Source organism: Noviherbaspirillum soli (assembly GCF_015352955.1).
Taxonomy (GTDB): Bacteria; Pseudomonadota; Gammaproteobacteria; order Burkholderiales; family Burkholderiaceae_D; genus Noviherbaspirillum_A; species Noviherbaspirillum_A soli.
This window is the reverse complement of sequence record NZ_JACYOX010000004.1, coordinates 1-115343: the sequence shown is the minus strand read 5'-3', so window position 1 is coordinate 115343 and position 115343 is coordinate 1. Positions and strand designations below refer to the sequence as shown.

Genomic DNA, 115343 nt, shown 5'->3' with positions numbered 1-115343 from the left:
TCATCTGACAGCAAGGGTCAAATTTGATCGAAATTTCGACCTGTCTAATGGTCTGAGTTCGGCCAGAGGCCGACGTTGGCAAAGCAAGAATGAAAGGCTGCTCAATGGCTGAATGCAGCCTTTCGTGCTTGCCCGTACGGTAGTTATAACCAGGAATAGCGGGTTCCGATCCAAATGCCGCGCGGAGCGCCATAGCCACGGAACTGTTCACCTACAACATTTGCACCATCAAAGGTCCGGCCAGGTCCAGTAAAGGCGTTCAACCCCAGCACGCCTAGGTTGGCGTATTCCCGGTCGAACAGGTTGTTGATGCGGGCAAATACCTCCCATCCCTTTTTGACCGTATAACGGGTATCGAGATTGACTACGGCGTAGCTTGGCACCTTGCCGTTCGCATCACTGTTGTTTTCGTCGCCACGCGCATACACGCTATTCGCATACACGACATTTGCGCCAACTGCCCACTGTGACGTGACCGCATAATCCAGCCTAACTTTAAGGCTATGACGCGGAATGCCTGGCACCCGGTCGCCGCGCCGGACTTGGATCGTGCCGCTCTCGTCCGCACTAGTGTTCACCGGGCTGTTTTCGGCAAAACCGGTCCGGTATGTGGCGTCGATAAAGCCATAATGCGCCCCTACGGACAGCGGCCCCCATTTTCCTGTCACGCCCAACTCCAGGCCCTGACGCCGGGTACGCCCGACATTCTGGAAATAGCCGGCATTGGTGGCGACGCCAGTGCTGGCAATAAACTGGATGTCGTCCTCAAGCTCAGTGCGGTAGACCGCCGCAGTCCATGACAATCCTTCGCCACGCTTGCCGCGTGCGCCCAACTCAAGTGTTCTGGCGACCACCTTCTTCAGCGGCGGATCGGCCAGGAAGCTGTTAGGCAGTTTGCATGGTGCCTCCGGGTCGGCGCAGGTCAATTCAATCGGCGTCGGTGCCCTCATGCCTTCATTGTAGGTAGCATAGGTCGTGAGGTGCGGATTCGGGTTGAAATTCAGGCCGACCGCCGGATTGAAGCGGGAAAAGCGATGGTTACCATCCAGTTCCGGTGCGTCGCCGGTCTGGTCACGAATTGACACGCGGGCTAGGTTATAGCGGCCTGACACGGTTAGCGCCCAGCGGTCGTTCAGGGACAATATATCCGACAGGAACAGGCTGTAGTAGCGGTTGCGGGTTCTGGCATCGGTGTCGAGTTCGAAGTCGCCGATGCCGACCGCACCTCGGTTTGCGGTAAATGCGGCGGGCTGGTCTTCCTGGGTGTATCGGGCGCGACCGCTGTCGACGGTGCCGCCGGCGACGAACTGGTTCTTCATGCCTGCCAATTGGCCCGACACCGTCAGTTGCAGACCACCGCCGTAGCTGTGCTGGCGGATACTCGCGCGGTCGTTGAAGGCCTGAGTGCTGTTGACGACGCCATCTTCGACCTCGCCGAACTCGTCGTTGACGTTGCTCGACACATTGCGGTTACGGTAGTTGCGGTAATACAGGTTCCCACCCAGCAGCACATCGTCATTCAGAAAGCGGCTACCCTTAGCAGTCAGGAACATCAGCTTATTCTCGTTCCTGTCGGGGTAGGTATAGGCCTGCCGGATATTGTCGGCAAACGATCTGGGTAGGGTCTGGGTGCCTTCCAGCCGGTTGTCGGCGGCGGTCAGACTGACGTCGAGGTCGGTGTCGCGAGTCTGGTAGCCGACCTTACCGAAGAACTGCTGGACACGGCTGCCATTGTGTTCGGCCCAGCCATGGTCGCGGGCGACATTGCCGGTCACGAAATAATCGAAGTTGCCGCTTTTGCCGCCCTGCTCGAACTCGACTGCGCGGCGGCCAAAGGAGCCGGTGGAAAGCTGCACCGCGCCGCCCGGATAGGCGCTGCCGCTCTTGGTGTAGACCGCCAGTGCGCCGCCGAGCGTGTTCAGGCCAAACGCCGGGTTGGAGCCGGGAATCAACTGCATGTTGGCAATCGCCGACTGCGGCAGCAGATCCCAGTTGACAGTGTCGCCAAACGGCTCGTTGATGCGCACGCCATCCTGGAACACCGACAGCCCCTGCGGCACACCCAGCAGCGGCGAGGCGGTGAAGCCACGGAAGCTGACATCGGGCTGGTAGGGATTGCCCTGCGCCGCATTGACGGTCACGCTGCCGGCATTCTGTTCAAGATGGTCGACTAGGGTGAGCTGGCGCTGCTGCTCAATATTGCGACTGTTCATTATTTGAACATTCGCGGGCACATTCTGTATCGGCGTGCCCAAGCCGGGCAGCATAGAGGTACCAACGACTTCGACGGTGGGAAGTTCCAGCGCCTCGGCTGGATTCTCCTGGGCGTAGGCCGCGCCATAGTGCGTAAAGGTGCCTGCCAACGCAGCTACCAGTGCGGCTCGGCGTAATGGGAGCGGTTTTTCCATCGTCAGTCTCTCCTATTTCTATATTTTTGTGTATTTTAGATCTGAAAATTGGCAATAGTGGGTATAACTCGCCTTGCCATGTTGCCACGTTTTGCAAAGACTATACCAGCACCAAAACTAGTCTTGAGCGCTTCAGAATAACGGTAGTGCGTTGATACATGTATGGCCTTTTAACGACAATGAGTACCGACGGTGATGCTTAAAAAAGTCCGCTTCTGCATGCATTGCGGACGTTTGAGCGCTCAGGTAGAGGGCCGGTTTGGGTCGAACTGCGACATACTAAATCTGACACGTTCTATCAGATTAAGTTGGAACCACTACATTTAAAGCTACATGCCAGCACTGGCACAACTTGAGATTCCGCTTTGTGCAAGGGCAGCCCTACAGGATCATGATTCATCCTAACCCTATTGCCGCACTCCACTAGCTTATCGTACGGATGTTCCGACGACTTTCCGCTAGCTGGCATACTGGAGCTTTACGCCTTTACGCCTTTACGCCTTTACGCCTCTGTGCCCCTATGTCCATCGCCCTGACTCAAATGGCGGAAAGGCCATCTCTTCAGTTTTTATTAAAAATGCAAGACTATTTGATCCGAATTTGATAGTATCCCAGTAAACTTCTTGCAATTACAACATGAAGAAAAATGCCTAAGATTTCAGCCATAGCGTTTACTGCGGTAATACTTGCTACACCATCGTATGCGTCAGAATGGATAAACCTAAATCCAAATTCAACTCAGTCCTTTTTTGTTGATCGTGAAAGTATAGTTAAATCAGGGAAAAACAAAAAGGTGTGGACAATATTCAATCTAGATTCCAAGGAAACGGTTCCAGGACATCCATACTTCGGGTATCTTTCCACCAAGAGCCTCTGGTATATTACTTGCGATGAGCGTATGTTTGCGACGACTTCTCTATCATTTTATCCCCAGCATAATGCGCAAGGTGACGTTCTTACTACTATCACCAGAGCGCTCCCTGAAACAACTTTTAAAGAGGTCGAACCGGATACTGCGGCGGAAGCAGTAATGAGATTCGTGTGTTCCTAATTTTTTGACGCGGAGTGATCGATTTAAAATATTGCCTGCAAATGCTGATATGAGTCAAATAAGAACTATACTTTTCATTTTGTGTTTTTGGCCTTGCATAGTTCACGCTGGATACACTGGGCCGATGAGGTTTGTACAATTCTGGCCATGCAGCGGAAACGCGTCTTTTTGTGCAGTGCGAGTTTTAGCAGAAGGTGTTATAGGTCGTGATAGCGCCAGGGACTTGGTAAATTTTTTAGTTAAAGAAAGACTGAAGGACCAGTTCTTTCCCTTAAAACCTACCATCTGTTTTGACAGTCCTGGAGGTGATCTACGAGGCGCATTAGAACTCGGGAAAATTATCCGAAAGCTAGGATTTGATACCTGCTTATCGCCCAACTTTAGTAGAGTTGGGGACCGTCTGCTTTCCGAGGAAGTTTTCGTGAAAAATGCAGTATGTGCTTCAGCATGCACATTTTCGATGTTGGGTGGAGTAAACAGATTAATTGAACCAGGATCGCGTCTTGGCGTACATCAGTTTTATGGCGCAAACGGGAATGTAGGTGACGCTCTTGCACAGAAAACTATGGTTTTCTTAGCGGCTTATATAGAAGAAATGGGGGTGAAGAGATCTTTGCTCGATACCGCTGCCCTCGTTCCGTCATCTCAAATGTATTGGTTATCGCCTCAAGAATTAGTAGATCTTGGCATAGATAACATGGTGACATCTAAATCTAGCTGGAAGCTAGAAGCCCTGAACGATGGCTCAGTTGTAGCGCTAATCACCCAAATTAAGCCTGGAACAAGAGCTAAAGTTTCCCTGATGTTGGCCAAAATAAATAACTCTCCATCACTTGCAATATTTATCGCGCATTTATATGAGAATGTGTCTGATATAGATGATGCTCTCGCTGCCCTCAACGACAGCGATTTAGTATTGCGCGTAGACGAAAAGGTTATTTCCAAAACCGGTGGCAAATGGGTCAAAACTAAAAGCGGCGGGTTGTTTATCTCATTACCACTTTCAAATTACGCATTGCAAAAGATAAACACTGGCCAATTGCTCTATTTATATACTAATGTAGGACATGCAATGGAACAATACGATGCTTCTCTTGACTTTCCCTTAACTGGCATAAAACGCCTGATTCCTGCCGTCATTAAGTAATGGCTTTGAATAGAATTCGAACGCCGGCAATTCCGCCTGTGAAGAGCCAAACATCGATCCTTGACTTTAAGTTAGAGAAATCTATGCAACACGGCTGATTTGACCTACCCGGTCATGTCTTTGTGGTTACGCTCATTACACCTGTACAGCTTGGCGTACATGAGGAATTGGAAATATTAAAGTAAAACATGTCTCACCATGCTCATTACTTTCAACTTCAACACTACCACGATGAAGTTTCATTATTGCTTTTACAATTGACAGTCCTAACCCGCTCCCTCCGGCTTCCCTCGCACGAGAAAATTCGGTTCGATAAAAACGATCGAAAAGTCGAGCACGATGCTCGGCCGGAATCTGTTCTCCATGATTTCTCACGGAAAAACGTACCGTTGACTGGTCAGATGTGATCTTCAGGCCGATCACGCTACCTGGAGTGCCATACCGGATCGCGTTCGATACAAGGTTCGTAATGGCTCGTTGTACCAAGGATGCATCGACGGTGACGGTGGCGTTCCCAGAAATTTGAAAGGACATGCCGCGTTCTTCCGCAGGTAGCTCCATGAAGTCCGCAATTTCGTTCGCCAATGTCGCGAAGTCCACTGGCTTTGCTGCCAAGACAAAACTGGTACTGTCCGCATGAGCGAGGAAGAGCATATCGGTCACGAGGCGGTTTAAACGCTCGATCTCCTCTACGTTTTCTTCTAACACTTGGAGTAAGTCTTCCTGGGTACGTTGTTGTGACAGCGCGACCTGCGTGCGTCCAAGGAGAATCCCAAGCGGTGTTCTCATCTCATGGGCAAGATCCCCGGAGAACTGCGATAGCCGCCTTATACCATCATCAAGGCGATCAAGCATCCCGTTGAACGCTTTGCCCAACGGCAGCAGTTCAGAAGGAAGATGTTCAGGATTGATTCGTGCAGAAATATTCTTGGTTGACACTGCAACTGCTGCGTCTCGAAAGCGGTTAAGGGGCTGCAAACCGATATGGACGATTGCTAACGCGCCTAAGGAAACCAGGGCAAGCACAAACGGCGCAGCAGTGAGCGCCGTAAAAAGAAATTTTTTGAGAATTTCATCGTCGGGCCGACGATCAGCAGTCAAGACCATCACATAGCTGTCCCCGTTTTTGGTGTTTCCAGTTGCAGAGACGGAAAGCATCTTGGTGCCCGTCTCGCGAGAACGCCACTCCAAAAAGGCGTCGGGAGCCCAGATTGCGGTTTTAAGCTGGTGAAGGGACTCCTTTCCGACGTTGCTGAAGGCGACCAGCGTTTCACCTTTGTTCCCTCTTTCCACAACCACGTGCATGCCTTCGTGCCGTCCGAGCACCTCAGCCAACTGGTAGGCAGCGCCGCTAATCGCCGCACTGCTTTCCTGCCGATCAACGACTTGAGATACCTCTTTGAGCGTGTCCTCAAGCGAATGTCTTCTTTGCTCATCAAGCGAACGGGACATCGTGTTGTAGGAGAAAGCCAACACTGCGACTGCCTGGAATAGTCCAAGCATACCCACTAGCAGCGCCAACTTGAGGGCGAGGCTGCGTACCCTCATGTCCGTTCTTCGAGGACGTACCCGACTCCACGTACGGTATTGATGAGCTTTACTTCAAACGGATCGTCTACTTTCGCACGCAGGCGTCTGATGGCAACGTCAACCACATTTGTGTCTGAGTCAAAATTGATATTCCAGACCAGAGAAGCAATTTTGGTTCGTGATAAGACCTCGCCGCTATGGCGCATCAGCAGCGCAAGGAGCGCAAATTCTTTAGCAGACAAGTCAATGGGTTTCCCCGATCGGACCGCACGGTGCCTCACCGGGTCAACTTGCAAATCAGCCACTTGGAGAGTTGTATCCGGTGCGATTTGCTTTGTCCGTTTCAATAACGTTCGTACCCTAGCCAGCAGTTCAGGAAACTCAAATGGTTTTACCAGGTAATCGTCGGCACCAAGGTCAAACCCCTTCACTTTATCATTCGTATTTCCTTTGGCGGTAAGCATCAGTACGGGCGTGCTTTTTGTCGTTCTGAGGGCTGAAAGTACCGCAAAGCCGTCGAACCCCGGCAGCATGACATCGAGGAGAATCAAGTCATGATCGCCATTCATGGCGCTGTGCAAACCGTCCGCGCCTGTGGCAGCAACCTCGACTTGGTAACCGTGTTCAGTCAATCCCTGCCGAAGATAGGCGGCAGCGCGGGATTCGTCTTCTACAACCAAGATCTTCATATTCTGTTCTTTACGTTAAAGGCAGCCTGATGCCTGCGCTGCCCTGTCCGCCTCAAGTGTTTTCCTTGGCGTGGTTAATGGAATATTTGGGAATCTCAACGACAAGGTCGTCTGCGCTAACAATAGCCTGACAAGACAGCCGAGACTGCGCTTGTAGCCCCCAAGCCATGTCGAGCATATCTTCTTCGTTTTCGCTCGGGACATTCAGTGAATCCAATCCCTTCCTAATGATGACATGGCAAGTAGTGCAAGCGCCAACCTTGCCGCAAGCATGTTCAATGTCCACACCGTGATCCAGCAACGCGTCGCAGACAGACGCTACGCTGTCGACCTGAAACGAAGCGCCGTCAGGTGCATACTCCGGGTGTGGCAATACGGTTACAGTAGGCATCCAGAATCCTCTTGTGAAACGGAGCAGTCAAAGCGACTGCCCCTATCTTTCAGGCAACGTTGCTTGCGGTGACTGGGTAACCAGCTTCTGAAATCGCGGAAGTAACTGCTTCCAACGGGGCGGTCGTATCGATACGCACCTTCTTGGCTTTCAGGTCTACCTCGACTTTTGCTGTGCTATCCACTGTTTGCACCGAGCGAGTCACTCCCCGAACGCATCCGCCGCAGGTCATTCCCTCAACTTGCAATTCGTACATGGTAAAGCCTCCTTATATGATCGAAGCATCACTTTAGACCTTCCAGCGGTTGGAAGGTCAAGGCCTTTGCGCAAACAAAAGGAAAAAAGCTTTTCCCAAAGGTCCTTTTTCCTTTTTGATGTACAAGATGAAAACAGTGAAGTTAACTACGGGGTAAATTTTTTGCCGAAACCACGATCTGAGCAATCTTCAATGAAGGCTTCGGATTCGAACCTTGTATTCTTTTACTCTAAAATTGTAAGAATACCGCATCAAATTGCGGCTAATCCAAACAACCACTTTCAAGAAACAAGGGCAACTATGTTTAGTCTCAAAGCGGTTTTCTCTGTCCTACTAATCGCATCGGCTGCAGCCGTAAGCGGCTCCGCTCTCGCACATGCAGCCATCAAAGAGTCATCCCCTCCAGCTAGTGCCACCCTTGATACCCCTCCCAAAGAGGTGGTATTGGTATTCAATGAAAAACTGGAAGGCGCATTCAGTTCGATTAAGGTACTTGATAAAGCGGGCAAGGAAGTCCCTACTTCGAAGGCACGAGTTGACGCGTCCAATCCGACCAAACTGCACCTTGATGTGCCAACGCTTGGCTCTGGCGCTTATACCGTGCGTTGGACTGCAGTAGGACCAGATGGGCATCCGCGTAAGGGCGACTACACTTTTACGGTCAAATAAATGCCGCTTACGTCAGTGCTTCACTGGGCAGCGATCTCGTTACTGAACGGGAGCCTTGCGTGGCTCGTGGGAGTGCTTTTTGTTCGTATATGGATCTCTGGGTCTGAAGGCACCTGGACAGACAGCGTCCTGCGCCTGCTCGATTTAAGCTTTTTTATTTCGTGCATCATCTGTGGAGTCGGCAGCATTGCTAATCTTTGGATCGCTGCCGCTGCGATGGGTGACGTGCCGCTTTCCGATGCTTCGGAGGCTTTTCAGACAATGCTTACCTCGACCAGCTATGGTCGACTTGGGCTTTATGGGCTGGTCTTACTGACTGCCCTTGCATTGTTTTACGCTTTCTACAGAAACCACAGCAATCGCCAAGTAAAAACTTGGTTGATTGGGTTATTGCTCGGAGCATTCATGTTCACCCGAGCAGCCAGTAGCCATGCAGCCGAAGGCGGCCTTTTCCGCTTGGCGGTTGCCATTGACTGGCTTCACATCGCATTCATGGCATGCTGGGTCGGAATCGTGCTGGTTTCAGGATTCATTGCCCTGCCGCGTGCACAGTTCCGTCTCCCGCCTGATCGGCACGTTACGCAGCGTTTTTTGGTATCGCTGTCGACAACTGCCACAGTCGCACTGATCGGCATTCTGGCTACCGGGGTTTATAACGCCTACCATGGACTTCGCAGTTTGGAAGATTTTGTCTCGACTACATGGGGACAAGCTCTCACTGTGAAGTTATGCCTGATTGCGCTTGCAGTTGCCCTTGGTGGTTACAATCGGTTTGCGGGTTTCCCCTTAGTCCTTGACGAAAGAAATGAAGAGCAATCACTAAAGGCCGGAATGCAACGGTTAAAAACGGTGCTATACGTCGAGGCCGCCCTTCTCGTTGGAGCAGTGGTTGCCGCCGCTGTTCTCGCGAGTGAAGTAGCCCCTACAGTGTCATGAGTTACGCCCCGCTGTCGCGTAACTTTAGATCTATTCCTCTTATGCAGCGGCAGCAAAGCACTCCACACAAATAAGGAGGCGCTTCTACGGCCTCCTTATTTTTTTAACCTGCCCATCGTTACAAACTTCCAATAGAATTTTCCGTTATTATTAGCTGATGCTACCAATGCGACAAGCGAAGCAAGGCCTATATCGAGTAGCGACAAACAGCATATTCAGTACCAAATTGGTTACCATGGTTGGGCACCGCTCGGCTCTTCGACGTAGATCAACCCAAGAATAAAAACGGCAAAGATGCAGCACAACGCAATCAAGCTTTTGACGAGTCACTTGCATCGCATCAAAGAGGACCACACAGGTAGGCTACTACTGGCCGGGAATAATGCACTCGCGTTATTTGACCCTCTAAGAAAAAATACTTTCAAAACTTCCTTACTGGCTTGCATGGAGGCAATAACAAGAGAGCTTTCTGAATATTGTACACAGATCCACGGCGAGATTGTTGCCATAGTGGAACATCTTATGTTGCCACTGTCAGATGAAGCGAAAGCGCGAGTTTTGGCGTTGGCGAGTCAATTTTTAGACGACTCTCTTTATTTAAAGCGCCTGGATATTCAAATTGAAGGGATGGTGCGTAAAGGTAATCGGTGCGGCATCAAAGTTGAAGAATGGGACACTCGCATCGACGTTGAACGTTCCTTATATCAAATCAATACAATTAATTTGATTCGCAGGCGGCTAGTTCAGCTTTCGGATGAATTAGAACTTATTAGACTCCGATTTTGGCGTACATCTTCGGTGCCGCTTTCAACTATAGGAGAAGTAAAAGTGCCCTTTTCTGAATTAATGAATGACACGATCGACATATTGAAATCTGACGGAACTGAAGTGGCAGGGCGTAAGGCAAGCGTACAGAAAAACAAGATCTTTATGGAAGCCGATGGATTATTGATTGAGTCCGGCGACTTGATCTTACGTCGAATGTCTAACGGAGCCAAAGAAACTTACCGAGTGATTGATCCTGGCTTCCATGAAGATTTTCACCAAATCAAGGCCCATTATCAGATGGACGTGCATAAGCTTGGCATGCCAGAAGCGAAAAGTGCAGTCCAAAATATTACATATAACGTTAGCGGCAATAACACTCGCATTAATCAAAACTCAGTTGATAATTCCACCAATGTTGTCCATATCGACCATCGTGCCTTGCAACATATTGAAGCTCTAAGGCATGAGTTAAAGCAAGTAGATTTACCGGAATCGGATAGAGCAGCAGCTTTTGAAATAGTTGATGAAGTTGAGGAAGCCTTTCGCAGTGGCAAACCCAAGAAAACGATCGTGTCAGCCCTACTTAGTTCATTACCAAACGTTGCCAATATTGCAACCATAGTATCGGCTATTGCAAGTTGTCTGTAGAACACAATAGCGATAAAGGGGGCGGTCACATAAATCGTTTATTAGCCACCAGAAATCTTTACCATGAAATTTCAACACCCAATTACGCCAGCCGACATAAGTGGGCCAATCCTGTCGCTCTGCCATGAGATTGTTCCGAACCCGGCTCCAGAGTACGTTGATGTTCTGCCATTATTAGGCGCTCCCGTTAATGAGTGTTTTGTCCTTGTGGAAGACCAGGCGCGCAACGCAGGTGGCGAGTCAGTCATTGGCTGGGCTCTGTGGGAGTTACCTGGCGTTTTCATAGAAGCTGAGTTTCATGCCGTGTGGAGAAATCCCGGTGGTGAAATGGTCGATATATCGCCAAAAACAAGACAAACGCAACGCATCCTATTTCTTGCAGATCCGTCAGCCAGATATGACGGTCGTCAAGTCAACAACCTTCGACGTGCGATTAGCCGGGACCCAGACGTTTTAGCTTATCTTCAGGCGTTCGATGATGAGTACGAATTTTTGAACCGGGGGGAACGGGCTCTACAGCACGGTGAACTGCGGCTGAACGACCGCGACGCCATAGAGTATGGAAATATAGAACGAAATCTTGAGACGCTCCACATACGACTGCTACCGCGATTTCCGTCTTTTGGCCCCTACACTGCCTGCTGGTGCGGTAGCGGTAAAAAATTAAAATGGTGTCACAAATCGGTTTGAGAAACAACGCGACTATATATGTTGACTAATAACAGTGTTCAAACGGTTGGTAAGGAGCTTGAGTTAATTATTGCAAAAGAAGATGTTATTACATTTATTATCCCTGACACTATTCTCACGGGCTTCCAGCACAACGATTGTTTTAGGAGGAAAAGAAAATAGACCGTTCTTCCGTAGTATGAAGATTGTGAGTGGCGATGTGGGAGGGTTTAGACGGCACAAGTTCTGACCTCAAATCCCATGGCAAATCATCAAAATTGATCTCAGCGATAACTGCGGAGAAATCTTTGGAGTAGCAGTCCTTCAACACTTTCATATTTGTTGAAGGAAAGCTGTCTTTGAATTCCTTATTATACCGTGGCTGGAAGTATCGGATTAGAGACGCTTCATACAACGCTACCCGTTCTTTTTCCGTTGTGCCAAATAACTTATCTATGCCTGCTCTGATCCGCTCATTGCCAACTTTCTGGTTTTGTGCGAATGGATTCATTACAGTCACTAATCCTGTCGCAGGAACTATCTCAAGCAGCAGAAGTGTCAAAGAACTTCCCTGTGCAATACCATTTAAAGCAATTTTCTGCAAGGTTTCGTGTTTCTTCAAACGATCAAGTGCGGATCTTTCTCCTGCGGAACCGAAAGCCTGACCGATATACAGTACATTGAAATGTACCGGGATCTTTCTCCTGACTGCCATAGCAATGTCCAAATCTTCAATGGCGAATTCTCGGCCTTCTGGACTCACAAAGCGGAATCTATCGTTCTCCTCGATTACGTTCGCGCCTTCAGGCAACTCGAAATTTAGCTCAACCATATCGCTTCCGACGGTCACGTAAAACTTTGCAGAGCATCCATCTTGTCGCACATCCTTAAGTGCTATTGTTGGAGTTTCACCAATGACGTATATATGGCACTTCTTGGTGACTTCAGCGAATTCCTTTAGGCGTTCTGTGTCATAAATACCAACTGCCGGGAGGATAACAAAGCTATGTGCGTACATTAGCAACGCGTGCTCGACATCGAACAGCTTTTTCTTTGCATCAAGCATATTATTGGCGTTTAGTGAATGACGAAGAGAGTGTATATCAATATGTTCAGTGAGTCGATCCACCGGGCAGTATTTAGAAAGTCCATGCAAACATTAGTGAAACCTTGCTATTGACGTCGCTATTCTATTTTCTTAAGACGTTGCATTGTAAAGGTTGCGTTTGTCGACTGCTCTGCTGCGATTTTAAACAACTTGGTCACTGATTTTCCTGGCCACGGGCTGCTAATTGGAATAACTGGCGCAGATTGGCTGAAGTGTTTAGATGTCTTGGCTATGCTTGCCGACAGCGTCGTGGATTACGGCTCAATTACACATTTAAATATGCCTGAAGCGAGATTGAAAATAATCCTTGACTTTGGATTCTACTCTAAGGTTTAGACTATGGTTTTAGCAGAGCAAGCGTATATGTTGACCATCGGAAAACTTGCTGCCATCGCAGAAATTTCTACAGACTCTCTTCGGTATTACGAAAGGGAGGGATTGGTACGCCCTGCATCAGTCACGCGAGCCGGCTATAGGCTATACGGAGAAGATTCAGCGCAACGTATTCATTTCATCAAACATGCGCAAGCCTGCGGTTTTACGCTGGCCGAAATTCGTGAGCTATTAGAACTGCGTGAGCACACAACAGCCTGCTGTAGCGATGTGCGCCGTCTAGCCGTTGAAAAGAAGCTCCAAATTGAAGCGCGCATCAAAGCGCTGAAAACCATGTCAAAAGCACTCGACATCATGATTAGCAACTGCGCTGGTGACGCTATCCCGGTGGGCGAGTGTGCCATTTTGGCCGCCCTCGAAGAAGCCAAAAGTGGAAAAAAGCCATGATCGTTGAACTGTTTTTTACTGAGGGATGCCGCAAGTGCGCAGCGGCACGCGATGAGTTGAAAGCTGCCGCCGAACGCAGCGCACCGGGCGTCTCCTGGCGAGAAGTCAACGCCCTAAAGGAACTCGACTATGCTGTCGAGCTTGGGATTTTAACGTTGCCCGCATTGGCAATTGATAAAGAGGTCGTATTCGCTTCGTTGCCTACCCCGGCCCAACTGGCAAAAGCACTACAACAGCGGCTTGAGCACCAACCGTTTCATGGACATTGACTCGCTGCGTCAGAGTATTGAGCAAGCAGGATACGCTTCTGCCGGCATAGGCTTGCTGGCCGGATTAGCCTTCAGTATCAACCCGGTCGCCATCGCTGCAATTCCAGTGTCGCTTGCATATGTCACAAGAGCAAGGGAAAAACGGACTGCACTTCTTTTTGGCGGCATGTTCATTACTGGTTTGATCGTTACTCATATTGCCCTTGGCGTGATTGCCGGATATGGGGGACGCTGGGTAATAAATCTTCTTGGCCGCTACTGGGGCGTAGTCTTGGGGCCGCTACTGATTTTCCTCGGACTGATCTGGGCTGGATGGGTACGCGTCCCCCTTCCCGCTGCGTCTTTCCGGGGAAAATCTGCAACAGGTCCTTGGGGAGCTTTCATCTTGGGGATTCCCTTTGCAGTGGCAGTCTGCCCAGTGTGCACGCCTGTCCTGATTGTTATGCTTGGTATCGTCGCTGGTATCGGCTCGCCGCTGCTAGGTGCCATTCTTCTGCTTGGGTTTGCAATTGGTCGCTCCATTCCAATCGCATTAGGTGCCTGGGCCGTGCAACTACTCGATAAATTTTTAATATTTTCAAAATATCAACATGCGCTGGACGTTGCAGGCGGGCTGCTGCTAGTAGGGTCCGGGCTATACCTTTTAAATACTGTGTTTTTTCTCGTGCCAGCTTTGGCTGCTTAGCTTTATACCGTGAACCAACACTATGAAACGTACCGGTTATCCTGGTAGGACAAGCAGACGGACCTTGGATCAGGAGGTGTTAGAAGTATTCGAGCACGCTTGCGATCAGGGTGATTTGGAGGTTGCGGAGCATCTACTACGAGCGCTTGAGATTTTTGCACGCCGAAATGGCGACGACAGCAATCTGAATGGCGTCTACATAGCACTGGCCCAGACCCTGCTTGGAAAACATTGACGCAAACAGATAATTTAAGGAACAGCACATGTTAGCGATGCAATACATATTTACCTTTCCCGAGGATTATGACATGACCACAATTCGAGCACGCGTTATGGAGCGAGGTGCTCAGTTTGACAAACTTGACGGACTGTTTGAAAAAGCGTTTCTAATTTCGGAAAAGGGAAAAGACGGAGCACATCAAAACACTTACGCCCCTTTTTACATTTGGAACTATCCGCAGGCGATGACCGCGTTTATCGCGAGTGATAAATTCTCAGCACTAACCCAGGCATTTGGGCGTCCGACGATCAAATCTTGGATACCCGTGTATTTTTCCACGGGTTTGGCTAAAACGGCCACTCCACTGCTTGCTACCAAGGAAACGGTAAACGTGCCTGCAGATGCAGAATTTGCGGAAGTTCGTCGTATCGAGTATGCCCAGCACCGCCGGTGGGCTGAACTTCCAAACCATCACTCTGGCTACATTGGACTTGATCCTGCAACATGGGAAATCATTCGGTTTGCACTATGGACGGCGCTACCAGAGGCACTACCGGTGGATGCACAGATTTACCAAGTATTGCATTTGTCTGCTCCTGCTCTCGATTTCTCGGCCTACAAGTCAATATGCTAGCTAATTGTGAAGTAGCGTCTGGCTCTACTCCCTCTGCCGTCGACCAACTCAATAAAAGTTGTTTTTGTGGGGGCGTCGATCGCGATGCCCTAATCCGAGAATTGAAAGATAACGCCTTCACGCCCGATGCATTGGAAAAGCTTCAGGAAGACCGGCCAGGCCTTTTTTCGGCCCACCCTGTTTTTGTAAATTCAAGCGATGTTAAAAAGATGACGGCCATCATCGGGGCTGTCGAGCATGTCGTCGGCGTGCCTGCATACCGCCAGCATGTACTCAGTGATGCGCCAGAAATTGCACACCATAAGGTGAAGGCCCAAGGTGTTTTCTTCGGCTACGACTTTCATCTGTCAGCGGATGGACCAAAACTTATCGAAATCAATACGAATGCGGGTGGAGCACTTTTAAATAGCGCTCTCATAAGAGCCCAGCGTGCATTGTGTACGCCAGTGCAAACGATGGTACCGCCGCTGCCTCAGCGCCGCTTTTCCGACCAAGCGTTCGTTGACATGTTCTTATGCGAGTGGGAACTTGCTTCTCGAAATTTTCCACTTCGAACGGTTGCCATCGTCGACAATAATCCAGTACAGCAGTATTTGTATCCTGAATTTCTGTTGTTTCAGGGTTTGCTGGAGAAGTATGGCATCAGCGTCGTAATTGCAGATTTAAAAGAACTAGAGTTCAAAAACGGAATAATTGTCTGCCGAGGTAAACGGCTTGATCTCGTTTATAACCGCCTGACGGACTTCTACTTTGATGAGCCGGAGAGCACTGCCCTGCGCGACGCTTATTTTGCAGACGCCGTGGTTGTAACGCCGCACCCTCGTGCACATGCCCTGTACGCCAACAAACGCAATCTCGCAATTCTTTCCGACCCAGATTCTTTACGTTCGCTTGGTATCGAGGCTCCCTGGATTGATATTCTTGCAACGGGTATTCCGAAAACCGAAACTGTAACGCCCTGTAATGCGAACCGTCTCTGGAAGGCGCGTCGCAAACTATTTTTCAAACCGGTCTCAGGGTTCGCAGGCAAGGCCGTTTATCGCGGCGACAAACTTACCAAACGTGCTTGGAACGATATTTTGGCTGGCGATTACGTTGCTCAACATTTTGTTTCGCCGAGCGAGAGGCACACACATTATGGCGACGCAAACGGTCCATTTAAAGTAGATATCCGCAATTATGTATATCAAGGACACGTTCAGTTGCTCGCTGCTCGCATGTATCAAGGCCAAACAACTAACTTCCGTACGTCGGGCGGTGGCTTTGCATCAGTGGTTTCGATACCGCAAAACCAAAGCAAGGTAACAATGCCGTGAATTTATGGGTAGAGTGCTAAATGAATTTGCCACCAACCTTTAGATGCCTATGAGCGCTGAAGACTCCTGAACTTCCTGGTGCGCCCCGACCGTTCACCCACTGAACTGGCACATGTATAAGCAGTCTCAGCCTGCGATACCAATCCCAACTCATAACGATCCAGAGGACAAGGAAAAGCTAGCCCAACTACGGTGTTCTTCGGTTCGTTCAACCTTGGGATGGGTATGAGGCCAAAGGCCGACTCATCCAGCTAGAATGGAAGCCTCTGATCGTCTTAGGACACTGGCTCGGCTGGATTGCCTGCCCGCTCCCTCTGATTACCGAAGCTGGCGGTAAGAGTGACTTTTGTCATTTAGGCTGAGATTGTTCAGCCTGATGATGAACCAGAGAGTGAGAAGAATAAAGCTCTACCGCTTTTTCCAAGGAAAAATGATTGCCTTCGCCGATTTTAAAAAGAAAGTCTTCTTCCTGCTTGCTGAGCATGGGCACAGCACGCTGCGAACGACTTTGGCCATTCAAAGAACTGGGCTGCTTATCAATTTTGGAGGAGTAAAAGTAATTCATAGTTTCAGCTTTTAAGAAATTATCACGAAAATCATCCAAGAACCATCTGTATTAAGCCCCAATACCTTGAAACCATTCCCAAGCGCAAACCTCGTTGAGCACTTCCTTTATAAGGCACATATGTACCTCCAAAAGTTACCAAGCTCACCTTGGGATTTGGCTGCTGCTTCGCAACCCGCCTTTATAGTTCAGCAAATGGCCATATCTAATTATGGCAGATAAGCAACCACTTTTCGGTAAAAACGATTTCCCCGGCGATTTATATAAAAATAACAGATGTTTTCCGTGCTCAGCCGAACTCTATTACGTTTAGTATCCGTTTGACTGGCACTAAATAGTTACTTTTATGCCAACAACGACTCTAATGATGGTGATGTTCGATAGCCAAGTCGTCAAGAATTGGACAATCAGGTCGGTGATCTCCCCTGCAATGGCTCGCCAAGTGCTCTAACTGGTCACGAATCGACTGGAGCTTTTGAATATCCTGGTCAAGCTCCTCGATATATAGCCGGGCCAGTTTTTTCACATCGGCGCTCTTACGACCTCGGTCATCCCAGAGAGCGAGCAAAGTCTTGATGCGCTCGATGGAAAAACCGAGTTCTCGGCTGCGCTTGATGAAACGAAGTGCCTGAATGTCCTTCTCGTTGTACTGTCGATATCCCGATTCTGTTCGGCTGGCCTCGGAAACAAGTCCGATACTCTCGTAGTACCGAATCATTTTTGCGTTCACGCCAGAAGCTTCAGCAGCCTGTCCAATGTTCATACTTTCCTCCCTATACTCTTTGCCGGTTTCCAACGACGCAAAAGCAGTGAATTCGATACAACGCTAACACTGCTGAGCGCCATGGCAGCACCCGCGATAATAGGATTCAAATATCCAAGCGCAGCTAAGGGTATGCCCACCACGTTGTAGATGAACGCCCAGCCAAGATTTTGTTGGATTTTTCGATAGGTGCGTTTTGAAATCTCGATTGCGTCTGCAACCAAAGTTGGGTCACCCCGCATCAAGGTTACCCCTGCGGTATGCATGGCTACGTCGGTACCGGTGGACATTGCAATACCAACGTCGGCCGAAGCCAGCGCAGGGGCATCATTTATACCGTCGCCAACCATTGCAACTGTTTTGCCTCCCTGTTTAAGCTCACCTACAACCCGTGCTTTGTCTGCTGGCAGCACTTCTGCTCTGAAGTCCGTAATCCCGACCTGAGACGCAATAGCCTTGGCACTACCTGCATTATCTCCAGTAAGCATGACCGACGAAACACCAATGTCTCGCAGACGTTGAACAGCGGACTTTGCTGATGGCTTCAAGGTGTCGCCAAACGCAATCAAGCCGGCCAATTCCAAGGACTCCGGCGTTTTGACCGCCAGCCAAGACACTGTGCGCCCTGCTTGTTCATGCTTTGCCGCGACGTCCTCCATTCCTCCCACCACCACACCAATTTCATCCAGCATTCTCTTATTACCGAGATACACCGTTGCGCCATCGATCTGCGCTTGAACGCCGCGCCCTGGAAGCGCTTTCGCCTGGGAGCCAGATTTTAATGCCACGCCATGACTTACAGCCTCGTTCTCGACCGCTTTTGCCAGAGGGTGATCACTGTACTGCTGTACTGCCCTCGCCAACTCCAGTACGCGCCCTGTTGACTGTGCAGCAGCCTCAATAGCCACCACGGCTGGCTTTCCTTCGGTGAGCGTACCCGTCTTGTCAAATGCAACGACGTTCACGGCATGTGCGGTTTCAAGCGCCTCAGCGTCCTTGATCAAAATGCCATATTTGGCGGCAACTCCTGTGCCTGCCATGATCGAAGTTGGCGTAGCCAATCCAAGCGCACATGGGCATGCAATGACCTGAACCGCGACAGCATTCAGCAGCGCTTGTTGCCAGTCTCCGGTTGCCAAACCCCACCCGACCAGCGTGGCAAGAGATATAAGCAAGACCACCGGCACGAAAACCGCGCTCACAGCGTCCACAAGGCGCTGTATTGGCGCTTTGACCGCTTGGGCATCCTCGACCATTCGGATGATCTGCGAAAGCATTGTGGCGCTTCCTACAGCCGTTGCAGTCAGTATCAAAAGCCCATCTGCATTGACAGCACCACCCGTCACTGTGTCCCCTATTGTTTTCGCCACTGGCAGGCTCTCACCCGTCAGTAACGACTCATCAAGATGGCTGCTTCCTTCAGTGATAACGCCGTCCACCGGCACGCGCTCTCCAGGGCGTACTATCACGGTATCTCCGACGCGAACTTGTGCAATTTGCACTTCCGCATCCTGACCAGCACGACGTACCGTCGCTCTAGTAGGACGCAGCGACTCCAAAGCTCGAAGAGCGGCTACTGTCTGATACTTTGCACGCGCCTCAAGCCACTTCCCAAGGAGGACAAGCGTAATGACAACAGCCGACGATTCAAAGTACAGGTGATGCAGTCCACCCGAACCATGTGTAAACAGCAAATAAACGGACAAACCGTACGCAGCGCTAGTACCAATAGCCACCAACAGGTCCATATTCCCGGACCGGGCCATCAGTGCTTTCCAGCCAGCTTTGTAGAATCTAGCACCTAGCCAGAACTGCACAGGGGTAGCCAATACCAACTGAAGCCAACCTGGCAATGCCCACTCATACCCGAATGGCATGCCAAGCATAGGCACGACAAGAGGAATACTGAACAAAGCAGCAAGTGCAACTGGCCACCAGGTTGATAGTGTCGCCTTCGCTTCACCTTCTTTCTGTGACGCTTCTTCGACCGGTATCGAGGCGTCATATCCAGCCTTCTCGATCGCAGCAATCAAGGTTTCAGGTGTGACGCCAGCCGTTTTGATTTGCGCCCTTTCTGTCGCTAGATTTACCGACGCGTCAATTACACCAGGCACCTTCTTGAGAGCCTTTTCCACCCGTGTCACACACGACGCGCAGGTCATTCCCGCTATAGACAAGGAGATGGCATCGGTCGCAACGTCGTAGCCGGCTTTTGCGACCGCCGAAGACAACGCCTGGAACTCAGTACCTGCTTCTGCACGTACGGTGGCCTTCTCCGTCGCGAGATTTACCGATACGGTCTCGACACCTGGTACAGCTTTTAACGCTTTCTCAACGCGAGCCACGCATGACGCGCACGTCATACCTTCAATTTTGAAGCTCTGCTCCCTCAACTGGCTACTTGATTTAACTGCAATATCCATAAAACCTCCAAAGTCTGTACCTTGAAGATAGACCTTCCAACGACCGGAAGGTCAAGCAGTGTGACGACCAGATCGAAAATTTGTTCAATTTATTACTCAGCACTGGCTTATGTCTTAATATGGCCTACTCGACAATAGCCCCCTCTGCCCTGTTTTCCGCTGACAGGATCTTTTCCGGTATCGATTGGCACGTTGACCTTCGCACAGCCAAAGCCCTTCGAACTATTCAACCCATACAACGTAGATTTCCTTGCCGGTAATCAGATGTATTTCAGTAGCCAGGATCCAAAAGCAGCTAATGCACGTGTTCGTACAAACTTTGATATCTCTTTGAAAAGGCCTTGATTTAGCCTTGACTTAGCCTTGATTTACTTTGATAAACCTTGATGTCAGAAAGTCGATTTTCAAGCCCTCATCTCAATTATTTTTTCCGTTATTTCAGATTGTATTTATCTTGGATTACTTAAAATATTCACAATGCTGCCAGCACTTAGGAGAGGCTTTTCATAGGCTAGATCGCTCCTTGTGCATAGCATGAAAATTCGATGTAGCCTTGTTGGCATCCTCCACGACGCAGCTTTGCCGATCAACTGTATCAGCTAAATTTCCTAGAACCGTTAAATTAAGAAGCCAAAACCTTGTTAATTTGCTCCACCCCGTTCGTTATTTTTTCATGAAGGTCGGCCCACCAGGCCTTCGTAAGTTGAGTATGTGGGCGATGGAATAACCGGTAAATGCCATAAAGCTGTGCTTTTTCTTGGTGCCTATACACGGGGACTAGATAATCAAAATCAGAATTTATTAATTTCCAATCTGGCAAAACCGCCTCAGCCGCTTGGTCTGCGAGACGCTTGATCTCTGCCTCGCTTTTTTCAGGACCATCCACCGGGAACAAAATTTCAGCATCCTTGCCGTTTGACTCGAACAGACAAGCTGACAGTTCCAGTAAACCAAGACTGCGGAGGATATCCATCCTCGGAAAAAAGGCGTCAGCCGGATTCCCGCCTTCCTCGGCTACACCACTCAATACGTCAGCATCGTGAAGAAAATCCAATTCGCTTTTCCAGGCAGTGTAGTGTGCCGTCCGACTAAACCCCAAAAAAACAAATTCGCCATAAGAAGCATGTTTGGTCTTGTTAAATTCTAAATAAAATACAGATCGCGAGAGCCCACCATCGGCAGCAAGATGCTGCGAATAATAAAGCTCTACGTACAGGCGTAGCAGTTGAACATCTTGCGCTTCACGGATCGCTTTAACTGCTGACTTCTTCCTTTCACCTACTCGCTGATCCACCAACCCTTTCACTATGCTGTTTGGCAGCCAGATAACATCTTCTGACATCGTGAGCGTATAGTGAGGCCGTGAATTGTTTCCATCACTTTTAACAAGACCCGCATCTACAAGCATTGCAATTGCTACTGTGGCACGTTGGCTTTTTATCCCTCCATACGTCTCGACAGAGTTAGCAGACCAGTTGGTTTCACGATTACTTCCATCAGTCCCGCAAGCCAATACCAAGAATGCCACGGCTGGGTTTAGCCCAAGTGCACAGGCTTCGCGCCACTCTTTAAGTCCAATTGAAAAGAACCCTTCAGTTTTTTTACTCATTTTTTACTGTAAATAAACGAATATTTTTGCATGCCGCGATACTTATCCCGACCGAGGCAAGAATACTTCGTGTGCTATTAGTTTTATCGTCGGCAGAGCTTCAGACGTATGATGCAACTGTGATGCAAAATTGGATTGTTTATTTAATAAAATCAAATAGTTATTCAGAATGGATTTACATTTTTATGTGCTTTTTTGTGCATTATGGGTTTGGGACTGCTGACCGATTCAGAGCGCAAGAGTTCGACCCATGATTTGATGCGACATAAAAAAGCACGGGGTAAGAAAATCTTGCGTCCCGAAGGATTTTTTCTAATTGCGTGTTTAGGGGTTTCCTTATGAAAGCAGAAAAGTGCCCTAACCTTCTGAAAAATTCCGGTTTTATAATATTAAAAACGCAATAAACATGATAACGAAAGCGCTGCACAGGACGTCTCTGGCGGTAGTGCACAACCTTTTCTCCTACACAGTTGCTCGGCCTAACTTGGGGTAGAGAAAAAACAGAGCAGCGACCGGTCGGATGAGGCAACCTCTATCATCTTACACTGCCCACAACAACTTATAGCCAAGGCCGGTTTGAGAGTCAGGGCTACAACGTTCCCAGATAGTCGCGTACCTCCGCGCAGGGTCGCCCAGCGGTTTTTACCAAGTCTAAAATCGCAGAACAGGGGTTAATCAGAATCCTAATTGTTGTGGCAGCTTGTTGGAAACTAGCCAGAAATGATTGCAAAAACACGCAAAATCCAAGGTGAGAAGTTATGTGAACTGCTTTTTCATATTTTTATTTGTAATAACTTTGACTTCATCTGACATCAAGTGTCAATTTGATCGAAATTTCACCCTGCTTGATCGTCTGCGATCTGCCAGGAGCGGACGGTGAGCGCGAAAGCCGAACTTTACTTTTGCTCTACCGCTGACCGACGGCTCCTACGACAAGGTAGAAACAATCGAGGCTGTCGACTCATGGACCGCAAATCCAACTCTGCTTGTGAGGTGCAACGGGAGCCGTTTCTACCGTTTCCGACTTCGAGTGGATGCCAATAACGCCGTTGAAACGATGTACTACTGCCCTTGTACTAGCGAATTGATTATTGGGCAGTCTCCCTCCCGGTTTCCAGCTTCGCACTGGTTCACTAATCCTGACAGCACTTCCCGCATCTTCAGCAGATCCGCAATCTTGCCTTCGATGATAGCCAATTTATGCACGGCCAAATCGTGTGTCTTGTTGCAGCAGACCGCTTGGTCCAGTCGTAACAGGTTCTCGATTTCCTCCAACGTAAAACCAAGCACTTGGGCGCGCTTGATGAACTGTAGCCGGCTCACATCTTCATCGGAATACCGCCGATGCCCACCGAGGGGCTTTACTGGTTCGGGCAAAAGCCCACGGCGTTGGTAATAGCGGATTGTCTCAATATTCACGTTGGCTTGTTTGGCTACCTGCCCAATTGTCAGCATTGCAATGTTCCCGTCTGTGTTTTATCCAAAAATCGCTTGATTCCGTACCTAAGTACGGAATATATACTATCCGCAACGTGGGCAATCGGAGTCCGGGATGGAAAATCTAAACTCAAAAGGACCGCTTCTTGCGGGGGTGTTTGCGGCAATTGGCGCGTCGGTCTGCTGCGTCGGGCCGCTGGTGTTGCTGGCGCTGGGCATTGGCGGGGCGTGGGTCGGCAATCTGACTGCCCTAGAGCCGTATCGCCCTATCTTCATCGGTGTCGCACTTCTGGCCTTTGGCTTGGCCTATCGCCGGCTGTACCAGGTCCGAGCAGCATGTGTGCCCGGTGCCGCGTGCGCTACGCCAGCCATAGCGCAGCGTCAGCGCATCCTCTTTTGGGTGATAGTTGTACTGGCGCTTTGCCTCCTGCTGGTGCCCACAGTCGCCCCATTGTTCTTGTAAAGGAAGTTCCATGCGCTCTATCACCAAACTTATCGCCGTAGGACTCTTACCCATCACGAGCGCCTTCGCGGCAACAGCCACCACCACAGCGCTTGAGTTGCAGAACATGACCTGCTCGCTGTGCAGCGTTACGGTAAAGAAGGCGCTGGGCAATGTGCCGGGCGTCAAAGATGCCAAGGTTGATTACGTCACTAAGATAGCAACTGTGACCTATGACACCGACAAGACCGCCATTGCCGATCTGATCAAGGCAACGACCAATGCCGGGTTCCCCTCTACTCCTCGGAAGTGACTGGTATGACGACCGCTACACTTGAATCGACACTGACCTGTCCGCGCTGCGGCTTTGCCAAGCCGGAGACCATGCCAACGGATTCCTGCCAGTTCTACTATGAATGCAGCAACTGCAAGGCCCTCTTGCGCCCGAAAGCCGGGGATTGCTGCGTGTATTGCTCCTATGGCTCGGTCAAGTGCCCGCCCATTCAGGAGCAGCGCAGTTGCTGCGGGTGACATAGCCCAAGGCTGCCGACGCGGGTACTCGATAAACCATCGAGCAGAAAGGAAATGGAGCGTGCCCAAGCAATATGACCTTGTCGCGATTGGAGCCGGGACAGCAACCTTGGTGGCGTGCATGCGGGTTCAGGCTGCCGTTGCGATCATATCCCTGTGTCTAATGGGTTTCGAAGTTTTTTTATCCTTCAGAGGTGAGTTATGCCGGTATGTCACTTCACCACGCTGGCGTAAAATATGGATCGGCGGATAGAGATAGGACAGCAAGAAAACTTCCTACGAGAAGAATGGATTTCACAGTTGAAAACAGCCGACCACAAAGTCGGTTTTTTAAGCGCTCAACAGTAAATGTTCAGATTATCGGAAAAATGTGTTCTAGGCATTCGGATCAAAGGTCATAAAACCCGACATCTACTTGCATAGCATGCTGAAAATTTTTTTCCAGGTTAATATCGTATAGATTTATATATTCCTTACCTTTCCAATATCGGTCGGCAACTGCCAATTCAATATATGAGCAACGCGTTTAATAATCCAAATAACTTGCTCATCCGTTCCCCATCCTGATTGAGCCAACTTGGCAAAGTGGAATCGAAGGATCTCACCTTCACTTAATAGCGGGGTACGGATCCACTTCTGATCAAAACATTCCTTTGACAAGTCAAAAGCCAAGTCCACACATATCTGCCATGTTTCAAAAAGCTCAATTGGTGAACACGGAAAGTAGTTTCCTTCCGCAAAAACCGGGGGATTATCTGGGGATTCAGGACGCGGGAAGTCATTCGGGACCGCCGAGTAAATAGTTTGACTATCCAGCTTCCACAGATTCATGATTCAACCCAATATAGAACAGTATGCATACTGTATAAACATACAGCCGAAGAATCAAGGGTTTCATTTTGTTAACTGCATGAGGCTCGAACAACACCAATTCTAATCTGCAACCGATGCATTGCCACTAGTAACAAAATCTTTATAGCAATGTGGCCGTGTCACTATGGCTAATGGCAACCACCGCTGTGTGTACCAAGATTTCTCGGACTTACTTCGTCCATGTCTGTTAACTTTTTAAGAATTTTGCAGTCCTTACTTGCCTGAGTCGTGTTGCAAAGGCTGCGTAATTCTTTCAATTGCTTCTGAAGCGCTTTTAAGTCACCAATCCGTTGGGCTACATGAGTGATGTGTTTATCTAACACTTGATTAACCTCGCCGCAATCGCTTTCAGGAGCATCTCGGAACGTCAGCAAAGAACGTATTTCGTCCAATGCCATATCGAGCGACCGACAATGGCGAATGAACAAAAGTCTTTCAACATGAACCTCGTTATAAACCCGGTAGTTAGCCGAAGTTCTTGCTGCAGTAGGAAGTAACCCTTCTCTCTCATAAAAACGGACTGTTTCCACCAAACAACCAGTGCGGGTGGCTAATTCACCAATTTTCATATTGATTTTCATAAATTTTCCTTTCAACTGAAAAACGCTCTTGACTCTGTACCCACTACAGGGTCTCTAATAGACAATATACGCTTCTCAAGGAAAATTATGACTTCCAGACCAACCGATTCATGCTGTTCTTGCTCGCCAATGGCGGCAGCAAACGAACCTGATGATGCCTTACCGTCATCACAGCAACTTGTCATGCGCATTGAGAAAATGGACTGCCCAACAGAGGAAGGTCTGATTCGTAAAAAGCTTGCAAGTATGCCTAGTGTCGATCGCCTTGACTTCAATCTGATGCAGCGTCGGCTTACCGTGCACCACCATTCTCCGGATCCGGAAGCGATCGTCGACGCTGTGGCGTCTCTGGGTATGGATGCGATCGTTGAGAGCAAGGCGTCAGGGGCGGGCGAGATGCAAGCGGTATTTTCAATCCAAAACATGGATTGTCCAACCGAGGAAGCGCTCATCCGGAATAAGCTGTCTCCGATGAAGGGTATCACTGGTCTCGATTTCAACCTGATGCAACGCAAACTGACGGTCAACCACACGTTGGACCACCCAGCATCCATCCAGTCGGCATTGGAATCTATTGGGATGAAGGCTGTGCTTGAAACTGATAACTCACCGGCAGATAAGGCTGCAACGCAGGAGCCTTTACCAGTTATCTCGCGTAAAAAATGGTGGATGGTTTCGGTCGGCGGCGTTGCGGCGCTAATAGCCGAGGTTATCGCATGGACTACAGGGAACGAAAATTCCTGGCCGGTGATTGCATTGGCGCTGTTTGCAATCGTAATCAGTGGCACCGAAACATATAAAAAGGGCTGGGTCGCGTTGAGCAATCGCAGTCTCAATATCAATGCACTAATGACAATTGCCGTCACAGGCGCGATTCTCATTCAACAGTGGCCAGAAGCCGCGATGGTTATGGTTTTGTTCACCATCGCTGAAATGATTGAAGCGCTGTCGCTCGACCGTGCACGCAACGCGATTCGCGGACTGATGGCTTTGACACCGGACGTCGCGAGCATCCTTCAGGCGGATGGATCCTGGCAGGAAATGCGAGCGTCGGCGGTAAAGGTAGGAATGACTGTGAGGATCGGTCCCGGAGAGCGTATCCCTCTTGACGGTCAGTTAGTAAGTGGACAATCATCGGTCAATCAAGCGCCAATTACAGGCGAAAGCATGCCTGTTTTAAAATCCGTAGGCGACAAAGTATTTGCCGGCACAATCAATGAAACTGGTTCCTTCGATTATCGTGTTTCGGCCGCACAAACCGATTCCACCCTGTCGCGCATTATTCGTGCGGTAGAGGAAGCCCAAGGAAGCAAGGCACCGACGCAACGATTTGTCGATCGGTTCGCCTCCCTCTATACGCCGATTGTCTTTTTCGCGGCGTTGGCTGTTGCTGTCGTCCCTCCCCTGGCATTTGGCTTGCCTTGGATGGACTGGATCTACAAGGCGCTTGTATTGTTGGTTATCGCGTGTCCTTGTGCCTTGGTGATCGCAACACCAGTCACTGTCGTCAGTGGTCTTGCCGCCGCAGCAAAGGCAGGGATCTTGATCAAGGGGGGTGTGTATCTGGAGCAGGGACATAAGCTCAAGGTCTTGGCATTGGATAAAACTGGCACTATCACCATGGGCCGGCCGACCGTAACAGACATTTTTCCTTTGTCCGCTGAATCAGATTCGGGATTATGCTTGGCAGCAACACTAGCGTCTCGATCAGATCATCCCGTTTCTACGGCTGTAGTAACGTATTGGAAAGCAAATAATGAAACGGCCGGTCTTGCTGAGGTAACCGACTTCGAAGCCATCACTGGGCGAGGTGTGAAAGGCCGTATCGCCGCTCAATGGTACTACCTGGGAAACCACCGCTTGGTCGAGGAACTCGGCATTTGCAATGCAGCGACAGAGGCTGCTTTGCATAACTTCGAGGCAGAGGGGAAAACGGCTGTCGTCATTTGTAATGAACATACGCCGCTGGCCGTCATCGCCGTCGCCGATACTGTTCGAGAGACCAGCCGACAAGCAATCGCTCAATTGCACGCCCTTGGTGTGCGCACCTTGATGCTTACAGGGGACAATGCGCTTACGGCACGAGCAATTGCCGATAATGTTGGCATTGATGACGCACGCGGGAACCTGCTTCCTGAAGACAAGCTTGCCGTCGTCAGTGACGCAATAGAACAGCATGGAACGGTCGGCATGGTGGGTGATGGAATCAACGATGCTCCGGCACTTGCGAAGGCGAGCATCGGTTTTGCAATGGGAGCGGCGGGTACCGACACTGCTCTGGAAACAGCAGACGTAGCGCTGATGGATGACGATTTAGGAAAAATCCCACACTTCATCCAGTTAAGCGCCAAGGCTGCCCGGATTCTTCGACAAAATATCGTCATTGCTCTGAGCATCAAAGCAGTGTTTCTTGCGCTCGCGCTTCTGGGCGCAGCCACCCTCTGGATGGCCGTATTTGCTGATATGGGTGCGAGCCTTATTGTCGTGTTTAACGGGCTGCGTCTTCTTCGAGGAAATGTATCTGTCCCGATTGTTAATAAATTACCACGTGGGGCATCCGGCATCCCAGTTAAAACATAGAAAGGCTAAGCCAATTCCTGCACTGCACCGTCATTTCTGAAAAGGCACTTAACGAAAATTCGCCTTTCTACTTCCCGTCCAGCACGAGCGGCTTGTTTTTCTCTTGACACGCAGACAGTGAGAAAAACAGTGATGAAATGGCTATAAGCGATGATCTCATTAGAGTCTCCTGACGACAACTATGCCGGATAGTCAGGCAAAAAGTGATGGCAAGATTTCTGCTGCCACCACTTTTTGCTAACTGAACTCTATGCTTTCGTTATATTAAGATTTGTTGAACGAAAGACCACGGGTGTCGCCTCATACATCCCGCTCGCTTGCGTGTTCATCACAAGCCGCTGCGCACGCTTCGCACGCTTCTTGGCACCTTTTGCAGTGAGCATGCTTATCAGCATGTGCTGCGCAAGCTTGGGCACAAATGCGACAAAGATGAGCACACACCGCACAGAAGTCGCCGTGATGCTGTGAGCCGCGTGCGAGCGCTTTTAGCGTGGCTTCACACATATCGGCGCAATCCAAGTTAATGAGTGCACACTGTGCATCACCGCCTTCCCGTATGTCCGCCGCCGCACATTCCTGGCACGCGTGCAAAGCTTCCTCGCATGCTTCAATACATGCTTGTAGATCTACTTGTTTTTCAGTCGTAGCCATCATTATTCCTTTAGGTTAGGATTAATAAAATTGCAACTTCATCGATTGCACTACTAATGCGGCAGCAGGTCGATGTAGCCTGTCACCCCATTTCTTTGCAAATAGTCAAAACCGAGCGGATACACAGCCAATGGAGGCGGAATGCGCCCCATCTGCCCTCCACCACTGTTAAACATTGGCTCATGATTTAGTGAGAATGGTGAGAGTGCTCACCATGTGTGTCTAATGCCGGGCCGAAAGCATGGGTACTGCTATCTTGTTCACAGGGAGTTTCTTCTAATTGAACTGTCGTGTGGTGCATCTTGAATTCGTCAGCGAGCATTTTGCGAATGGATGCCAAAAGCGTCGGCCAGTCCGGGGCAGGTCCACTGCGGACTACGTGAACAGTCAGGCTGGACTTTCCGCTTGTAATCGACCAGACATGAAGGTCGTGGATGCTGGCCACGCCAGGCAGTGCCAGGATAGCGGCCTTCACTTCAGCAACGTCAACGTCCTCTGGGACACCTTCCAAGAGCACGTGCATGCTGGCCTTTAACAGGGTCCAAGTGCGGGGTAAAACCCACAGTCCAATGCCGACTGCCACAGCAGAATCAACCCATGCCCACCCGGTATAGCGAATGATTAATGCACCAAGGATGACGCCGACAGATCCCAGCATATCGCTCCAGACTTCAAGGTAAGCGCCTTTAACATTGAGGCTGGAGTCTTTGCCTGCGCTAAGCAGGCGCATGCTGATCAAGTTAATGACAAGGCCGAGCGCCGCAATGATCAACATGACGCCAGACTGAATTTCCGGCGGATTTTTGAGCCGCTGATAGGCCTCAAACAAGATGTACAGCGCAACCAGGAAAAGAAGGACTGCGTTGAACGCTGCTGCCAGAATCTCGAAGCGGTAATAGCCGAAAGTACGCTGGCTATCTGCATCTCTACGGCCAATGCGGATCGCTGTCAACGAAATTGCCAGTGCAGCAGTATCGGTAAACATGTGAGCGGCATCCGAGATGAGCGCAAGGCTGTTAGTCAATATGCCGCCAACAAGTTCAGCGATCAGAAAAGCCGTCGTCATAAACAACGCTATCCAAAGTGGCCGCTCGTTCTGCCCTGCTGATACCCCATGTGAATGTGAATGTCCTGCGCCCATCAGTTTCTCCTTATCGATAACGTCTAGACCTCTTCGCACAGCAAGGACAGTAAGTCGCTTTGAGAGGAATAATCCAATATGGTCTGGCAGTCGTAGGCCGCGCCAGCACGGCCTACGACTGCTCATGCCGTTTATTTCAGGCTAACTTCTTCTTCCAAAAAGGTACGGCCTCCTTACTTTCATTTGGCACTGATGCTCCTTCAACCACATCCTCCGGATCACGACCGTGAGCCATCTGATAAAGCAAAGGCAGAACCAACAGCGTCAGAAACGTGGAAGAGAGAATGCCGCCAATAACTACCGTGGCAAGGGGCCGCTGTACTTCCGCGCCAGTACCGGTTGCAAGTGCCATCGGCACAAATCCGAGCGATGCAACAAGTGCCGTCATGAGCACGGGCCTCAAACGTGTCAGTGCCCCTTCATGAACGGCCTCATTTACCGACTGACCCTGTTCCCGTAGACCACGGATAAAGGAAATCATGACCAAGCCGTTGAGCACCGCAACACCCGACAATGCAATAAAGCCCACCGCCGCCGATATTGACAACGGTATGCCGCGCAACCAGAGCGCGACAATGCCGCCCGTCAGCGCAAAGGGAATGCCGGTAAAGACCAGTACGCCATCCTTAATGTTATTAAACATCGCAAACAGCAGCACGAAGACCAGAAGCAAGGAAACTGGGACGACGATTTTCAATCGATTGGTGGCGGACTGAAGATTCTCGTACTGCCCTCCCCACACCGTCCAGTATCCTGCCGGGACCTTGACCTGTTCGTTAATACGCTGTTCGGCTTCTGCCACAAAGGAGCCAAGATCTCTCCCTCGGACATTGGCGCTAACCACAATACGACGCTTGCCATTTTCGCGACTTATCTGGTTTGGTCCAGGAGCCAGTTCCAGACTCGCGACTTCACCCAGAGGAATGTAATTGGTCCGTGTAGTAACGTCTGACGTCGATGGCAGCGGTAACGGCAGCCGCTTCAAAGCTTCTAGATCAGTACGCAAGTTTTCCGGCAGACGCACGACAATGTCGAACCGACGATCGCCCTGAAAGAGCGTTCCCGCTTCCCGACCACCAGTTGCCGTTGCGATGACTTCCTGCACGTCGTTGACGTTGAACCCATAGCGAGCCGTCTTTTCCCGGTCGATATTGATGGTCAGCATAGGCAGACCAGTAGTTTGTTCAGTTTTAACTTCTGTCGCACCCGGCACCTTTTGCAGCACAGCCGAGATCTTTGCCGCAGTGTCGTTTAGAACATCAGTGTCATCACCAAACACCTTCACTGCAACGTCACTACGGACGCCCGAAATCAGTTCGTTGAAGCGCAACTGAATTGGCTGGCTGAACTCATAGTTGTTGCCAGGGATCTTCGCTACCTCTTCCTGTATCGCGCTTATAAGCTCATCACGCGTTTTCTTTGGCTCGGGCCACGTATCTTCCGCCTTGACCATGATGTAGCCATCCGAAATATTCGGGGGCATTGGATCGGAAGCCACTTCAGCAGTGCCGGTTCGTGCAAAAACACGGTCGATTTCAGGAAATTTCGCCTTCAGTCTGCGCTCAATCTGTTGTTGCATAGAGACCGATTGCGTTAGGCTCGTTCCTGGGATACGCAGTGCCTGGATCGCCATATCCCCTTCATTCAGGCTCGGAACGAACTCACTACCAAGCCGTGTTCCTATCAAAACAGAAAGCGCAATCATCACTACTGCAAAGGTCATGACGACCGGCTTATTGACCATCGCACGTGTCAGCAATAAGTCATAATGACGCTTCGCAAAGAGCATCATCCTGTTCTCTTTTTCGGCGACCTTTTTACCGATAAAGAGAGCCACGGCTGCGGGAATGAAGGTGACTGACAAAATCATTGCACCGAGAAGCGCGATGACTACAGTAAATGCCATCGGGTGAAACATCTTACCTTCCACTCCGGTCAACGCAAAAATCGGCAGGTAGACAATCATGATGATTAACTGGCCGAATAAAAGGGGGCGGCGTGCCTCCTGCGAGGCAGCAAACACTTCATGAAAGCGCTCAGTAAGCGTTAGTGGCCGCTGATGATGGGCTTGGGCATGCGCAAGTCGTCTGACACAGTTTTCTACGATGACGACTGCACCATCAATAATAATTCCAAAGTCCAATGCGCCAAGGCTGAGCAGGTTGGCACTGACGTGATTTGCCACCATTCCGGTGAACGTGAATAGCATTGCAAGAGGAATCACGGCTGCTGTAATCAGAGCGGCTCGAATGTTGCCGAGGAAGAGAAACAAAACGACAATGACCAGAACCGCACCTTCAGCCAAATTCTTTTTAACCGTATGAATCGCTTTGTCAACCAGGACAGTCCGGTCATACACGGTTATGGCTTCAATACCTTCAGGTAATGACCTATTAATCTCCGCCATTTTTTTGTCAACCGCTTGAGATACCTTGCGGCTGTTCTCTCCGAGCAGCATAAAAACCGTCCCGAGTACAACCTCCCGACCATTCTCGGTTGCCGCACCGGTTCGCAACTCCCGACCAATGTCCACGTCAGCGACATCCCGGATACGTACCGGCACACCTTTGAAATTGCTGAGAACAATATTTCGGATGTCTTCCAGGGAACGCACCTGCCCCGGAGCGCGGATCAAATATTGTTCACCTCTACGTTCGATGTAACCGGCTCCGACATTGCCATTATTTTTGTCCAAAGCAGAGACGATGCTTTGTAAAGACAGTCCAAAAGATGCCAGCTTCTGTGGCGATGGAGCGACCAGAAATTCTTTGGAGAAGCCACCAATAGAATTGATTTCAGTGACGCCCGGTACGTTGCGCAATTGAGGTTTGATGATCCAGTCCTGCACCTCACGTAGGTCGGTTGGGGTGTAAGGCAAACCGTCTGGTTTTTTTGCGCCGTCCTTCGCCTCGACGGTCCATAGATAAATTTCACCCAGGCCAGTTGAGATGGGTCCCATTGACGGCGAGATACCTGCCGGTAGCCTGCTCCGTGCCTCCTGAAGCCGTTCATTGACCAGTTGGCGGGCAAAGTAAGTGTCTGTGCCGTCTTTGAAAATAACCGTAATTTGCGACAAGCCATAACGGGACAGTGACCGGGTTTGCTCCAGATTTGGAAGGCCTGACATGACTGTCTCAAGCGGATAGGTGACCCGCTGCTCGGTTTCGAGTGGCGAATAACCTGGAGCCGATGTATTAATCTGTACCTGAACATTGGTTATGTCTGGCACAGCGTCAATGGGCAGCTTCTGGTAGCTATAGACACCGTAGCCGGCCATCCCGAGCACGGCCAGGAGTACCAGCCAGCGGTGTTCAATAGCAAAACGTATGATGCGTTCAAACATGATTTTATCTTCTCCGCATCAGTGTGCGTGCTCGGCGCTGCCCTTGCCGAGTTCTGCTTTAATGACAAAACTACCGGCTGCAGCATAAGGAACACCAGGTTTTAGTCCCTTGACAATTTCAACCTGCTTGCCATCACTACGGCCAATGGTCACCGGTTGGGCCACGAATCCACCCGGAACGCGCATAAACACGACAGGCTTGTCGTTGATCGATTGAACAGCCTCTGCTGAAACGGCGACCGGAACGTTGCTTTGCTCAGCTACCAGTTCCACGTTTACGTACAAACCAGGACGCCATGCCATTTGCGGGTTCTGAATCACAACTCGGGCATTTGCCGAACGTGTTTGCTCGCCGATCAAGGAACCGACATACGATACTTTTCCGGTCGCTTTGGACTCGGACGACGCCGCTGTAACTACAGCCGTTAGGCCGACGCGAACTTTCTCGATATCTTTGGCAGGCACTATGACGTTTGCCCACACCGTTGATAGGTCGGAGAGCACGAATATGTTGGTGTCCTCTTTTACAGTTTCACCAAGAGTGACGTGCTTTTCAACGATTGCGCCGTCGAATGGTGCGCGCACCTCGAATCGGCTCAAGGAACCCGCTCCAGTGGTAGTGGCCCCCAACGCGGCAAGCTTTTGCCGGGCATTTTGTGCAGCGATTTCGGCTTCACGCAGTTGCTGCTGAGCTTCAAGATAGTCCTGCTGCGCGGAAATTTTCTCTTCCCAGAGCTTTTTTTCACGGGCATAGGTGGTTCGGGCGAATTCAAGCCGTTTCTGTGCGGCGAGCAGTTCACTCCGCTGTTCGGACAAGGATGTACTTGAAATGACAGCTAACACTGTCCCTTTTTTGACGATCTGTCCAAGGCTCGCGGAAACAGATTCCACGACACCGCCAACACGTGACACCACATGCGCGGTACTGTCTTCGTTAAAACCGATTTCTCCTGGAAGTTGGAGCACGCTTTGAATGCGCGCAGAACCAGCCTCCTGCAAAGTCACGCCACTTGCGTTAATTTGCGCATCTGTCAGTTCAACTTTTCCTTCTTCTTTTGAAAATGAGAAAACGAATGACTCACCGCCTGCTTGCGCAGTGATCTTTGCATCGAAAACGTATGGTTCTGCAATGACGGTGGTGCTCTTGAGTGCCCCCTCTTCTGGCGCAAAAGCGATCTCCTGCGACTCTCCATCAGGACGACTGAGCGTGCCAGATATTTTGGCGGAGGTCGGCGGTAGAGGCTTGCCTTGCCTGCTTAGATAAACGACGAATCGTGCTTCGCCAGCATCTTCGACTAGGGTGATTTCGAGATCAAAATTGCCCTTGCTGTACAACTGGCCGCCATGCAATCCTTTTTTTGCAGCTTCTTGTTTATGTTCCGTGGCTGCATTGCCTTTCTCATCTTCATGGCTGCTTTCAGAACGCGCACCTGCCTCCTCTTCAACAAGCTTGCTATTACCTGTAAAGAGCACAAAGGCACCAAATAATGCGCCGACGATAATGATGGCAATAATTGCCATTAACTGTTTTCTGTTCATTGTTGCTCCTGATGCACGGTGCCCATGTTGGGTCTCTCAAATGCGACACCGACAATGCGGTCTATTTCAGCGGCGCTTCGATGAGTCTCGGCGAGCGCACGCAAATACTGGGATCGAGCTTGGAAGAACGTACGTTGTGCATCAAGCACCTCAAGGAAATTGAACTTCCCGAGTTCATAGCCTTTCGTTGTCGCGTCATATGCACTTTGCGCACCAGGCAAGATTTCTTGTCTCAGCAGCCCAACTTCCATACGACTAGCATTCAACCTGTCATAGGCTTGGCCAAGTTCGCTATTCAAACGTACCTCGGTCGCTGTCAACTCATCTCGTGCCTTATCGGAGCGACGTAGTGCCTCCAGCACATTGCCTTGGTTGCGATCAAACAGCGGCAGTGGGACCGACACGCCAACAATGGCCTGATTGCGTCCTAACTGCTCATCGCGCTTAACACCAAGACTGACCGTAATATCTGGTACGCGGCGGGTAAGCTCAACCCGCGCTAACGCCTGCCGACGATCGACTTCCATGCGTGCGCGCTGAAGACTGGGAGCTTGGCGCAGCCCCTGTTTTAGTTCATCGACGCCTGGAAGCGAAGGGAGCGTTTCAAGTTGGTTCTCCGCAAGGTCAAAGTAAGGAACGGCATTGCCCCACATAGCTCCCAAGCGCTTGCGCGATGCCTGCAACTCGCTAGTCGCTTGCGCAAGTTCGACGCGCACGCCGGACTCCGCTACCCGAGCCTTAGTTTCTTCAACGGGCGAGACCTTGCCAGCGAGAACGCGCTTGGAGGCGATTTCAGTTGCACGTTTCGCAAGTTCAGTAGTCGCCTGAGCCAGACGAAATCGCTCCTGCGCGGTTACAACGTCATAGAAGGCCGATACCACGGCAGCACGTACTTCTGCCTGCTTTCCCTGCAGTTCAAGCATTGCAGCGTCGTATCCGCGCCGCGCAGCCGTTACACGTGCTGCGCGCTTTCCACCAAGCTCAAGGGGCTGGCTCAGTTGAAACGTAGTGGTTCTGGTTTCTTGCTTGGTGTCCTCAATAGAGGTTCCAACCTGCGGATTTGGGATGGTCTGCGCTTGTAGAATCGCGCCCTCCACGGCCTGGACTTCTCGGCGTGCGACAGCAATATCTGGATTGGCGCTATACGCTAAATCCAGCGCGGCTCCCAGAGAAAGCGTCCCCATTGGCTCGACTGGCCGAGTCCTGGCGACCCCTGACTTGGTGCTTTCTGCTTTAACGGTGCTTTCTGCTTTAACACCGTTCTCAGCATATGCAGGAGGTAAAACGAGTACCGCTAACGCGAGCGGCAACAACAACTTTTGCATCGAATCTCCTTGTGCAACGAACAAAGGGATCCGGCAAGACGCTGGGTGTGTTAAATCAAATGAATGTGAAGATAGAACAAGCGACGTGCCGGATTACAAAGCGGCAGGTGCCCATTTAGGACGTTCGGGTCGATCAGGACGAACCGATGCAAGATGAGGAGTTACAGCAAATACTTCGTCAGTGTTTGCAACTTCAATAGAAAGTGAATAAGAAGGCACTGACACAATGCCCACGCCACCAAGGTGACAAACTGTACAGTCGTCGTCTGAGAGCAGCTTGGATCCTACGTTTTTCTCCGACTTGGAATCGCCCCCTGTAACAACATGCTTATGGACATGATGCCCAAAATGGGAAGCAACCGGGCTGCTTTCATGTTGACAATAGGTGGCCGCAGCCGCCCAGCTTAGCTGGAACGGCAGCACAACCATCATCAAAATAATCAGCAAACGTCGCATACGTTGTTGGTGTTCTTCAGTAATAACTCGGAGTTTCCATGCAACAAAACCATGAATAGCTAATTATAAGCCAAGCACTTTCGTTGGGATTCCAGAAAGACATAGAAGTTCGTACTTTTTAGACAAATCTCGCCACTTCTTGCTCGGAAGTTAACATCTTTCGTAGGCAATAGTCTGGCGGCCAAAATGCCGAGATTTTTTTCGGGCCGCCGTAAATACGTCTCATCGATCGCGATCAAGCTTGGTACGCAAGCGGCTGCAAGCGAGTCGGCTGCCCTGTGAACCGATGGCAATGCAGATGCCGACTGCTTCGGTACTTCACGAATCTTCAGGCGGTGTTCCAGGCACCGCGCATGGGCTTCAACCTCCCCTGATACCTGAGTCGACAAACTGGGTGCCAATTGCAGCATTTGCTCTTCTAATGCAATCCTGATATAGGAGGCGTTGTAGCACTGCCAAGATGCCCTCCGAACGACATGCTGACTGCCGCAACGATGGCACGCCATAGGCTTTGCCGCTTCAATGACATACAGGCTGCGCTTCACCGAGCATGCTTGTCACTCAGCGCATGCAACTGCTCCCAACAGGACCACGTAAGTGCTGCGAGGGAACGATGAGTTGCTGAAACCGGACCGCCTTTATGGCGGATCTTCATGTCGATGAAGCGCCAAGACTATTACGTCATGTCTTAATACAGGATAAAGGCGAACGTCCAATTGGCCACCCAAATGATCCTGATACATTTGTCAATTTTTATTTATCTGCCCATAAAAATGAACGTTTGCTAGCATCCAACTAAAAAGGCGCATGGAGTCCATCTTTTTACAAGGCAGTCATTTACGACTTAACTGCCAGTCATTTTTCCAATTCTTCATCACATCCATTTCTTTCTTCTGAGAATCAATAATCTTGTGCGCGATCTGTTTCACTTCTTCGTGTTGGCCTCTTACCAATGCTGACTGAGCCATTTTGATTCCATCCTGGTGATGCTGGCTCATCATTGTCAAGAACATCGAATCAAATGCATCACCTTGACTAGCACGTAGCTTCGCCATCTTGCTTTCCATACCCTTCATCGACTCTTTCATACCAGGCATCTGCATATTGACAGCATCGCCTTTACCCCCGTACCACTGTTGTTTCAATTTTTGCATGTGAGCAATGTCTTTTTCTTGATCTTCGCGCATCATCTTAGCTAGGCCCTTGATTTCACCGCGAGAAGAGTTGGACTCAGCCATTTGCGCCATCTCCATCCCGCTGTGGTGATGGGCAGACATCGTATCGAGGAATTGATGATCGAATGGCGCTTTACTGGCTCCTGGGCTGGCATGCATTCCAGCATGCCCTTTCATACTGCCGTCAGAACCGGCATGCATCGCGCCGTGTTCTTTCATTCCTGTACCGAGGGTATCACCATGCGACTGTCCCCCCGTCTGCGCGGTGGCCCCCATACAAAAGACTAGGCTGGAAAGAAACAATAGAAGCGGTTTCCTATTCATGTTGCTTACCTCCAAAAGTAGACCTGCCAATTGGAGTTGCACTTACAGCATTTGTTCAAGAAGTCAGTAGGTCAACTGGATTACGATATCGATCAAATCAAATCTATGCCACTACAACTTTCCAGAAAAGCCTTTTAAATCCCTTAGGGGGCATGCTTGGTGATGCCTTAGGCGGCAAAGAGATCACTGTACGACAAGCTATATATTTGGCCATATTAACTACTTGCCGTAGCCATACACTTCACCGAAACCATAAAACAATAAAATTAGCCATTTTTACAGGGTATTGTTCCAACTGTTGTTTTATCTAGAATTCTCGACTTTTCGCCCAAGCTCACGACATAGATAAATTCTTTATTTAAAATAACACTTAATTTATCAGTACGTTCGAGAAAAGTGCCTTGCAATTTCGTTCCATCAAACAACTGCACCTCTGTACGGCCTGCCCTACCATTGCGCATCTCGCACGTTTGTTTTATAAATAAATCTCGACCAGCATTACTTGCTGAATTTACCCAAAAAATAAGAGGTAGCACAATAAGCACCCCGAAAATTAGGCCCGATAATATAAGATTGCCACTGAAACGAGCAGTAGATTCTTCAAGATGAATATGTTCTTTCAACCAAACGACTATTTTTACGAGCCATGCTGGAGCGGGATAATTCTTTTTTGGGCCAGCAGAAAGAAAGAACACATAAACACCCACTATGACGAACCAAATGCTCACATAGAACCAGCTATCTACAGTCCTAACGAACCCATCATAGGCGGTCTGCTGCACTGATATGGGTTCGATAGGACCATCCCATCCTGCCAGATGCCAAAAACCGCGATGAAACGACTCCCCAGCCATCCATGCACTAATGCCAATTAATGTAACTGCCAAGGTGATCCACTTGATCGGGTCGGCTGGTGATTTTTGAATAGCCGCAGAAGGAGAAGAAGCGTCCATAGGTTTCTAATTGACCAAAAGATACCATTTTAGACGGTCAACGATAACTTGGATGCCTTTGTCGCGGCAATCGCACTGTACGTTAGAAAATACCTGTTGTCGCAGAAGAAGCCGGTTGCAATCGAGCCAGCGTTACAGAGTGCATTCGACGCCGTTCTTCCTCTTACGAAGTCAAGCGCATTATGATCGCTGACTTTTATTTCAAAACAGCCAACTTAAATTATTATCAATGCAATATCTATTTGCCGCTGTAATGCTGGTAAACCGAAAAATTGCCATCCGTTTTGACGAGCAGAACATCGTATGGATCCTTGCGAGGCCCTTCCATTCCTGGACTCCCAAGCGGCATAGATGGAACTGCTAGGCCCTTGGCCTTTGGCCGTTCCACTAAAAGGCGTTTGATGTCGGCCGCAGGTACATGGCCCTCAATGCCGTACCCTTGCACCAAACCCGTGTGGCATGATCCCAAATCGTTCGGGATGCCGAACTTTTTTCGATATTCCCCCGTATCGCCCACATTCTGCGCTTTAACGGCAAAGCCATTCGCTTTCAGATGGTCGATCCAAGCTTCACAGCACCCACACCCTTCACTTTTGTAGACTTCAACTAGTGGCGCGGTGGGAGTAGCGGCAAGCAATGGAGCAGGTAAGACACTAACCAAGACAGCTTGTAATAGAGTTCGACGTTTCATAAATATATCCTTTCGTAACCATGATTATCGAAGATATTTCTTCTATAGGAACGACTGTAGCGTCTCTTCACAGCGGCAAGGCTATGCGGCACAGAACAACTATGCGTGTTCCGCTCAACTGAGTAATTATCCAAAATTTCACTTCTTACGAATGTAGTTTTATCGCGTCACTGTCATTTCACTAACTGAAAGATAGCGAGTGCCAACTTGAGTAACAAACGATACCTTCTCGCCTCCTCCATGCAAAAAGGGAAACTTAAAAAGTTCCCCTTTTTGATACTGATGACGAAGCATGTAAATTTAATTCTAAGTATTAGCCGCCAAAATACACATCACCAGGCTGCAGCGCCGTATTAGCGGTCGACTTGCTCAACTCCGACTTGACTTGGGCACGTGAAGTAGAGACCGTCCCGCGATTTTTCGAGAAATCGATATATTCCTGTTGTCCGTACAGATCTTTCGCATTTGTCTGGCTCACTTCAGACCGGACTTCTGCCCGTGTCTTCGTTGACTGAACACCAGTCATGTCCTGCCACTGATTCACTGCACGACCAGATTGAACATCAGTTATATTTGCAGCGAAAGCACCCGAACTGAAAACAGCCAAGGCTGCGGTAAGTACGATCATGCTAGTGAACTTGGTCGATTTCATATTACTCTCCTGTTGAATGGTGGACGTTTCGGATTCGAACCAGTTGTTCGCAAGTCCATGGCATGAATTATAAAGACCCTGCGCGAACAACCACCTGACCATTTCATTACAGTTTTGTAACGATGACATTCCTGGATATTTATTCGAACTTATGTTACGTAGTTCCCTTTGAAGACATTATTGTCGCTTATCTATCCTGATTAAAGGTTGCACGCCGGCTTTTCCCAACCAAGAAAAACGAATTTAGGTGGGATAGTCCGTACTGTTCCAAGCACGTCGGTTTGTGAAACAAGAGCGTAACGGGAGACTACATTATTTCCTTCAGCCAATCTATGTGTTGGCTATCCTCAATTGCATACGACCCGCGTCCTGCCCGCCATATCATTTGTAATGCGCGCAGCCTCTCAAGTGCTTGTTGGACTGTTGATTGATTGATTTCAATTTGCGTTTCCGAAGTTTCCCTATTGATAAATTCTCGGTATGCTTCATAGGAATGTTTCGCATACGGGGCAAACCTCGCCCCTTGTTGGGCCATTACTTTAAGAACAGCGGCATCGAGAGGACTTAATGCATTAATCTGCTGCTCAAATATAGAGCGAGCGCGTGCCATGCTTTTTACGATTGCTTTTTGAAGAGCCTGATCAATTTCGCTTGCGTCAATACCAGTTTGCAACGAAAACTCTGAGAGTACCTTGTTCAACGGTTCCGGACGATGGTTGCACATCTGGAAGGCCATTTCCATGCTTTCAATAGAAGGCTTTGGTTCATATAGTTGCTGCCCACGTAGCCATTCAAGGTATGGGCGGCCAAGCACCGGCAGAGAAACCATAGGCGCTTGATAAAAAGCTTGGTCTTTATCGTCAACAAGCGTCGCGAGCTTGTCGCTGTTGGATCCGGTCGCCAGCAATCTAAAGCCAGGCCCGTCACTGGCATTAAGAGCATCCCTCGCTGCTTTCAACGCATACAGAGCTTGCCTACCTTCCTCTGAAGATTGTGAATGTTGTGCTTCATCGATCACCATGACAACTGGTTTCCCTGCGGCTTGGGCCAAGATTCTAAGTGCCTTTGTTAAAGTTTCTCCTTTACCAAAGCCTACACGATCCAAGCTCATTTCTAAGCCCCCCACCTTAATTTTGTCAACCCCGCTGGCTTTGGCCGCACGCATTACAATGCCGTCGTATCTGAGAAGGCGATCCTTGATAGCACCAACGATCACGTCTCCAGGGTTTGCACTACGGTCTTCCCAAAGATCTGCATACACAATCTCAACGCTGTGTTCCAGAAGCAACAAAGGAATCAAATCTTCCCGGATAAAGGTACTTTTCCCAGTTCGTCGCGGCGCGGTAACAAACATCCCAGACGCACCGACCCGTGAAACCAACTGGGTACCGAGACGCTCTGCAAGATCTCGACGATGAAAGATAGGCTCTTTTTCCATGAAGCACCTCTGCTGCCATAATGAACACCCATCAATTATAGTGCTGCAGAACATCCAAAAATTTCAAATCGTTAACAAAATTATGAAGTTTTATAAAATTTTATTGGTTTCTTGTCGTATTGGCACATACCGCTTAAACTCTTACCCGACGTCGGCTAGAAGAAAAAACCGACTGTCGCCGATACTAAGTAAATTGCAAGCTATTGATTTTAATACAATAAAATTCCATAATTGTTCATAATTTTGTTTCCTAAATACAATTTTCTTAGCATCGTACTGCTGTGCAACTACATACCGGTTTAAAAAGTTACATTTTAGAATCCATATGCACAGTTTCCTTGTAATGACTCCCAAAGACTAGCGGCACACATAACATAGACTGCAATTTGGCAATCCCTCTTTATGACTACCGTCGGCACGCCACTAGAGGGCGCTAAGCCGATCCGTACGACTGAAATCAACATGATTGCCTACGGCATTGGCATTAAAATGCCGGCCCGGCATATGGCTAACCCAATTCCAGCGAGTTACCCTACTGCTCTAGGCAAGTACCTACACGATGAGATGCAGCAGACAAGTGTGTTGAGAAAACCTTGAAAAGGCGGTAGGCAGAAGTGGGAGCCGGCACACTTAACAAATTCACCCGCGCAGAGGTTCGCATCTGTCGTTTGCTGGTGCTCCGATGCAATCGTCGCGCTGTAAAAAAACTGTAAGAACAGCGCCCGACAATGGCAATCTCAGTTGCGCTCTGGCTCAAGGTTAGTAACTAAAAGCCCGTGCGGAGCAACCTGAGCAGCAAATTTTATTTTTCCACCTTCCTTAACGCCTTCAAGGAATGTTCGGTCAGGCACATTAAACACCATGGTCATCGCCGGCATGCCAAGGCATCTCAGTTCTTGATGCTTTATGACGATCTTCAACATGTCGTTATCAATCTTCAGAACCTCCCCATTAACCATTTCATCCAGATGTTCTTTTGTGGCTGCGGCGCTCTTTGCTGCGCTGGCAACTTGAAAAGATGACTCTTCGCTGTGAGCGATGCTGCTTACAGATGGAGCAACAACGACCGCTGTAAGAGAAAACAATAAAATCAGTAAGCGCTTCATACAATTTGTCTCCGTACCAAACTCGTTGAAAGGGAAAGTTTTGCAACGCTAGCCCTGAGCATTTAAAGTTTCTCGGTTGAAATGGAAAGGTACACGTGATGGCAAAAAGGGGAACTCGCGGAGTTCCCCTTCTACTGCTGAACCTACCAGGATCTGAACCTTGGTTACATTAGACCTTTAGCCACCATAATAAATATCATTCGGCCGCAGAACCGTATTTGCGCTCGACTGGTTCAACCCTGACTTCACATTGGCACGCGAAGTACCGCTCGACGCTGCAGTTTGAGAAAACTCGATGTATTCATGCTGCCCAGACGTTCCTAGCGTTTGCGCCTGACTCAATTCGGATCGGACTTCTGCGCGGGTCTTCGTCGACTTAATGCCTGTCATGTCTTGCCACTGATTGACTGCCCGACCTGATTGAACATTGGTTATGTCCGTAGCAAAAGCGCCGGAGGTGAAAGCAGCCAAGGCCGTTGCAAGGATGGCTACGCTAGAAATATTGGTCAGTTTCATCAAAATGCTCCTATGAGATTGGTGGGTTTTTCGGATCCGAACCATTCGTTCGCGAATCCATGACGAGAAGTATAAATACCCACTACAAACAAAAATCTGACCATTTCATTACAGTTTCGTAATTCGCTGCAACCGTCCGGTTTCAACCGAAGCCCTGCTCAGTACACAACAGGAAACATCGAACTCTGTCTTTACTCAATGTCACCGAAATTCTTCAAATCTTACGATCGAGCGCGTCAAGTGCATTAAAAATTTCTCTCGAATGAGCAAGAGAAAGAATTGCCTAAATTCACTACGAGAAGGAGACAGCCTTGTGATATGGCGTTTGGACCGACTCGGGCGCACGATGGCTGAAAAGCACCAAGTGGAAGCGCTAGGCTGCGCTCATTAGATCAAATGATAGCCATAAGGAGTAGCGTGAGAATTACCTGAACGACCGCTACCGCGACAAGCGCGAATACGACGTCGTTTCTCAGGCGTCGAAAGCAGCGGTCAATCGCTTCATCCTCTTGGAAATGTTTCATTTTTGCCATTTCATCTTTGCTATTCAGCGACTCGATTTCAATCACAGATTACGAATTTGTAATCAAAATGTCTGGTTGATTCAACCAAATTTTCTGCATACTATAAAAATAGTTGTCATAATAGGTAACCAGCTTTCCTCAAGTAAACTTTATAGCTCATGCGTTTTTCTCGCCCATCTCGCGTTATTGCAGCATTGATTGCGCTGCTCAGCATGCTGTTTATGCAGCTTGCTGTGGCTGCGTATGCCTGCCCAACGTTAGACCGAGGCATATCGCAGGAGACGATGGAAGTCGTTATGGACATGGGGACCGATACCATGACCCCCTGCCATGAGATGGATAAAAAGCAACCCAGCCTGTGTCACGCCAGCGAGCAAGCAGGCAAGCAGTCGCTCGACAAGCCCCATTCTCCACCCGTAGCGCTCTTTGTACCCATCACGCTTTTCGGCACGTTACACCCGGTCGCCGTGCCGAACTTGTCGGCTGACCAATGGCAGGATCCGTTTTCCTTAGTACGAAGTACCGCCCCGCCTCTCTCGATCCAAAACTGCTGTTTCCGCATTTAGACCCTCAGATCGTATAGCTCGGCATCGTCACGGCTGTTGCGTGAACGGTGGTGTTCAATGCTTTCTGGGGGTTTAATGCATTACCCGTTTACCGCGTCATTTTCGACGCCCGTTATCGTTTCTCGGTTACGCCGAGGAAGTTGTATATTTGCGATTTCTACCGCTTTGGCCTTGCCAACCAGCGGCTGGACCCAAGAAGGACCGTTGACCCTGCTCGCTGCTCAGCAGCGGGCCGTCGAACTTTCACGCCAAGTAGCCGCAAAAGACTACGCTGTTAGCTCTTCACGGGACATGGCTGTGGCGGCTGGTCAATTGCCTGACCCGATCCTGAGAGCCGGAATTGATAACCTTCCGGTCAACGGACCTGATCGGTTCAGCTTGACTAACGACTTTATGACCATGCGTCGAATTGGCGTCATGCAGGAGTTAACGCGTTCAGACAAGCGACAGGCTCGTTCTGAACGTTTTGAACGTGAAGCGGAAAAAGGACTTGCCGAAAAAACGTTTGCTGTTGCGTCTGTCGAGCGTGCAACTGCCCTCGCCTGGCTTGACCTTTACTACGCTCAGGCCGCCGCCGCTGCCATCACAGAGCAGAGGACGCAAGCCAAATTGGAAGTTCAGGCGGCTGAAGGCGCATATCGTGCTGGTCGTGGCAACCAGGCAGACATATTTGCAGCGCGCAGTGCTGTAGCAACCTTCGATAACCAAAGTAGCGAAGCACAACGACGCATTCTCAACGCCAAAACCATCCTCTCACGTTGGATTGGCAAAGCGGCGGATATGCCCTTGGCCGCAAAGCCTTCTACCAATGAAATTCGACTCGACCCGGCCACTTTAGATACGGTGCTGCTGCATCACCCCGAAATTGCCATCGTCGCAAAGCAAGCTGAAATTGCTGCTGCAGAGGCGAAATTAGCTGAAGCGAACAAGCGTGCCGACTGGTCAGTCGAGGTAGCGTACCAACAACGGGGTCCAGCCTATTCGAACATGGTTTCGGTAGGGGTATCTGTTCCTTTGCAATGGGATCAAAAGAACCGACAGGAGCGCGAACTTTCCTCCAAGCTTGCCATGGTAGAGCAAGCCAAAGCTGAACGCGACGACATGGTGCGCGAGCACGTTGCACAAACACGCGCAATGATCAATGAATGGGAAAACGGCAAGGAGCGGCAGCAACGGTACGAGAACGAACTCATACCCCTTGCCAACGATCGCACCGGTGCGGTAATCGCGGCATACCGGGGTGGCAAAGCGACTTTATCCGAGGTGTTGGCTGCTCGCCGCAATGTCATTGACATGCGCCTTCAAGGCCTGCAACTGGAAGCCGAGACGGCCCGGTTATGGGCACAACTCAATTATTTATTCCCAATCGATGCCGACGAATCCCATCGGTCTATGCCTATTGTCGAAGGCTCAAAATGAACGCTAAAAAGATTTTGCTTGTGGTTCTAGTAACTGGAGTGCTCGGTGCAGGTGGATATGGCTTGTACGCATTCGGCATGCAACAGGGCATGAAGATGACTACGTCGGACGTGCCAACGAAGGCGGGTCAGCAAGCAGCCAATGGAGCATCAGAAGCCGGGAAAGTGGATCCTGCGAGCGGGAGGAAAGTCCTTTATTGGCATGACCCGATGGTGCCAGGTCAGAAGTTTGACAAGCCCGGAAAATCACCATTCATGGACATGCAATTGGTGCCGGTGTATGCAGACGAAGCTGGTGACGACGGCAAAATCACGATCAGTCCTCGTGTACAACAAAACCTGGGAGTGCGAACCGCCGAAGTAACCAAGGGAAACGTAGCTGCTGTCGTTGAAGCTGTCGGAAGTGTCGCCTACAACGAACGCGATGTAGCCGTTATACAGGCACGAAGCAATGGATTTGTTGAACGCCTCTACGTGAGAGCCCCGCTTGACCCAGTTCGAAAAGGCCAGCCGCTTGTTCAAATATACGTCCCTGACTGGATTGCAGCCCAAGAAGATTACCTGACCGTAAAACAGATGCAAGGGCCAGAAACGAAGGACTTGTTAGACGCTGCTCGCCAGCGCATGCGCTTGGCAGGAATGAGCGATGAGCAGATCCGCTTGGTCGAGACGACAGCAAAGCTTCAGCCACGAATGACAATTATTGCGCCTATTAGCGGCGTGATTGCTGAATTGTCTGTACGTGAAGGCATGACTGTCATGTCTGGTGCTTCCCTATTCCGCATCAATGGCTTAAGTACGATATGGGTGAATGCAGACGTGCCAGAAAATCTGTCTGCGCAAGTACGCCCCGGAGCGTCAGTTGAAGCCCGCACGCCGTCTCTGCCAGGCACGACGATCAAGGGAAAAGTTAGCGCCATTCTTCCCGAGGTCAATGCTGCAACGCGTACCATAAAAGCACGCGTGGAACTCGCCAATCCCGAGGGTCGTCTGGTTCCAGGGATGTTCGCCACTATTAATTTCACGCCCGCCACGAAGCAAGATGTCTTGACCATTCCCACGGAAGCAGTGATCCAGACAGGCAGACGCAGCGTTGTGATGGTGGCTCAAGACAACGGCGGTTTTACTCCTGTCGATGTAGAGATTGGTGCGGAGGCAAATGGACAGACGGAGATTCGCAAAGGGCTTGAAGCAGGACAGAAAGTGGTCATCTCAGGACAATTCCTGATTGACTCGGAAGCCAGCCTCAAAGGAACTGAGACTCGCATGGGAGAAGCCCCCCAAGCCGGCACGAGTAGTACCTCAGATCAAACGCACGCAGGAAAAGGCAAGATTGAGAGCATTAGCAATGATGAAATCACAATCTCCCACGGTCCAATTCCAAGTCTGCAATGGGGCGAAATGACAATGGGTTTCAAAGCCCCGGCAAGCGGTGTACCGAAAAATATTGCGGTCGGCGACACAGTGACGTTCGAAATCCGCCCGACGAAAGATGGTGCGTATGAGATTGCCGCGATTTCGCCTGCTGGTACCGCACCGAACGCTGCAAAAGGCAGTTCGGCTGGAACGACCTCGCAGCGGCAGGAAGCGGTCCCAGCTAATGCAGAAGGGGTTAAAAAATGATCGCAAAATTAATCCGCTGGTCTATCACCAACCGTATCCTCGTGTTGCTCGCGACGCTGATATTGACCGCCTGGGGTATCTGGGCGTTGTCACGTACGCCCGTCGACGCCCTCCCCGACCTGTCAGACGTTCAGGTGATTATCCGTACTACCTATCCAGGACAGGCCCCACAGATCGTTGAAAATCAGGTGACATATCCGCTCACCACAACAATGCTTTCTGTTCCGGGAGCAAAAACGGTTCGTGGCTATTCATTTTTTGGTGACTCCTTTGTCTACATCCTGTTCGAGGACCACACGGACCCGTATTGGGCTCGATCACGAGTCCTCGAATACTTGAATCAGGTCCAATCACGTTTGCCGCCACAGGCAAAAACGGCACTCGGCCCTGATGCGACTGGTGTCGGCTGGGTATACGAATATGCACTGGTGGACCGCAGCGGAAAGATGGACCTGTCCCAACTACGCACGCTGCAGGACTGGTTTCTCAAATACGAATTAAAAACAGTAGCAAACGTATCAGAGGTAGCCAGCATCGGCGGGATGGTGCGTCAGTACCAGATCGTTTTAAACCCCGACAAGCTGCGCGCCTACAATATCCCGCACGGCAAAGTAATTGAAGCCGTCCAAAAGGCGAACCAGGAATCAGGCGGCTCGGTACTGGAACTTGGTGAAGCCGAGTACATGGTGCGAGCATCCGGCTACCTAACCTCCCTCGATGATTTCAGGAAGATCCCCTTGACCACCACGGACGCTGGCGTATCGGTGCGCCTCGGTGATGTCGCACGCATACAAGTCGGTCCAGAAATGCGTCGCGGTATTGCAGAACTTAACGGCGAGGGCGAGGTTGCGGGTGGGGTAATTGTTATGCGTTCAGGGAAAAACGCACTGGAAACAATTGAAGCGGTAAAGGCTAAGCTCGAAAACCTGAAATCCAGCTTGCCGTCAGGTGTCGAGATCATCCCGACCTATGACAGGTCTAATCTAATCAACCGTGCCGTCACCAACCTCGAACACAAACTCATTGAAGAATTTATTGTGGTTGCTGTGGTATGCGCCATATTCCTGTTCCACATCCGGTCTGCATTAGTGGCCATTGTCTCGCTGCCACTCGGGATACTGGCCGCGTACATCGTTATGTACTACCAAGGAGTCAACGCCAACATCATGTCCCTTGGTGGGATTGCCATCGCAATCGGTGCCATGGTCGACGCCGCTGTCGTCATGATCGAGAATGCCCATAAACATATCGAAGCATGGAACCACGCAAATCCAGGCAAGAAGCTTAAAGGGGAGGAGCATTGGCGGGTCATCGGTGACTCTGCATCGGAAGTTGGCCCCGCCCTATTCTTTTCGCTGCTGATTATTGTCTTGTCGTTCATTCCAGTGTTTACCTTAGAAGCACAAGAAGGACGCCTTTTCTCGCCGTTGGCCTTTACAAAAACGTACGCGATGGCTGCCGCCGCTGGCCTTGCCGTGACACTGATCCCTGTGTTGATGGGTTATCTGATTCGCGGTCGCATTCCAGATGAGCAAAAAAATCCGCTCAACCGTTTCCTGATTGCGCTTTACCGTCCTCTACTCGACGTAGCCCTGCGATTCCCGAAGGTGACACTTCTTGCTGCTGCTGTCTTGGCTGTAGCGACCATTTGGCCTCTTTCCCGCTTAGGAGGCGAGTTCATGCCGGCATTGGATGAAGGTGACGTACTTTACATGCCATCTGCGTTACCCGGTCTATCAGCCGGAAAAGTGTCGCAACTATTGCAGCAAACCGACCGGCTCATCAAAACAGTTCCCGAGGTTGCAACCGTGTTCGGTAAAGCAGGCCGGGCAGAAACTGCGACAGACCCAGCACCTTTGGAGATGTTCGAGACAACCATTCAATTCAAACCGCGTGACCAGTGGCGTGCCGGCATGACAACAGACAAGCTTATTGAAGAGCTTGACCGCGCTGTCAAAGTTCCAGGCTTATCGAACATCTGGGTACCGCCAATCAGGAACCGAATTGATATGCTGGCCACTGGAATCAAGAGCCCTGTTGGCGTCAAAGTTGCCGGTACAAACCTGCAAGAAATCGATCGCGTCACTGGCGACATCGAACGTGTTATTAAAAAGATCTCCGGGGTTTCTTCAGCGCTAGCAGAACGACTCAATGGAGGGCGCTATGTCGACGTCAACATCGATCGTGATGCAGCAGCCCGTTATGGGCTAAACATCGCAGACGTACAAAGCATCGTGTCTTCCGCTATTGGCGGGGACAACATTGGAGAAACGATCGAGGGGCTGCAGCGGTTCCCGATCAATCTCCGTTATCCACGCGAGGTACGTGATTCCGTTGAAAAGTTGCGACAATTACCGGTGTTGACAGAGCGTGGCGCACAGATTCGGCTCGGGGATGTGGCCAATATCAAAATCAATGACGGTCCGCCCATGCTCAAAAGCGAAAACGCTCGCCTGTCAGGATGGGTGTATGTCGACATTCGTGGTCGAGACTTAAGCTCGGCCGTGAAAGACATGCAGCACGCGGTCGCAAAGGAAGTGAAATTACCACCTGGTTATTCAATCTCCTGGTCAGGACAATTCGAATACCTTGAGCGTGCAAGCGAAAAGTTGAAAGTAGTCGTGCCGGCAACTTTGCTTATCATCTTTGTGCTGCTGTACCTCACGTTCCACCGCTTCGACGAGGCAGCGCTGATCATGGGAACACTTCCCTTTGCTCTGGCAGGCGGTATTTGGCTGGAATGGATCCTCGGCCACAACCTCTCGATTGCAAGCGGCGTCGGCTTCATTGCTCTTGCCGGTGTGGCCGCCGAATTTGGCGTGATTATGCTGCTCTACCTAAAGCATGCTTGGGAAGCCCGCCTCATAGCGGGAAAAATCAGCGAAGCAGATTTACTCAACGCGATCCGAGAAGGCGCTGTCCTGCGTGTGCGTCCCAAAGCGATGACAGTCGCCGTCATTATCGCCGGCTTGGTACCCATTATGGTCGGGTCCGGCACGGGCTCAGAGGTCATGCAGCGAATTGCCGCACCTATGGTCGGCGGGATGATCACAGCCCCCCTGTTGTCAATGTTCGTTGTGCCGGTCGTGTATCTGTTGCTGAGACGGCGCACGTTACGCCATGCCCACGTTTTCTCTCATAAGCGCATCGACGCGGTCTACGAGCCGACCCAATGATTAGGAGTAACCACAATACCCATTTAAAGACCTTTGAATTGCCGGATCGTATCTTTGCTTCCCGCAAAGACCGGCAGAGCCGGCCGCACGATTACAAATCAAGTATGGAACGCGCTTTTGGCTCAATACGAAGCGGAAAAGATGCAAACGGATATTTGCCGCCATCTCTTCCAATATAAAAGCGTAACAAGGAGCAAATCATGAAATATCCACTTTTAGTATTAATTGGAGTTGCTATTTTTAACACGACGCTTCCTGTTTTAGCTGGTCCAAATTGGGCGCTGATCGAGGACGGACGCAAGGCTCAAGCTGCGCGGATGCACCAAGGATCTTCGAAAGAAGCGACGACCCAACAACAGGACAGTAAAAACGCGAAAATGCAAAAGATGATGAAAGAATGTCAAGCAATGATGAATAAAGGCTGAATAGAGCCAAAGGCTGCGTTATTGACGATTCGCCACGATAGCGCAGCCAATTTCGCTAATTTCCGCAATAGTTATTGATTAAATAACTTAACAGTTTATCCACCAAAAAGGAATCTTATGAAAACGTTCGCTATTGCCTCTATTCTGATTGCTCTCTCCTCTTCCATTGTTGTGTTTGCTCAGGATAATAAAATGAGCGATATGGACATGAAGAAATGTATGAATATGAAAGGCATGGACATGAAGGGTATGGCCATGAAGGGCATGAAAGACATGGATATGAAATCATGCATGGAGATGATGAACCAGAGAGGTGAAACCAAAAGCACGTCTGATGCCGGCAATACCGATATGATACATAAGGCCACTGGCGTCATAAAAAACGTAGAGCCTCAAAAAGGAACCGTGACCTTGGCACATGGACCGGTCGAGAGCCTTAAGTGGCCCGCCATGACCATGGGGTTCTCTGTCCGCGACAAGGCTTTGCTCGATAAGATGTCAGTTGGCAAAAGCGTCAATGTCGAATTTGTCAAAGAAGGTGCAAATTACGTAATTACAAAGGCATATTGAACACGTCGCAGGGCAAGTTACATCTTGCGGGTCTTTGCAAGCGTCGTTTGGAATTTAAAGTTCCGACCTAACCTTCGATCGCTTCTTCTAAATGAAAAGACGCTTTGCTTGTGAAATCCCTCGACAAGCAAAGCATCTGACCTCCTTGTTCTACTGTTAGGCGGCTGCCATTCGGCGACACTCCGCTGCACAGCGTTTACACGCTGCTGCGCATTCCTGGCAATGATTCATCTGATGTTTGGCGCATTCATCGCCGCAAGCTTCGCAGATGTCTGCACATTGCTGACAGATTGCTTTAGCGTGTTCGCTCCCACGAGCCATATAGCTGGCGGCCAGGCGGCAAATTTGGGCGCAATCCATATCCAAGGCGATGCAGCGTGCCATCATTTTGACGTCTTGCTCTTGCAAGCAGGAAGTCGCACAGAAATCGCAGGCGTCTGCGCAAGCGTTACAGGCATCGATACACGAGGCATATTGTTGATTTGGCATAGCTTCTCCATTTAAGCGTCACCAGCACGGTGTTTAAGAATTTGGCAAATATCACATCCCTATGGCTGATTGATAAGCCTTAGGGCGGGACCAAGATTTGCCGTCGGCACAAAATCACAGATTGAGAATTTTTTGCATAGCATCTCTCGCATGTCGTTAATCTGGTTCGTCTGAGAATGGACAATACCGCTGCAGTAGCGCTCTAGTTCATCATGGTCAATGTCTCGTTTCACTTGGCAGGCCAAGCTTGGGAAAAGCGCTCGATAATGGTGATTGCTGAAGGTTTGCAGAAAAGTGCGGTTAAATTCGGTGCCTGTGGCCGTCTGTTCCAATTGCTGAATTGCTTGACGTCCTTGCGGCTGCAATTGTGGTGTGTGGTTTACGCCGTACCAGTCCCGCAAGAACCGTTGCGCTTTTAGGATCTCTTCCCGTTGAGTGCGATTTGCTTGGCGCGACATAGACTTGATTTGATCATCAGTTGCCTTTGCCGGTGTTGGATTGGTATTTGGGGTTGGAGCGGTACCTTCCTGGGCATTGTCAACGGGAGCGTCCCGTTGAAGATCGGTCCCCGCTGCCAGTTCAGTCATCCTTAACGCAGAGTAGTGATGGTCAATAATAAATTCAAGATAAGCTTTCTCAAAGTCGGCAGTCACACCTCGACCTGGACCGCTGGCGTTTGCGGCAGGAGCCGCTATTGACAGTATTGCAGTGGCACCTAGCGCGAAGAGCACCTTACTAACGGAACGCATCGCACCCGATGTAACACGGGTTCTTGGATAAAAAGGCCTATTCAGGCCTCCCTCGAAAGATAATATCTCAACCACGTTTTTCTCCTTTCAGAAAATTGGCTACTGTCCATACCGATCCTCTCTGTAGATATCGACGGCGAGCGAGCGGGCAATCTACATGTAGCCATGCAATCCAGCATGCTTGGCGTGTGCATGCTCAAAAATTGCCGGCCGAATACCCATGGGATAGAGCCTCACATCGGCGCTCAACAATTCATCGTGACCCTATACATGGGATGCCATCCAACGTCTGCAAACAGTGGGCCGGACTAAACTACGGGTATTAACACCACGAAGAAATTACCGAATCAGGACACAAAGTCCGATACATTTGTAAAAATTACAAGCATCATAGTATGCAAATTTCCAAATGTAGCACCAAACGTTACTTACTCTTCCTTACACAATTTAACTAAATTTGTTCAGAGGTGAATCTCGTGAGAGTTGACTCTGCTGCTTTAACGTTTTATGTGCTTCGCTATGACTAACGAAAACTTAGCGTACCCAGGCACAAGCCATTTGGAAAACAATTGACAAAGCATCCAGATTTTCCTGCATGACCCTATTCTTATATAAAGTCTGGATTGCTTGAAAGGTCGGCCTTGAACCGCCAGTGCTCGCACCATTAATGCCGTAGGATTAGACAATTTAGTGAACTGATTTACTGTCGAAAAGGTATTGGGATTCCATGCGTACCTAGAACCCAACCAAGAAAAGGGATCGCACTTTATGTTTTAAGTCGCGACCAGGATATGTGCATCTTGGTGCAAATGGCGACACCGAGATGCACGATGCGGGCCGCCATCTATCCGCTCGCCTATAACACATCAACGAACCGGACGCGGACTCGGGCGATCCCACTGTACTGCCAACCACTAAGGCGGCTGGCCGAAACAGCCGTCGATTGGCCAGCCCACTCTAATTCTTTACATAGTTCTGCTTTCCACGAACCTAGATCGTGTTGCACTCTTCTTCATATACAACCTTCTATCCACAAGAGCTTGCCCACGCACGACCGTGAGATGAAAGTAATCGGGATGTGGTAACTATCATGGCTTGTTGCGATTTAAAAAAGGCGCGACGAGATCCATTGGAAGGGGAAACACGACGGTCGTGTTTTTTTCAGCGCCAATAACCGTGAGTGTTTCCAAATAGCGTAACAACATCGCTTGAGGCTCTTTGGCAAGAGTATTGGCCGCTTGGTATAGTTTTTCCGACGCTTGCAACTCGCCTTCGGCATGTATGATTTTGGCCCGTCGTTCCCGCTCCGCTTCCGCCTGTCGAGCTATAGCTCGAACCATTGACTCGGTGAGGTCAACCTGTTTGATCTCCACGTTTGCGACGGTGACACCCCATGACGTCGCCTGAGCGTCGAGAGCCGAGCGAATATCGGCGTTCAGCTTTTCGCGGTCAGCGAGCATTTCATCCAACTGGTGTTTGCCCAATATCGAACGCAAGGTTGTCTGCGCTAGCTGGCTTGTCGCGTTCTGGTAATCCACCACTTGAATGACAGCACGGGATGCATCCTCTACACGAAAATACACGACAGCATTTACTTTTACCGAAACGTTATCACGTGAAATTACATCCTGAGGTGGTACTTCCATTGCTATGGTACGAAGGTCAACTTTTACAGCTTGCTGAAAAAAAGGGATAATAATGACGAGCCCAGGGCCTTTTACACTCGTGAATCGGCCTAGTGTAAAAATAACTCCCCTCTCATATTCTCGATATACACGCATCGAAGTCAAGACAATAAAAATTACAAAAACGATCACCACCCCAAACGCGGATTCAAAAATCATTATTACTCCTTTTGATGTGTCTATTGAGTTAGATTCTTTTACGCCACTGTAGATGTACCAGCGCCTACCATCACGGTGCCACAAACGGTTGAAACAAATATTTAATATTTAAAATCCTAGGGACCTAATCATAATTATCTATATATTTAAATTCCCCCTAAAAGTATTGCCAAAAATATTAAAAATTAGCATCTAAAGATATTTCCTCCAATTACAAGTCGTCTCTAAATTGCAATTAGGAATCACTGTAAACTTTTATAAGGATTGAAGAAACACTTTTTTGAACGACGCGCAGTCAATGGCACTTGCCATAAATACTGTACGGATGTACAGTAATAGCAAAAGCCCAATGAGAGACTACGAACAAGGCGTTTTTCTTCACGTCACCACTATTTGACTTTAATACTCAGCGCTGTACTGTACTTTGAAACAAGAATACTTTAATGAAAGTTAGTTTCAATAATACAATAGGATTAGGACGTCATAAATTGATAGAGAAGAAGACACATGGACGTTATTGGACAAGGCTATTGCGAAAACAACCAACTATGCGTCTGGGTGGAAACCCCAACGAAGGTTGGTAAGAAGCTATTGAAATACAGTTTCCCTGGAGTAAGAATAGCCAACCAAAGCTTTCTTGAAACAGCTTGGCTCCATTACTGCAGTAACAGCAGAAGGAGTGAACCGGCATATTTACAAGCCGTAGCTGGGCTGCAATGCCTGCCTTCGATGTCAGCGCATCATACTGCGTTTGTCATTCGGATTTTAGGATCGCGCCCGGATAAGCCCCCTACTCGGAACGAGATGCGGGAGTTTTTCTCTGTTATAGAGCAGACAATCAAGATCTCGAAATCTCACATATCGGCCTTGAGGCCATTAATTCTAAATTCTAGGAAGCTTTTTTGGGCTGGAATCGACGCGTGGTTTGATTCGAATATCCTCAGTTTTCGCTACCATGACATAAAGAATTTTCTGGACCCGCTGCCACCCGATAAGCGGAGTAGTTCATTGACCCTATCGTCATTTGAAGATACATCCAGCCAAGCCCCTGGCGCGATCACAGATATTACGTTCAAGACGATCGAGGAAGCGCGGGACAAGCAAGCAAAGCATCTTGATACACGCCTTGCAGAGCTTCAGGAAAAATGCTTTCAAGCGTTGACTTACTGGGAAACGCGTAAAGCTGCGTTAACAACTCTTGCCGCCCTTCTCACGCCAAAGCGGTACGCAGAAATTCAACAGGTGTTGGATCCTCATCGCCAAGGGTGGTCAGAGATTGAGTCCGAACGTTCAGCACTGAATGCTATAGATAGCAAAGAGCTTGGAGCCTTTTATGTCACAGAGTTTCTTCAAGAGGAACTGCATGTGTACGTAAAAATGCAGAATTTTATCTCTCAGTATAAGACCGTCTATCCCCACGGGGATCGCGTTGCAAACTATTTCAGTGATGAATTGATCAGAGGGTTCAGCGGCAAAAAAAGTTTCTTGCCCGATCTTTTGTGCGCACTTTCCTATTTTGGATCAGCCGAGTTGGTTGCAATCCAGGTATTAATTTTGTCAGAAACTGGTTTCAATCCGCAACCGCTTCAAGACTTGCATATTTCTCAGTGTGAACGAGAGAAAGGGCAAACCGCACGCTGGAGACTAATGCCTATTAAGAAGAAGACTGGAAAAGGTCAGGACCAGGCATTGGAGCCTGCCGATGAAGGTCTGGAGGACGATGCCGACTACATCGTGAAGCATGCGAGTCAGCCAGGTGAAAGTGCTAAAAAGACCGCCTTTGATGCAATGGAGATGCTTATATCGAACTATGACCGGCTGCGCGAGCACTGGGCATGCGCGCCTCACAGCGAAGGCTACCTTTTCTGCTACCCCAACCGCTTGGAGGGTTTCCGCGCTCAAAGGCGTATCGGCACATGGGGAAAAGTATTTGATAAATTTAAACTGGCATGGAATATCAATTCAAACTACACGTTTAAGCACCTTCGAAGCCAAGTTGGATGCCAGGTCGTTGTACGTAGCAATGGAAATCTGTTCGAAGTAAGGAACAAGCTCGGTCATTCAGATATTGCGATCTCTGCGGGTTATGTGGCTCAAGTTCTCACAGGGCTTGACGAAGCGATCATTAATCAGTTTGAACGCCAGATAGCAGCCACCATCATGTTCGCCATCGGCGGCGATGATGCGTTATATACGCATCACCTTCAACGCGAAGATATTAACGTTAAGACTATCCCGATCGTTACGTTACAAAATCGGCCTGCCCACGCAGACGAAATCAAACAAAAACTGACTGCGGTTGGTAATGGCGTCGGATGCATGAGCCCAACTGAAAGCCCGAATCATACGATCAAGACCGGTGAGGTTTGTGATGGCGAACAATGCCATGACTGCAAACAGCAAAAAATTATCATCACGGAAGGCCGCATGAAGGAAAATGTTTTGATGCTGCGATACTTTCGAAATCACCTAGAAGAAATTTGCGCACGTAACTCCGAACATTGGATAAAGCATGGCGTGAAGGCATTTGCGTTTCAAATTGCACTTTCTCACGTCATACGCAACAACATACGGTATAAAAGTTTATACGAAGAAATAGAGCGACAAGTTACCAAAGAACAAGGCCCCCAATTCCAGACAGCGTAGAAGAAAGACAAAAATGAGTCACGCCCCAGATGATCAGCCAAGCACAGTAGTCGACAATTTACTCACCATCGGAAGTGGTCACCCGCCACAAGAGCGACTGCGTATCATCGAATTTACAAGTCCGTTTCACGACTTGGTAAAACATGCAAATTACGTATCGGATTTTAGCGACGACGTTATCCGTTACAAATACAATGCAGGCGGCGGGAAGGTTGAAGAAAAGCAAATTGAATTAAATAAATTTTGGATTGCGTCCTCATCCATTTATCCGGAGGCCGAGCGCTTCACCGACCGAAGGGAACTCGTAAATACTGCAAAGGCATTGGTTAATATTGTTTTGAGCAAAAGCAGCGCCGCATCCTCTCCTGATGTTACCTTGGCCTACCTTGAGATGCTGTGCGCCTGGATGCGCAAACAGGATATTTATCAATTTCAGGATTTGACTCGGGATCATGTAAACCATTTTCTGCAGGACTGTGCCATAGGTATCGGTGTGGCAAGCGGTCTAAACAGCCGGCTGATGAAATTACTGGAAGATTATGAAAAAAAACTATCACCAATTGACCGACAAACCGCACTGCTAAGCCACCTGATAGCCAGAAAAAAGCCTGCGAAGGCCGGAATCGGATTTGTTTTTAATTTAGACGCTCTGTCAAACGCCATCGGGATGAGAGTGACAAACTCACTGCCACGGCCTTTTATCGAAAAGTTTACGGACCTTGTAAACATCCCTGTTACAGACTTTCTGGTCACAGGATACGAAGTCAAGGCTGTATCAGTAACAACATTGCAGCGTGTGGCAAACACAATCAACCAACTAAGCCAAATTCCTACGGGCTTCGATACAATTCGCTTCTTTGCATTTCCTGACACTACTGAAGAATTTTTCCTAAAATTTAAAGCGGCTCCGCGAGGACGCACCGAAAATCTTTCTCTTGATGACGCCGTCAAAATTATGGCTGCTGGCGCAACATGGGTCATCGACTATGCAGAGGCCTTCTTCAAGTTGGGACAGGCTGCCAAACGTCTACTCATCAAGCATCCGAATTCACTTTGGTACCACGTTCCTCGTAAAGTGGCCAATGAGGTTGCCCTTATAAGGGAAGAAACCGGGGTAAACCTTAACAAAATCACAGGCATGAATATTAAAAATTTCGATGATGTGATCATGGCTTTCCATTTGTTATCGTCAGCGTGTGTTTGTGTGATTTACAGCAATACCGCTCGTAGAAAAATGGAAATTGCCAGTAACAAGTTTGGACTTACCTATGGATGCTTAAAAAAATCAGAACTTGGTGTTTACTCAATGCGGGTATATATCGAAAAAACGATAAGAGATTATGTGACAACAGGTATTAACTTTTTGGCGGGCAAAGCTATTGAAGTGCTTCAAAGAATCCACGAAGTCTATTCAAATTTAGATTCTGATGGGCAGGTTGCGGATGACCAGCCACTATTTTCCGCCAGAATCGGATTCACAACAGGAGCCTTTGTTACCGGAAACTACACCGATCCAAAAATAGCAGATAGACATCTTCCCAAATGGATAGAATTAGTTATCGGAAATAATTTAATACAAGTGCGACCGCATATGTGGCGTAGGTTCTATGCTGTTCTTTATTTTTACCGATATGACTTCCCTCAGCTTTCAGCCTTGTCTAAACAATTTTTTCACTTCAGTGAGAGCAAAACCTTTACTTACATTACGGATAAGAACTTTGTAGAACACGCAAGTAGTATTTCGGAAAAAGTAAAGCTGCACGAAGTTGAAATTGATGGAAAAGGAGCTACGGCAATCGAAGAATTTGATGTCGAGTATATAAAGATCTTTGACAGCGTAGCGGAAGAATATATGCTGCGAAACATTATGAAAGCTGCTGAGGGTAACGCTTCTGGTGGCTTCGTTCGCTCTCTCATCAAACGTGTGGCTGACTATGTAAAGCAGTTCAACACCGACGCCGTGCTAACGGACGCACAAAGATTTATGCCGCTTGCCAAAAAATTAATTCGGGAAGGACATGTACCAAAGCCACTTGCCCATGGCATCTGCTTCGCAAGAGAGAGCGCTCATTACGAGGCACACGAAGCGCATTGTGCGAAAGAAGGAAAAATCGATCGAAGCCAGGCATCTTGCACCTTGTGTAGTAGCTGTAGCAATCATGGTACCCATAGCGGGACCATGATTTTTCTCGAAGGCGAGATCGCTCACTTCGAGAATATCCTAAATGATTTTAGCCAGTCTGCCTTGAAACACGAACACGCAAAGATGAAGTTAGCGCGTTTGCATGAAGCGAAGCAATATCACCTCGCTGAGTATGAAAGAAATAAAAAGATAACTATTCAGATATTCCCTGTTCCAGCATAGAAACGGGGCGCTGATGCCTGGATACCCAATTTTAAAAGACTATGCAAAAAGATTCAAAAAAAGATTCTGCCGCTTTTTCATCCACCCATATATCGCAGGTGTCGCACAGCACTGCAAGAAAGAAAATTGAGGTGAAAGTAGCGCTCCTTGAATATTGGGGTCGAACAGGCGTTCCCTGGAAAAGAGATGCAGAAGGAAAATACGTGTTTGATCAAGATGGACAAAAGATTCTTGAACACGTGCCTGATTCTGAAAATGAGGTGCGCCGCTGGAAGCGGACAGATAACAGTGATGGAATCATCGCTCAAGCATTAAACGACATGCTTCAACAAGAGCTTATCCAGCCAGATCATGTAGACGCATTTGGCAGTTACGACGCAGCAGCCCTGACACCAGGGGGAATTCAGAAAATAAGAAACAAAGAGGAAAAGGCGCATTACTTTACGTTAAAACAAAACTTAAATCGGGCGCTAGAAATTCTTAAGGCGACGAAAGAAAGACAGTTCGAGTCTGAAAACAAGCATGGCTTGATCTCTGAATTGAACTGCCGACTTAAAACCATGGATAGCCAGCGGGAAAGCGCTGCATTACAGTCTCTGGCCGATCGGAAAGAACTACGGGCATTGTTAGCAAAATGGAAAGAAACGGAAGAAAGGTACATACGCCGAGAAAAAGAGATGAAAGCGCTTCTTGCTGAGAAAGATGAACAAATTGCGTTGCTTGAAGCCAAAGTTCGCGATTTGGTGAAAGAAAGACAAAAGGTGATTGGGCTAAACAACATCAAAGGGTCACCGAATGAAACGTGAATCGGCCAGTAATAACGAAAAGGCGGCAACATTTGTAAAGAAGATGAAGGAGTTTGTCGACGACGCACTACAAGGCAAAGCCGAAGTTCCAATGAGGCATGGGCAAGTGAACGTCACAGCGGTAGCTGAGAAACTGGGTTTTGCGCGGGAGCGCTTTCATTCAAACAAAGCTCTAGGACAGGAAATGGCGCGACTACTGGAGTTTAGCGGGCAAGTCGCTATGACAGAAGCTAAGCCAAGTCATTCCAACAAGGAGATGAGAGCACTTGAAGCGCGTGTGAAAACATTAGAAAAAGCTTTATTGTTGAAGACAATTGAATTGGAAGCAGTCCGAGAGCAGACGCTCCGCAGAGACCAAGCCGAGGAGTATTTGCTGCGTACAGGACGCGTGATCCACCCGTACCAGCGACAGTCGCCGAACGGAAGTTGTAACTCCTTCAATAATTAAAATGCAATCTCCCTACCCTACCTTTTCAGGCATCGTGGAGAAGTCGTGGAGCAGGTTTTTCACGATGAGGCGTGGAGACAAACTCTACCGCGTTTGCCTTCAGACCGACGTCAACGATGCACGACCTCTGCCAGGGGAAGTATGGCAAGTCAGCGGCGAACCGTTTATTGATGAAAAAAATAGCCGATATGGCTGGCAACTGCTCGCTCATGAAGCGTGCATGATTATGCCGTCCGGAGAGTTGCTCATTGATTTCCTTGCCACGCAGTTTGATGGCATCGGTCGAGCGAAAGCTAGTGCAATGTGGCGTAGTGCGGTGGAACAATCTATAGATCTACATGATGCATTAGATAAAGGGAAAGTTGATCTTCTCTCAGCGCTACTAGATAAAAAGAATAAAAGGTTGCTAGCACCTGAATTTATTCCGATTTTGCTGCGTCGATGGCAGGAGGTCTTAGCCGAATCGAAAGCCATGCAGTGGATGCAAGTACATGGCTTTTCAAAAACGTTGGCTCGCCGGGCAAGACAAGCCTGGGGAGCGGACGCCGTCGAAGCCATAGAAGATAATCCTTACCGTCTATTGGCGTTCGTACCAAGCAACAGCGCAGCCGCATCGTTTGCCAAAGTCGATAATTTGGCCATCCGTAAACTCAACATTGCCCAACACGACAGTCGCCGCCTTCTCGCAGCGTTCGAGTGTGCGATGTACCAGGAATGGGATAACGGCAATACAGCGGCAACTTTAAGCAAACTTAGTGAGCGCCTTGACTTGCTGCTCGGCCGGACCAGAACAAGTAATGACAATATCCTCAAAAACGCAGCAGCAAATTTAGCCGTCGAGTTCGCTGAGGGATCAGGTAACGAAATACTTGTTCAACTGCGTGGCGTGGCTCTGATGGAACGCACAATATCCGAGCGGTTAGTCGCGATGATCGAGGGGCGAGAAGAGTTTCAAGACACACTTTTCCAAGCAAAATTCGATTTATTTCGGCTTAAGAATTTTGAAGAAACGACTCGCATCCGAAGTAGCTCTCCCGACTTCGCATTAAATGAAGAGCAAAAATTAGCGGTAAAAATGTCGCTAAGTGCACCGATATCTATAATTGCAGGCGATGCAGGCACCGGCAAAACAACGATCCTTAACGCATTATTTGATCAAATAATTTCGCAAGGTGGCGCTATTTTTCCGATGGCACCGACTGGTAAAGCTGCAAAGCAGATCCGTGAGGCAACTGGGCAAGCACATGCCAGCACAATTGCGAAATTTGTCCTTGAGAGGAAAAAGGGTCGAGTTTCCCCCCAACCGGGTGCGTACTTTGTCATCGATGAAGCCAGTATGGTTGACACTTCGACCTTGTATGAACTACTAAAATTCATCCCTGCGGGCTCACGAATCGTATTTGTAGGAGATCCCTATCAACTTCCGCCGATCGGGGCTGGATTAACCTTTCACATCCTGGCCAAGTCGCCGGAAGTACCGCAGACGTATCTAACGGAAGTTCATAGATCTGCTGTAGAAACTGGCATCCCAGCAGCCGCTAGGCTTATCCGCGAACAGGTGATGCCCCACATGGCACGTTGTCAATATGTGCCGGACGCCCCTGGACGGATGATTACCACCGACATAGGCGTCCTTTTTATTTGCACTGAAAGAAACGAAATTCAAAATGCGATTATTCGCGCCTATCGCGAAATGAAAACAAAAGGCGAAGTTCAGATTATCGCTGCTATCAACCGTGCTAGCCCAGAGAGCCCCGCAGTTGGTGTAGCAAACCTTAACGAAAATTTGCAGAATGTTTATTCTACTTCCAGCCGAAAAAGCTTAGAGATCACTCAGTACAAAAAATTTGCAGAAGACGATCCAGTCATTTTTACTAGAAATCTTGCAGCGCGAGATTTATGGAATGGAAGTATGGGCCGCATCGTGGAAATTCTTTCGAAACCCCAGTACGGATCGCAGACATGGGACGATGAAGAAAAGGCAGTTGAGATCGTGGCCATTGCGGAGCTTGACGGGGTCCGTCGAAACATGGCATTAGACGATTTCGACCGCTTAGAATTGGCTTATGCTATTACCTGCCACAAATCACAAGGAAGCGCATTCGAACGGATCATTATCGTATCGAATGAATCTGCAGTGTTAGATAATACCTGGTTTTATACTGCGTTTACTCGTGCAAGAAAACAGATTGTTCTAATAGGCGACTGGAACACCATGAATAAGCATGTGGTTCGACCCCCAAAGTCGTTTAACAGGATCGTAGGCCTAAGACTAAAGGTGAGAAAACATGGCTAGCGAAGAAATCGGCATTGAGTTGGTATGGGTTGGAAAAGACTTATTCACGTCGTATAAGCTTCCCGTATATTTCACTTCTGATGGTGAACTGTTGGTCTGGCTCAATGATTACATGTTGGATTTCGCCAAACCAAAACGCCAATCGAAAGAGACGAATAAAAACACGTTTGATGCACGTGCCCGTGACCTCAAGGCTTTCGCAACCTACTTGTATAAGTACAAGATCGACTGGAAAAGCTTTAACGATGAGCGTTTCCTAGAATTTATAGAGAAAGAGGTTTTGAAGGTCAAGGCCTGGCAAGCAAATCAAAAATATGAACAAATTGATGAAGCTGGTGCGAACCTTAATGTGAACCGAAAAATTCATGCCATTTACGATTTCTATGAATGGGCTCAATCCGAGAAGATGGTCTCTGATGTAATAGGGCCAAGATGTCGAATTGACACTCTGCTTTCGACCGACAAAGATAGCAAAGGGGTACTAAATCATAAAAGCTCGCGTACCCAGCCTAATAAACTTTCAAAAAAAGTGAGATCGGTTCTTTACAGGCCCCTCACATTACCGGTACCCATATCAAGAAAGACCATTAAGCATTTCCCAACGGACAATGAACTTAATCTTTTAAATACGATAGTAACGCAAAGTACCGAGAGCCTTTTCATAGCTGAGCGGGACTCACTCTTTATCGCTATCCTGCGAGAAACCGCTTTGCGAGCAGAGTCTGCAAATTCATTAACGACGTCACAAATCCCTCCGCTCGCCGAGTTAGAACGGGAGACCAATACCGCAAAAGAGTTTCCAGTAAGGCCGTTCATGCAAAAACTGGGCTACCAAAATACTTTTATGCTGAGTTATTCGCTTTGCTTGGAGATACGGAAATTCATAGATGGTCCACGGGCAGACTTACTTACCACTCTTGGCGTAAATGATTCCTTAGTAGACGATGCTGTCTTTCTTAACTCTAAAACAGGGAAGGCAATGACCGCCAAAGCAATGCGTGAAATTATCCGAAAAGGATTTAGGAAAGCTGGAATTACTGTACGAAGAACTGGCGCTCCTGCGATAAGACGCGCACGCGCAAATCAAGAAGGCGTGGACACAATAAGAAGAACACGTGAAGCTGGTGGAATGGTAACTAAAGACGGCGTGCAAATGGCAGTTGCCAGAAAACTCGGACATTCCAGCATGGCCTCTCAAGAGGCATATATTTATGCACTGAATGCAGTCGAAGCTGAGACTGACGAGGCGACGATCGCCAAAAGACGCACGGAACTTGAATTACGAGAAAATCGCATTGCGTTGAAAGAAGCTGAGCTTTCGCTGAGGGAGAAACGTTTGCAAATGCCTAAAAAACCGGATAATGGTTACGAGCGGAATAATATGGAAGATGACGAATTAGATAGTTTTTAAGCGGAATGACTATTATTGTTCGTCTTTGCGTTGCAAATCGCAACCCGGCCAACCTTGATTTTATGCAACAAAGAAACTTTCGTACGCTGTCCTACCCAAAACGATCGAGCCCATTTTCGCCTTCCAGCCATAATCGTAGCGCAATACCTTCACGCCCCAGTTCGCCGCCGACTCGTCGATCGCATTGACGATGGCGGTATTGATGTGCTCGCGCTCCTCGAAAGTCTTGTCCAGTTCCATGCGACCGATCACGGAGCGCAGCGTGGTCTGCGCCAGCTGGGTGATCGCGGCGACATAGTTCGAGGAGCCATAGGAAGCGCGCATCGGATCGGTCACCTGGAAATACAGGATGCCGTCCACCTGCAGCTGGGTGTTGTCTCGCGTGATGCAGACCTGGGGCGGCACATCCAGCGGGATCTCCTTCAGGATGTGCTTGTAGGCCACCCGGTCGATGAAGGGAATCACGATATTGAGGCCAGGCCCGAGTATCGCGTGATACTTGCCCAGGCGCTCCACCACCCAGGCATGCTGCTGCGGCACGACCTTGATGGTCTTGATCACGAAGACGACGGCGAGAATGAAAAAGACCAGGGTCAAAGAGCCAAACGTGATTTCCATGAGTGCTTACTCCGGTTGATTGCTGACGATGAGACGGCTGCCGCGGACCTCGCGTATGACGAACTGCCCCGTTCTCGGATGCGCGCCATGGGCCAGTTCCACATCCCACAGGGCGCCACGGTACATGGCCCTTGCCGTTCCTTCATGCCAGTGGCTGACATGCAGGCTCTGGCCAATGTCGAGATTGATGTTGGGGTCGCGCGCCGCGTCGTTCTTCCGCGGACGGCGCCGGCGCAATGCCAGCGCAGCCGCGGCGCCGACCAGGGCCGCCAGGAGGACCTGCACTTCAGCTGACAGGCCGAGCAAGGCGGCCAAAGCGCCGGCCGCCATGCCAAGCGCAATCATGAGTAAGTAAAACGTGCCGGAAAACATTTCAAGAATGACCAGCGTGCCGGCCAAGGCCAGCCATACCATCCAGGCCGTCATATTTTCTCCCATTGGAAATAAGAAACCCCTGGAACCGTATGGTTGCAGGGGCATGAGAAAACAGCAAGAAACTTTGTTGTTGGTTGTTATCCGGCTGGAATGAAGGCCAGTCTAGCGGATGAGTTTTTTGTCAGCAACTCTTTTCCGGCAGACTGTGCCTAATTCACCACTCAACCGAGGCGTTTGGCCAGGTTCTGCCAGGTATCGACAACCGAGTCCGGGTTGAGCGAGATGGAAGTAATGCCTTCCTTCATCAGCCACTCGGCGAAGTCCGGATGGTCGGACGGGCCCTGGCCGCAGATGCCGACATATTTGCCCTGCTTGCGGCAGGCGCCGATCGCACGCGACAGCATGGCCATCACCGCCGGATCGCGCTCGTCGAAGTCCGCAGCCAGCAGCGCCATGCCGGAATCGCGGTCCAGGCCCAGGGTCAGCTGGGTCAGGTCGTTGGATCCGATCGAGAAGCCGTCGAAATATTCCAGGAACTCATCGGCCAGGATGGCATTGGAAGGCACTTCGCACATCATGATCAGGCGCAGGCCGTTTTCGCCGCGACGCAGGCCATTCTTGCCCAGCAGGTCGATGACCTTCTGCGCCTGGCCGAGGGTGCGCACGAAGGGCACCATGATCTCGACGTTGGTCAGGCCCATGTCCTCGCGCACCCGCTTCATCGCCGCGCATTCCATCTCGAACGATTCGGCGAAATCCTCGGCCAGGTAGCGGGCCGCGCCGCGGAAACCCAGCATCGGATTTTCCTCGTCCGGCTCATAGCGCGAGCCGCCGATCAGCTTCTTGTATTCATTCGATTTGAAGTCGGACAGGCGAACGATCACCGGCTTGGGCCAGAATGCCGCCGCAATCGTGGCCACGCCCTCGGCCAGCTTGTCGACGTAGAACGCCTTGGGCGATGCATGGCCGCGCGCCACCGACTCCACCGCCTTCTTCAGCGATGCATCGATGTTCGGGTATTCCAGAATGGCCTTCGGATGGACGCCGATATTGTTGTTGATGATGAATTCCAGGCGCGCCAGGCCGACGCCGGCGTTCGGCACCGACTGGAAGTCGAATGCCAGCTGCGGATTGCCGACGTTCAGGCTGATCTTCACCGGCAGTTCCGGCAGTTCGCCGCGCATCACCTCGGTCACTTCGGTTTCCAGCAGGCCATCATAGATCCGTCCTTCATCGCCTTCGGCGCAGGACACGGTGACCAGATTGCCGTCGATCAGCACGTCGGTTGCGTCACCGCAGCCAACCACCGCCGGCACGCCCAGTTCACGGGCGATGATGGCGGCGTGGCAGGTGCGGCCGCCACGGTTGGTGACGATGGCCGAGGCGCGCTTCATCACCGGCTCCCAGTTGGGATCGGTCATGTCGGCCACCAGCACGTCGCCCGGCTGCACCCGCTCCATTTCCGACGGATCGCGGATCACGCGGACCGGGCCGGCGCCGATCTTCTGGCCAATCGCTCGGCCCGAGGTCAGCACCACGCTGCTGCCCTTCAACTTGTAGCGCTGCTGGGCATCAGTGGATTTCTGTTGCGACTTCACGGTTTCCGGACGCGCCTGCAGGATGTAGAGCTTGCCGTCGCGGCCATCCTTGCCCCATTCGATATCCATCGGGCGGCCATAGTGCTTCTCGATGATCACCGCATACTTGGCCAGTTCGACGATTTCCTCATCGTTCAGCGAATAGCGGTTGCGCATCTCGATCGGCACATCCACCGTGCGCACCGAACGGCCCGCCTTGGCTTCGCCGGTGAATTCCATCTTGATCATCTTGGAACCGATGTTGCGGCGGATGATGGGCAGCTTGCCCTGCGCCAGCATCGGCTTGTGGACATAGAATTCGTCCGGGTTGACGGCGCCCTGCACCACGGTCTCGCCCAGGCCATAGCTGGAGGTAATGAAGACCACGTCGCGGAAACCGGATTCGGTGTCCATCGTAAACATCACGCCGGCGGCGCCGACATCGGAACGGACCATGCGCTGCACGCCGGCCGACAGGGCCACTTCCGCATGGGTGAAGCCCTTGTGGACCCGGTAGGAGATCGCGCGGTCGTTATACAGCGACGCGAAGACATGCTTCATTGCTTCCAGCACGTTGTCGATGCCGACCACGTTCAGGAAGGTTTCCTGCTGACCGGCGAAGGACGCATCCGGCAGGTCTTCCGCGGTTGCCGAAGAGCGGACGGCGAACGACATTTCCGCTGTGGAATCGGCAACCAGGCGCTCGTAGAACTGGGTGATTTCCTGCTGCAGACGCGGCTGGAATGGGGTGTCGATGATCCACTGGCGGATCTCGGCGCCGGCGGCGGCGAGCGAGCGCACGTCGTCGATGTTCAGGCCGGCCAGGCGATCCTCGATGCGTTGCGCGAGAGAAACACCGCCGACTTCGCTATGGGACAGAAAATCGCGGAAGGCCTGCGCGGTGGTGGCAAAACCCGTCGGCACGCGAACGCCGGCGCCGGCGAGCTGACTGATCATCTCGCCCAGCGATGCATTCTTGCCGCCGACCGACTCGACGTCGGTCATCCTGAGTTCTTCAAACGATGCTACGTAGGTGGCCTCCGGGGAGCCCCCCTGGTTTGCTGCATTGGACATAACAACCTCTGGTTTGATGGGAAATCGGGACGTGCGCCGTCGCATCCGGGGGATTTTGGTATTCTTCTGCGGGTCTGCGCGGTTTTCATTTGCCGCATTTTACAGGCGCGGCCGGATTTTTGGCTTGCACTCTCGACAATTCACTCTTTCCATCAAAGTCTCCCATGCGCGATATCGTCTCTCCCCACCTGCCAGCAGCCGAACGCACCGTGTTTTTTGTCTCCGACGGCACCGGCATCACGGCCGAGACCTTCGGACATTCGGTGCTGACGCAGTTCGAGCTGCGCTTCCGCCAGATCCGGCTGCCGTTCATCGATACGCTGGAAAAGGCATACGACGCGGTGCGCCGCATCAACGAATGCTGCGCCGCCGACGGCAAGCGTCCCATCGTGTTCTCGACGCTGGTCAAGGCCGACCTGTCGGCCGTGGTGCGGCGTTCCAGCGGCATGCATATGGACCTGATCCATACCTTCGTCGAACCGCTGGAACAGGAACTGGGCATCAAGTCCAGCCACACAATCGGTCGCAGCCATAACATTGCGGATTCGGACGAATACAAGAACCGGATCGAGGCGATCAACTTCTCTCTGGCGCATGACGATGGCCAGTCCGACAAGAACCTGGCGATGGCCGACGTGATCCTGGTTGGCGTGTCGCGCTCCGGGAAAACCCCGACCAGCCTGTATCTGGCGATGCAATACGGCATCAAGGCAGCCAACTATCCGCTGATTCCGGAAGATTTCGAGCGCGGCAGGCTGCCTGGCAACCTGGTGCAGTTCAAGTCCAAGATCTTCGGCCTGTCGATTGCCCCGGAGCGGCTGGCCGAGGTGCGCAACGAGCGCCGGCCAGGCAGCAAGTATGCGGCGCTGGAAAATTGCCGGTACGAAGTCAACGAAGCGGAAAATATGATGCGGCGCGAAGGGATACGGTGGATGTCTTCCACTGTCAAATCCATCGAGGAAATCGCCACCATGATCCTGCAGGAGATTCGCCTCGATAAGCGTTCCTACTGACAGCACGATCCGCGTCCAGTTTGCAGCAGATACGCGGCTGCGCAAGGCCTCCGGCGCTGGTCTTTGCTAGCATGGAATCGACGTCTGGAGGACGTATGGACATTGTGCTTCTGGAACTGGTGCTGTGGGCCGGGCTGATCTGTTTTCTCTGGGTAATGAAAGACTCATTGGGCAAGATCGAGTCCGAACTGGAAAGGACGGCGGCGCAAAAGGCGGCCGGGCGCAGTTCGCGCGGCGTGAACACGGTCCATGTCGACCGCCTGTACGATCCGATTGGCCGGCTCGGCGATACCACGATTTATCGGTTCGCCATTATCGATGGCCAGAATTACGAATTCGACTACGTGGCTGCCGGCAAGGACATTCGCCTTGCAGCCAATCAGCGCTGCCTGCCTCCGGGCCTGGTGTACTCCCTTCACGATGATACCAACGCCGCCAACGCCGGCTGACGCAACGCTGCATATGGAACCACCAGGGTCTTCTCTCCCACGAACTTGTTTTATTGTCGTGATCAGGGACCCATGGACCATTTTTCCCGGCGCCGCAGGCGCATCCTGCAAGCCATTCCGTCCTTACTCGCTGCTTCTGTCTGCCCTGCCTGCACTTCCCACGACCCAGACCAGCTACATTCCGCCCTTCTTGCGCTAGACCAGCTTGCATCGGAGACCCTGGGCACGTCAGGCATACCCGGCATGGCGATTGCGGTTGTGCACAACGACCGCGTCGTGCACCTCAAAGGCTACGGCGTGCGCGAGGCGGGCCATCGCTCTGCAGTCGACACCGACACCATTTTTCAGCTGGCATCGGTTTCCAAGCCCATGGCCGCGACCGTGCTGGCTGGCCTGGTCGGGGATGGCGTGATCGGCTGGGATGACTTGATTACCAAGCATGTGCCGGGCTTCGCACTGGCCGATGCAGTAGCGACCCGGCAAGTCACCTTGCGTGACATGTTCTGTCACCGCTCCGGCCTGTCCGAGCATGCCGGGGATCTGCTGGAAGACATCGGTTACGATCGCGACGCCACTCTTTACCGGCTCAGGTATTTGCCGCTGGACAAGCCACTGCGCGCCGGTTTTGCCTACACCAATTTCGGGCTAACCCAGGCGGCGGTCGCAGCAGCGCGGGCAGCCGGGCAATCCTGGGAGAACTTGGCCGCACAACGACTGTTCCAGCCGGCCGGGATGACTTCGACCAGCTTCCGCTACCAGGACTTCATCGCCTCAGGCAATCGCGCCAGGCTGCATGTGGCCGACGACGGCACAACCTATACCGCGAAGTACGAACGTAATGCCGATGCGCAGTCGCCTGCCGGGGGCGCAAGCGCCAGCATCGCTGACATGGCACGCTGGCTGCGGATCATTCTCAACGATGGCCAGCTCGACGGCGTTCGCCACGTCGCCGCCGCCGAGCTTGCGCAAACGCGTCAGCCGCAGATCGAGTCGCTATCGGCCGTCCGGTCACCTGTCGGTAAGTCCTCATATTACGGCCTTGGCTGGACTGTCGATACTGACGCCAACGGACGCGTCTTTAACGGCCACTCCGGTGGTTTCATGCTCGGCGCAGCAACCAACGTGACAGTATGCGTCGAGCAGCGCCTGGGCATTGTCGTGCTCACCAACGCCTGGCCGGTGGGAGTAGCAGAAGGCATCGCGAAAACCTTCATGGATTACGCACTGAACGGCACGGTCAGTCAGGACTGGATGGCGTTATACAGGGGTGCATTCACGGCCAAGCTCCAGGCCGAATTGCGCGGCCCAGGCGATTATGTCCAGCCATTGCCTGAAGCGGAACCTGCCAGGGATCTGCAAGCCTATGCCGGCAACTACCTTAACGACTACTATGGCAATGCCGCTGTCGTGCAGAACGGGGATGCGCTGACGCTGACGATCGGCCCTGACAAGACAGCGTATTCGCTGCGCCACTGGAGCGCAGATGACTTTCTATACGAGCCGTACGGCGAGAATGCGGTCAGGATCACGAAAGTCAGTTTCGGCGTGCCAGATTCAGGAAAGGCAGAACGCCTGCGGGTCGAGTATCTCGACCAGAACCGGGAAGGCGATTTCCTTCGTGCCACCTTGCCGCAGTCATAGGCGCCTGGGCTGGGATTACCGGTGCGGCAGCGGGCATCATGTCGCGGTTTTCTGCCTGACCTGCTCGAACAGGCAGATCGCAGCGCTGGCGGCGACATTCAGCGACTCCATCTCGCCCAGATGCGGGATGCTCACCTGCTGGCTGGCCAGAGCCATCAACGGTTCCGACACGCCCTGCCCTTCATGGCCGAACAGCCATGCGACGTTCCGCCGCAAATCGACGTCGTATATCCTTGCATCGGCATGGGAACTGGTCGCCAGCACCGGGATGGCGCTGGAACCGATCAGCGCAGCGAGATCGACCTGCTCATGGATTTCCAGCCCAAAATGCGCGCCCATGCCAGCCCGCAAGACTTTCGGCGACCAGGCGAAGGCGGTGCCGGCGCTGCAGTACACGGCCTTGATGCCGGCCGCGGCGGCGCTGCGCAGGATGGAGCCCAAGTTGCCGGGATCCTGCAGGTTGTCCAGCAATACCGCATCTCCGGTCAGCGCGTTCGCCGGCGATGCCTGGGGCGTATCGATCACGAACAGCAAATCGATGCCGTTTTCCACCTGGCTCAGCGCATGGTAGAGCGCGTCCGGCAGGACCACGCACTGTGCATCGCGGCAGCGCGCCAGCAGCGCCGCGACTTCGGGATTTGACTGTGCGCTGTCCCCGGCCACGCACAGCGCCGGCAGGCCGCGCTGCGCCAGGTAGGCGCCGCACAGATGCACCCCGTCGAGCAGCGTGCGATGGGCGCGGCGGCGTGCCTGCGAACTGGTCGCCAGTTGCTTCAACTCCTTGTACAGCGGGTTGTCGCGCGAACTGATGTACTTCACGCTCATGGCCGCGGGTCCAGCATCGCCCGCACCGGAGCATAAGAACGCCGGTGCGCGGGCGACACGCCGTGCAATTGCAGCCGCTCCAGATGCAGCGCGGTCGGATAACCCTTGTGCTGGTCGAAGCCATATTGCGGATAGGTCTGGTGCAAGGCCACCAGCGCGGCATCGCGCCCGGTCTTGGCCAGGATGGACGCGGCGGAAATCGCCTCTACCAGGTCGTCGCCGCCGACGATGGCTTCGCAGCGCACTGCCGCCGGCGGACAGCGATTGCCGTCGATCAGCGCCAGCGTCGGTTGCCGATGCAGCCCTTCGATTGCGCGCCGCATCGCCAGCATGGTGGCGTGCAGGATGTTGAGCGTGTCGATCTCGTTTTCACAGCACTGGGCGACCGACCAGGCCAGCGCATCGCGCCGGATCAGTACAGCCAGTTCCTCGCGGCGCGCGGCGGTCAGCTTCTTCGAATCGCGCAGGCCGGGTATGGGGCGCGCCGGGTCGAGAATCACGGCGGCGGCAAACACCGGGCCGGCCAGCGGCCCACGGCCGGCCTCATCGACGCCGCAGACGATTTCGCTGGCATGATCAAACAGCGGCAAGGTGCGCTCGCGGGGTGTCTTCTTCAAGGGCGTCCTCGATGGTTAGCGATCATTTCAAGCACCGCATCCGCGCTCAGGCGGGCGGTGTCGCGCAGCAGCGTATGGTGCATGTCGGTAAAGCGCTGCACCAGCACCTGACGCGCATTGCCGTCGGTCAACTGCTTCCAGAGGGCATCGGCAATCGCTTCTGGCGTAGCCGCGTGCTGCAGCAATTCCGGCACCAGAAATTCACGCGCCAGGATATTGGGCAAGCCTACCCAGGGCTGGTAGCCCATGTGCCGCATCACCTGCCAGGAAGCGGCCATCATTTTATACGCTATCACCATTGGCTTCTTGTAGAGCGCCACTTCCAGCGTCGCGGTGCCCGACGCCACCAGCACCGCGTCGGCGGCGGCCAGCGCCGCATGCGACTGGCCATCCAGTATCTGCAGCGGCAGATCGGCCAGGCCGGCGCCGGCCAGCAGGCTTTCGAAGTACTGCCGCTGCGCCTGGCCCGCCATCGGCGCGACGAAGCGGATCGACCGGTCGCGCGCGGCCAGCAGTTGCGCCGCCGACAGGAAGGCAACGCTGTTGTACTTGAGCTCGGACATGCGGCTGCCGGGCAGGATCGCCACCACCGGCGCGTTGCCCTGCAAGCCCAGCGCAGCACGAGCCGCGCCGGTATCGGGCTGCATCGGGATCACTTCCGCCAGCGGATGGCCAACGTAGGTAGCCGGGATGCCGGCCTGGCGGTAGATGGCTTCCTCGAACGGGAAGATCACCAGCATGTGCGACACGGCGCGCGCAATCTTTTTGATGCGGCCGCCGCGCCAGGCCCAGATCGATGGACCAATGAAATGCATGGTGGGTATGCCTGCCTGCTTCAGTTCTGCTTCCAGCCCAAGGTTGAAATCCGGCGCATCCACGCCGATGAAGGCAGCGGGCCGCTCGCGCAGCAGCTGGTCGCGCAGCGCAAGCTGGATACCCTTTATTTCGCGGTAGTGCGCAAGCACTTCGAACAAGCCGCGCACCGACAGCTTGTCCATCGGCCAGTCGCTGATGAAGCCGTGCTCGGCCATGCGGGCGCCGCCGATGCCGTGCAGGCGGGCCTGCGGCAACTGCGGACGCAGGCCGGACAGCAGGCGCGCCGCCAGCAAGTCGCCCGACGTTTCGCCGGCTACCAGCGCAATCGCCAGTTCAGCGGACGATGCCACGGGAAGCGTTGTCGAGGAAAGCGCGCATGCTGCGCAGCCGCCCTGCGGGATTGCCATCCAGACCAGCCTCTTCCCGGGCCAGCGCAGCGCGTGCCTCGTCGAGCGTCAGGCCTGACTTGTAGATGAGCTTGTAGGCGCGGCGCAGCGCGGCGATTTCATCGGCGCCGAAGCCGCGGCGCTTCAGGCCTTCGATATTCAGGCCGCGCGGCGCGATCGGCGTGCCAGCGGCCAGGATGAACGGCGGCACATCCTGCGACAGGCTGGCATTCATGCCGACGAAGGCATGGTCGCCGATCTTGCAGAACTGATGCACCGCGGCGAAGCCGCTCATGATGACCCAGTCGCCGACGTGGACGTGTCCGGCCAGCGTGGCATTGTTGGAAAAGATGGTGTTGCTGCCGACCTGGCAGTCATGCGCAATATGCACATAGGCCAGTATCCAGTTGTCATTGCCAAGGCGGGTGACGCCGGCGTCCTGGACGGTGCCAAGGTTCAGGCTGCAATATTCACGGATCGTGTTGCGGTCGCCGATCTCCAGGCGTGTCGGCTCGCCGCGGTATTTCTTGTCCTGCGGCGCGCCGCCCAGGGAGCAGAACTGATAGATCACGTTGTCGCGCCCTATCGTGGTATCGCCCTCGACGACCACATGCGACGCAATGCGCGTGCCTGCGCCAATACGCACCCGCGGGCCGATCACGCTGTAAGGGCCAACCTCGACCGAGGCGTCGAGCTCAGCCTTCGCATCGATGATGGCGGTAGGATGAATCAGGGCCATTACTGTCCCGCTGGCTGGCTGGCGTCGGTGCTGCTGCGCATCGTGCACATCAGTTCCGCTTCCAGCGCAACCTCACCGTCCACCAGGCCGCGCGCGGCGTATTTGTAGATGCCGCGCGAGGAGCGGGTGATTTCGACCTCCATGCGCAACTGGTCGCCAGGGCCGACAGGACGCTTGAAACGCGCCGCGTCGATGCCCACGAAATACACCACCGAGCTGCTGTCGGGCTTCTTGCCCATGGTCAGGAAGGACAGCAGCGCAGCCGTCTGGGCCAGCGCCTCGATCATCAGCACGCCGGGCATGACTGGCTTGTGCGGGAAATGCCCGTTGAAGAATTCCTCGTTGATGGTGACGTTCTTGATTGCGGTAATCGACTTGCCAACTTCGTAATCCAGCACCCGGTCGACCAGCAGCAAGGGGTAACGGTGTGGCAGATATTCCTTGATCTGGTTGATGTCCAGCGTGTTCATAGTGGTTTCTTTCATTGCTCGTTCTTGTTTTGACTGGTCAGCATCGCTACCGTTTTTTCCAGTTCACGCATCCTGCTGCGCATGCCGGAGAGATTGCGCACGATGGCGGCCGACCTTTCCCATTCCGCATTGGTGGCCAGAGGATAAAACCCGGTGTACTGGCCTGCTTCGGTGATGGAGCGGCTGACCAGGCTGCCTGAAGAGATATGGACATTGTCGGCGATCGCCAGATGGCCCAATATCATGGCCGCACCGCCAAAGGTGCAGTACCTTCCTATCGTCGCGCTGCCGGCCACGCCGACGCAGCCGGCCATCGCGGTGTGGGCGCCGATATGGCAGTTGTGGCCGATCTGTATCTGGTTATCCAGCTTGACGCCATCCTCGATCACGGTATCGGCCAGTGCGCCGCGGTCGACGGTGGTATTGGCGCCGATCTCGACATCATTGCCGATGACGACCCTGCCGGTCTGCGGGATCTTGATCCAGGCGCCGCCCTCGTTGGCGAACCCGAAGCCATCGGCGCCGATCACGGCGCCGGAATGCAGGATGCCGCGCTCGCCGATGACGCATCCGTCCAGAAAACACACACGGGGATGAAAATGGGTGTCGGCGCCGACCACGGCGTTGCGGCCGATCACGCAGCCGCTGTCGATGATGCAGCGCTCGCCGATCACGGCGCCCGCCTCGACGGTAACGTGTGGACCGATACAGGCGCTTGCCGCCACCTTCGCACCTGGATCAATTGCCGCGCTGGCATGAATGCCGGGCTGGACCGGCGGCGCCGCCAGCGCGGCGAACAGCTGGGCTGCGCGCGCGAAGTAGGCATAGGGCCGCTCGGTCAGGATGCGGGCGCCGGCATACTGGCTACCGATGCGTTCGCTATCGGCTTCGGTCAGTATCAGCGCGGCAGCGGCACTGGCCGCAGCCTGGGTCCGCAACTTGGGATTGGACAGAAAGCTGACATGGAAAGCGCCGGCCGCATCGAGCGGCGCGATGCCGGATACGAGCGTGTCCGGATCGCCCTGCAGCTGTCCGCCTACCTGTTCAACCAGTTGCCGCAGGGGTATCGCCATGGTTTTGCACCGCTTACTTGTTCAGCGCCTTCAGCACTTTGTCGGTGATGTCGATGCGCGGGCTGATATAGACCGCTTCCTGGAACACGATGTCGTATTTTTCCGCCTCGGCGATCTGCTTGATCACGCGATTGGTGCGTTCCAGGACCGTTGCCAGTTCCTCATTGCGACGCTGGTTCAGGTCTTCACGGAACTCGCGCTGACGACGCTGGAAGTCCTTGTCAAGATCGCTCAATTCCCGCTGGCGCCGCACGCGGTCGGACTCCGACAGAACCGGCGCATCCTTGTCGAGCTTGTCGGCCATGGACTTCAGGCGCGCGCCCATGTCCTGCAAGTCCTTGTCGCGCTTGGAGAACTCCTGCTCGATCTTGGCGTTGGCTGTTTTTGCCGGCGCTGCCTCGCGGAAAATTCGCTCGGTGCTGACGAAACCGACTTTGACTTCCTGTGCCTGGACAGCGCCCATGCAGACGACGGAAGCGGCAAACACGGCCGCACAGCGTGCGACCAGAGACTGTTGGATGGAAAACTTCAAGGATCTTCTCCGCAATTCAAAAAATCTGTTATCGCCGCAACATATCAGAAACCGGTTCCCAACTGGAACTGGAAGGGCTGTGTCAGGTCGGCATCCTTGGCATTGAGCGCCTTGCCGAAGCTCAGTTTCAACGGACCGATCGGCGAGACCCAGCTGATGCCGACACCTGCCGAGTAGCGCAGATTGGACACGCTAACCTTCTCGTCCGCAGTGGTGTTGAAGACCTGGCCGGCGTCAAGGAAGGTAAACCAGCGCAGGGTGCGATCCGCGCCTGTGCCCGGGAACGGGAACTGCAATTCGGCATTCATGATGAGACGAGCATTACCGCCGGTAATATTCGCCCGGTCGGTTCCCTTCACCGACAGCGACGAGCTTTCGTAGCCACGAACCGATCCTATGCCGCCGGCATAGAAGTTCTTGAAGACCGGATAGGGACGATTGCTCAGTGCGTTGCCGTAATCGACTTCACCGTTCAGCGCCAGCGTCATGGTGCTGGAAAGCGGCTTGAAGTACTGGTGCTGATAGACGGCGCGATAGTAACGCAGGTCGCCCAGCATGGAAAGCTCCAGGTTGGCCCTCTGGTAACGGCCAGTGGTCGGTATCAGGGCGCTGTCGCGGTTGTCGCGCTGCCATGCGACGGTCAGGGGAAATGACGTTGCCTTTGCGGTATTGTCGCTGCCGAAGTCGGAGACAAACTTGCGATACAGCAGTGGGCTGGTTTCATCCACATCGACCTGCGTATGCTCGGCGCCGGCGCCGAAGAACACCGTATCGACCTCGGAAAACGGCACGCCGAACCGGACATTGCCGCCAATTGTCCTGATGCGGTAGTTGCTCGTCGTGACAATGGGCGGCCGCGTGGTGCGCACGAATGCTTCATAACTGCGGCTGACGCCGTCGTCGGTGAAATACGGATTGGTCTGCGACACTGCGATGGTGCGATAGCGCCGGCTGGTGTTGACATCCAGGCCAATGGTATTGCCGCTGCCAAACGCATTGGCCTGCTGGATCGAGCCGGTCAGGGTCAGCTTCTCGCTGCTGGAGAAACCGGCGCCGAGCGAAATCGCGCCCGTTGGCTTCTCGACGATGTTCATGTTGAGGTCGACCTGGTCGGTCGTGCCCGGCACTTCAGGCGTATCCACATTCACCTCGGTGAAATAACCCAGGCGATTGACGCGGTCGCGCGAGAGCTTGATCTTGGAAGCGTCGTACCAGGAGCTTTCCAGCTGTCGCATCTCGCGGCGGATGACTTCATCGCGCGTGCGGGTGTTGCCGCCGATATTGATGCGTCGGACATAGACACGCTTGCCCGGATCGACCAGGATGGTGAACGCAACCTGCTTCTTTTCCCGGTCGATCTGGGGGTTGGCATTGACGTTGGCAAAGGCGTAGCCGAAGTTACCCAGACGCTCGGAGATTTTCTTGGTGGTCTCGGTCAGCTTGGCGCCCGAGAACACATCGCCGGGCTTGAGCTGCACCAGCGACTTGAGCTCTTCCTCGCGCCCGAACATTTCGCCTTCCAGCTTGACATCCGATACCGTGAACTTGTCGCCTTCGGTGATGTTGATGGTGACATAGATGTCCTTGCGGTCTGGCGTGATCGACACCTGGGTCGATTCCACCTGCATTTCAAGGTAGCCGCGATTGAGATAGAAGGACTTGAGGGTCTCGATGTCGCCGGTCAGCTTCTGCTTGGAGTACTGGTCGTTCTTGGTGTACCAGGTAAACCATCCGGGCGTGGTCAGCTTGATCACGTCCCGCAATTCCTTGTCGGAGAAAGCCTTGTTGCCGACGATATTGATCTCGCGGATGCGCGAGATGTCGCCTTCGTCCACGGCGAAGTTGATGTTGACCCGGTTGCGCTCGATCGGCGTGACGGTGGTCGTGATCTGCACACCATACAGGCCGCGCGACAGGTACTGCCGCTTCAACTCCTGCTCTGCACGGTCCAGCAATGCCTTGTCGTAGATGCGCGATTCGCCCAGTCCGATTTCCTTGAGCGCCTTGGTCAGGGTGTCCTTGTCGAACTCCTTGGTGCCGGTGAATTCAACCGCGCCGATGGCCGGGCGCTCTTCCACGGTCACAACCAGAACGTCGCCTTCCGCTTCGACCCGTACATCCTTGAAAAACCCGGTGGCGTACAGGGCCTTGATCGATGCCGCGCCCTTCTCGTCAGTGAAGGTGTCGCCGACCTTCACAGGCAGATAGTTGAACACGGTGCCGGCTTCAGTGCGCTGTATCCCTTCCACGCGGATGTCTCGTACCGTAAAGGGATCGACCGCCAGGGCGGAGCCGGAACAAAGTGCGATGATGGCGGAGACAATCAGACGACGAGGACGAAGAGACAGAAAAAAACGCTCTGAATGTAATTTCATTTGCTGTTGTTGTGTAATGTACTGGTGTGAGGCGAGCCCGAGATGTCGGGCCTCTACCTCAGGAGATCAGGCGGACGATGTCGTTAAAGACCGCCACCATCATCAGGGTCATCAGGATGCCGATGCCGGCACGTTGTGCCAGCTCACCGAAACGCTCGGACACGGGGCGCCCGGTCAAAACTTCCAGCGAATAATACAGCAAAAGGCCACCATCAAGCACCGGTATCGGTAGCAAATTCATCACGCCCAGGCTGATGCTGATGAAGGCGATAAAGCTGATGTAACTGACCATGCCGATGCGTGCCGTCTGTCCCGCGTAATCGGCAATGGTGATCGGCCCGGTGATGTTCTTCAGCGAGACTTCGCCGACGATCATGCGGCCCAGCATGCGGATGGTCATCACGCTGGTATCCCAGGTCTTCTGGGCGCCGCGCGCGAGCGCCTGCAATGGGCCGGACCGGACATTGACCATTTCAGGCGCCATCGCCACTTCGGCCTGTATGCGGCCGATGCGCTTGCCGCCACTTTCCACGACCTGCGGCACCACGCTGATTTCCATGGGCTTGCCGTCGCGCTGTATGGACAGCATCAGGGCCTGGCCAGCCGACTTCTGCACCGTTTCGACGAACACGCCGCCATCGGCCACCGGCTGCCCATTGATTGCTTCGACCTTGTCGCCGGTACGCAGTCCGGCGCGGGCCGCGGGGCCATCGACGACGAGCTTGCCCAGCACTGCCGGCGGGCGGGCCAGGTCAAGGCCAAGCCGCGGCATGAAGTCGGTTTCGAGTTCGGATGCATCGAGCATGTTGGTTGGCAGCGTGGCGCTGGCGGCAACGACGCCGTTCTCGCCCGCAGGATCGGGCCGCTCGACCTCCAGCCGGGCCGGCGCCTTGTCCACCGCAGCCCGCAGCAGCGTCCAGCGCAGGTCGGACCAGATGTGAACCGGTTCGCCATTGACCGACTTCACCAGTTCGCCGCCGCGCAGGCCTGCGTCGTAGGCGGCGCTCTCCTGCGGCACGGCCCGCAGGCGCGGCGCCGGCTCGGGAATGCCGTACATATAAAGCCCGCCAAACAGGAGGATGGCGAGAAGGAAGTTCGACAGCGGTCCGGCGGCAACGATGGCGATGCGCTTCCACACCGACTGCACGGTGTATTCCCGCTTGCGGTCGGCTGCGCTGACCAGCGACATGTCCTGTTCGCGCGCATCCAGCATCTTCACGTAACCGCCAAGCGGCAGCGCCGACAATGCCCATTCGGTCTGGTCGGGTCCGAACTTGCGCGACCAGACGATCTTGCCCATGCCGACCGAAAACCGCAGAACCTTGACGCCGCACCACCTGGCAATCCAGTAGTGGCCAAGTTCATGGACCACCACCAGGATGCCCAGCACCACCACGAACGCCACCAGCGTTTGCAGCAGCGTGATCATTGCAGGCACTCCCGCGCCAGCGCGCGCGCCCTTTCGTCCTGTTCCAGCAGTGCGCCGATATCGGCCACCGGCTCGTGGGGAATGGTATTCATCACCCGGTCTATCAGCTGGTCTATCATGCGAAATCCAATCTGGCGGTTGAGAAAGGCTTCGACGGCGATCTCGTTGGCGGCATTGAGCAATGCCGGCGCGGAGCCTCCGGCCTGCAGCGCATCATACGCCAGTTTCAGACAGGGAAAGCGGCGCAGGTCCGGGCGCTCGAAGCGCAGCTGGGCCATGGCGGTCAGGTCGAGCGGCGCGACGCCGGAGGCGATGCGCTCCGGATAGGCCAGCGCATGGGCAATCGGCGTACGCATGTCGGGATTGCCGAGTTGCGCCAGCACCGAACCGTCGATGTACGACACCATGGAATGGATCACGCTTTGCGGATGGATCAGCACTTCGATCTGGCCGGCCGAGGCGCCGAACAGCCAGGCGGCTTCGATGACTTCCAGCCCCTTGTTCATCATGGTGGCGGAATCGACGGAAATCTTGCGTCCCATGACCCAGTTCGGATGCGCGACCGCTTCTTCCGGCGTCACCGTATCCAGCGTCTCGACCGCCCGGTTCAGAAAGGGACCGCCGGAGGCGGTCAGCAATATCCGGGAAATGCCGTGGCGCTCGGGCTGCCGCGAGAAGTCGCCGGGCAGGCACTGGAAGATCGCATTGTGCTCGCTGTCGATGGGCAACAGGGTTGCGCCGCTTTCGGCAACGGCGGTCATGAACAGCTGGCCTGACATCACCAGCGCTTCCTTGTTGGCCAGCAGGACCTTCTTGCCGGCGCGCGCGGCGGCGAGCGATGGCGCCAGGCCGGCGGCGCCGACGATGGCGGCCATCACCGTATCGCATCCGGAAGCCGACGCCACCTGGCACAGCGCTTCCTCGCCCCACAGCACCTCGGTGGCGACGCCGGCCTTCTTCAGCAGCGCCGATAGCGCAGACGCAGCCTGCGCACTGCCGACTACCGCCACCTCGGGCAGGAAGCGTGCGCATTGCCCTGCCAGTTCGTCGACCTTGCTGTGCGCAGTCAGCGCGTGGACCCGGTAGCGGTCGGGATGGCGTGCGATCACGTCGAGCGTGGAAACGCCGATCGATCCGGTCGCACCAAGAATGGTGATGTTTTGCATTAAAACGAATCCAGCCTTATAGCCTTGTGGCGTTATAAACGGAAGGCGATCACGATTGCCAGCGGCAGCACCGGAACCAGTGCATCGATGCGGTCCAGCACGCCGCCATGGCCCGGCAGCAGGTTGCTGCTGTCCTTCATGCCGGCGCGGCGCTTGAGCATGGATTCGAACAGGTCGCCGACCACGCTGGCCGCGACCACCAGCGTCATCACCGCCAGCATGCCGAACCAGCCCAGGCTGCGCTGCAGGTGCACCGCGAAGGTATCCTGCAAGGCGCCTGAGAAGACGCTGGCCGATGCCAGCAGCAGCACTGCCAGCCAGCCGCCTATGGCGCCCTCCCAAGACTTGCCGGGCGAGATCGTCGGCGCGAGCTTGCGCTTGCCAAAGGCCTTGCCGGCGAAATAGGCGCCGATGTCGGCCACCCACACGATGGCCATCACGGACAGCAGGTAGACGGGAGAGCGGTGGTAGAAGGCGGCAATGGCGGCAAAGCAGCCGAGGATCGCAATGCCGTACACCACGGATACCAGCCGGTTAGGCAGGGTGGCAAGCGGCGGCAGGCCCAGGCCCAGCGCCGGCGCGAGACGTATCGCCCAGATCGCCACGCACAGCATGCAAAGCGGATAGACCACGCCGTCCAGATAGCGCAGCAGCACAAGCAGCAGCGCCGCCGACCACAAGGCCGGAGCCAGCAGCGGCATGGGCAGTTGAAACAGACGCGTGCGCTCCCAGATCGCGGCGGCGAAAAAAAGCGTCAGAACGGCATTGAACAACAGCGTCGAACCCGACCACACCACGCCCAGCAGCACTGCCAGTAGCACGACCGCGGTGACGACTCTGGTTGCCAGCATCAGGAAGCTTTCTTCGGCGTGATCAGTTGGGCACTGGTGCGTCCGAAACGGCGCTCGCGCTGCTGGTAAGACACAATGGCTTCGTCGAGCGAGGCGCCATTGAAGTCGGGCCAGTAGGTCTCGGTGAAATACATCTCGGTATAGGCCAGCTGCCACAGCATGAAATTGGAAATGCGCTGTTCGCCGCCCGTGCGGATGAACAGGTCAGGCTCCGGCGCGAAAGCCAGCGCCAGATGGGGCGCGAGCTGCTCCTCGCTGAAGTCGGTGGAACCGGGATTGGCTGCCACCATCTTGCCCACCGCCTGCATCACGTCCCAGCGGCCGCCATAGTTGGCGCAGACATTCACCGTCAGCCGCGTATTGCCGGCGGTGCGCTGCTCGGCGCTGGCGATCATTTCCTGCAGCTTGGGATCGAACCGAGACAGGTCGCCAACCACTTTCAGGCGGATGCTGTTGACATGCATCTTGGTGACTTCACGCTCGAGCGCCGTCATGAACAGCCGCATCAGCACCGAGACTTCCTCGGCCGGCCGGCGCCAGTTCTCGGAGCTGAACGCAAACAGGGTCAGGTACTCGACGCCGCGTTCGACGCACTTTTCCACTACATCGCGGACCCGCTCGACGCCCTTGGCATGACCCGCCACGCGCGGCAAAAAGCGCCGCGTGGCCCAACGGCCATTGCCATCCATGATGATGGCAATGTGACGCGGCACCGCCGATACTTCAGGCACTCCTTGCGTCGAACTGGTTTGCTTCATGAGCTTGCTTTTCATTAATGATTGGCGGGCCGCTACGGTATGACAAGGCTGGGCCGCCTGTCAAACCGTCAGCACTTCCTTTTCCTTTTCCGCAACCAGCTTGTCGATTTCCGCGACGAAGCGGTCGGTCAGTTTCTGCACGTCGTCCTGGGCGCGCCGCTCGTCATCCTCGGAGATAGCCTTGTCCTTGAGCAGCCGCTTCAGGCCTTCGTTGGCGTCACGGCGGATGTTGCGCACGGCGATCTTCGCGTCTTCGGCCTCGGTCTTGACCAGCTTGACCATTTCCTTGCGGCGCTCTTCCGTCAGCGGCGGCGTCGGCACGCGGATCAGGTCGCCCTGGGTGGCCGGATTCAGGCCCAGGTCGGACTCGCGGATCGCCTTTTCGATGGCGCCCACCATTTTCTTTTCCCATGGCTGGACGCCGATGGTGCGGGCGTCTATCAGGGTGATATTGGCAACCTGGCTCAACTGGGTCGGATTGCCGTAGTAGTCGACCTTCACATGATCGAGGATGCCGGCGTGGGCGCGGCCGGTACGCACCTTGGCCAGGTCGGCCTTGAGCGTCTCGATCGACTTGTTCATCTTCTGTTCGGTACTTTTCTTGACGTCGGCGACAGTCATGCTGCTCTCCTGTTATTCACAAATGTTGGAGTTCGTGTGCTCGTATTAAACATGCACCAGGGTGCCCTCGTCGTCACCCATCACGATGCGGCTCAGCGCACCGGGCTTGACGATGGAAAACACCCGGATCGGAAGTTTCTGGTCGCGGCACAGTGCAAAGGCGGTGGCGTCCATCACCTGCAGGTGCTTGGAAATGGCCTCATCGAAACTGATGCTCGCATATCGCGTTGCGGAAGCGTCCTTGTTCGGGTCGGCGCTGTAGACGCCGTCAACCTTGGTTGCCTTCAGCACAACCTCGGCGCCGATTTCCGAGCCGCGCAGCGCGGCAGCGGTATCGGTGGTGAAGAACGGGTTGCCGGTGCCGGCGGCGAAGATCACCACCTTGCCTTCTTCCAGATACTGCAGCGCCTTGGGCCGCACATACGGCTCCACGACCTGCTCGATGCTGATGGCCGACATCACGCGCGCAGTCATGCCGAACTGCCGCATCGCGTCTGCCAGGGCCAGGGAATTCATCACGGTGGCCAGCATGCCCATGTAGTCGGCAGTGGCGCGGTCCATGCCCTGCGCGCCGGGCGCGACGCCGCGGAAGATATTGCCGCCGCCAATCACGATGGCAAGCTCGACACCCATTTTGACGACTTCGGAAACATCGGCCACCATGCGCTCGATCGTGGCGCGGTTGATGCCGTAGGAGTCGTCGCCCATCAGGGCTTCACCGGAAAGCTTGAGGAGGACGCGCTTGTACGCTGGTTGGGTCATGAAATGGCTCCTTATGGTGATCCGGTTTTGCTTGAATGCAATATACCGCCCGGATAGCTGCTTGATGGTGCGACATTTTACAGCGATGAAGCAAGAGCCCGGGCGCGGTGCGGCCACATGGGCGCCGCACCTTGAAAAAAACGGGCCTTTCGGCCCGCTTGCTGATTACGCCTGCTTGGCGGCTGCCACCTGGGCAGCCACTTCGGCCGCGAAGTCATCCTGCTTCTTCTCGATGCCTTCGCCAACGATGAACATCACGAACGATTTGATCGTGGTGTTGTTTGCCTTGAGCATCTGCTCGACGGTCTGCTTGTCGTTCTTCACGAACGGCTGGGCCAGCAGCGACACTTCCTTCAGGAACTTCTGCACCGAGCCTTCGACCATCTTGGCGGCGATATCGGCCGGCTTGCCGGACTCGGCGGCCTTCAGCGAAGCAACCGAACGCTCGCGCTCGATCAGTTCCGCCGGCACCTGGTCGGACGACAGCGACACCGGCTTCATTGCAGCGATGTGCATGGCCACGTCCTTGGCGACCTGCTCGTCGGCGCCGTCATATTCGACCATCACGCCGATGCGGGTGCCGTGCAGGTAGGACACCAGCTTGGAGCCGCTGTCGAAACGCTTGAAGCGGCGGAACGACATGTTCTCGCCGATGCGGCCCACCAGCTCGGTGCGCTGCTCTTCCAAGGTCTTGCCATCCAGCTGCAGCGCGCCCATCGCGGCGACGTCGGCCGGATTGCCTTCGGCCACCAGGCGGGCGGCTTCGGACGCCATTTTCAGGAAGTCGTCGTTCTTGGTCACGAAGTCGGTTTCGCAGTTGACTTCCACCAGCGCGCCAACCGTGCCCTGGATGTAGGCGGCAACCACGCCTTCGGCGGTGATGCGGGAAGCGGCCTTGGAAGCCTTGCTGCCCAGCTTGACGCGCAGGATTTCTTCCGCCTTGACCGGATCGCCGCCGGCTTCGGTCAGGGCCTTCTTGCATTCCATCATCGGTGCATCGGTCTTGGCGCGCAGTTCGCCTACCATTGCTGCTGTAATTGTGGCCATCGTATTCTCCTTGCTGATCGGCTGCCTCGCGGGCCTGCCGGATCGAAATTGTGGGGATTCAGCTCGAAAAAAAGGGGCGAACGGATGTTGCCCCTTTTCTATTCACCCGCGGACGCTGCCGCGGGCAGAGGCGTATTATGCCTGCTCGTTGACTTCGACGAATTCGTCGCCGGCATCGCTCTTGATGGACTCGACCAGCTCGCTGGCTGCGCTGTCGCGGCCTTCGAGGATCGCGTCGGCAACGCCGCGTGCGTACAGCGCGATGGCTTTCGAGGAGTCGTCGTTGCCTGGGATGACGTAAGCCACGCCGTCCGGGGAGTGGTTGGTGTCGACCACGCCGATGACCGGGATGCCCAGCTTGGCGGCTTCGGTGACAGCGCCCTTGTGGTAGCCGACGTCGATGACGAAGATCGCGTCAGGAATGCCGTTCATGTCCTTGATGCCGCCGATGGACTTCTGCAGCTTTTCCATTTCGCGGCTGAACATCAGCCCTTCCTTCTTCGACAGCTTCTCGACCGAACCGTCTTCGATGGCCTGTTCCATTTCCTTCAGGCGCTTGATCGAGGTCTTGATGGTCTTGAAGTTGGTCAGCATGCCGCCCAGCCAGCGCTGGTCAACGTAAGGCACGCCTGCACGCTGGGCTTCCTGGGCGACCAGGTCGCGCGACTGGCGCTTGGTGCCAACCATCAGGATGGTGCCGCGGTTGGCCGACAGCTGGCGAATGTACTTCATCGCCTCGTTGTACTTGGACAGCGTCACTTCCAGGTTGACGATATGAATCTTGTTGCGATGACCGAAAATGAACGGGGCCATCTTGGGGTTCCAGAAGCGGGTTTGGTGACCGAAATGGACACCGGCTTCCAGCATTTCACGCATGGTGACAGACATGTTTGCTCCAGGGTTGGGTCTGGAATCCGGCCAGTGACCCATACAGGGCACCCTTGTGGACCGGACTCGCGATTTAAAAAGAATTGTCGATTGATGAATGGCCCCACGCTGCGCTGGCAATCGCCGGCTCGACATGACTTCAGGCAAGACAATCAAAGGAACCCGTGATTCTACCCTAAATCTCTTGGCCCTTTCAAGTCTGCTTCCGCCCAGCCGGGCGAACGCCGAGCCGGTGGTCTATAATTGCCGCTTCCAGCGCTTCTGCCGCACTGCGGCAATCCTTCCGGACTTTCCCGACTATGCCTATCACCATCAAGACTGAAGAGGACATTCGCGGCATGCGCGTTGCCGGCCGACTGGCCGCCGAAGTTCTCGATTACATCACGCCCTTCGTCAAGCCGGGCGTGACCACCGCCGAACTGGACCGCCTCTGCCATGAATACATGACCAATGTGCAGGGCAGCATTCCGGCGCCGCTCAACTACTGCCCGCCGGGCTACACGCCGTATCCGAAAGCGATCTGCACCTCGGTCAACGACGTGATCTGCCACGGCATCCCCGGCGACAAGGCGCTGAAGAATGGCGACGCGGTCAATATCGACGTCACCATCATCAAGGATGGCTACCACGGCGACACCAGCCGGATGTTCTATGCCGGCCAGCCGTCGATCCTGGCCAAGCGCCTGGGAGACATCACGTATGAATGCATGTGGCTGGGCATCTCCAAGATCAAGCCGGGCGCGCACCTGGGCGACATCGGCTACGTCATTCAGCAGCATGCGGAAAAAGCCGGCTACAGCGTGGTGCGGGAGTTCTGCGGCCACGGCATCGGCAAGATATTCCATGAAGAGCCGCAGGTGCTGCACTATGGCCGTCCCGGCACGCTGGAAAAGCTGGAAGCCGGGATGATCTTTACCGTCGAGCCGATGATCAACGCCGGCCGCCGCGATATCCGCGAGATGAACGACGGCTGGACCATCAAGACCAAGGATCGCAGCCTGTCGGCGCAATGGGAGCACACGGTGCTGGTGACCGAGACCGGCTATGAAGTGCTTACCGTGTCGCCGGGCATGCCGGCGCCGCCCGCCTTCATCACCAGGAACGCCAGCCAGGCGGAAACGGCCTGATCCATGAACACGCTGGTGCTGCCCCTGAAGGAGGAGCTCAAGTCCGGGCGCCAGAATGAAATCGTCTCCTACGAAGCACACGGCAAGCCGGAACGGCTGACCACGGCGCTGCGGCAGCTGGTGGACCGGGTGCTGACGCAGGCATGGCGCGCCTGCGGCATGCCCGAGAAGAGCGCCCTGGTGGCGGTGGGCGGCTACGGCCGCGGCGAACTGTTTCCCTATTCCGACGTCGACGTGCTGATCCTGCTGGCAGCGCCGCCCGATGCCGCAGAGCAGGCGCAGCTGGAGGAAATGGTGCAGCTGCTGTGGGATCTGGGCCTGGAAATCGGGCACAGCATCCGCACGGTGGGGGAATGCCTCTCCGAATCCGCCGCCGACATCACGGTGCAGACCAGCCTGCTGGAAGCGCGCCTGGTAACCGGCAACCGCGTGCTGTTTGGCGATCTGGTGGAAAAATGCCGGCAGGCGATGGACCCGCAGGCCTTCTTCGAGGCCAAGATCCTGGAACTGCACCAGCGCCATGCGAAGTATGAGGACACGCCCTACAGCCTGGAGCCGAACTGCAAGGAAAGTCCGGGCGGCCTGCGCGACCTGCAGGTCATCCTGTGGGTGGCCAAGGCGGCGGGACTGGGCGACTCCTGGCGCAAGCTGGCCGAACGCGGCCTGATCACGCCGACCGAGGCGCGCCAGCTGACCCAGAAGGAACGCGCCTTCAAGGACATCCGCATCCGCTTGCATATCCATGCGAAACGGCGCGAGGACAGGCTGGTGTTCGACGTGCAGACACCGATCGCGCAGTCGCTTGGCTTTCAGAATACCGAGACGCGGCGCGCCAGCGAATACCTGATGCAGCGCTACTACTGGGCGGCCAAGGCGGTCACCCAGCTCAATACCATCCTGCTGCAGAACATCGAGGCGCAGCTGTTCCCGCAATCGACGTGTCCGCTGGCGATCAACCCGCGCTTCAACGAAGTCAACGGCCTGATCGACATCGCCCGCGACGACCTGTTCACCGAGACACCCTCGGCGATGCTGGAAATCTTCCTGCTCATGGAACAGCGTCCTTCACTGCGCGGCATGACGGCGCGCACGCTGCGCGCCCTGTGGCATGCCCGCTTCGGCATCGACCGCGATTTCCGGCGCGACCCGGCCAATCGCGCGCTGTTCCTGGAGATCCTGAAGGCGCCGGAAGGCATCACCCATGCGCTGCGGCGGATGAACCAGCTGAGCATACTCGGCCGCTATCTGCCCAACTTCCGGCGCATCGTCGGCCAGATGCAGCATGACCTGTTCCACGTCTACACGGTGGACCAGCACATCCTGATGGTGGCGCGCAACCTGCGCCGCTTCACGATGTCCGAGCATGCGCATGAATACCCGTTTTGCAGCCAGCTGATGGCCAACTTTGCCCAGCCCTGGCTGCTCTACATCACCGCCCTGTTCCACGATATCGCCAAGGGGCGCGGCGGCGACCATTCCAGGCTGGGCATGGTCGATGCGCGCCGCTTCTGCCGCGACCATGCGCTGTCGGACGCCGACACCGAGCTGGTGGTGTTCCTGGTCGAGCATCATCTGTCGATGTCGCAGGTGGCGCAGAAGCAGGACCTGTCGGACCCGGACGTGATCCGCGATTTCGCCGCGCTGGCGAAGGACGAGCGCCACCTGACGGCGCTGTACCTGCTGACCGTGGCCGACATCCGCGGCACCAGCCCCAAGGTCTGGAATGCCTGGAAGGGCAAGCTGCTGGAAGACCTCTACCGGATGACGCTGCGGGTGCTGGGCGGCGAGGCGCCGTCGGCCGACCGCGAGCTGAAGAACCGGCAGGAAGATGCGTTGAAGACGCTGCGCCTGTACGGCCTGCCAGAACAGGCCCACGACGCGCTGTGGAACCAGCTCGATGTCGCCTACTTCCTGCGCCACGACGCCTCCGACATCGCCTGGCAGACGCGCATGCTGTACAACCGCATCAACAGCAGCGTGCCGGTGGTGAAAAGCAGGCTCGCGCCGATCGGCGAAGGCCTGCAGGTGACGGTGTATGTGAAGGACCAGCCGGACCTCTTCGTGCGCATCTGCAGCTATTTCGAGCGCAAGAACTTCAGCATCCTGGACGCGAAGATCCACACCACCCGCAACGGCTACGCACTCGACACCTTCCTCGTGACCGAGCCCGCGTTTGCCAACAACTACCGCGACATCATCAACCTGATCGAGCACGAGCTGGGCCTGTGCCTGTCGAGCAGCGAGCCCTTGCCGCCGCCGCGCAAGGGGCGGCTGTCGCGGCTGTCGCGCACCTTTCCGTTCACGCCGACGGTGGATCTGCGTCCGGACGAGCGCGGCCAGTACTATCTGCTGTCGGTCTCGGCCAGCGACCGCAACGGCCTGCTCTATGCCATCGCCAATGTGCTGGCCAAGTACCGCGTCAATCTGCATACCGCCAAGATCATGACGCTGGGCGAGCGGGTGGAAGACGTGTTCCTGGTCGATGGCCCGGTGCTGCAGCATGCGCGCAGCCAGATCCAGCTGGAACGCGAACTGCTGGACGCGCTGCATACCTGATTCCAACTTCCTTAACGATTGCTTCTGATTCACATGACTGAACCGCTACGCCTGTCCAAACGCATGTCCGAACTGGGCCTGTGCTCCCGCCGCGAGGCCGATGAATGGATTGCCCGCGGCTGGGTGCGGGTGGATGGCATGGTCGTCTCCGAACTCGGCAGCAAGGTGCTGCCGCACCAGAAAGTGACGGTGGAGCGGCAGGCCGCCGCCGAACAGTCCAAGCGGGTTACGGTGCTGGTCCACAAGCCGGTCGGCTATGTCAGCGGCCAGGCCGAGGACGGCTACCGTCCCGCGCTGGTGCTGGTCACGCCGGAAAACCGCTGGGAGGAGGACCACGCGCCGCTGCGGTTTCATCCGACCCAGCTGCGCAGCCTGGTGCCGGCCGGGCGGCTCGACATCGACTCGACCGGCCTCCTGGTGCTGACGCAGGACGGCCGCGTGGCAAAGCAGCTCATCGGCGAAGACAGCGCGGTGGAAAAGGAATACCTGGTGCGGGTGGAGTACACCAGGCCGGGGCGCCTGCCCGACAGCGACCTGAAACGCCTGAATTACGGCCTGACGCTGGACGGCAAGAAACTCAAGCCGGCGCAGGTGCGCTGGCAGAATGAAGACCAGCTGCGCTTCGTGCTGCGCGAAGGGAAAAAGCGCCAGATCCGCCGCATGTGCGACATGGTCGGCCTGAAGGTGCTGGGCCTGAAGCGCGTGCGGATCGGCGGCGTCACGCTGGGCGACCTGCCGCCTGGCCAGTGGCGCTATCTGGGCGCCGACGAACGTTTCTGACGGCCCCGTTCCTGCGCTCTCACAGCCTCATCCCAGCAGCTGCGCGAGGAAGACTGCAGAACGGTCGCGGGATGCTTGCGTGGTCGCGCGCTTTTTCGCCTGCGCGATCTCGCTCTGGATTACTGCCAGCGCCTCCTGGTTGAGCACAATCTCGAAGTGATTGCAGGCAATGTCGATCAGCCGGATATCGTCACGGTGGCGCATGGAATCCTGGGTCACCACGCCGTCATTGGCCGCCAGCATGAATGGCGAGGCGCCGGCAGTGCTGACGAGGTTGGTCCACGGCACATTGAGCGCAATGCGCTTGCCCTCGAGAATCGGCGCGCTGCGCGGGCGGATGTCCTTCAGCACCTGGCTGAAGGGTAGCAGGCAGGCAACCATTTCCGCCGCTTCACTGCCGCCGTAAGGCGTGCTCATCGTGACGCCACCCAGTACCTGCTCGCCCAGCTCCGCTGCCAGGTGCAGCGCGTGGATGCCGCCCAGTGAATGGGCGACGAAAAACAGGTCGGGCAGGTCCGCCAGGCGTTCCAGCATCCTGGCGTGATTGCTGTAGAAGCCGTGTCCGCTGTCATATTCGAGCAGGATGTCGTTATGGCCGCAAAGCTTGCTGCGGATAAAGTTGAAGCTGTCAGCTGTGGCGTGATTGCCGTGTATGTACACAAGATTCATCGGTGTCCTCATCGGCGGCGCCCAGGCGCAAGGTTGCGCAAGGCGGGTTGATACCATAAGGCGACAGTCTATGCTGCGTTGCAGCATGCTGCCAATGCCGATTGGGAATGTCTGGTATCGCCGACACGGAATCCATCAAGGAATGGGCAAAAAGCATGTCTTGCCGGCATCGATTTCCGTTGAGCGTGTTTGTCCTGACTTGGCTCGTCAATGCCGGCCGGATCGCCCCTGCGTCGCGCCTCCTCGCCGTGCCCCGGCACGACTCGTCGGGAGGCTTTACAGGCGCAAGGCAATGCTTTGCGTAACCCTGCCTGCCTCTTGTTCCGGGAGGCAATCCGCCTCAGCCTCGCCAAGCCAGCCGGGCGAACACGCTTTAATCGTCGTCGGCGTCGCTCAGGCCCGGAAACAGGATCTCGGTATAGCCGAAGCGGGTAAAGTCCCGCACCCGCATCGGATACAGGATGCCGGCAAGATGGTCGCATTCATGCTGAACCACGCGCGCATGGAAGCCATCGACTTCGCGCCGGATCGGCGCACCGTGCTGGTCGACGCCCTCGTAGCGCAGCTGCGTCCAGCGCGGCACCACGCCGCGCAGGCCGGGGACTGACAGGCAACCTTCCCAGTCCTCATTGGTTTCCTGCGACAGCGGCGTCAGCACCGGGTTGATCAGCACGGTTTCAGGCACCGGCGCGGCATCCGGATAGCGCAGGTTCTGCTTGAAGCCGAAAATCACCAGCTGCAGGTTGACACCGATCTGCGGGGCGGCCAGGCCAGCGCCGTTGGCGGCGTACATCGTGTCGAACATGTCGGCGATGAGCTCCCGCATCGCCGGCGTATCGAACTCGGTGACCCGCTCGGCCTGCCGCAAGAGCCGCGGATCTCCCATCTTCAGGATTTCCCGGACTGTCATTGTCTGCTTTGCAGGTATTCGGCCAGGGCCGGGCCGGTTTCGGGATGACGCAGCCCCATTTCCACGGTGGCCTTCAGATAGCCCAGCTTGGAGCCGCAATCGAAGCGCTGGCCGCGGTAGCGATAGGCCAGCACCGATTCGCGCTGCATCAGCGCGGCGATGCCATCAGTCAGCTGGATTTCGCCGCCCGCGCCCTTGCCCAGGTTTTCGATGCATTCGAAGATCCGGTTGCTCAGCACGTAACGACCCACCACTGCCAGCGTCGACGGCGCGCTGTCGGGGTCGGGCTTCTCGACGATGGCATTGACGCGCTCCAGCCCCGGCTGGTATTCGGTGGCGCTGACAATGCCGTACTGCCGGGTTTCGGCGCGCGGCACATCCTGCACCGCCAGCACGCTCAGCCCTTCCCGCTCATAGACTTCCGTCATCTGCGCCATCACCGACTTTTCGCCCTCGGGCACGTCCATGAAATCGTCCGCCAGCAGCACGGCAAACGGCTCGGTGCCGACGACCGGCTTGGCGCACAGCACCGCATGGCCCAGGCCCAACGGCTGGGACTGGCGGATGAAGATGCAGTTCACATGCTTTGGAATCACATTGCGAACGAGGTCCAGCAGCTGCTTCTTGCCCGCCGCTTCGAGTTCGGTCTCCAGTTCGTAGGCCTTGTCGAAATGGTCCTCGATGGCGCGCTTGTTGCGGCCGGTGATGAACACCATCTCCGTAATGCCGGCGGCGACCGCCTCTTCCACCGCGTACTGGATCAGCGGCTTGTCGACAATCGGCAGCATTTCCTTCGGCTGCGCCTTGGTGGCCGGAAGGAAACGGCTGCCGAGTCCGGCAACGGGAAAGACAGCCTTGGTGATTTTTCTCATGCTTCACTTTCTTTGGTCTGATGCAGCATCTCCAGCAATGCCGCTTCATCGATCACAGGAACACCCAGCGTCTCCGCTTTTGCCAGCTTGCTGCCGGCATCGTCGCCAGCCACCAGGTAACTGGTCTTTTTGGATACGGAACCGGCCACCTTGCCCCCGGCGCCTTCGATCCGTTCCGCTGCCTCGTCACGGCCCATGGTAGGCAAGGTTCCCGTGAGCACGAAGGTCAGCCCGGCCAGCGGCTTGGGACGGGCTTCCGAGGCGCCCTCTTCCCAATGCACGCCGTTGGCCCGCAATTGCTCGATCAGCTCGACATTCATCGGGTCGGCCAGGAACTGCAGTATAGAACGGGCGACGACCGGCCCGACATCGGCAACATCCAGCAATTGCGCTTCATCAGCTTTCAACAGCGCATCAATTCCACCGAAGTGCCTGGCCAGCTCCTTGGCGGTCGACTCGCCGACGTGACGGATGCCGAGCGAGTAGATGAAACGCGCCAGCGTGGTCGACTTCGATTTTTCGATTGCCTTGATCACGTTGCCGGCCGATTTGTCGGCCATGCGGTCCAGGCTGGCCAGCGAGGTCAGGCCCAGCCGGTAGAAGTCGGCCGCGGTGGTGACCACATTGCGATCAACGAGCTGTTCGACCAGCTGATCGCCCAGGCCTTCGATGTCCATCGCGCGGCGCGACACGAAATGCAGCAGGCCGCCCTTGCGTTGCGCCGGACACTTGACCCAGCCTCCGGAACAGCGCGCAACCGCTTCATCCTCGGGGCGAACGATGGGCGAGGAACAGACCGGGCACAGCGCCGGCATCACGAACGGCCGGGCGTCGGCCGGACGCAGTTCCGGCACGAAGGACACGACTTCCGGGATTACATCGCCGGCCCGCCGCACGATCACGGTGTCGCCGATCTGGATATCCTTGCGCCGCACCTCGTCCTCGTTGTGCAGGGTGGCATTGGTGACGGTCACGCCGCCGACCAGCACCGGCGCCAGCCTGGCAACCGGCGTCAGCGCGCCGGTGCGGCCCACCTGGACGCCGATGTCCTGCACGATGGTCATGGCTTCCTCGGCCGGGAACTTGTGGGCCAGCGCGAAGCGCGGCGCGCGTGAGACGAAACCGAGCTGCGCCTGCTGGGCAACCTGGTTGACCTTGTACACCACGCCATCGATCTCATAGGGCAGCTGCGCCCGGCGCAGGCCGATGTCGCGGTAGAAGGTCAGCAGGCCTTCGGCCCCGAGCGCCACCCGTCGTTCTGCCGCAACCGGGATGCCGATCTGCGCATACCAGTCCAGCAGCGCCGCATGCGACTGCGGCAGCTCGGCGCCTTCCAGCACGCCGATGCCATAGGCGAAGAAGCGCAGCGAGCGCTGCGCGGTGATGCGCGGATCGAGCTGGCGCAGGCTGCCGGCGGCGGCATTGCGCGGATTGGCGAATTCACGCTGGCCGGCGTCGCGCTGGCGCGCATTGAGTTTGGCGAAATCGGCCTTGAACATCAGCACTTCGCCGCGGATGTCGATGATGGCCGGCGGATTGTCCGTCTGCAGCCGCAGCGGAATCGCGCGCACGGTGCGGATGTTGGCGGTGACGTTCTCGCCGGTGGTGCCGTCGCCGCGGGTCGCCGCCTGCACCAGCAGGCCGTTCTCGTAACGCAGATTGATGGCCAGTCCGTCGAACTTCAGTTCGCAGTTGTATTCGACCCCGGTTTCCGACTTCAATCCTTCACGCACGCGACGATCGAAATTGACGATGTCGTCATCGCTGAAGCCATTGTTAATCGACAGCATCGGTGCGGAATGGCGCACCTGCTCGAACTGCGGCAGCGGCGCGCCGCCGACCCGCTGGGTGGGCGAGTCGCTGGTGATCAGCGCGGGATGCGCCTGCTCCAGCGCCTGCAGCTCGCGGAACAGCCGGTCGTATTCAGCGTCCGGGATAGTGGGATTGTCGAGGACGTAATAGGCGTGGTTGTGGCGGGCAATGTCGGCGCGCAGGCGCGCCGCCCGCTCCAGCGCATCGTGCGGCGTGGCGGTGGAATCGTGTGGCATGGGTCAGGCAAAGAGTCGCAGCGCGCGCGTCGATCCGGCCGGAATTTCAGAGCTTTCCATCTCGGCATAGAACGCGTGCACCTGGGATGCTATTTCTTCCAGGGTGGCATCGGACAGGGCCTGGTTGGAGTCGTCGACCACGGTGCCGTCGAGGCGCGCGGCAAGCGACTTGGCGCAGGCGATCATGGCGCCATAGCCATCGCGGGCCGCAGCCACCAGCGCCACATCCAGCAGCAGCGTCAGCCGGGACGTGGTTTCGTCGCCGCCGCTGGCATTGGTGGAAATGGAAAACAGCACGCCGCCGTCGCCGTCGGGCATCACCAGCCTGCCGTCCGGGCGCAGGTCGAAGCCCTGGCGCGCCAGCGCGGCCAGCAGCGTGCTGATCTGCCAGGGCGCGCGGTTGGACTGGACGTTCACGCTCAGCTGCGCGCCATACTCGGCAACGAACTGATGCAGGCCGCGGGCAATGGACACGATGCGCGACATGTCAGGCACGTCGCACTCCGCGCCGAGCTCGTCGGCCACCTGGCGCAGCCGGCTGACGAACTCGGAATATTCGATCTCGTTCAATGCCGAGGTGCGGCTGGCAAGCTGGATGCCGGCCTGCAGCATGGTGTAGGTGCGGCCATGGGCAATCGCTTCCCAGCGGCCGTCGTCGGCCAGGCCGATGAAATGCACCGGCTTGTTGCCGACGTGGCGCAGCGTATGGACGATGGGCAGCACGCGGTCGCCGCGCAGGGGCGACTCCAGGCCGAGGCCGATGGTGCAATCGATCAGCTGGTCGACCGGCAGATCATGGCGCGGCGCATGCAGCACCGTTTCCTCCATGGCGCTGGGTTCCTGCTGCGGCACGGGCGCCGCCTCCGCTGCCGGCGCGGCCGGATCGTCGGCCGCGGCACTGGCCGACGTCGCCGACGGGGCGAATTCCGACTCGGCCTGATGTTCCGGCTGCGCGGCCGCCGCGCCGAAGCCCGGCTCCACCCGTTCATGCGGCGCCGCATCCCCATGCATCAGCACATCGTGCTGATCATCCGCGAATGCGCGCTCGACAGTCTTGCGCGTCCTGTATTCCTGCCATTTGTTATAGGAAAACACGCCCACGACAATGGCGCCGCCGATGGCGATCAGACTGGCTTGTAAATCGGTCATGCAACTGCCTTCATGGCATGCGAAACGCCGGCCTGGGCCTGCGCCGTGCGGTCTCGGTTGCTGGCCCACGCGGGGGATACGGATCGGGTCATTATTGGTTCCAGAAAGTCGACGGGCTGTAGCGTTTTCCACGCTTTCGTAGCAGGGATAAGCCGCTTGAGCGCGGCCGGGGCGTCAACCGCGCTAGGGTAAGTGTTCGTATGTCAAGTTGTCAAGCCGACGCAGGGGCGCCTTTTCACCGCGGATTGCATTTCCAATGAGAAATTTCCCGTTCGCTTCAGCCGGGGAAAACGTTGACACCAATCAATACAATTTGTCTTTTTGACCATAGAATGAATTCCTGGCAACTGGCCCGCGCCCTTTGCCTAAAAGAAAAACCCGGACAACCGCCACGCCAATCCAGAGAGGAAGTCATGTCTGATGTCAAATCGCTGAAATTACACGAGCTGACCATGTTGCCGCTCAACCCGATCAAGGCCATGGTGCGACGCTGGTGGTGGAAGCGGGCCGAGTCGCATTACCTCATCTGCGCCGACGTGGAGCAGGACCGCATGCGCGAAGCCCAGCAGAATGCCGCCTACTTCCAGAAGAAAGCCGCCCTTGCCCGCTCCCAGTGGCTGGGCATGCACTGAGGCCGGCACCCAACCCGCACGTCACGCCGCCCGCGCTTCGGTCGCGAAGCCCGCGGCGGCTTCCATGTCCACCGCGACGATGCGCGACACGCCCTGCTCCTGCATGGTCACGCCGATCAGCTGCTGCGCCATTTCCATGGCGATCCGGTTGTGCGAGATGAACAGGAACTGGGTCTGTGACGACATGCGCTGCACCATCTTGCAGAAGCGCTCGGTGTTGGCATCGTCCAGCGGCGCATCGACCTCGTCGAGCAGGCAGAACGGCGCCGGATTGAGCTGAAACATCGAGAACACCAGCGCCGTCGCCGTCAGCGCCTTCTCCCCGCCTGACAGCAGGTGGATCGTCGCATTCTTCTTGCCCGGCGGCTGCGCCATCACCTGCACGCCGGCATCCAGGATTTCCTCCCCCGTCATGATCAGGCGCGCATTGCCGCCGCCAAACAGCACCGGGAACAGCTCGCCGAAGTGATGATTGACCTTGTCGAAGGTGTCCTGCAGCAGGTCGCGTGTTTCCTTGTCGATCTTGTGGATCGCGTCTTCCAGCGTGGCGATGGCCTCGGCCAGGTCAGCGGTCTGGGCGTCCAGGAACTGCTTGCGCTCGGACGCCTGCGCCAGTTCGTCCAGCGCTGCCAGGTTGACCGGACCGAGCGCGGCGATCGCATTGGTCAGGCGCGTCACCTCGCCCTGCAGCCAGGACGGCCTGACATCGCCGTCCAGCAGCGCGGCCAGGGCCGCCTCGTCGGCGCCGGCTTCGGCCAGGTGCTGCGCATACTGTTCCTGGTTCAGGCGCGCCGCCTGTTCCTTCAGCTGCAGTTCCATGATGCGTTCGCGCTGCGGCTGCAGGCTGCGCTCGATCTGCATCCGCGCCTCTTCCAGGTGGCGCAGTTTCTGGGTCAGCTGGTCGAGCTCGTGGCGGGCGTCGGCCAGCGCGCGCTCCTGCTGGCTGCGCCGCTCCAGCAGGTCCTGCAACCCGTCCTGCGCGGTCTGGTCGTCGAGCCCGGCGAGTTCGCTCTGGCCGGCCTGCATGCTGGCATTGAGCTGGACCACCTGTTCCGCCGCGGTGGCAATGCCGCGCCGCAGTTCCTCGATCCGGTTGCGATGGGTTTTTTCGGCGAACTGGGCTTCCTGCGCGGCCCGCTCAAGCTCGCGCAGCCGGGCGCGCGCCTCGCTGAGCCGCTGTTCGCGGCCGATGTAGTCGTTCTGGCCTTCCTCGTGCAGTTCCTGCAGCTCGGCCAGTTCGATATCGAGCTGCTCCAGCCGCGCCTCGGATTCGGCGCTGGCTTCCTGCTGCTCGGCTTCCTGGGCCGCGATTTCCGACAGGTCGCCGACAATCTGCGCATGGCGCTGGTCGTAGCGGGTCTGCACTTCGGTCTGCTTCATCAAATCGATCTGCAGCGCATGGGCGCCCTGCGTCAGCGCATTGACCCGCTGCCGCAACTCCTGCAGCCGCTGGGTCGCCTGCGCCAGGGCCGTTTCGGCACCGGCTGCCGCTGCGCGCGCCTCCTCGGCCAGCATCTGCTGCGCCCGCAACTGGCGCACGATATTCTCGATGTCCTGCTGGCGCGCCAGCATGCCGTCCTGCTCGGCATCGGCCGCATAGAAACGCACGCTGGAACGGCCGACCAGGTGGCCTTCGCGGGTCAGCAACACCGCGCCGGCCGGCAGCCTGTCGCGGCCGGCAAAGGCGCTGGCCGCGTCGTCGGCGACATAGACCTGGTGCAGCCAGTCCTGCATCAGCGCGCGCAGGCCGGGATCGTTCACATGCAGCAGGCTCATCGCGCTTTTCAGGCCGGCAACGCTGTCGGCACGGCTTTGCACCGCGTCGGCGGCGTAGAGCGCCATTTTTCCCGGCGGCGGATCGGCAAGGAAGCCCTGCGCCCAGTCGAGCTTGGACACTTCCAGCGCCGACGCCCGCTCGCGCAGCACTGACTCCAGCGCGGTTTCCCAGCCCTGCTCGATCTGCAGCTTCTGCCACAGCCGCGGCAGCGTATCCAGGCCATGCTTCTTCAGCCAGGGCTGCACCTTGCCCTGCGACTGCACCCGCTCCTGCAATTGCCGCAGCGCGTTCAGCCTGGCTTCGAGCTGGGCATTGGCCGCGTTTTCCGCGTTGACCCGGGCCTGCGCCTCGCGCCGCGCCTGCTCCAGCGCCGGCTGCTGTTCCTGCGCCTGTTCCTGCAGCAGGCGCGCCTCTTCCAGCTGCGCCTGCTTTTCCTCCAGCTGCGCGCGCAGGTTTTCCAGGTGGGCGCCGTCTGGTTGATGCAGCCCCTGTTTTTCCTGCGCCAGCCGTTCGCGCCGGGCCGCCAGGCTGTTCAATATCTGGGACGCATTGCGCTGCTGCGCCGCTTCCAGTTCGATGCGCTGCTGCGCCTGCAGGATGCGGGTGCGCGACTCGGCGCTCTTCGCCTGGGCGTCGCGCCAGGCCTGCTCCAGTTCGGGCAGCAGCGCATTCTGCTGCTCGGCCGACAGCTCGGCCTGCTCGACACGGGCTGCGTGTTCCTCCAGCCCGATGTCGGCTTCGGCCAGGTCTTCCATCTGCTGGTCATGCTGGCGCTGCCACTGCTCGCGCTGGGTGGCGAGCGACGTCAGCTGCGATTGCAGCCGGCCGCGCGACTCGATCACGAAGCGGATCTGCGCTTCCAGCCCGCCAATCTCGGAATTGGTCTGGTACAGGTGGCCCTGGGCCTGGTGCATCCGGTCGCCGGCGGCATAGTGCCCCTGCCGCATCTGCTCCAGTTCGGCTTCCACATGGCGCAGCCTGGCGGTCTGCTGCTCCAGTTCCAGCTGCCCCAGTTCGATCTCGCGGAAATGCTTTTCCTGCTCGGCCCTGGCCTCATTGCGGCGCAGCAGCCACAACAGCTTCTGCTTCTGCGACTGGTCGGCCTGCATCTCGTGGAACTTGCGCGCCACCACCGCCTGCGCCTGCAGCTTGTCCAGGTTGGCATTGAGCTCACGCAGGATGTCGTCGACGCGGGTCAGGTTCTCGCGGGTGTCATGCAGCCGGTTTTCCGTCTCCCGGCGGCGTTCCTTGTATTTCGATACCCCGGCCGCCTCTTCCAGAAAAATCCGCAGGTCTTCCGGCCGGGCTTCGATGATGCGGGAGATCATGCCCTGGCCGATGATGGCGTAAGCGCGCGGGCCGAGGCCGGTGCCGAGGAAAATATCCTGGATGTCGCGCCGGCGCACCGGCTGGTTGTTGATGTAATAGCTGGAGGTGCCGTCCCGGGTCAGGGTGCGCTTGACCGCAATCTCCGCATACTGGCCCCACTGCCCCGCCGCCCTGGCATCGGCATTGTCGAACACCAGTTCGACCGACGCCCGTCCGGCCGGCTTGCGGTTGGTGCTGCCGTTGAAGATCACGTCCTGCATCGACTCGCCGCGCAGCTCCGATGCCTTGGACTCGCCCAGCACCCAGCGCACCGCGTCGATGATGTTGGACTTGCCGCAACCGTTGGGGCCGACCACGCCCACCAGCTGGCCGGGGACCTGGAAATTGGTGGGATCGACGAAGGATTTGAAGCCGGATAATTTAATCGAGGTTAAGCGCACTTTTTGATTCTTCCAGACCGAATTGCATACACGGGAAAGCTTGCCCGGTGGGTGATGGCCGGCGCGGGCGGCGCCAGCCTTCAGGCACGGGATGATACCACCGGGCGCCGGCAGCTCCGCGTCCAGGCAGACGAACCGATTCCCCGTTTTCGGCCGTGACGGACGCGGCGACAAGCCAGCGCGGAACTGAAGAGGATCCAGCCCCACGTAGTTGACGTCTCTTCGACAATCCACTCACCGAGCGAGGAAATATGCAGATCGATCCGAAAGACGTGTTGCCCATCAAGGAGATGCTCAAGGAATCGGGGATTCCCATAGCAGAAGGCCAGGTCGAGAAAATTGTCGACGTGCTCAATAGGCTGCTGCAGTACAGCGATGAACTTGAAAAGCAGAGCGAAGCCGAACTGGGTCCGGAAGCGTGGGCCAAGGTGAAGGCGGAAAGAGAGGAAGCCGTGGCCAAGTTCAGCAATGACTTCACCGAAAAGCTGCAGAAAATTCTCGGCAGCGTGGAGCCAACCGACAAACTATAATGCCGCCTTCATTTGCTTTTCTGGCCGGCATTCGTGAATCCACTCCTTGACAAGCTCCAGCCCTATCCCTTCGAGAAACTGCGTCGCCTGCTGGCCGACAGCCAGCCGGACGCGGCGCGGCGCGCCATCAGCCTCGGGATAGGCGAACCCAAGCATCCGACGCCGGACTTCATCCGGCAGGCGCTGGCCGACAACCTGGGCGGCCTGGCGGTCTACCCCAGCACGCCCGGCGGCGATCCGCTGCGCCAGGCCATCGCCGGCTGGCTGGAGCGGCGCTACGGCTTGCCGGCGGTCGATGCGGCAAGCCAGGTGCTGCCGGTCAATGGTTCGCGGGAGGCGCTGTTCGCGCTGGCCCAGGCCGTGATCGACCCGCGCGCCGACGCGCTGGTGATCTGCCCCAATCCGTTTTACCAGATCTACGAGGGCGCGGCGCTGCTGGCCGGCGCCACGCCATGGTTCGTCAATTCCGACCCGGCGCGCAACTTCGCGCCCGACTTTTCCAGCGTGCCGGAAGAGGCCTGGAAACGGGTGCAACTGCTCTATATCTGCTCGCCCGGCAATCCCACCGGCGCGGTGCTGTCGCTGGCAGACTGGAAGGAACTGTTCGACCTGTCCGACCGCTACGGCTTCATCATTGCCGCCGACGAGTGCTATTCCGAGATCTATTTCAAGTCGGAAGCGCCGCTGGGCAGCCTGGAAGCCGCGCACAAGCTGGGCCGTACCGGCTTTGAACGCCTGATCACCTTTTCCAGCCTGTCCAAGCGTTCCAACGTCCCCGGCATGCGTTCCGGCTTCGTCGCCGGCGACGCCGCGGTGCTCAAGCGCTTCCTGCTCTACCGCACCTACTGCGGCGGCGCGATGAGCCCGCCGGTGCAGGCCGCCTCGATCGCCGCCTGGAACGACGAGGCCCATGTCGAGGAGAACCGCGCCAAGTACGTCGCCAAGTTCGAGCAGGTCACGCCGCTGCTCAAGCAGGTGCTGGACGTGGAGCTGCCGGATGCCGGCTTTTACCTGTGGGCGAAGGTCGATAAGCTGACGCAGATTTCGGATGTTGATTATGCGAAACGTCTTTATGCCGAATATAATGTGACGGTCCTTCCGGGCAGCTATCTGGCCCGCGAGGCGCACGGCATCAATCCCGGAAAGAACCGCATCCGCATGGCGCTGGTGGCAGAGGTGGACGAATGCCTCGAAGCCGCGCACCGCATCGTCGAATTCACCGGCAAGCTCGCCAGCCGCTGAGCGCCGCAATCGCAAACCTCAACTCACCAAGCAAACAAGATGACCCAACAGCTGCAGCAACTCATCGATCAGGCATGGGAAGACCGTGCCAACATTTCCTCCAAGTCGGCGCCGGCCGAAGTCCGCGACGCCGTCGCCCATGTGCTGGAGCAGCTCGATGCCGGCACCTTGCGGGTGGCCGAGAAAGCCGGCGGCAGCTGGACCGTGAACCAGTGGATCAAGAAAGCGGTGCTGCTGTCGTTCCGCCTGGAAGACAACGTCGTGATGCCATCCGGCAGCCTGCAGTTCTACGACAAGGTGCCCAGCAAATTCGAGAACTACAGCGCCGAAGACTTCGCCCGCGGCGGCTTCCGCGTGGTGCCGCCGGCCGTCGCGCGCCGCGGCAGCTTCATCGCCAGGAACGTGGTGCTGATGCCTTCCTACGTCAACATCGGCGCCTATGTCGATGAAGGCACCATGGTCGACACCTGGGCCACCGTCGGCTCCTGCGCCCAGATCGGCAAGAACGTCCACCTGTCGGGCGGCGTCGGCATCGGCGGCGTGCTCGAACCGATGCAGGCCAACCCGACCATCATCGAGGACAACTGCTTCATCGGCGCCCGCTCGGAAATCGTCGAAGGCGTGATCGTCGAGGAAAACTCGGTGATCTCGATGGGCGTCTACATCGGCCAGTCGACCAAGATCTACGACCGCGCCACCGGCGAAGTCAGCTATGGCCGCATCCCGGCCGGCTCGGTGGTGGTGTCGGGCAACCTGCCCTCCGCCGATGGCAAGTACAGCCTGTACTGCGCCGTGATCGTCAAGCGCGTGGACGCCAAGACCCGCGCCAAGACCGGCATCAACGAACTGCTGCGCGAGGCTTAACAGCTCTCCGGCGCACGGGCCCGGCGCGGCCCGTGCCGCAATCTCCCTCTTTCCAAACAAGCAGATAGCAGGAGCCGACGATGGCGATGGAACGTCTGTTCCAGCTGATGAAGGACAAGGGCGCGTCCGACCTGTTCCTGGCGGTGAACTCGCCGATCCAGGTCAAGATCAACGGCAACCTGATCCCCGTGAACCAGCAGCGCATGGACCAGGGTTCCATCATGGCCCTGCTCTCCGAGGTCGTCCCGGCCGACCGGCTCGACGAGCTGCGGCGCGAGCATGAGCTCAACCTCGGCATCCAGGCCAGCGGCATCGGCCGGCTGCGCCTGTCCGCGTTCCAGCAGCGCGGCTCGGTCTCGGCGGTGCTGCGCTTCGTGCCCTACCAGATACCGGCGCTGTCGGAACTGCATCTGCCCGCGGTGCTGCCGGAACTGATCATGGCGCGGCGTGGCCTGCTGCTGGTGGTTGGCGCCACTGGCTCCGGCAAGTCCACCACCATCGCCTCTATGCTGGACCATCGCAATGCGATGTCCAACGGCCATATCCTGACGCTGGAAGACCCGATCGAATTCCTGTTCTCCGCCAAGCGATCCATCGTCAACCAGCGCGAGATCGGCACCGATGCCCACAGCCTGGGCATTGCGCTGAAGAATGCGCTGCGGCAGGCGCCGGACTGCATCCTGATCGGCGAGATCCGCGACCGCGACACCATGACCGCGGCCCTGTCCTATGCCCAGTCCGGCCACCTGGTGGTGGCGACGCTGCATGCCAACAACAGCTACCAGGCGCTGAACCGCATCATCAGCTTCTACCCGGTCGAGTCGCGGCAGTCGCTGTACCCCGACCTGGCGGCCACGATCCGCGCCATCGTATCGCAGCGGCTGGTGCCGGCCATCGACGGCGGCCGCCGCGCCGCGGTCGAAGTCATGCTCAACACCCGCCATGTGGCCGAGCTGATCGAACAGGGCGAGATCGGCCAGATCCGCGAGGCGGTGGAAAAGAGCCTGTCGGCCGGCTCGCAGACCTTCGAACAGGCGCTGATGACGATGATCAGGGAAGGCGTGATCACCGAGGAGGAAGCGCTGGCGCATGCGGATTCTTCCAGCAACCTGTACTGGCTGCTCAACAATGGCCAGGCGCAGGAACAGGTGGAGGAAAGCAGGAAGGATGACGACGAGCCGACCTTCACCGAATTCACCCTGAACATTTGACGCGGGCCGGCATTTCGCCGCCCAGGCCCGCCGCACCTGCATCCATCAACCATGACCATCACCCTCTACGGCATTTCCAACTGCGACACCGTCAAGAAAGCCCGCGGCTGGCTGGCAGACAACGGTATCGACCATGTTTTCCACGACTTCAGGAAAAGCGGCGTCACCCGGCCGATGCTGGAAGCCTGGCTGGCCGACATTCCCTGGGAAACCCTGCTCAACCGGCGCGGCACCAGCTGGCGCGGACTGCCGGAGGAGCGCCGCAACGCGGTCGGCAGCGCCGACGATGCGATCGCACTGATGCTGGAAACGCCCTCGCTGATCAAGCGGCCGGTGCTGGTCCGGGATGGCGCGGCGTGTTGCGGCTATAGCGAGAGCCAGTACCGCGACCTGTTTCAGCGCTGAGCAAACCGCGGCGCATTACGCGCCGCGACGCTGCGGCGCCGGCCATATCGCGCCACCGCGAACCGTATTAGAATCCCGGTCTTTCGTCCCAACTACCGCCCCGCAGCCAGCCCATGAATGCCAACGACCCCACCCTTTCCAGCCGCACCCGCGCCCTCACTGAAGAGCTGATCGCCCTGTCCTCGGTCACGCCGGACGACAACGGCTGCCAGCGCCGCCTGGCCGAGCTGCTCACGCCGCTGGGCTTTGCCTGCGAGACGGTGCAGTCCGGCGAGGTCACCAACCTGTGGGCGCGGCGCGGCACGGCACAGCCGCTGGTGGTGCTTGCCGGCCATACCGACGTGGTGCCGACCGGGCCGCTGACGGCCTGGCAGTCCGACCCGTTCCAGCCCACCGTGCGCGACGGCAAGCTGTATGGCCGCGGCGCGGCCGACATGAAGACCTCGCTGGCGGCCATGGTGGTGGCGGTGGAGGAATTCACCGCAGCCCATCCCGACCACAAGGGCTCGATCGGCTTTCTGATCACCAGCGACGAGGAAGGCCCGGCCATCGACGGCACGGTGGTGGTCTGCGACATGCTCGAGCAGCGCGGCGAACAGCTGGACTGCTGCATCGTCGGCGAACCGACCTCGGTGGATCGCCTCGGCGACATGATCAAGAACGGCCGCCGCGGCACCATGTCGGGCAAGCTCACGGTCAAGGGCATACAGGGCCATATCGCCTATCCGCACCTGGCGCGCAACCCGGTCCACCAGGTTGCGCCGGCCCTGGCCGAACTGGCCGCCACCGAATGGGACGCGGGCAACGAGTATTACCTGCCGACTTCCTGGCAGGTATCCAACATCCACGGCGGCACCGGCGCCTCCAACATCATTCCGGGCGAGGTGGTGATCGACTTCAATTTCCGCTTTTCCACCGCCAGCACCGTAGAAGGCCTGCAGCAGCGGGTGCGCGACCTCCTCGACCGCCATGGCCTGGAATACGACCTGAAATGGACGGTCGGCGGCCTGCCCTTCCTGACCCCGCGCGGCACGCTGTCGGATGCGCTGTCGGCCGCCATCCAGGCTGAAACCGGCATCGCCACCGAGCTTTCCACCAGCGGCGGCACGTCCGACGGCCGCTTCATCGCCCGGATCTGCCCGCAGGTGGTAGAGTTCGGCCCGGTCAATGCCAGCATCCACAAGATCGACGAACATATCGCACTGTCCGATATCGATCCGCTGAAAAACATCTACCGTCGCACGCTCGAAAACCTGCTGCGCTAAGCGCCTGCCTTCATCACGGGCAACGCCGCGTCGCCGGCGTTGCCCATCCCCGGAAATCCACTCATGACCTCCACCTACTTTGCCACCCTGCGCGACGTCCTGCGTTTCGCCACCACCCGCTTCAATGGCGCCGGCCTGTTCTTCGGCCACGGCAGCAGCAATGCCTTCGACGAAGCCGCCTACCTGCTGCTGCACACGCTGAAGCTGCCGCTGGACCGGCTTGACCCTTTCCTTGACGCCCGCCTGCTGCCCGAGGAAGTCGACGCCCTTCTCAAGGTGGTCGAGCGGCGCGCGGTGGAACGGGTGCCGGCCGCCTATATCACCCGTGAAGCCTGGCTCGGCGCCTACCGCTTCTATGTGGATGAGCGCACCATCGTGCCGCGCTCCTTCATCGCCGAACTGATCCCGGAACAGTTCGCGCCCTGGGTCAGCGACCCGGAGGAAGTCACCAGCGTGCTGGAACTGTGCACCGGCTCGGGCTGCCTGGCAGTGCTGCTGGCCGACGCCTTCCCCGATGCGCATGTGGACGCGGTCGACCTGTCGGCCGATGCCCTGGAAGTCGCCGCGCGCAACGTCGCCGACTACCAGATGCAGGACCGCATCACGCTGCTTCGGTCCGACCTGTACGATGCACTGCCCGATACCCGCAAATACGACCTGATCGTCACCAACCCGCCTTATGTGAATGCCGGCTCGATGGCCAAGCTGCCGCCGGAGTACCAGCGCGAGCCGCAGATGGCGCTGGCCGGCGGCGACGACGGCATGGACCTGGTCCGCCGCATCGTCGACGGCGCCCGCTCGCGGCTTGCGCCGGGCGGCGTCCTGGTGGTGGAGATCGGCAACGAGCGGGAGCATGCCGAAGCCGCCTTCCCGGACCTGGAACTGACCTGGCTGTCCACCAGCGCCGGCGACGACATGGTCTTCCTGCTGACCGCCGAGCAACTGGGCATCCTGAAATAACGGGCAGGCGACCATGATCCGTTTCCAGCAAGTGAGCCTGATGCGGGGCACCAAGGCCCTGTTCGAGAATGCCGACCTGACCCTGAACCCCGGCGAGAAGATCGGCCTGGTGGGGGCCAACGGCGCCGGCAAGTCCAGCCTGTTCGGCCTCCTGCGCGGCGAACTGCATGCCGACCAGGGCGACGCCGGCTTCCCCATGACCTGGCGCGTGGCCTACGTGGCGCAGGAAACACCGGCGCTGGACCGCAGCGCGCTCGACTATGCGATCGATGGCGACGCCGGCCTGCGCCGGCTGGAAGCCGAACTGGCCGCCGTGGAAAGCCAGCCGGAAGGCGCCGCCAACGGCCATCGCATCGGCGAACTGCATGCCGCGCTGGCCGATGCCGACGCCTACACCGTGCGCTCGCGCGCCGAGCAGTTGCTGACCGGCCTGGGCTTTACCCAGGAACAGATGGGCCAGCCGGTGGCCAGCTTTTCCGGCGGCTGGCGCATGCGCCTGAACCTGGCGCAGGCGCTGATGTGCCCGTCCGACCTGCTGCTGCTGGACGAGCCGACCAACCACCTGGACCTGGACGCCATCATCTGGCTGGAAGACTGGTTGAAGCGCTATGCGGGCACCCTGGTGGTGATCTCCCATGACCGCGACTTCCTCGACGGCGTGGTCAACGTGATCGTGCATATCGACGAGCGCAAGCTGAAACGCTATTCCGGCAACTACTCCGCCTTCGAGCGCCAGCGCGCCGCGCAGCTGATCCTGACGCAAGGCATGATCGAGAAGCAGACCCGCGAGCGGGCGCATCTGCAGTCCTTCATCGACCGCTTCAAGGCCAAGGCAACCAAGGCGCGCCAGGCGCAGAGCCGGATGAAGGCGCTGTCCAAGATGGAGGAACTGGCGCCGCTGCGCGCCGCCGCCGAGTTTTCCTTCACCTTCCGCGAGCCGCAGAATGCGCCGAACCCGCTCCTGGTGATGGAAGACGTGAATGCCGGCTACCGCGTGGAAAATCCGGACACCCATGCCGTCACCGAAAAAACCATCGTCAGCGGCATCACCTTTTCGATGCAGGCCGGCCAGCGCATTGGCCTTTTGGGCATCAACGGCGCCGGCAAGTCCACCCTGATCAAGACCATTGCCGCCGAACTGCAGCCATTGGCCGGCGACGCCCGCTTCGGCAAGGGCCTGGCGATCGGCTATTTCGCCCAGCACCAGGTGGAGATGCTGCGCCATGACGAATCGCCGCTGTGGCACCTGGCGCGCATCGCGCCCGACGTGCGCGAGCAGGAACTGCGCAACTTCCTCGGCGGCTTCAACTTTCCCGGCAACATGGTGACCAGCCCGATCGCGCCGTTCTCCGGCGGCGAGAAGGCGCGGCTGGCGCTGGCGCTGATCGTCTGGCAGCGGCCCAACCTGCTGCTGCTGGACGAACCGACCAACCATCTGGACCTGGAAACCCGCGAAGCCCTGACCGAGGCGCTGGCGCAGTTCGAGGGCACGCTGCTGCTGGTATCGCACGACCGCCACCTGCTGCGCGCCACCACCGACGAATTCCTGATCGTGGCCGACGGCCGGCTCACGCCCTTCGACGGCGATCTCGACGATTACCGCGACTGGCTGTTCAAGACCAAGCTGGCCAACCGGGAAGCCCAGGCCAGCGCCCAGAAGGAAGCTTCGGGAACCACCGACCGGCGTGAGCAGAAGCGGGTCGAGGCGCAGGACAGGCAGCGGCTTTCCGCCCTGAAGAAGCCGATCGAAAGCCGGATCAAGAAGCTGGAGCAGCAGATTGCCGCGGCGACGGAGAAGAAAGCCGCACTCGATGCCCGGCTGGCGGACGCGTCCATCTATGAGGCCGGCAAAAAGGACGAGCTCAAGACACTGCTGGCCGAGCAGGCTGCCTGCGCGCAGTCGCTGGAACAACTGGAGATGGCATGGCTGGAACAGCAGGAAGCGCTGGAAACCATACTGGCCTGACGCCGGCGCAAGTGACCGGCCAATTTCCAGTGCAGGGGGGCAGGAACATGCCACCGAGCTTCTCCATCATCGGCAGCGGCCATGTCGCCAGGACGCTGGGGCGCCTGTGGCATGGCGGGCAGCGCGTGCTGCTGCTCGATGTGCTGAGCCGCTCGAAGGGCAACGCGCAGGCGGCCTGCGAATTCATCGGCGCCGGCCGCGCGCTGCAGGACTATGCCGCCCTGCAGCAGGCCGACATCTACCTGATCGCCACGCCTGACGACCAGATCGCCGCCTGTTGCAAACTGCTCGCCGACAGCGGCCGCATCCTGGGCGGCACGGTGGTGTTCCATTGCAGCGGCGCCCTGCCCGCCTCGGTGCTGCAGCCGGCGCTGGCCTGCGGCGCGCTGGTCGCCAGCGTCCATCCCGTCCGCAGCTTTGCGCTGCCGGAACAGGTTGCCGCATCCTTTGCCGGCACCTGGTGCGGCATGGAAGGCGACGCGCAGGCGCTGGCCGTGGTAACGCCGCTATTCGAAGCCATGGGCGCCCACTGCATCGCCATCGACCCGGACGCCAAGACCGTGTATCACGCGGCCGCGGTATTCGCCAGCAATTACCTGGTCACGGTGATCGATGTCGCGCTGCAGGCCTATGGCCAGGCCGGCGTGCCGCCGGAGGTGGCGATGAAGCTGATGGAACCGCTGGTGCGCAAGACGGTGGACCAGGTGTTCGAGGCGGGCACCGCGGCGGCGCTGTCCGGCCCGATCGCGCGCGGCGACGTGGCGACCGTGGAAAGGCAGGCACGCGCCCTGAGCGAATGGAACCAGGGATACGGCAGCCTCTATGACTGCCTGGCGCAGGCCACCCTGAAGCTTGCCGGACAACGCAGGCGTTGACCGGCATATCAAGGGCAATGCCTGCTTCAGGCACGGCAGCCGCGGCACGCGGCCTGCCGGTTCACGCCCTTCTGCCCTTCTGCCCTTCTGCCTCATTGCCAGTCCAGCAGCTTGTTGCGCCATGACAGGAAGGCATGCGCATGCGCCTCATGCACGAGCGAGCTGCGGCCAACGCACAGGGTATATCCGCAAACGCCGATTCAACCCTGCGTCCTGCATCGTCCGGTCGGCTCATGCCAATCCCGATCCATAACGTCCCAGATGAAACCGATGGATTTTTTCGTCTGGCAAGACGGGGGAGGAGTCAATAGCCCAGCTATTGACGACGATCCCAACGCAGCGAGGCGGAAAAAGACGCGGTTTCATGGGAAGTTATGGGTTGGGATTGGTATCAGGCGCTTTTGATCTCGATGCGCCCCTCGCGCAGCTTCATCCGGCGCACGCCCGGCAGATTGATCAGGTCGCGGTCGTGGCAGGCCATCACCACGCTGCTGCCGGCATGGACCAGCGTCGGTATCAGCCCGATCACCGCCTCGCGCGCGGCGCCATCCAGGTTGGCGGTGGGCTCGTCCAGCAGCAGCAGCCTCGGGCGCAGCACCCGTGCGCGCGCCAGCGCCACCCGCTGCTTTTCCCCGCCCGACAGCGTGGCCGGCGGGCTGCCGCGCAAATGGTCGATGCCAGCCCAGGCGATCGCCTCGTCCACCCTGCTGCGGATGTCCTCGCGCGACAGGCCACGCCCCTTCAGGCCATAGGCAATATTGTCGGCAACGCTGGTGGAAAACATCACCGGGTGCTGGTGCACATAGGCGATTGCCTCCCGCATTGCGCGTGGATAGGGTGACAGCCGCAAGGATTCGCCCATGAAGACAAGACGGCCCACTTCGGCCGGCTCCAGGCCGCACAGCACCCGCAGCAGCGTGCTCTTGCCGGCGCCATTTGCCCCGGTCAGCACATAGGCGGCGCCAGCGTCGATTTGCAGATGGTCGATATCGAGCAGCAGGCGCTGCCCGAAGCGCTTGCGCAAGCCATCGATCTGCAGCAGGCTGCTCATCGCGCCGCCGGCGCCGCGTGGGCGTCGCCCTGCAGCAGCATCAGGCCGGCATTGATCACCAGCGAAATCGACACCAGCACGATGCCCAGCGCAATGCCCTGGGCAAACTCGCCCTTGCTGGTTTCCAGCGCGATTGCGGTGGTGATGGTGCGGGTCTCGCCGGCAATATTGCCGCCGACCATCATCGCGCAGCCGACCTCGGAAATCACCCGGCCGAAGCCGGTGATGACGGCCGCCATCACGCCGAAGCGCACTTCATGCAATACGGTCAGCATCACCCGCCAGCGTGATGCGCCAAGCGTGATCGCGGTCTCGGCCAGGCGCACATCGGCTGCCTGCACCGCCGCCAGCGTGAAGGCGATCAGCACCGGCAAGGCGATCAGCACCTGACCGGCGACGATGCCGGTCTGCGAGAACAGCCAGCCCAGTTCGCCCAACGGGCCGCGGCGCGACAGCAGCAGATACAGCAGCAGGCCAATCAGCACGGTGGGAAGGGAAAGCGACACCTGGGCCAGCCAGATCAGTATGCGGCGGCCGAGAAAGCGGTGGGAGGCGATCGCATAACCGCAGACGACCGACAACGGGGTAGCGATCAGCAGCGCGAGCAGCGTGGTCTTGACGGAAATCCAGATGATGCGCCAGAGGTTCGCATCGCCGGAAACAAGCAGTGCGAAGGCGTCCTGAATAGCCTGGATCAAATGCATTGCGTGGTGTGAGAGGCGGCAGCCGCCCGCCGGATTGCCGCCGTCATTCAGGCAACGCGACGCGTCTGCTCGGCCAGGCCCGGCTCGAACTGCAGGCGTTCCTTGCCGGTCAGCAGCAGGAAGTGCTTTCCGGTGCAGCGCGCCAGCAGCGACATTCCCAGCTTTTCGGCCACCATGTGGCCCATCTGCGTGGTGCCGGAGCGCGACAGCAGGAAAGGAATGCCCATCTGCGCGCCCTTGATCACCATTTCGGAAGTCAGCCGCCCGGTGGTATAGAACACCTTGTCGTGGCCTTCCATGCCGTCCAGCCACATCTTGCCGGCAATGGCGTCGACCGCATTGTGGCGGCCCACGTCCTCGACGAAATGGATCAGTTCGCCTTCGGCGGAGAACAGCGCGCAGCCATGCACCGAGCCGGCCTGCTTGTAGATCGAGGGCTGGGTGCGGATGGTGTCGACGATGCGGTACAGCACCGACTGCTTCAGGCGCGCGTTTGGATCGAGCGTGATGGCATCGACATCGTCCATCAGGCCGCCGAACACCGAGCCCTGGCCGCAGCCGGTGGTGACCACGCGCTTCGAGGTGCGCTCCTCGACATTGGCGATGCCGTGCCGGGTCTTGACCGCCACGGCGTCGACGCTCCAGTCGACCTGCACCGACGCGATGTCTTCCAGCGACTTGACCAGGCGCTGGTTGCGCAGATAGCCCAGCACCAGCGCCTCGGGCGCGCCGCCCAGGGTCATCAGCGTGACCAGCTCGCGCTTGTCGACATACAGCGTCAGCGGCCGCTCGGCCGGTATCGCGATGGTGGAGACGCGGCCGCGCTCGTCCATCACCTCGACCTCATGGGTGAGCGCGGCGGCGGCATTGCTGAGCTGGGGACGGCTGGACATGGCGATGCGGATGGCTGCTTCCTTCTTACTTCTTCGCCTCGCCGGGCGCGGGCGGCTTGCCGGCGGCCGGCACCGGCAGCGAATCGGCGACGCCGACCTTGGCACTGGCCGCGGCGGCGACATACGGACCAGGGTCCTGGCACGGCGGAATCGTGGGCGCTGCGCTGGCAGCCGGTGCGGCTGGCTGCTCCTTGGTCTGCGCGCCCTTGGATTTGCGGTAAGCCGCGGCCACGCGGTCCTGCGCCTGGCACAGCTGGTAAGCCGCCACCTTGTCCGACCAGGCGGTCTTCTGCTTGGCTTCATCCGCCTTGGCCTGGGCTTCCGGGCTCGGTGGCGGCAGCTTGGCGACTGCGGCGCCGGCCAGGGACATGCCCAACAGGGCGATCAGTAATTTATTCATCCGTTGCTCCTCAAACCGCCTTGACCGGCGTGCCGACGCGGTTCGCGCCTTCCTGGGTGCGCACCCGCGGCACCTTGCCGCTTTCGATGTCCTCGTACCAGAGGTCGTGGTGTTCCTTGGCCCAGGTGTCGTCCACATAACCATGGCGCATTGCCGCATACGCGCCTTCCATGCCTATCGTGCCCAGATAGATGTGGCCCAGGGACATGGCTGTTACCAGCACCGCTGCCACCAGGTGAATCACATTGGCGATCTGCATGTTGCCACGGCTGTAGATGATGCCGGGCACCAGCATGTCAAGCACGAAGCCCGAAGCGCTGACGATCAGGCCCAGCACCACCACGCCCAGCCAGAACCAGACCTTCTCGCCGCCGTTGAAGCGGCCGGCCGGCGGATGGCCCTTGCCCAGCACGCCGCCCAGCCGCGCCAGCCAGCGCAGGTCGGTCAGGCCCGGTATGTTGTCCTTCACATACGTGATGAACATCACCACCAGCGAACCGGCAAACAGCGGGCCGACGAAGTTGTGGATGTTCTTGCCGGCATAGTTGATCCAGCCAAACAGCGTGTGGCCAAAGATGGGCATCAGCACGTACTTGCCGAACAGGATCATCATGCCAGTCGCCGCGAGCGTGACGAAGCTGATCGCAACGGTCCAGTGCACGATGCGCTCGAACGAGGTGAAGCGTTCGATCAGGCGGCCCGTCAGCGGCGCCTTCATCCGGATCTTGCCCGCAATGAAATAGACAGCGGCCAGCAGGATCAGTGCCCCAAGCAGCAGCCAGCCGCCGAATTTGGTCAATGGACCGTTGCGGTACTGGCGCCAGGCTTCGCCTGCGGTGGTGGCGCGCATCTGGCCCGGGAACTGGGCCTTGGGCTGGATCAGCACGCCCGCGTCCAGCGCCGGCAGGCTGGAATAGTTGGTGGTGCCTTCCTTGACCACGCGCCAGGTCGGCGCGGCGTTGCCAGGCTGCACCTGGGTGCGCTCGGCCTGGTTCTGCTTCAGGATGTCGGCCGATTCCACGCCCGGAAAGCCGGGGCTGGGCGCGGAGGTGATGCCGGGCGGCGACTGCGGCGGTGTGCTGACGACGATGCCGCCCGGCGGCACCGGTGTCTTGTCCTGCGCGGGCGCGATGGCCGTCGTTGCCAGCAACGACAGACCCAGCGCCAGGCTGGCTAAGCATTTTTTCATGGCTGCTCCGATACAGAGGGCATCAATTGGTCTTGTTGTACTCGTTCTGGGTCTGCGCGCGGTTGCGCAGCTGGGTTTCCCAGCCCGCCTTGTCGCTCGGGGTCCAGTTCTTCACAACAAATTCGTTCTTGGCGCCCTGCCATGGCTGGTCGGGCGACTTGTTGCGATTGGCGGCCAGCGTCTGTTCCCGCTCGCCGCAGGCCGACAGCGCCAGCATTGCGGCCAGCATCAAGGCAACCCGCATCATGACTTGGCTCCGGCAGAGGTCTTGGTGGCGGCAGGCGCCGGGGCCGGCGCAGGCATCGGCGCGGTAGCGTTGGCGTTCGGCGCACGGCCGTAGGCAGTGCCCCAGCCCCACACTTCGCTGCCCTTGCCACGGCGCAGCACGCGATTGCGGAAGATGTCCGCCACCACGTCGCCGTCGCCGCCCAGCAGCGCCTTGGTCGAGCACATTTCCGCGCAGGCCGGCAGCTTGCCTTCGGCCAGGCGGTTGCGGCCGTATTTCTCGAACTCGGCATGCGAGCCATCAGCTTCCGGGCCGCCGGCGCAGAAGGTGCACTTGTCCATCTTGCCGCGCAGGCCGAAAGTGCCGTTGGACGGGAACTGCGGCGCGCCGAACGGGCAGGCATACGAGCAGTAGCCGCAGCCGATGCAGATGTCCTTGTCGTGCAGCACCACGCCTTCGTCGGTGCGGTAGAAGCAGTCGACCGGGCACACCGCCATGCAGGGCGCGTCGGAGCAATGCATGCAGGC

The 115343-nt window shown here is 55.5% G+C and carries 105 protein-coding genes and 1 pseudogene; 45 read left to right on the top strand and 61 right to left on the bottom strand.

The window, feature by feature from the left end; genetic code table 11:
* Positions 1-143: 143 nt before the first annotated feature.
* Positions 144-2408, bottom strand: a complete 2265-nt coding sequence (locus tag IGW04_RS06010) for a TonB-dependent receptor (protein ID WP_194712144.1) — start codon at positions 2406-2408, stop codon at positions 144-146.
* Between the two features lie 646 nt (positions 2409-3054).
* On the opposite strand from IGW04_RS06010, the gene IGW04_RS06005 reads away from it, so the two are divergent.
* Positions 3055-3459 (top strand): surface-adhesin E family protein, encoded by a 405-nt coding sequence (locus IGW04_RS06005; protein WP_194712143.1) that lies wholly within the window; start codon positions 3055-3057, stop codon positions 3457-3459.
* Between the two features lie 421 nt (positions 3460-3880).
* Complete coding sequence (locus IGW04_RS06000; RefSeq protein WP_194712142.1) at positions 3881-4606, top strand: hypothetical protein; 726 nt, start codon at positions 3881-3883, stop codon at positions 4604-4606.
* Between the two features lie 135 nt (positions 4607-4741).
* On the opposite strand, the gene IGW04_RS05995 is transcribed toward IGW04_RS06000, so the two are convergent.
* From IGW04_RS05995 to IGW04_RS05980, 4 genes are read right to left on the bottom strand one after another with little or no spacing between them, the layout of a single operon-like run.
* Positions 4742-6154 carry a heavy metal sensor histidine kinase gene (locus IGW04_RS05995; RefSeq protein WP_194712141.1) on the bottom strand — a complete coding sequence of 471 codons (1413 nt, stop codon included), beginning with the start codon at positions 6152-6154 and terminating at the stop codon, positions 4742-4744.
* Complete coding sequence (locus tag IGW04_RS05990; RefSeq protein WP_194712140.1) at positions 6151-6825, bottom strand: heavy metal response regulator transcription factor; 675 nt, start codon at positions 6823-6825, stop codon at positions 6151-6153. Before IGW04_RS05990 ends, IGW04_RS05995 begins: the two co-directional genes overlap by 4 nt.
* 52 nt (positions 6826-6877) lie before the next feature.
* Positions 6878-7216 carry an ISC system 2Fe-2S type ferredoxin gene (gene fdx / locus IGW04_RS05985; RefSeq protein ID WP_194712139.1) on the bottom strand — a complete coding sequence of 113 codons (339 nt, stop codon included), beginning with the start codon at positions 7214-7216 and terminating at the stop codon, positions 6878-6880.
* Between the two features lie 49 nt (positions 7217-7265).
* Positions 7266-7472, bottom strand: coding sequence for a heavy-metal-associated domain-containing protein (locus tag IGW04_RS05980; RefSeq protein WP_194712138.1), 207 nt, complete (start codon positions 7470-7472; stop codon positions 7266-7268).
* Between the two features lie 66 nt (positions 7473-7538).
* Between IGW04_RS05980 and IGW04_RS25620 the strand changes: the two genes are divergently transcribed.
* The 4 genes from IGW04_RS25620 (at position 7539) to IGW04_RS05960 (ending at position 11183) form a co-directional block, all read left to right on the top strand.
* Entirely contained in the window at positions 7539-8141 is a 603-nt protein-coding gene (locus tag IGW04_RS25620) for a copper resistance CopC family protein (RefSeq protein WP_228526888.1), read from the top strand.
* Between the two features lie 72 nt (positions 8142-8213).
* Entirely contained in the window at positions 8214-9077 is an 864-nt protein-coding gene (locus IGW04_RS26110) for a copper resistance D family protein (protein WP_194712137.1), read from the top strand.
* Positions 9078-9371: 294 nt separating this feature from the next.
* Entirely contained in the window at positions 9372-10493 is a 1122-nt protein-coding gene (locus IGW04_RS25610; RefSeq protein WP_228526887.1) for a hypothetical protein, read from the top strand.
* 63 nt (positions 10494-10556) lie between these two features.
* Positions 10557-11183, top strand: a complete 627-nt coding sequence (locus tag IGW04_RS05960; RefSeq protein WP_194712136.1) for an SEC-C domain-containing protein — start codon at positions 10557-10559, stop codon at positions 11181-11183.
* A gap of 142 nt (positions 11184-11325) precedes the next feature.
* Here the strand turns inward: IGW04_RS05960 and IGW04_RS05955 are convergent, their stop codons facing one another.
* Entirely contained in the window at positions 11326-12228 is a 903-nt protein-coding gene (locus IGW04_RS05955) for a hypothetical protein (protein WP_194712135.1), read from the bottom strand.
* Between the two features lie 405 nt (positions 12229-12633).
* On the opposite strand from IGW04_RS05955, the gene IGW04_RS05950 reads away from it, so the two are divergent.
* The 6 genes from IGW04_RS05950 to IGW04_RS05925 all read left to right on the top strand — a co-directional run bounded on the left by IGW04_RS05950 (position 12634) and on the right by IGW04_RS05925 (position 16174).
* Positions 12634-13050 carry a heavy metal-responsive transcriptional regulator gene (locus IGW04_RS05950; RefSeq protein WP_194712134.1) on the top strand — a complete coding sequence of 139 codons (417 nt, stop codon included), beginning with the start codon at positions 12634-12636 and terminating at the stop codon, positions 13048-13050.
* A complete protein-coding gene (locus IGW04_RS05945) occupies positions 13047-13319 on the top strand; it encodes a glutaredoxin family protein (RefSeq protein WP_194712133.1) in 273 nt (90 codons plus the stop codon). The genes IGW04_RS05950 and IGW04_RS05945 overlap by 4 nt, the downstream gene beginning before the upstream one ends.
* Positions 13291-14004, top strand: a complete 714-nt coding sequence (locus tag IGW04_RS05940; RefSeq protein ID WP_228526886.1) for a cytochrome c biogenesis CcdA family protein — start codon at positions 13291-13293, stop codon at positions 14002-14004. The genes IGW04_RS05945 and IGW04_RS05940 overlap by 29 nt, the downstream gene beginning before the upstream one ends.
* A 64-nt stretch (positions 14005-14068) precedes the next feature.
* Positions 14069-14239 (top strand): hypothetical protein, encoded by a 171-nt coding sequence (locus IGW04_RS05935; protein WP_194712132.1) that lies wholly within the window; start codon positions 14069-14071, stop codon positions 14237-14239.
* Positions 14240-14267: 28 nt separating this feature from the next.
* On the top strand, positions 14268-14858 hold the full coding sequence (locus tag IGW04_RS05930; RefSeq protein ID WP_194712131.1) for a DUF4865 family protein: 591 nt from the start codon (positions 14268-14270) through the stop codon (positions 14856-14858).
* Between the two features lie 101 nt (positions 14859-14959).
* On the top strand, positions 14960-16174 hold the full coding sequence (locus tag IGW04_RS05925) for an ATP-grasp domain-containing protein (protein WP_228526885.1): 1215 nt from the start codon (positions 14960-14962) through the stop codon (positions 16172-16174).
* Between the two features lie 349 nt (positions 16175-16523).
* Here IGW04_RS05925 and IGW04_RS05920 read toward each other — a convergent pair whose 3' ends face one another.
* From IGW04_RS05920 to merR, 5 genes are all read right to left on the bottom strand, one after another.
* Positions 16524-16778, bottom strand: a complete 255-nt coding sequence (locus tag IGW04_RS05920) for a hypothetical protein (RefSeq protein WP_194712129.1) — start codon at positions 16776-16778, stop codon at positions 16524-16526.
* A gap of 322 nt (positions 16779-17100) precedes the next feature.
* Entirely contained in the window at positions 17101-17502 is a 402-nt protein-coding gene (gene cueR / locus IGW04_RS05915) for a Cu(I)-responsive transcriptional regulator (protein ID WP_194712128.1), read from the bottom strand.
* Complete coding sequence (locus IGW04_RS05910; protein WP_194712127.1) at positions 17499-19925, bottom strand: heavy metal translocating P-type ATPase; 2427 nt, start codon at positions 19923-19925, stop codon at positions 17499-17501. Before IGW04_RS05910 ends, cueR begins: the two co-directional genes overlap by 4 nt.
* A 622-nt stretch (positions 19926-20547) precedes the next feature.
* A complete protein-coding gene (locus IGW04_RS05905; RefSeq protein WP_194712126.1) occupies positions 20548-21534 on the bottom strand; it encodes a hypothetical protein in 987 nt (328 codons plus the stop codon).
* 1062 nt (positions 21535-22596) lie between these two features.
* Positions 22597-22989, bottom strand: a complete 393-nt coding sequence (merR, locus tag IGW04_RS05900; RefSeq protein ID WP_194712125.1) for an Hg(II)-responsive transcriptional regulator — start codon at positions 22987-22989, stop codon at positions 22597-22599.
* A 97-nt stretch (positions 22990-23086) separates the two neighbouring features.
* Here merR and IGW04_RS05895 point away from each other — a divergent pair, with 97 nt between their 5' ends.
* The 3 genes from IGW04_RS05895 to IGW04_RS25605 are packed head-to-tail and all read left to right on the top strand — an operon-like array spanning position 23087 to position 23944.
* Entirely contained in the window at positions 23087-23434 is a 348-nt protein-coding gene (locus IGW04_RS05895) for a mercuric transporter MerT family protein (RefSeq protein ID WP_194712124.1), read from the top strand.
* A 10-nt stretch (positions 23435-23444) separates the two neighbouring features.
* Entirely contained in the window at positions 23445-23726 is a 282-nt protein-coding gene (locus IGW04_RS05890) for a heavy-metal-associated domain-containing protein (RefSeq protein ID WP_194712123.1), read from the top strand.
* 5 nt (positions 23727-23731) lie between these two features.
* Positions 23732-23944: a GDCCVxC domain-containing (seleno)protein gene (locus IGW04_RS25605; RefSeq protein ID WP_228526884.1), complete on the top strand. Its 213-nt coding sequence runs from the start codon at positions 23732-23734 to the stop codon at positions 23942-23944.
* A gap of 462 nt (positions 23945-24406) precedes the next feature.
* Here IGW04_RS25605 and IGW04_RS05885 read toward each other — a convergent pair whose 3' ends face one another.
* Together IGW04_RS05885 and cadR are read right to left on the bottom strand one after the other, a co-directional pair.
* The gene (locus tag IGW04_RS05885; protein WP_194712122.1) at positions 24407-24775 is read right to left on the bottom strand and encodes a hypothetical protein; all 369 of its coding nucleotides are present in this window, start codon (positions 24773-24775) and stop codon (positions 24407-24409) included.
* 170 nt (positions 24776-24945) lie between these two features.
* A complete protein-coding gene (gene cadR / locus IGW04_RS05880; protein WP_323744818.1) occupies positions 24946-25398 on the bottom strand; it encodes a Cd(II)/Pb(II)-responsive transcriptional regulator in 453 nt (150 codons plus the stop codon).
* Between the two features lie 87 nt (positions 25399-25485).
* Between cadR and IGW04_RS05875 the strand changes: the two genes are divergently transcribed.
* Entirely contained in the window at positions 25486-27978 is a 2493-nt protein-coding gene (locus IGW04_RS05875; protein WP_194712121.1) for a cation-translocating P-type ATPase, read from the top strand.
* Between the two features lie 838 nt (positions 27979-28816).
* Here the strand turns inward: IGW04_RS05875 and IGW04_RS05870 are convergent.
* From IGW04_RS05870 to IGW04_RS05810, 13 genes are all read right to left on the bottom strand, one after another.
* Complete coding sequence (locus IGW04_RS05870) at positions 28817-29770, bottom strand: cation diffusion facilitator family transporter (RefSeq protein WP_194712120.1); 954 nt, start codon at positions 29768-29770, stop codon at positions 28817-28819.
* A 136-nt stretch (positions 29771-29906) separates the two neighbouring features.
* Positions 29907-33113 carry a CusA/CzcA family heavy metal efflux RND transporter gene (locus IGW04_RS05865; RefSeq protein WP_194712119.1) on the bottom strand — a complete coding sequence of 1069 codons (3207 nt, stop codon included), beginning with the start codon at positions 33111-33113 and terminating at the stop codon, positions 29907-29909.
* Positions 33114-33131: 18 nt separating this feature from the next.
* Entirely contained in the window at positions 33132-34652 is a 1521-nt protein-coding gene (locus IGW04_RS05860) for an efflux RND transporter periplasmic adaptor subunit (protein ID WP_194712118.1), read from the bottom strand.
* A complete protein-coding gene (locus IGW04_RS05855) occupies positions 34649-35977 on the bottom strand; it encodes a TolC family protein (protein WP_194712117.1) in 1329 nt (442 codons plus the stop codon). The genes IGW04_RS05860 and IGW04_RS05855 overlap by 4 nt, the downstream gene beginning before the upstream one ends.
* 93 nt (positions 35978-36070) lie before the next feature.
* Positions 36071-36433, bottom strand: a complete 363-nt coding sequence (czcI, locus tag IGW04_RS05850) for a cation efflux protein, CzcI family (protein WP_194712116.1) — start codon at positions 36431-36433, stop codon at positions 36071-36073.
* A gap of 59 nt (positions 36434-36492) precedes the next feature.
* Positions 36493-36978 (bottom strand): hypothetical protein, encoded by a 486-nt coding sequence (locus tag IGW04_RS05845; RefSeq protein ID WP_194712115.1) that lies wholly within the window; start codon positions 36976-36978, stop codon positions 36493-36495.
* Between the two features lie 288 nt (positions 36979-37266).
* Positions 37267-37932 carry a DUF305 domain-containing protein gene (locus IGW04_RS05840; RefSeq protein WP_194712114.1) on the bottom strand — a complete coding sequence of 222 codons (666 nt, stop codon included), beginning with the start codon at positions 37930-37932 and terminating at the stop codon, positions 37267-37269.
* Between the two features lie 266 nt (positions 37933-38198).
* Positions 38199-38885: a hypothetical protein gene (locus IGW04_RS05835; RefSeq protein ID WP_194712113.1), complete on the bottom strand. Its 687-nt coding sequence runs from the start codon at positions 38883-38885 to the stop codon at positions 38199-38201.
* Between the two features lie 238 nt (positions 38886-39123).
* Complete coding sequence (locus IGW04_RS05830; RefSeq protein WP_194712112.1) at positions 39124-39576, bottom strand: DUF411 domain-containing protein; 453 nt, start codon at positions 39574-39576, stop codon at positions 39124-39126.
* 313 nt (positions 39577-39889) lie between these two features.
* Positions 39890-40228, bottom strand: a complete 339-nt coding sequence (locus IGW04_RS05825; RefSeq protein WP_194712111.1) for a DUF4148 domain-containing protein — start codon at positions 40226-40228, stop codon at positions 39890-39892.
* Positions 40229-40535: 307 nt separating this feature from the next.
* Entirely contained in the window at positions 40536-41666 is a 1131-nt protein-coding gene (locus tag IGW04_RS05820) for an ATP-binding protein (RefSeq protein ID WP_194712110.1), read from the bottom strand.
* A 737-nt stretch (positions 41667-42403) separates the two neighbouring features.
* Complete coding sequence (locus IGW04_RS05815; RefSeq protein WP_194712109.1) at positions 42404-42772, bottom strand: copper-binding protein; 369 nt, start codon at positions 42770-42772, stop codon at positions 42404-42406.
* Positions 42773-42949: 177 nt separating this feature from the next.
* Positions 42950-43288, bottom strand: a complete 339-nt coding sequence (locus tag IGW04_RS05810; RefSeq protein ID WP_194712108.1) for a DUF4148 domain-containing protein — start codon at positions 43286-43288, stop codon at positions 42950-42952.
* A gap of 262 nt (positions 43289-43550) precedes the next feature.
* Here IGW04_RS05810 and IGW04_RS26195 point away from each other — a divergent pair, with 262 nt between their 5' ends.
* The 7 genes from IGW04_RS26195 (at position 43551) to IGW04_RS05780 (ending at position 51590) form a co-directional block, all read left to right on the top strand.
* Entirely contained in the window at positions 43551-43679 is a 129-nt protein-coding gene (locus IGW04_RS26195) for a recombinase family protein (protein ID WP_407672042.1), read from the top strand.
* A gap of 291 nt (positions 43680-43970) precedes the next feature.
* On the top strand, positions 43971-44378 hold the full coding sequence (locus tag IGW04_RS05805) for a hypothetical protein (protein WP_194712107.1): 408 nt from the start codon (positions 43971-43973) through the stop codon (positions 44376-44378).
* A gap of 204 nt (positions 44379-44582) precedes the next feature.
* The gene (locus IGW04_RS05800) at positions 44583-45797 is read left to right on the top strand and encodes a TolC family protein (protein ID WP_228526883.1); all 1215 of its coding nucleotides are present in this window, start codon (positions 44583-44585) and stop codon (positions 45795-45797) included.
* Entirely contained in the window at positions 45794-47419 is a 1626-nt protein-coding gene (locus IGW04_RS05795; protein ID WP_194712105.1) for an efflux RND transporter periplasmic adaptor subunit, read from the top strand. Before IGW04_RS05800 ends, IGW04_RS05795 begins: the two co-directional genes overlap by 4 nt.
* Positions 47416-50595 carry an efflux RND transporter permease subunit gene (locus IGW04_RS05790; RefSeq protein ID WP_194712104.1) on the top strand — a complete coding sequence of 1060 codons (3180 nt, stop codon included), beginning with the start codon at positions 47416-47418 and terminating at the stop codon, positions 50593-50595. Before IGW04_RS05795 ends, IGW04_RS05790 begins: the two co-directional genes overlap by 4 nt.
* 200 nt (positions 50596-50795) lie before the next feature.
* Complete coding sequence (locus IGW04_RS05785) at positions 50796-51020, top strand: hypothetical protein (RefSeq protein WP_194712103.1); 225 nt, start codon at positions 50796-50798, stop codon at positions 51018-51020.
* A gap of 117 nt (positions 51021-51137) precedes the next feature.
* Complete coding sequence (locus IGW04_RS05780; protein ID WP_194712102.1) at positions 51138-51590, top strand: copper-binding protein; 453 nt, start codon at positions 51138-51140, stop codon at positions 51588-51590.
* Positions 51591-51746: 156 nt separating this feature from the next.
* On the opposite strand, the gene IGW04_RS25600 is transcribed toward IGW04_RS05780, so the two are convergent.
* The 3 genes from IGW04_RS25600 to IGW04_RS05765 all read right to left on the bottom strand — a co-directional run bounded on the left by IGW04_RS25600 (position 51747) and on the right by IGW04_RS05765 (position 54672).
* Positions 51747-52079 (bottom strand): four-helix bundle copper-binding protein, encoded by a 333-nt coding sequence (locus tag IGW04_RS25600; protein WP_228526882.1) that lies wholly within the window; start codon positions 52077-52079, stop codon positions 51747-51749.
* A 59-nt stretch (positions 52080-52138) separates the two neighbouring features.
* On the bottom strand, positions 52139-52903 hold the full coding sequence (locus IGW04_RS05770; protein ID WP_323744817.1) for a DUF305 domain-containing protein: 765 nt from the start codon (positions 52901-52903) through the stop codon (positions 52139-52141).
* A gap of 1013 nt (positions 52904-53916) precedes the next feature.
* Positions 53917-54672 (bottom strand): slipin family protein, encoded by a 756-nt coding sequence (locus tag IGW04_RS05765; protein ID WP_194712100.1) that lies wholly within the window; start codon positions 54670-54672, stop codon positions 53917-53919.
* Between the two features lie 507 nt (positions 54673-55179).
* On the opposite strand from IGW04_RS05765, the gene IGW04_RS05760 reads away from it, so the two are divergent.
* From IGW04_RS05760 to IGW04_RS05735, 6 genes are read left to right on the top strand one after another with little or no spacing between them, the layout of a single operon-like run.
* Positions 55180-57318 (top strand): hypothetical protein, encoded by a 2139-nt coding sequence (locus IGW04_RS05760; RefSeq protein ID WP_194712099.1) that lies wholly within the window; start codon positions 55180-55182, stop codon positions 57316-57318.
* Positions 57319-57331: 13 nt separating this feature from the next.
* Complete coding sequence (locus IGW04_RS05755; RefSeq protein WP_194712098.1) at positions 57332-59683, top strand: hypothetical protein; 2352 nt, start codon at positions 57332-57334, stop codon at positions 59681-59683.
* Between the two features lie 41 nt (positions 59684-59724).
* Positions 59725-60489: a hypothetical protein gene (locus IGW04_RS05750; RefSeq protein ID WP_194712097.1), complete on the top strand. Its 765-nt coding sequence runs from the start codon at positions 59725-59727 to the stop codon at positions 60487-60489.
* A complete protein-coding gene (locus IGW04_RS05745) occupies positions 60479-60937 on the top strand; it encodes a hypothetical protein (RefSeq protein ID WP_194712096.1) in 459 nt (152 codons plus the stop codon). The genes IGW04_RS05750 and IGW04_RS05745 overlap by 11 nt, the downstream gene beginning before the upstream one ends.
* Position 60938: 1 nt before the next feature.
* Entirely contained in the window at positions 60939-63233 is a 2295-nt protein-coding gene (locus tag IGW04_RS05740; RefSeq protein WP_194712095.1) for an AAA family ATPase, read from the top strand.
* On the top strand, positions 63226-64644 hold the full coding sequence (locus IGW04_RS05735) for a site-specific integrase (protein ID WP_194712094.1): 1419 nt from the start codon (positions 63226-63228) through the stop codon (positions 64642-64644). Before IGW04_RS05740 ends, IGW04_RS05735 begins: the two co-directional genes overlap by 8 nt.
* Before the next feature lie 132 nt (positions 64645-64776).
* On the opposite strand, the pseudogene IGW04_RS05730 reads toward IGW04_RS05735, so the two are convergent.
* From IGW04_RS05730 to ppsA, 3 genes and pseudogenes are all read right to left on the bottom strand, one after another.
* Positions 64777-65262, bottom strand: a pseudogene (locus tag IGW04_RS05730) (SPFH domain-containing protein); the annotation flags it as partial.
* Positions 65263-65268: 6 nt separating this feature from the next.
* Positions 65269-65688, bottom strand: coding sequence for an NfeD family protein (locus IGW04_RS05725; protein WP_194712092.1), 420 nt, complete (start codon positions 65686-65688; stop codon positions 65269-65271).
* A 170-nt stretch (positions 65689-65858) separates the two neighbouring features.
* A complete protein-coding gene (ppsA, locus tag IGW04_RS05720; RefSeq protein WP_194712091.1) occupies positions 65859-68288 on the bottom strand; it encodes a phosphoenolpyruvate synthase in 2430 nt (809 codons plus the stop codon).
* Between the two features lie 164 nt (positions 68289-68452).
* Between ppsA and ppsR the strand changes: the two genes are divergently transcribed.
* The 3 genes from ppsR (at position 68453) to IGW04_RS05705 (ending at position 71391) form a co-directional block, all read left to right on the top strand.
* On the top strand, positions 68453-69301 hold the full coding sequence (gene ppsR / locus IGW04_RS05715) for a posphoenolpyruvate synthetase regulatory kinase/phosphorylase PpsR (protein WP_194712090.1): 849 nt from the start codon (positions 68453-68455) through the stop codon (positions 69299-69301).
* Positions 69302-69405: 104 nt separating this feature from the next.
* Positions 69406-69750: a hypothetical protein gene (locus tag IGW04_RS05710; protein WP_194712089.1), complete on the top strand. Its 345-nt coding sequence runs from the start codon at positions 69406-69408 to the stop codon at positions 69748-69750.
* 72 nt (positions 69751-69822) lie between these two features.
* Entirely contained in the window at positions 69823-71391 is a 1569-nt protein-coding gene (locus tag IGW04_RS05705; RefSeq protein WP_194712088.1) for a serine hydrolase, read from the top strand.
* A 36-nt stretch (positions 71392-71427) separates the two neighbouring features.
* Here IGW04_RS05705 and IGW04_RS05700 read toward each other — a convergent pair whose 3' ends face one another.
* The 16 genes from IGW04_RS05700 to rpsB all read right to left on the bottom strand — a co-directional run bounded on the left by IGW04_RS05700 (position 71428) and on the right by rpsB (position 86746).
* The gene (locus IGW04_RS05700; RefSeq protein ID WP_194712087.1) at positions 71428-72216 is read right to left on the bottom strand and encodes a TrmH family RNA methyltransferase; all 789 of its coding nucleotides are present in this window, start codon (positions 72214-72216) and stop codon (positions 71428-71430) included.
* The gene (gene rnhB / locus IGW04_RS05695; RefSeq protein WP_194712086.1) at positions 72213-72833 is read right to left on the bottom strand and encodes a ribonuclease HII; all 621 of its coding nucleotides are present in this window, start codon (positions 72831-72833) and stop codon (positions 72213-72215) included. The genes IGW04_RS05700 and rnhB overlap by 4 nt, the downstream gene beginning before the upstream one ends.
* Positions 72830-73999, bottom strand: a complete 1170-nt coding sequence (gene lpxB, locus IGW04_RS05690; protein ID WP_323744816.1) for a lipid-A-disaccharide synthase — start codon at positions 73997-73999, stop codon at positions 72830-72832. The genes rnhB and lpxB overlap by 4 nt, the downstream gene beginning before the upstream one ends.
* Positions 73983-74774, bottom strand: a complete 792-nt coding sequence (gene lpxA, locus IGW04_RS05685) for an acyl-ACP--UDP-N-acetylglucosamine O-acyltransferase (RefSeq protein WP_194712084.1) — start codon at positions 74772-74774, stop codon at positions 73983-73985. Before lpxA ends, lpxB begins: the two co-directional genes overlap by 17 nt.
* Positions 74774-75244 (bottom strand): 3-hydroxyacyl-ACP dehydratase FabZ, encoded by a 471-nt coding sequence (gene fabZ / locus IGW04_RS05680; RefSeq protein WP_194712220.1) that lies wholly within the window; start codon positions 75242-75244, stop codon positions 74774-74776. The genes lpxA and fabZ overlap by 1 nt, the downstream gene beginning before the upstream one ends.
* A gap of 11 nt (positions 75245-75255) precedes the next feature.
* Positions 75256-76317: a UDP-3-O-(3-hydroxymyristoyl)glucosamine N-acyltransferase gene (lpxD, locus tag IGW04_RS05675; protein WP_194712083.1), complete on the bottom strand. Its 1062-nt coding sequence runs from the start codon at positions 76315-76317 to the stop codon at positions 75256-75258.
* A 13-nt stretch (positions 76318-76330) separates the two neighbouring features.
* A complete protein-coding gene (locus tag IGW04_RS05670; RefSeq protein ID WP_194712219.1) occupies positions 76331-76780 on the bottom strand; it encodes an OmpH family outer membrane protein in 450 nt (149 codons plus the stop codon).
* Between the two features lie 113 nt (positions 76781-76893).
* Entirely contained in the window at positions 76894-79224 is a 2331-nt protein-coding gene (gene bamA / locus IGW04_RS05665; RefSeq protein ID WP_194712082.1) for an outer membrane protein assembly factor BamA, read from the bottom strand.
* Between the two features lie 58 nt (positions 79225-79282).
* The gene (rseP, locus tag IGW04_RS05660; protein ID WP_194712218.1) at positions 79283-80650 is read right to left on the bottom strand and encodes an RIP metalloprotease RseP; all 1368 of its coding nucleotides are present in this window, start codon (positions 80648-80650) and stop codon (positions 79283-79285) included.
* Positions 80650-81819, bottom strand: a complete 1170-nt coding sequence (ispC, locus tag IGW04_RS05655; protein ID WP_194712081.1) for a 1-deoxy-D-xylulose-5-phosphate reductoisomerase — start codon at positions 81817-81819, stop codon at positions 80650-80652. The genes rseP and ispC overlap by 1 nt, the downstream gene beginning before the upstream one ends.
* 32 nt (positions 81820-81851) lie before the next feature.
* Entirely contained in the window at positions 81852-82670 is an 819-nt protein-coding gene (locus IGW04_RS05650) for a phosphatidate cytidylyltransferase (RefSeq protein ID WP_194712080.1), read from the bottom strand.
* Positions 82670-83428 carry a polyprenyl diphosphate synthase gene (uppS, locus tag IGW04_RS05645; protein ID WP_194712079.1) on the bottom strand — a complete coding sequence of 253 codons (759 nt, stop codon included), beginning with the start codon at positions 83426-83428 and terminating at the stop codon, positions 82670-82672. Before uppS ends, IGW04_RS05650 begins: the two co-directional genes overlap by 1 nt.
* A gap of 60 nt (positions 83429-83488) precedes the next feature.
* A complete protein-coding gene (gene frr / locus IGW04_RS05640) occupies positions 83489-84049 on the bottom strand; it encodes a ribosome recycling factor (RefSeq protein ID WP_194712078.1) in 561 nt (186 codons plus the stop codon).
* A gap of 45 nt (positions 84050-84094) precedes the next feature.
* Entirely contained in the window at positions 84095-84811 is a 717-nt protein-coding gene (gene pyrH / locus IGW04_RS05635; protein WP_194712077.1) for a UMP kinase, read from the bottom strand.
* A gap of 165 nt (positions 84812-84976) precedes the next feature.
* Positions 84977-85858: a translation elongation factor Ts gene (gene tsf, locus IGW04_RS05630; RefSeq protein WP_194712076.1), complete on the bottom strand. Its 882-nt coding sequence runs from the start codon at positions 85856-85858 to the stop codon at positions 84977-84979.
* Between the two features lie 135 nt (positions 85859-85993).
* The gene (gene rpsB / locus IGW04_RS05625; RefSeq protein WP_194712075.1) at positions 85994-86746 is read right to left on the bottom strand and encodes a 30S ribosomal protein S2; all 753 of its coding nucleotides are present in this window, start codon (positions 86744-86746) and stop codon (positions 85994-85996) included.
* 299 nt (positions 86747-87045) lie between these two features.
* Between rpsB and map the strand changes: the two genes are divergently transcribed.
* Genes map through IGW04_RS05610 form a run of 3 tightly spaced genes read left to right on the top strand, consistent with a single transcriptional unit; the run spans position 87046 to position 91209 of the window.
* Complete coding sequence (gene map / locus IGW04_RS05620) at positions 87046-87873, top strand: type I methionyl aminopeptidase (protein ID WP_194712074.1); 828 nt, start codon at positions 87046-87048, stop codon at positions 87871-87873.
* 3 nt (positions 87874-87876) lie between these two features.
* Positions 87877-90429 carry a [protein-PII] uridylyltransferase gene (locus tag IGW04_RS05615; protein WP_194712073.1) on the top strand — a complete coding sequence of 851 codons (2553 nt, stop codon included), beginning with the start codon at positions 87877-87879 and terminating at the stop codon, positions 90427-90429.
* A 33-nt stretch (positions 90430-90462) separates the two neighbouring features.
* Positions 90463-91209 carry a pseudouridine synthase gene (locus IGW04_RS05610; protein WP_194712072.1) on the top strand — a complete coding sequence of 249 codons (747 nt, stop codon included), beginning with the start codon at positions 90463-90465 and terminating at the stop codon, positions 91207-91209.
* Between the two features lie 27 nt (positions 91210-91236).
* Here the strand turns inward: IGW04_RS05610 and IGW04_RS05605 are convergent, their stop codons facing one another.
* From IGW04_RS05605 to IGW04_RS05585, 5 genes are all read right to left on the bottom strand, one after another.
* The gene (locus IGW04_RS05605; protein WP_194712071.1) at positions 91237-91878 is read right to left on the bottom strand and encodes an alpha/beta fold hydrolase; all 642 of its coding nucleotides are present in this window, start codon (positions 91876-91878) and stop codon (positions 91237-91239) included.
* A 373-nt stretch (positions 91879-92251) separates the two neighbouring features.
* Entirely contained in the window at positions 92252-92788 is a 537-nt protein-coding gene (gene def, locus IGW04_RS05600) for a peptide deformylase (protein WP_194712070.1), read from the bottom strand.
* A complete protein-coding gene (galU, locus tag IGW04_RS05595) occupies positions 92785-93660 on the bottom strand; it encodes a UTP--glucose-1-phosphate uridylyltransferase GalU (protein ID WP_194712069.1) in 876 nt (291 codons plus the stop codon). The genes def and galU overlap by 4 nt, the downstream gene beginning before the upstream one ends.
* Positions 93657-95708 carry an NAD-dependent DNA ligase LigA gene (gene ligA / locus IGW04_RS05590; RefSeq protein ID WP_194712068.1) on the bottom strand — a complete coding sequence of 684 codons (2052 nt, stop codon included), beginning with the start codon at positions 95706-95708 and terminating at the stop codon, positions 93657-93659. The genes galU and ligA overlap by 4 nt, the downstream gene beginning before the upstream one ends.
* A 3-nt stretch (positions 95709-95711) precedes the next feature.
* Positions 95712-96857, bottom strand: a complete 1146-nt coding sequence (locus tag IGW04_RS05585) for a cell division protein ZipA C-terminal FtsZ-binding domain-containing protein (protein ID WP_194712067.1) — start codon at positions 96855-96857, stop codon at positions 95712-95714.
* 413 nt (positions 96858-97270) lie between these two features.
* Between IGW04_RS05585 and IGW04_RS05580 the strand changes: the two genes are divergently transcribed.
* A complete protein-coding gene (locus tag IGW04_RS05580) occupies positions 97271-97489 on the top strand; it encodes a hypothetical protein (RefSeq protein ID WP_194712066.1) in 219 nt (72 codons plus the stop codon).
* A gap of 21 nt (positions 97490-97510) precedes the next feature.
* Here IGW04_RS05580 and smc read toward each other — a convergent pair whose 3' ends face one another.
* On the bottom strand, positions 97511-101035 hold the full coding sequence (smc, locus tag IGW04_RS05575) for a chromosome segregation protein SMC (protein ID WP_194712065.1): 3525 nt from the start codon (positions 101033-101035) through the stop codon (positions 97511-97513).
* A gap of 251 nt (positions 101036-101286) precedes the next feature.
* Between smc and IGW04_RS05570 the strand changes: the two genes are divergently transcribed.
* From IGW04_RS05570 to IGW04_RS05530, 9 genes are all read left to right on the top strand, one after another.
* Positions 101287-101565: a hypothetical protein gene (locus IGW04_RS05570; RefSeq protein ID WP_194712064.1), complete on the top strand. Its 279-nt coding sequence runs from the start codon at positions 101287-101289 to the stop codon at positions 101563-101565.
* Positions 101566-101598: 33 nt separating this feature from the next.
* On the top strand, positions 101599-102807 hold the full coding sequence (gene dapC, locus IGW04_RS05565; protein WP_194712063.1) for a succinyldiaminopimelate transaminase: 1209 nt from the start codon (positions 101599-101601) through the stop codon (positions 102805-102807).
* A 39-nt stretch (positions 102808-102846) separates the two neighbouring features.
* The gene (gene dapD, locus IGW04_RS05560; protein WP_194712062.1) at positions 102847-103671 is read left to right on the top strand and encodes a 2,3,4,5-tetrahydropyridine-2,6-dicarboxylate N-succinyltransferase; all 825 of its coding nucleotides are present in this window, start codon (positions 102847-102849) and stop codon (positions 103669-103671) included.
* Between the two features lie 80 nt (positions 103672-103751).
* Positions 103752-104882, top strand: coding sequence for a PilT/PilU family type 4a pilus ATPase (locus IGW04_RS05555; protein WP_194712061.1), 1131 nt, complete (start codon positions 103752-103754; stop codon positions 104880-104882).
* Positions 104883-104933: 51 nt separating this feature from the next.
* Positions 104934-105287, top strand: coding sequence for an ArsC family reductase (locus IGW04_RS05550; RefSeq protein WP_194712060.1), 354 nt, complete (start codon positions 104934-104936; stop codon positions 105285-105287).
* Positions 105288-105400: 113 nt separating this feature from the next.
* Positions 105401-106552 (top strand): succinyl-diaminopimelate desuccinylase, encoded by a 1152-nt coding sequence (dapE, locus tag IGW04_RS05545; RefSeq protein WP_194712059.1) that lies wholly within the window; start codon positions 105401-105403, stop codon positions 106550-106552.
* Between the two features lie 63 nt (positions 106553-106615).
* A complete protein-coding gene (prmB, locus tag IGW04_RS05540) occupies positions 106616-107512 on the top strand; it encodes a 50S ribosomal protein L3 N(5)-glutamine methyltransferase (protein WP_194712058.1) in 897 nt (298 codons plus the stop codon).
* Between the two features lie 13 nt (positions 107513-107525).
* Positions 107526-109478 (top strand): ATP-binding cassette domain-containing protein, encoded by a 1953-nt coding sequence (locus IGW04_RS05535; RefSeq protein ID WP_194712057.1) that lies wholly within the window; start codon positions 107526-107528, stop codon positions 109476-109478.
* A gap of 47 nt (positions 109479-109525) precedes the next feature.
* Positions 109526-110353 (top strand): Rossmann-like and DUF2520 domain-containing protein, encoded by an 828-nt coding sequence (locus IGW04_RS05530; RefSeq protein ID WP_194712056.1) that lies wholly within the window; start codon positions 109526-109528, stop codon positions 110351-110353.
* A gap of 391 nt (positions 110354-110744) precedes the next feature.
* Here IGW04_RS05530 and IGW04_RS05525 read toward each other — a convergent pair whose 3' ends face one another.
* The 7 genes from IGW04_RS05525 to IGW04_RS05495 all read right to left on the bottom strand — a co-directional run.
* Positions 110745-111404: an energy-coupling factor ABC transporter ATP-binding protein gene (locus IGW04_RS05525; RefSeq protein ID WP_194712055.1), complete on the bottom strand. Its 660-nt coding sequence runs from the start codon at positions 111402-111404 to the stop codon at positions 110745-110747.
* Positions 111401-112108, bottom strand: coding sequence for an ABC transporter permease (locus IGW04_RS05520; protein WP_194712054.1), 708 nt, complete (start codon positions 112106-112108; stop codon positions 111401-111403). Before IGW04_RS05520 ends, IGW04_RS05525 begins: the two co-directional genes overlap by 4 nt.
* 47 nt (positions 112109-112155) lie before the next feature.
* Positions 112156-113001 carry a formate dehydrogenase accessory sulfurtransferase FdhD gene (locus IGW04_RS05515; RefSeq protein ID WP_194712053.1) on the bottom strand — a complete coding sequence of 282 codons (846 nt, stop codon included), beginning with the start codon at positions 112999-113001 and terminating at the stop codon, positions 112156-112158.
* A gap of 25 nt (positions 113002-113026) precedes the next feature.
* Positions 113027-113401 carry a hypothetical protein gene (locus IGW04_RS05510; RefSeq protein WP_194712052.1) on the bottom strand — a complete coding sequence of 125 codons (375 nt, stop codon included), beginning with the start codon at positions 113399-113401 and terminating at the stop codon, positions 113027-113029.
* A 10-nt stretch (positions 113402-113411) separates the two neighbouring features.
* Positions 113412-114590, bottom strand: a complete 1179-nt coding sequence (locus IGW04_RS05505; protein WP_194712051.1) for a formate dehydrogenase subunit gamma — start codon at positions 114588-114590, stop codon at positions 113412-113414.
* Between the two features lie 22 nt (positions 114591-114612).
* Complete coding sequence (locus tag IGW04_RS05500) at positions 114613-114837, bottom strand: hypothetical protein (protein WP_194712050.1); 225 nt, start codon at positions 114835-114837, stop codon at positions 114613-114615.
* Positions 114834-115343: 4Fe-4S dicluster domain-containing protein (locus tag IGW04_RS05495; RefSeq protein ID WP_194712049.1), on the bottom strand; the 510-nt coding region annotated here is incomplete at its 5' end. The genes IGW04_RS05495 and IGW04_RS05500, both read right to left, overlap by 4 nt.

What these genes read in the sequence shown, in the direction of transcription:
- IGW04_RS05990 (WP_194712140.1), bottom strand. Translation starts at nt 6,825, where the DNA reads ATGAAGATCTTGGTTGTAGAAGACGAATCCCGCGCTGCCGCCTATCTT.
- IGW04_RS05755 (WP_194712098.1), top strand. Translation starts at nt 57,332, where the DNA reads ATGAGTCACGCCCCAGATGATCAGCCAAGCACAGTAGTCGACAATTTA.
- IGW04_RS26195 (WP_407672042.1), top strand. Translation starts at nt 43,551, where the DNA reads ATGAGCAAGAGAAAGAATTGCCTAAATTCACTACGAGAAGGAGACAGC.
- IGW04_RS05795 (WP_194712105.1), top strand. Translation starts at nt 45,794, where the DNA reads ATGAACGCTAAAAAGATTTTGCTTGTGGTTCTAGTAACTGGAGTGCTC.
- tsf (WP_194712076.1), bottom strand. Translation starts at nt 85,858, where the DNA reads ATGGCCACAATTACAGCAGCAATGGTAGGCGAACTGCGCGCCAAGACC.
- IGW04_RS05790 (WP_194712104.1), top strand. Translation starts at nt 47,416, where the DNA reads ATGATCGCAAAATTAATCCGCTGGTCTATCACCAACCGTATCCTCGTG.
- IGW04_RS05785 (WP_194712103.1), top strand. Translation starts at nt 50,796, where the DNA reads ATGAAATATCCACTTTTAGTATTAATTGGAGTTGCTATTTTTAACACG.
- IGW04_RS05610 (WP_194712072.1), top strand. Translation starts at nt 90,463, where the DNA reads ATGACTGAACCGCTACGCCTGTCCAAACGCATGTCCGAACTGGGCCTG.
- IGW04_RS05905 (WP_194712126.1), bottom strand. Translation starts at nt 21,534, where the DNA reads ATGAGTAAAAAAACTGAAGGGTTCTTTTCAATTGGACTTAAAGAGTGG.
- IGW04_RS05805 (WP_194712107.1), top strand. Translation starts at nt 43,971, where the DNA reads ATGCGTTTTTCTCGCCCATCTCGCGTTATTGCAGCATTGATTGCGCTG.
- IGW04_RS05820 (WP_194712110.1), bottom strand. Translation starts at nt 41,666, where the DNA reads ATGGAAAAAGAGCCTATCTTTCATCGTCGAGATCTTGCAGAGCGTCTC.
- IGW04_RS05550 (WP_194712060.1), top strand. Translation starts at nt 104,934, where the DNA reads ATGACCATCACCCTCTACGGCATTTCCAACTGCGACACCGTCAAGAAA.
- IGW04_RS05515 (WP_194712053.1), bottom strand. Translation starts at nt 113,001, where the DNA reads ATGTCCAGCCGTCCCCAGCTCAGCAATGCCGCCGCCGCGCTCACCCAT.
- rpsB (WP_194712075.1), bottom strand. Translation starts at nt 86,746, where the DNA reads ATGTCTGTCACCATGCGTGAAATGCTGGAAGCCGGTGTCCATTTCGGT.
- pyrH (WP_194712077.1), bottom strand. Translation starts at nt 84,811, where the DNA reads ATGACCCAACCAGCGTACAAGCGCGTCCTCCTCAAGCTTTCCGGTGAA.
- IGW04_RS05780 (WP_194712102.1), top strand. Translation starts at nt 51,138, where the DNA reads ATGAAAACGTTCGCTATTGCCTCTATTCTGATTGCTCTCTCCTCTTCC.
- IGW04_RS05500 (WP_194712050.1), bottom strand. Translation starts at nt 114,837, where the DNA reads ATGATGCGGGTTGCCTTGATGCTGGCCGCAATGCTGGCGCTGTCGGCC.
- IGW04_RS05670 (WP_194712219.1), bottom strand. Translation starts at nt 76,780, where the DNA reads ATGGGCGCTGTCCAGGCACAGGAAGTCAAAGTCGGTTTCGTCAGCACC.
- IGW04_RS05725 (WP_194712092.1), bottom strand. Translation starts at nt 65,688, where the DNA reads ATGACGGCCTGGATGGTATGGCTGGCCTTGGCCGGCACGCTGGTCATT.
- frr (WP_194712078.1), bottom strand. Translation starts at nt 84,049, where the DNA reads ATGACTGTCGCCGACGTCAAGAAAAGTACCGAACAGAAGATGAACAAG.
- IGW04_RS06010 (WP_194712144.1), bottom strand. Translation starts at nt 2,408, where the DNA reads ATGGAAAAACCGCTCCCATTACGCCGAGCCGCACTGGTAGCTGCGTTG.
- ligA (WP_194712068.1), bottom strand. Translation starts at nt 95,708, where the DNA reads ATGCCACACGATTCCACCGCCACGCCGCACGATGCGCTGGAGCGGGCG.
- IGW04_RS05505 (WP_194712051.1), bottom strand. Translation starts at nt 114,590, where the DNA reads ATGAAAAAATGCTTAGCCAGCCTGGCGCTGGGTCTGTCGTTGCTGGCA.
- IGW04_RS05830 (WP_194712112.1), bottom strand. Translation starts at nt 39,576, where the DNA reads ATGAAACGTCGAACTCTATTACAAGCTGTCTTGGTTAGTGTCTTACCT.
- bamA (WP_194712082.1), bottom strand. Translation starts at nt 79,224, where the DNA reads ATGAAATTACATTCAGAGCGTTTTTTTCTGTCTCTTCGTCCTCGTCGT.
- IGW04_RS05605 (WP_194712071.1), bottom strand. Translation starts at nt 91,878, where the DNA reads ATGAATCTTGTGTACATACACGGCAATCACGCCACAGCTGACAGCTTC.
- czcI (WP_194712116.1), bottom strand. Translation starts at nt 36,433, where the DNA reads ATGCGACGTTTGCTGATTATTTTGATGATGGTTGTGCTGCCGTTCCAG.
- IGW04_RS05825 (WP_194712111.1), bottom strand. Translation starts at nt 40,228, where the DNA reads ATGAAATCGACCAAGTTCACTAGCATGATCGTACTTACCGCAGCCTTG.
- IGW04_RS05910 (WP_194712127.1), bottom strand. Translation starts at nt 19,925, where the DNA reads ATGGATATTGCAGTTAAATCAAGTAGCCAGTTGAGGGAGCAGAGCTTC.
- fabZ (WP_194712220.1), bottom strand. Translation starts at nt 75,244, where the DNA reads ATGAACACGCTGGACATCAACCAGATCAAGGAATATCTGCCACACCGT.
- IGW04_RS05745 (WP_194712096.1), top strand. Translation starts at nt 60,479, where the DNA reads ATGAAACGTGAATCGGCCAGTAATAACGAAAAGGCGGCAACATTTGTA.
- def (WP_194712070.1), bottom strand. Translation starts at nt 92,788, where the DNA reads ATGACAGTCCGGGAAATCCTGAAGATGGGAGATCCGCGGCTCTTGCGG.
- IGW04_RS05810 (WP_194712108.1), bottom strand. Translation starts at nt 43,288, where the DNA reads ATGAAACTGACCAATATTTCTAGCGTAGCCATCCTTGCAACGGCCTTG.
- IGW04_RS05735 (WP_194712094.1), top strand. Translation starts at nt 63,226, where the DNA reads ATGGCTAGCGAAGAAATCGGCATTGAGTTGGTATGGGTTGGAAAAGAC.
- dapD (WP_194712062.1), top strand. Translation starts at nt 102,847, where the DNA reads ATGACCCAACAGCTGCAGCAACTCATCGATCAGGCATGGGAAGACCGT.
- fdx (WP_194712139.1), bottom strand. Translation starts at nt 7,216, where the DNA reads ATGCCTACTGTAACCGTATTGCCACACCCGGAGTATGCACCTGACGGC.
- IGW04_RS05530 (WP_194712056.1), top strand. Translation starts at nt 109,526, where the DNA reads ATGCCACCGAGCTTCTCCATCATCGGCAGCGGCCATGTCGCCAGGACG.
- IGW04_RS25610 (WP_228526887.1), top strand. Translation starts at nt 9,372, where the DNA reads ATGCAGCACAACGCAATCAAGCTTTTGACGAGTCACTTGCATCGCATC.
- IGW04_RS05875 (WP_194712121.1), top strand. Translation starts at nt 25,486, where the DNA reads ATGACTTCCAGACCAACCGATTCATGCTGTTCTTGCTCGCCAATGGCG.
- IGW04_RS06005 (WP_194712143.1), top strand. Translation starts at nt 3,055, where the DNA reads ATGCCTAAGATTTCAGCCATAGCGTTTACTGCGGTAATACTTGCTACA.
- IGW04_RS05510 (WP_194712052.1), bottom strand. Translation starts at nt 113,401, where the DNA reads ATGAATAAATTACTGATCGCCCTGTTGGGCATGTCCCTGGCCGGCGCC.
- IGW04_RS05995 (WP_194712141.1), bottom strand. Translation starts at nt 6,154, where the DNA reads ATGAGGGTACGCAGCCTCGCCCTCAAGTTGGCGCTGCTAGTGGGTATG.
- IGW04_RS05615 (WP_194712073.1), top strand. Translation starts at nt 87,877, where the DNA reads ATGAACACGCTGGTGCTGCCCCTGAAGGAGGAGCTCAAGTCCGGGCGC.
- IGW04_RS05700 (WP_194712087.1), bottom strand. Translation starts at nt 72,216, where the DNA reads ATGAGCGTGAAGTACATCAGTTCGCGCGACAACCCGCTGTACAAGGAG.
- IGW04_RS05950 (WP_194712134.1), top strand. Translation starts at nt 12,634, where the DNA reads ATGTTGACCATCGGAAAACTTGCTGCCATCGCAGAAATTTCTACAGAC.
- IGW04_RS05945 (WP_194712133.1), top strand. Translation starts at nt 13,047, where the DNA reads ATGATCGTTGAACTGTTTTTTACTGAGGGATGCCGCAAGTGCGCAGCG.
- IGW04_RS05520 (WP_194712054.1), bottom strand. Translation starts at nt 112,108, where the DNA reads ATGCATTTGATCCAGGCTATTCAGGACGCCTTCGCACTGCTTGTTTCC.
- ppsR (WP_194712090.1), top strand. Translation starts at nt 68,453, where the DNA reads ATGCGCGATATCGTCTCTCCCCACCTGCCAGCAGCCGAACGCACCGTG.
- IGW04_RS25605 (WP_228526884.1), top strand. Translation starts at nt 23,732, where the DNA reads ATGACGACCGCTACACTTGAATCGACACTGACCTGTCCGCGCTGCGGC.
- IGW04_RS05815 (WP_194712109.1), bottom strand. Translation starts at nt 42,772, where the DNA reads ATGAAGCGCTTACTGATTTTATTGTTTTCTCTTACAGCGGTCGTTGTT.
- IGW04_RS05955 (WP_194712135.1), bottom strand. Translation starts at nt 12,228, where the DNA reads ATGCTTGATGCAAAGAAAAAGCTGTTCGATGTCGAGCACGCGTTGCTA.
- IGW04_RS25600 (WP_228526882.1), bottom strand. Translation starts at nt 52,079, where the DNA reads ATGCCAAATCAACAATATGCCTCGTGTATCGATGCCTGTAACGCTTGC.
- IGW04_RS05885 (WP_194712122.1), bottom strand. Translation starts at nt 24,775, where the DNA reads ATGAATCTGTGGAAGCTGGATAGTCAAACTATTTACTCGGCGGTCCCG.
- galU (WP_194712069.1), bottom strand. Translation starts at nt 93,660, where the DNA reads ATGAGAAAAATCACCAAGGCTGTCTTTCCCGTTGCCGGACTCGGCAGC.
- IGW04_RS05895 (WP_194712124.1), top strand. Translation starts at nt 23,087, where the DNA reads ATGGAAAATCTAAACTCAAAAGGACCGCTTCTTGCGGGGGTGTTTGCG.
- IGW04_RS05765 (WP_194712100.1), bottom strand. Translation starts at nt 54,672, where the DNA reads ATGATTTTTGAATCCGCGTTTGGGGTGGTGATCGTTTTTGTAATTTTT.
- IGW04_RS05740 (WP_194712095.1), top strand. Translation starts at nt 60,939, where the DNA reads ATGCAATCTCCCTACCCTACCTTTTCAGGCATCGTGGAGAAGTCGTGG.
- IGW04_RS05930 (WP_194712131.1), top strand. Translation starts at nt 14,268, where the DNA reads ATGTTAGCGATGCAATACATATTTACCTTTCCCGAGGATTATGACATG.
- IGW04_RS05870 (WP_194712120.1), bottom strand. Translation starts at nt 29,770, where the DNA reads ATGGGCGCAGGACATTCACATTCACATGGGGTATCAGCAGGGCAGAAC.
- lpxA (WP_194712084.1), bottom strand. Translation starts at nt 74,774, where the DNA reads ATGGCCCTGATTCATCCTACCGCCATCATCGATGCGAAGGCTGAGCTC.
- merR (WP_194712125.1), bottom strand. Translation starts at nt 22,989, where the DNA reads ATGCTGACAATTGGGCAGGTAGCCAAACAAGCCAACGTGAATATTGAG.
- IGW04_RS05525 (WP_194712055.1), bottom strand. Translation starts at nt 111,404, where the DNA reads ATGAGCAGCCTGCTGCAGATCGATGGCTTGCGCAAGCGCTTCGGGCAG.
- IGW04_RS05570 (WP_194712064.1), top strand. Translation starts at nt 101,287, where the DNA reads ATGCAGATCGATCCGAAAGACGTGTTGCCCATCAAGGAGATGCTCAAG.
- IGW04_RS05535 (WP_194712057.1), top strand. Translation starts at nt 107,526, where the DNA reads ATGATCCGTTTCCAGCAAGTGAGCCTGATGCGGGGCACCAAGGCCCTG.
- IGW04_RS05585 (WP_194712067.1), bottom strand. Translation starts at nt 96,857, where the DNA reads ATGACCGATTTACAAGCCAGTCTGATCGCCATCGGCGGCGCCATTGTC.
- prmB (WP_194712058.1), top strand. Translation starts at nt 106,616, where the DNA reads ATGACCTCCACCTACTTTGCCACCCTGCGCGACGTCCTGCGTTTCGCC.
- IGW04_RS05855 (WP_194712117.1), bottom strand. Translation starts at nt 35,977, where the DNA reads ATGCAAAAGTTGTTGTTGCCGCTCGCGTTAGCGGTACTCGTTTTACCT.
- map (WP_194712074.1), top strand. Translation starts at nt 87,046, where the DNA reads ATGCCTATCACCATCAAGACTGAAGAGGACATTCGCGGCATGCGCGTT.
- IGW04_RS05865 (WP_194712119.1), bottom strand. Translation starts at nt 33,113, where the DNA reads ATGTTTGAACGCATCATACGTTTTGCTATTGAACACCGCTGGCTGGTA.
- IGW04_RS05960 (WP_194712136.1), top strand. Translation starts at nt 10,557, where the DNA reads ATGAAATTTCAACACCCAATTACGCCAGCCGACATAAGTGGGCCAATC.
- lpxD (WP_194712083.1), bottom strand. Translation starts at nt 76,317, where the DNA reads ATGGCGATACCCCTGCGGCAACTGGTTGAACAGGTAGGCGGACAGCTG.
- IGW04_RS05580 (WP_194712066.1), top strand. Translation starts at nt 97,271, where the DNA reads ATGTCTGATGTCAAATCGCTGAAATTACACGAGCTGACCATGTTGCCG.
- IGW04_RS05650 (WP_194712080.1), bottom strand. Translation starts at nt 82,670, where the DNA reads ATGCTGGCAACCAGAGTCGTCACCGCGGTCGTGCTACTGGCAGTGCTG.
- IGW04_RS05840 (WP_194712114.1), bottom strand. Translation starts at nt 37,932, where the DNA reads ATGAATAGGAAACCGCTTCTATTGTTTCTTTCCAGCCTAGTCTTTTGT.
- IGW04_RS05750 (WP_194712097.1), top strand. Translation starts at nt 59,725, where the DNA reads ATGCAAAAAGATTCAAAAAAAGATTCTGCCGCTTTTTCATCCACCCAT.
- IGW04_RS05980 (WP_194712138.1), bottom strand. Translation starts at nt 7,472, where the DNA reads ATGTACGAATTGCAAGTTGAGGGAATGACCTGCGGCGGATGCGTTCGG.
- dapE (WP_194712059.1), top strand. Translation starts at nt 105,401, where the DNA reads ATGAATGCCAACGACCCCACCCTTTCCAGCCGCACCCGCGCCCTCACT.
- ispC (WP_194712081.1), bottom strand. Translation starts at nt 81,819, where the DNA reads ATGCAAAACATCACCATTCTTGGTGCGACCGGATCGATCGGCGTTTCC.
- IGW04_RS05555 (WP_194712061.1), top strand. Translation starts at nt 103,752, where the DNA reads ATGGCGATGGAACGTCTGTTCCAGCTGATGAAGGACAAGGGCGCGTCC.
- ppsA (WP_194712091.1), bottom strand. Translation starts at nt 68,288, where the DNA reads ATGTCCAATGCAGCAAACCAGGGGGGCTCCCCGGAGGCCACCTACGTA.
- IGW04_RS05760 (WP_194712099.1), top strand. Translation starts at nt 55,180, where the DNA reads ATGGACGTTATTGGACAAGGCTATTGCGAAAACAACCAACTATGCGTC.
- cueR (WP_194712128.1), bottom strand. Translation starts at nt 17,502, where the DNA reads ATGAACATTGGACAGGCTGCTGAAGCTTCTGGCGTGAACGCAAAAATG.
- IGW04_RS05860 (WP_194712118.1), bottom strand. Translation starts at nt 34,652, where the DNA reads ATGAACAGAAAACAGTTAATGGCAATTATTGCCATCATTATCGTCGGC.
- cadR (WP_323744818.1), bottom strand. Translation starts at nt 25,398, where the DNA reads ATGAAAATCAATATGAAAATTGGTGAATTAGCCACCCGCACTGGTTGT.
- IGW04_RS05835 (WP_194712113.1), bottom strand. Translation starts at nt 38,885, where the DNA reads ATGGACGCTTCTTCTCCTTCTGCGGCTATTCAAAAATCACCAGCCGAC.
- uppS (WP_194712079.1), bottom strand. Translation starts at nt 83,428, where the DNA reads ATGAAGCAAACCAGTTCGACGCAAGGAGTGCCTGAAGTATCGGCGGTG.
- IGW04_RS05890 (WP_194712123.1), top strand. Translation starts at nt 23,445, where the DNA reads ATGCGCTCTATCACCAAACTTATCGCCGTAGGACTCTTACCCATCACG.
- IGW04_RS05705 (WP_194712088.1), top strand. Translation starts at nt 69,823, where the DNA reads ATGGACCATTTTTCCCGGCGCCGCAGGCGCATCCTGCAAGCCATTCCG.